Origin of the sequence: Natronomonas salina (assembly GCF_013391105.1) — an archaeon.
Lineage (GTDB): Archaea > Halobacteriota > Halobacteria > Halobacteriales > Haloarculaceae > Natronomonas > Natronomonas salina.
The window spans coordinates 1,814,197-1,923,900 of record NZ_CP058335.1 but is presented as its reverse complement, the minus strand read 5'-3'; the positions used below and the strand labels follow the sequence as shown (position 1 = coordinate 1,923,900).

111 protein-coding genes, 3 tRNA genes and 2 pseudogenes (1 of these 116 only partly in view) are annotated in these 109,704 nt (G+C 69.5%); 60 read left to right on the top strand and 56 right to left on the bottom strand.

Translation table 11 applies throughout. The features are described from left to right. The first annotated feature begins 368 nt into the window (after positions 1–368). Positions 369–989, top strand: coding sequence for a GTP-binding protein EngB (gene engB / locus HWV07_RS10130; RefSeq protein ID WP_178334186.1), 621 nt, complete (start codon positions 369–371; stop codon positions 987–989). Positions 990–1,188: 199 nt separating this feature from the next. On the opposite strand, the gene HWV07_RS10125 is transcribed toward engB, so the two are convergent. The 3 genes from HWV07_RS10125 to HWV07_RS10115 all read right to left on the bottom strand — a co-directional run bounded on the left by HWV07_RS10125 (position 1,189) and on the right by HWV07_RS10115 (position 4,285). Next, positions 1,189–2,112, bottom strand: a complete 924-nt coding sequence (locus tag HWV07_RS10125; protein WP_178334185.1) for an ATP-grasp domain-containing protein — start codon at positions 2,110–2,112, stop codon at positions 1,189–1,191. 170 nt (positions 2,113–2,282) lie between these two features. Continuing rightward, a complete protein-coding gene (locus HWV07_RS10120; protein ID WP_178334184.1) occupies positions 2,283–3,041 on the bottom strand; it encodes an endonuclease/exonuclease/phosphatase family protein in 759 nt (252 codons plus the stop codon). Next, a complete protein-coding gene (locus tag HWV07_RS10115) occupies positions 3,038–4,285 on the bottom strand; it encodes an eIF2B alpha/beta/delta subunit family protein (RefSeq protein ID WP_178334183.1) in 1,248 nt (415 codons plus the stop codon). Before HWV07_RS10115 ends, HWV07_RS10120 begins: the two co-directional genes overlap by 4 nt. Positions 4,286–4,337: 52 nt before the next feature. Between HWV07_RS10115 and HWV07_RS10110 the strand changes: the two genes are divergently transcribed. The 3 genes from HWV07_RS10110 to HWV07_RS10100 all read left to right on the top strand — a co-directional run bounded on the left by HWV07_RS10110 (position 4,338) and on the right by HWV07_RS10100 (position 6,817). Continuing rightward, complete coding sequence (locus tag HWV07_RS10110) at positions 4,338–4,832, top strand: metallophosphoesterase family protein (protein ID WP_178334182.1); 495 nt, start codon at positions 4,338–4,340, stop codon at positions 4,830–4,832. 86 nt (positions 4,833–4,918) lie between these two features. Further along, positions 4,919–5,671: a coenzyme F420-0:L-glutamate ligase gene (locus tag HWV07_RS10105; RefSeq protein ID WP_178334181.1), complete on the top strand. Its 753-nt coding sequence runs from the start codon at positions 4,919–4,921 to the stop codon at positions 5,669–5,671. 156 nt (positions 5,672–5,827) lie between these two features. Continuing rightward, a complete protein-coding gene (locus tag HWV07_RS10100; protein ID WP_178334180.1) occupies positions 5,828–6,817 on the top strand; it encodes a 5,10-methylenetetrahydromethanopterin reductase in 990 nt (329 codons plus the stop codon). Here the strand turns inward: HWV07_RS10100 and HWV07_RS10095 are convergent. After that, positions 6,768–6,998: a DUF8024 family protein gene (locus HWV07_RS10095; RefSeq protein ID WP_178334179.1), complete on the bottom strand. Its 231-nt coding sequence runs from the start codon at positions 6,996–6,998 to the stop codon at positions 6,768–6,770. The two genes, HWV07_RS10100 and HWV07_RS10095, sit on opposite strands and share 50 nt — an antisense overlap. 89 nt (positions 6,999–7,087) lie before the next feature. On the opposite strand from HWV07_RS10095, the gene HWV07_RS10090 reads away from it, so the two are divergent. Next, complete coding sequence (locus HWV07_RS10090; protein WP_178334178.1) at positions 7,088–7,498, top strand: DUF7573 domain-containing protein; 411 nt, start codon at positions 7,088–7,090, stop codon at positions 7,496–7,498. Positions 7,499–7,610: 112 nt separating this feature from the next. Continuing rightward, positions 7,611–7,805, top strand: coding sequence for a cold-shock protein (locus HWV07_RS10085; protein ID WP_178334177.1), 195 nt, complete (start codon positions 7,611–7,613; stop codon positions 7,803–7,805). A gap of 158 nt (positions 7,806–7,963) precedes the next feature. Here HWV07_RS10085 and HWV07_RS10080 read toward each other — a convergent pair whose 3' ends face one another. Both HWV07_RS10080 and HWV07_RS10075 read right to left on the bottom strand, forming a co-directional pair. Then, positions 7,964–9,310 carry a hypothetical protein gene (locus HWV07_RS10080; protein WP_178334176.1) on the bottom strand — a complete coding sequence of 449 codons (1,347 nt, stop codon included), beginning with the start codon at positions 9,308–9,310 and terminating at the stop codon, positions 7,964–7,966. Beyond that, complete coding sequence (locus HWV07_RS10075) at positions 9,303–10,859, bottom strand: AAA family ATPase (protein WP_178334175.1); 1,557 nt, start codon at positions 10,857–10,859, stop codon at positions 9,303–9,305. The genes HWV07_RS10080 and HWV07_RS10075 overlap by 8 nt, the downstream gene beginning before the upstream one ends. A gap of 452 nt (positions 10,860–11,311) precedes the next feature. On the opposite strand from HWV07_RS10075, the gene HWV07_RS10070 reads away from it, so the two are divergent. From HWV07_RS10070 to yciH, 4 genes are read left to right on the top strand one after another with little or no spacing between them, the layout of a single operon-like run. Beyond that, positions 11,312–12,277 carry an AAA family ATPase gene (locus HWV07_RS10070; protein ID WP_178334174.1) on the top strand — a complete coding sequence of 322 codons (966 nt, stop codon included), beginning with the start codon at positions 11,312–11,314 and terminating at the stop codon, positions 12,275–12,277. Between the two features lie 4 nt (positions 12,278–12,281). After that, the gene (locus tag HWV07_RS10065) at positions 12,282–13,289 is read left to right on the top strand and encodes a DUF58 domain-containing protein (RefSeq protein ID WP_178334173.1); all 1,008 of its coding nucleotides are present in this window, start codon (positions 12,282–12,284) and stop codon (positions 13,287–13,289) included. Beyond that, positions 13,286–15,511 (top strand): transglutaminase TgpA family protein, encoded by a 2,226-nt coding sequence (locus HWV07_RS10060; protein WP_178334172.1) that lies wholly within the window; start codon positions 13,286–13,288, stop codon positions 15,509–15,511. The genes HWV07_RS10065 and HWV07_RS10060 overlap by 4 nt, the downstream gene beginning before the upstream one ends. 35 nt (positions 15,512–15,546) lie before the next feature. After that, on the top strand, positions 15,547–15,840 hold the full coding sequence (yciH, locus tag HWV07_RS10055; RefSeq protein WP_178334171.1) for a stress response translation initiation inhibitor YciH: 294 nt from the start codon (positions 15,547–15,549) through the stop codon (positions 15,838–15,840). Positions 15,841–15,930: 90 nt separating this feature from the next. Here yciH and HWV07_RS10050 read toward each other — a convergent pair whose 3' ends face one another. The 5 genes from HWV07_RS10050 to HWV07_RS10030 all read right to left on the bottom strand — a co-directional run bounded on the left by HWV07_RS10050 (position 15,931) and on the right by HWV07_RS10030 (position 18,333). Next, positions 15,931–16,296, bottom strand: coding sequence for a rhodanese-like domain-containing protein (locus tag HWV07_RS10050; RefSeq protein WP_178334170.1), 366 nt, complete (start codon positions 16,294–16,296; stop codon positions 15,931–15,933). A gap of 77 nt (positions 16,297–16,373) precedes the next feature. After that, positions 16,374–16,955, bottom strand: coding sequence for an NUDIX hydrolase (locus HWV07_RS10045; protein ID WP_178334169.1), 582 nt, complete (start codon positions 16,953–16,955; stop codon positions 16,374–16,376). A gap of 2 nt (positions 16,956–16,957) precedes the next feature. Beyond that, positions 16,958–17,383, bottom strand: a complete 426-nt coding sequence (locus tag HWV07_RS10040; RefSeq protein ID WP_178334168.1) for a hypothetical protein — start codon at positions 17,381–17,383, stop codon at positions 16,958–16,960. 4 nt (positions 17,384–17,387) lie between these two features. Beyond that, the gene (locus tag HWV07_RS10035) at positions 17,388–17,801 is read right to left on the bottom strand and encodes a DUF5809 family protein (RefSeq protein ID WP_178334167.1); all 414 of its coding nucleotides are present in this window, start codon (positions 17,799–17,801) and stop codon (positions 17,388–17,390) included. 25 nt (positions 17,802–17,826) lie between these two features. Continuing rightward, positions 17,827–18,333, bottom strand: coding sequence for a DUF5810 domain-containing protein (locus tag HWV07_RS10030; RefSeq protein WP_178334166.1), 507 nt, complete (start codon positions 18,331–18,333; stop codon positions 17,827–17,829). Positions 18,334–18,413: 80 nt separating this feature from the next. Here HWV07_RS10030 and HWV07_RS10025 point away from each other — a divergent pair, with 80 nt between their 5' ends. Next, entirely contained in the window at positions 18,414–18,833 is a 420-nt protein-coding gene (locus HWV07_RS10025) for a hypothetical protein (protein ID WP_178334165.1), read from the top strand. A gap of 240 nt (positions 18,834–19,073) precedes the next feature. On the opposite strand, the gene rimI is transcribed toward HWV07_RS10025, so the two are convergent. The 3 genes from rimI to HWV07_RS10010 all read right to left on the bottom strand — a co-directional run bounded on the left by rimI (position 19,074) and on the right by HWV07_RS10010 (position 22,681). Beyond that, positions 19,074–19,565 carry a ribosomal protein S18-alanine N-acetyltransferase gene (gene rimI / locus HWV07_RS10020; RefSeq protein WP_178334164.1) on the bottom strand — a complete coding sequence of 164 codons (492 nt, stop codon included), beginning with the start codon at positions 19,563–19,565 and terminating at the stop codon, positions 19,074–19,076. Between the two features lie 347 nt (positions 19,566–19,912). After that, a complete protein-coding gene (locus tag HWV07_RS10015; RefSeq protein ID WP_178334163.1) occupies positions 19,913–21,901 on the bottom strand; it encodes an aconitate hydratase in 1,989 nt (662 codons plus the stop codon). A gap of 168 nt (positions 21,902–22,069) precedes the next feature. Then, positions 22,070–22,681, bottom strand: coding sequence for a translation initiation factor IF-2 subunit beta (locus HWV07_RS10010; protein ID WP_178334162.1), 612 nt, complete (start codon positions 22,679–22,681; stop codon positions 22,070–22,072). 103 nt (positions 22,682–22,784) lie between these two features. Between HWV07_RS10010 and HWV07_RS10005 the strand changes: the two genes are divergently transcribed. Further along, positions 22,785–23,135: a dihydroneopterin aldolase family protein gene (locus tag HWV07_RS10005; RefSeq protein ID WP_178334161.1), complete on the top strand. Its 351-nt coding sequence runs from the start codon at positions 22,785–22,787 to the stop codon at positions 23,133–23,135. Between the two features lie 50 nt (positions 23,136–23,185). On the opposite strand, the pseudogene HWV07_RS10000 reads toward HWV07_RS10005, so the two are convergent. Both HWV07_RS10000 and HWV07_RS09995 read right to left on the bottom strand, forming a co-directional pair. Continuing rightward, positions 23,186–23,883, bottom strand: a pseudogene (locus HWV07_RS10000) (DUF1028 domain-containing protein). Positions 23,884–23,934: 51 nt separating this feature from the next. Continuing rightward, positions 23,935–25,992 (bottom strand): S8 family serine peptidase, encoded by a 2,058-nt coding sequence (locus tag HWV07_RS09995; protein ID WP_178334160.1) that lies wholly within the window; start codon positions 25,990–25,992, stop codon positions 23,935–23,937. A 102-nt stretch (positions 25,993–26,094) separates the two neighbouring features. On the opposite strand from HWV07_RS09995, the gene HWV07_RS09990 reads away from it, so the two are divergent. The 3 genes from HWV07_RS09990 to HWV07_RS09980 all read left to right on the top strand — a co-directional run bounded on the left by HWV07_RS09990 (position 26,095) and on the right by HWV07_RS09980 (position 28,277). Beyond that, positions 26,095–26,448: a cell division protein SepF gene (locus HWV07_RS09990; protein WP_178334159.1), complete on the top strand. Its 354-nt coding sequence runs from the start codon at positions 26,095–26,097 to the stop codon at positions 26,446–26,448. Between the two features lie 117 nt (positions 26,449–26,565). Beyond that, positions 26,566–27,513 carry an ABC transporter ATP-binding protein gene (locus tag HWV07_RS09985; protein ID WP_178334158.1) on the top strand — a complete coding sequence of 316 codons (948 nt, stop codon included), beginning with the start codon at positions 26,566–26,568 and terminating at the stop codon, positions 27,511–27,513. Beyond that, positions 27,510–28,277 (top strand): ABC transporter permease, encoded by a 768-nt coding sequence (locus HWV07_RS09980; RefSeq protein WP_178334157.1) that lies wholly within the window; start codon positions 27,510–27,512, stop codon positions 28,275–28,277. The genes HWV07_RS09985 and HWV07_RS09980 overlap by 4 nt, the downstream gene beginning before the upstream one ends. A gap of 15 nt (positions 28,278–28,292) precedes the next feature. Here the strand turns inward: HWV07_RS09980 and npdG are convergent, their stop codons facing one another. Further along, positions 28,293–28,961, bottom strand: coding sequence for an NADPH-dependent F420 reductase (gene npdG, locus HWV07_RS09975; protein WP_178334156.1), 669 nt, complete (start codon positions 28,959–28,961; stop codon positions 28,293–28,295). Positions 28,962–29,121: 160 nt separating this feature from the next. Between npdG and HWV07_RS09970 the strand changes: the two genes are divergently transcribed. The 5 genes from HWV07_RS09970 (at position 29,122) to HWV07_RS09950 (ending at position 35,514) form a co-directional block, all read left to right on the top strand. After that, entirely contained in the window at positions 29,122–30,756 is a 1,635-nt protein-coding gene (locus HWV07_RS09970; protein WP_178334155.1) for an ABC transporter substrate-binding protein, read from the top strand. Positions 30,757–30,920: 164 nt separating this feature from the next. Beyond that, positions 30,921–31,967, top strand: a complete 1,047-nt coding sequence (locus tag HWV07_RS09965) for an ABC transporter permease (protein WP_178334154.1) — start codon at positions 30,921–30,923, stop codon at positions 31,965–31,967. Then, positions 31,964–32,965, top strand: coding sequence for an ABC transporter permease (locus HWV07_RS09960; RefSeq protein WP_178334153.1), 1,002 nt, complete (start codon positions 31,964–31,966; stop codon positions 32,963–32,965). Before HWV07_RS09965 ends, HWV07_RS09960 begins: the two co-directional genes overlap by 4 nt. A gap of 1 nt (position 32,966) precedes the next feature. Next, the gene (locus tag HWV07_RS09955) at positions 32,967–34,124 is read left to right on the top strand and encodes an ABC transporter ATP-binding protein (protein ID WP_178334152.1); all 1,158 of its coding nucleotides are present in this window, start codon (positions 32,967–32,969) and stop codon (positions 34,122–34,124) included. Next, entirely contained in the window at positions 34,117–35,514 is a 1,398-nt protein-coding gene (locus HWV07_RS09950; protein WP_178334151.1) for an ABC transporter ATP-binding protein, read from the top strand. Before HWV07_RS09955 ends, HWV07_RS09950 begins: the two co-directional genes overlap by 8 nt. 15 nt (positions 35,515–35,529) lie before the next feature. On the opposite strand, the gene HWV07_RS09945 is transcribed toward HWV07_RS09950, so the two are convergent. After that, entirely contained in the window at positions 35,530–35,925 is a 396-nt protein-coding gene (locus HWV07_RS09945) for a pyridoxamine 5'-phosphate oxidase family protein (protein WP_178334150.1), read from the bottom strand. Between the two features lie 110 nt (positions 35,926–36,035). Between HWV07_RS09945 and HWV07_RS09940 the strand changes: the two genes are divergently transcribed. Next, the gene (locus HWV07_RS09940; RefSeq protein WP_178334149.1) at positions 36,036–36,491 is read left to right on the top strand and encodes a DUF7529 family protein; all 456 of its coding nucleotides are present in this window, start codon (positions 36,036–36,038) and stop codon (positions 36,489–36,491) included. Here the strand turns inward: HWV07_RS09940 and HWV07_RS09935 are convergent. Genes HWV07_RS09935 through HWV07_RS09925 form a run of 3 tightly spaced genes read right to left on the bottom strand, consistent with a single transcriptional unit; the run spans position 36,488 to position 37,964 of the window. After that, a complete protein-coding gene (locus HWV07_RS09935) occupies positions 36,488–36,688 on the bottom strand; it encodes a hypothetical protein (protein WP_178334148.1) in 201 nt (66 codons plus the stop codon). The genes HWV07_RS09940 and HWV07_RS09935 overlap by 4 nt on opposite strands. A gap of 26 nt (positions 36,689–36,714) precedes the next feature. Continuing rightward, complete coding sequence (locus HWV07_RS09930) at positions 36,715–37,578, bottom strand: TIGR01548 family HAD-type hydrolase (RefSeq protein ID WP_178334147.1); 864 nt, start codon at positions 37,576–37,578, stop codon at positions 36,715–36,717. Further along, positions 37,575–37,964: a UPF0146 family protein gene (locus HWV07_RS09925; RefSeq protein ID WP_178334146.1), complete on the bottom strand. Its 390-nt coding sequence runs from the start codon at positions 37,962–37,964 to the stop codon at positions 37,575–37,577. The genes HWV07_RS09930 and HWV07_RS09925 overlap by 4 nt, the downstream gene beginning before the upstream one ends. Positions 37,965–38,003: 39 nt before the next feature. Here HWV07_RS09925 and HWV07_RS09920 point away from each other — a divergent pair, with 39 nt between their 5' ends. The 6 genes and pseudogenes from HWV07_RS09920 (at position 38,004) to HWV07_RS09895 (ending at position 45,828) form a co-directional block, all read left to right on the top strand. Further along, on the top strand, positions 38,004–38,525 hold the full coding sequence (locus HWV07_RS09920; RefSeq protein WP_178334145.1) for an archaemetzincin family Zn-dependent metalloprotease: 522 nt from the start codon (positions 38,004–38,006) through the stop codon (positions 38,523–38,525). A gap of 151 nt (positions 38,526–38,676) precedes the next feature. Beyond that, positions 38,677–39,621: an alpha/beta hydrolase gene (locus HWV07_RS09915; RefSeq protein ID WP_178334144.1), complete on the top strand. Its 945-nt coding sequence runs from the start codon at positions 38,677–38,679 to the stop codon at positions 39,619–39,621. A gap of 80 nt (positions 39,622–39,701) precedes the next feature. Beyond that, the gene (locus HWV07_RS09910) at positions 39,702–42,707 is read left to right on the top strand and encodes a transglutaminase TgpA family protein (protein WP_178334143.1); all 3,006 of its coding nucleotides are present in this window, start codon (positions 39,702–39,704) and stop codon (positions 42,705–42,707) included. Between the two features lie 177 nt (positions 42,708–42,884). Continuing rightward, a pseudogene (locus HWV07_RS09905) lies at positions 42,885–43,247 on the top strand (DUF7269 family protein); the annotation flags it as partial. Then, complete coding sequence (locus HWV07_RS09900; RefSeq protein ID WP_178334141.1) at positions 43,244–44,521, top strand: DUF58 domain-containing protein; 1,278 nt, start codon at positions 43,244–43,246, stop codon at positions 44,519–44,521. The pseudogene HWV07_RS09905 and the gene HWV07_RS09900, both read left to right, overlap by 4 nt. Then, complete coding sequence (locus tag HWV07_RS09895) at positions 44,512–45,828, top strand: hypothetical protein (protein ID WP_178334140.1); 1,317 nt, start codon at positions 44,512–44,514, stop codon at positions 45,826–45,828. The genes HWV07_RS09900 and HWV07_RS09895 overlap by 10 nt, the downstream gene beginning before the upstream one ends. Here the strand turns inward: HWV07_RS09895 and HWV07_RS09890 are convergent. From HWV07_RS09890 to HWV07_RS09865, 6 genes are all read right to left on the bottom strand, one after another. Further along, positions 45,818–46,771 carry an AAA family ATPase gene (locus HWV07_RS09890; RefSeq protein ID WP_178334139.1) on the bottom strand — a complete coding sequence of 318 codons (954 nt, stop codon included), beginning with the start codon at positions 46,769–46,771 and terminating at the stop codon, positions 45,818–45,820. The genes HWV07_RS09895 and HWV07_RS09890 overlap by 11 nt on opposite strands. 90 nt (positions 46,772–46,861) lie before the next feature. Beyond that, entirely contained in the window at positions 46,862–47,590 is a 729-nt protein-coding gene (locus tag HWV07_RS09885; protein WP_178334138.1) for an ABC transporter ATP-binding protein, read from the bottom strand. Next, a complete protein-coding gene (locus tag HWV07_RS09880) occupies positions 47,587–48,405 on the bottom strand; it encodes an ABC transporter ATP-binding protein (protein ID WP_178334137.1) in 819 nt (272 codons plus the stop codon). Before HWV07_RS09880 ends, HWV07_RS09885 begins: the two co-directional genes overlap by 4 nt. Continuing rightward, complete coding sequence (locus tag HWV07_RS09875) at positions 48,398–49,576, bottom strand: branched-chain amino acid ABC transporter permease (RefSeq protein ID WP_178334136.1); 1,179 nt, start codon at positions 49,574–49,576, stop codon at positions 48,398–48,400. Before HWV07_RS09875 ends, HWV07_RS09880 begins: the two co-directional genes overlap by 8 nt. A 1-nt stretch (position 49,577) precedes the next feature. After that, positions 49,578–50,522, bottom strand: coding sequence for a branched-chain amino acid ABC transporter permease (locus HWV07_RS09870; RefSeq protein WP_178334135.1), 945 nt, complete (start codon positions 50,520–50,522; stop codon positions 49,578–49,580). Positions 50,523–50,529: 7 nt separating this feature from the next. Then, a complete protein-coding gene (locus HWV07_RS09865) occupies positions 50,530–51,768 on the bottom strand; it encodes an ABC transporter substrate-binding protein (RefSeq protein WP_178334134.1) in 1,239 nt (412 codons plus the stop codon). A 165-nt stretch (positions 51,769–51,933) separates the two neighbouring features. Here HWV07_RS09865 and HWV07_RS09860 point away from each other — a divergent pair, with 165 nt between their 5' ends. Continuing rightward, a complete protein-coding gene (locus HWV07_RS09860; protein WP_178334133.1) occupies positions 51,934–52,773 on the top strand; it encodes a proline dehydrogenase family protein in 840 nt (279 codons plus the stop codon). Here the strand turns inward: HWV07_RS09860 and HWV07_RS09855 are convergent. Further along, positions 52,760–53,491, bottom strand: coding sequence for a helix-turn-helix domain-containing protein (locus HWV07_RS09855; protein WP_178336040.1), 732 nt, complete (start codon positions 53,489–53,491; stop codon positions 52,760–52,762). The genes HWV07_RS09860 and HWV07_RS09855 overlap by 14 nt on opposite strands. 178 nt (positions 53,492–53,669) lie before the next feature. Here HWV07_RS09855 and HWV07_RS09850 point away from each other — a divergent pair, with 178 nt between their 5' ends. After that, the gene (locus HWV07_RS09850) at positions 53,670–55,184 is read left to right on the top strand and encodes an aldehyde dehydrogenase family protein (RefSeq protein WP_178334132.1); all 1,515 of its coding nucleotides are present in this window, start codon (positions 53,670–53,672) and stop codon (positions 55,182–55,184) included. Positions 55,185–55,307: 123 nt separating this feature from the next. On the opposite strand, the gene HWV07_RS09845 is transcribed toward HWV07_RS09850, so the two are convergent. Then, positions 55,308–55,754, bottom strand: a complete 447-nt coding sequence (locus HWV07_RS09845) for a hypothetical protein (RefSeq protein ID WP_178334131.1) — start codon at positions 55,752–55,754, stop codon at positions 55,308–55,310. Positions 55,755–55,845: 91 nt separating this feature from the next. Between HWV07_RS09845 and HWV07_RS09840 the strand changes: the two genes are divergently transcribed. Then, positions 55,846–56,832, top strand: coding sequence for a nucleoside recognition protein (locus HWV07_RS09840; protein WP_178334130.1), 987 nt, complete (start codon positions 55,846–55,848; stop codon positions 56,830–56,832). A gap of 67 nt (positions 56,833–56,899) precedes the next feature. Here the strand turns inward: HWV07_RS09840 and HWV07_RS09835 are convergent, their stop codons facing one another. Beyond that, entirely contained in the window at positions 56,900–57,115 is a 216-nt protein-coding gene (locus HWV07_RS09835; protein WP_178334129.1) for a hypothetical protein, read from the bottom strand. A gap of 21 nt (positions 57,116–57,136) precedes the next feature. Continuing rightward, positions 57,137–57,505, bottom strand: a complete 369-nt coding sequence (locus tag HWV07_RS20110; protein WP_425487799.1) for a DUF7577 domain-containing protein — start codon at positions 57,503–57,505, stop codon at positions 57,137–57,139. Between the two features lie 34 nt (positions 57,506–57,539). Here HWV07_RS20110 and HWV07_RS09830 point away from each other — a divergent pair, with 34 nt between their 5' ends. Together HWV07_RS09830 and HWV07_RS09825 are read left to right on the top strand one after the other, a co-directional pair. Then, positions 57,540–58,622, top strand: a complete 1,083-nt coding sequence (locus HWV07_RS09830) for a THUMP domain-containing class I SAM-dependent RNA methyltransferase (RefSeq protein ID WP_178334128.1) — start codon at positions 57,540–57,542, stop codon at positions 58,620–58,622. 197 nt (positions 58,623–58,819) lie between these two features. Next, positions 58,820–59,038 carry a hypothetical protein gene (locus HWV07_RS09825; protein WP_178334127.1) on the top strand — a complete coding sequence of 73 codons (219 nt, stop codon included), beginning with the start codon at positions 58,820–58,822 and terminating at the stop codon, positions 59,036–59,038. Here HWV07_RS09825 and HWV07_RS09820 read toward each other — a convergent pair. Then, positions 59,026–59,949 carry a CBS domain-containing protein gene (locus tag HWV07_RS09820; protein WP_178334126.1) on the bottom strand — a complete coding sequence of 308 codons (924 nt, stop codon included), beginning with the start codon at positions 59,947–59,949 and terminating at the stop codon, positions 59,026–59,028. The genes HWV07_RS09825 and HWV07_RS09820 overlap by 13 nt on opposite strands. Positions 59,950–60,021: 72 nt before the next feature. Between HWV07_RS09820 and HWV07_RS09815 the strand changes: the two genes are divergently transcribed. Beyond that, complete coding sequence (locus tag HWV07_RS09815; RefSeq protein ID WP_178334125.1) at positions 60,022–61,089, top strand: molybdopterin-dependent oxidoreductase; 1,068 nt, start codon at positions 60,022–60,024, stop codon at positions 61,087–61,089. Here HWV07_RS09815 and HWV07_RS09810 read toward each other — a convergent pair. The 3 genes from HWV07_RS09810 to HWV07_RS09800 form a co-directional block, all read right to left on the bottom strand. Then, complete coding sequence (locus tag HWV07_RS09810) at positions 61,082–61,492, bottom strand: RNA-binding domain-containing protein (RefSeq protein ID WP_178334124.1); 411 nt, start codon at positions 61,490–61,492, stop codon at positions 61,082–61,084. The genes HWV07_RS09815 and HWV07_RS09810 overlap by 8 nt on opposite strands. Next, positions 61,489–62,025 carry an AAA family ATPase gene (locus tag HWV07_RS09805; protein WP_178334123.1) on the bottom strand — a complete coding sequence of 179 codons (537 nt, stop codon included), beginning with the start codon at positions 62,023–62,025 and terminating at the stop codon, positions 61,489–61,491. Before HWV07_RS09805 ends, HWV07_RS09810 begins: the two co-directional genes overlap by 4 nt. 91 nt (positions 62,026–62,116) lie before the next feature. Continuing rightward, complete coding sequence (locus HWV07_RS09800) at positions 62,117–63,244, bottom strand: DUF7537 family lipoprotein (protein ID WP_425487798.1); 1,128 nt, start codon at positions 63,242–63,244, stop codon at positions 62,117–62,119. A gap of 269 nt (positions 63,245–63,513) precedes the next feature. Between HWV07_RS09800 and HWV07_RS09795 the strand changes: the two genes are divergently transcribed. The 3 genes from HWV07_RS09795 (at position 63,514) to HWV07_RS09785 (ending at position 65,401) form a co-directional block, all read left to right on the top strand. Beyond that, positions 63,514–63,588 (top strand) — tRNA-Arg (locus tag HWV07_RS09795). A gap of 712 nt (positions 63,589–64,300) precedes the next feature. Next, positions 64,301–65,044 (top strand): SDR family oxidoreductase, encoded by a 744-nt coding sequence (locus tag HWV07_RS09790; protein ID WP_178334121.1) that lies wholly within the window; start codon positions 64,301–64,303, stop codon positions 65,042–65,044. A gap of 90 nt (positions 65,045–65,134) precedes the next feature. Further along, on the top strand, positions 65,135–65,401 hold the full coding sequence (locus HWV07_RS09785) for a glutathione S-transferase N-terminal domain-containing protein (protein ID WP_178334120.1): 267 nt from the start codon (positions 65,135–65,137) through the stop codon (positions 65,399–65,401). 21 nt (positions 65,402–65,422) lie between these two features. Here HWV07_RS09785 and HWV07_RS09780 read toward each other — a convergent pair whose 3' ends face one another. Next, positions 65,423–66,514, bottom strand: a complete 1,092-nt coding sequence (locus HWV07_RS09780) for an aminopeptidase (protein WP_178334119.1) — start codon at positions 66,512–66,514, stop codon at positions 65,423–65,425. 139 nt (positions 66,515–66,653) lie between these two features. On the opposite strand from HWV07_RS09780, the gene HWV07_RS09775 reads away from it, so the two are divergent. Next, positions 66,654–66,950 (top strand): DUF7562 family protein, encoded by a 297-nt coding sequence (locus HWV07_RS09775; RefSeq protein ID WP_178334118.1) that lies wholly within the window; start codon positions 66,654–66,656, stop codon positions 66,948–66,950. A gap of 286 nt (positions 66,951–67,236) precedes the next feature. After that, entirely contained in the window at positions 67,237–68,541 is a 1,305-nt protein-coding gene (locus HWV07_RS09770) for an RNB domain-containing ribonuclease (protein ID WP_178334117.1), read from the top strand. A 2-nt stretch (positions 68,542–68,543) separates the two neighbouring features. On the opposite strand, the gene HWV07_RS09765 is transcribed toward HWV07_RS09770, so the two are convergent. Both HWV07_RS09765 and HWV07_RS09760 read right to left on the bottom strand, forming a co-directional pair. Next, on the bottom strand, positions 68,544–68,963 hold the full coding sequence (locus HWV07_RS09765) for a group I intron-associated PD-(D/E)XK endonuclease (RefSeq protein WP_178334116.1): 420 nt from the start codon (positions 68,961–68,963) through the stop codon (positions 68,544–68,546). A 117-nt stretch (positions 68,964–69,080) separates the two neighbouring features. Then, positions 69,081–69,153, bottom strand: a tRNA-Asp gene (locus HWV07_RS09760). A 407-nt stretch (positions 69,154–69,560) separates the two neighbouring features. Here HWV07_RS09760 and HWV07_RS09755 point away from each other — a divergent pair. The 6 genes from HWV07_RS09755 to HWV07_RS09730 are packed head-to-tail and all read left to right on the top strand — an operon-like array spanning position 69,561 to position 77,768. Then, positions 69,561–69,788, top strand: coding sequence for a DNA-directed RNA polymerase subunit H (locus tag HWV07_RS09755; protein ID WP_178334115.1), 228 nt, complete (start codon positions 69,561–69,563; stop codon positions 69,786–69,788). Next, on the top strand, positions 69,785–71,350 hold the full coding sequence (locus HWV07_RS09750) for a DNA-directed RNA polymerase subunit B'' (protein ID WP_178334114.1): 1,566 nt from the start codon (positions 69,785–69,787) through the stop codon (positions 71,348–71,350). The genes HWV07_RS09755 and HWV07_RS09750 overlap by 4 nt, the downstream gene beginning before the upstream one ends. A 1-nt stretch (position 71,351) precedes the next feature. Further along, the gene (rpoB, locus tag HWV07_RS09745) at positions 71,352–73,178 is read left to right on the top strand and encodes a DNA-directed RNA polymerase subunit B (protein WP_178334113.1); all 1,827 of its coding nucleotides are present in this window, start codon (positions 71,352–71,354) and stop codon (positions 73,176–73,178) included. 1 nt (position 73,179) lies between these two features. Then, a complete protein-coding gene (locus HWV07_RS09740) occupies positions 73,180–76,134 on the top strand; it encodes a DNA-directed RNA polymerase subunit A' (protein ID WP_178334112.1) in 2,955 nt (984 codons plus the stop codon). After that, a complete protein-coding gene (gene rpoA2, locus HWV07_RS09735; protein ID WP_178334111.1) occupies positions 76,127–77,335 on the top strand; it encodes a DNA-directed RNA polymerase subunit A'' in 1,209 nt (402 codons plus the stop codon). Before HWV07_RS09740 ends, rpoA2 begins: the two co-directional genes overlap by 8 nt. A 7-nt stretch (positions 77,336–77,342) precedes the next feature. After that, complete coding sequence (locus HWV07_RS09730) at positions 77,343–77,768, top strand: NusA-like transcription termination signal-binding factor (protein WP_178334110.1); 426 nt, start codon at positions 77,343–77,345, stop codon at positions 77,766–77,768. 5 nt (positions 77,769–77,773) lie between these two features. Here the strand turns inward: HWV07_RS09730 and HWV07_RS09725 are convergent, their stop codons facing one another. Continuing rightward, entirely contained in the window at positions 77,774–79,006 is a 1,233-nt protein-coding gene (locus tag HWV07_RS09725; protein WP_246279866.1) for an ATP-binding protein, read from the bottom strand. A gap of 131 nt (positions 79,007–79,137) precedes the next feature. Further along, positions 79,138–79,452, bottom strand: a complete 315-nt coding sequence (locus HWV07_RS09720) for a hypothetical protein (RefSeq protein ID WP_178334108.1) — start codon at positions 79,450–79,452, stop codon at positions 79,138–79,140. A 190-nt stretch (positions 79,453–79,642) separates the two neighbouring features. On the opposite strand from HWV07_RS09720, the gene HWV07_RS09715 reads away from it, so the two are divergent. The 5 genes from HWV07_RS09715 (at position 79,643) to HWV07_RS09695 (ending at position 86,012) form a co-directional block, all read left to right on the top strand. Beyond that, entirely contained in the window at positions 79,643–80,071 is a 429-nt protein-coding gene (locus tag HWV07_RS09715; protein WP_011321791.1) for a 30S ribosomal protein S12, read from the top strand. Beyond that, positions 80,068–80,679, top strand: coding sequence for a 30S ribosomal protein S7 (locus HWV07_RS09710; protein ID WP_178334107.1), 612 nt, complete (start codon positions 80,068–80,070; stop codon positions 80,677–80,679). Before HWV07_RS09715 ends, HWV07_RS09710 begins: the two co-directional genes overlap by 4 nt. A 436-nt stretch (positions 80,680–81,115) precedes the next feature. Next, a complete protein-coding gene (locus HWV07_RS09705; RefSeq protein ID WP_178334106.1) occupies positions 81,116–81,871 on the top strand; it encodes a DUF6230 family protein in 756 nt (251 codons plus the stop codon). A gap of 109 nt (positions 81,872–81,980) precedes the next feature. Then, positions 81,981–84,500, top strand: a complete 2,520-nt coding sequence (locus tag HWV07_RS09700; protein WP_178334105.1) for a DUF6114 domain-containing protein — start codon at positions 81,981–81,983, stop codon at positions 84,498–84,500. A 120-nt stretch (positions 84,501–84,620) separates the two neighbouring features. After that, complete coding sequence (locus HWV07_RS09695) at positions 84,621–86,012, top strand: PQQ-dependent sugar dehydrogenase (protein ID WP_178334104.1); 1,392 nt, start codon at positions 84,621–84,623, stop codon at positions 86,010–86,012. Positions 86,013–86,033: 21 nt separating this feature from the next. Here the strand turns inward: HWV07_RS09695 and HWV07_RS09690 are convergent, their stop codons facing one another. Further along, positions 86,034–86,792, bottom strand: a complete 759-nt coding sequence (locus HWV07_RS09690; RefSeq protein WP_178334103.1) for a DUF5781 family protein — start codon at positions 86,790–86,792, stop codon at positions 86,034–86,036. A gap of 271 nt (positions 86,793–87,063) precedes the next feature. On the opposite strand from HWV07_RS09690, the gene HWV07_RS09685 reads away from it, so the two are divergent. Next, on the top strand, positions 87,064–89,250 hold the full coding sequence (locus HWV07_RS09685; protein ID WP_178334102.1) for an elongation factor EF-2: 2,187 nt from the start codon (positions 87,064–87,066) through the stop codon (positions 89,248–89,250). A gap of 207 nt (positions 89,251–89,457) precedes the next feature. Here the strand turns inward: HWV07_RS09685 and HWV07_RS09680 are convergent, their stop codons facing one another. Then, positions 89,458–89,877 carry a hypothetical protein gene (locus tag HWV07_RS09680; RefSeq protein WP_178334101.1) on the bottom strand — a complete coding sequence of 140 codons (420 nt, stop codon included), beginning with the start codon at positions 89,875–89,877 and terminating at the stop codon, positions 89,458–89,460. Between the two features lie 157 nt (positions 89,878–90,034). Between HWV07_RS09680 and HWV07_RS09675 the strand changes: the two genes are divergently transcribed. From HWV07_RS09675 to HWV07_RS09645, 7 genes are all read left to right on the top strand, one after another. Then, positions 90,035–91,387, top strand: a complete 1,353-nt coding sequence (locus tag HWV07_RS09675; RefSeq protein WP_178334100.1) for a hypothetical protein — start codon at positions 90,035–90,037, stop codon at positions 91,385–91,387. Beyond that, the gene (locus HWV07_RS09670) at positions 91,387–92,274 is read left to right on the top strand and encodes a DUF7537 family lipoprotein (RefSeq protein ID WP_178334099.1); all 888 of its coding nucleotides are present in this window, start codon (positions 91,387–91,389) and stop codon (positions 92,272–92,274) included. The genes HWV07_RS09675 and HWV07_RS09670 overlap by 1 nt, the downstream gene beginning before the upstream one ends. Before the next feature lie 87 nt (positions 92,275–92,361). Next, entirely contained in the window at positions 92,362–92,886 is a 525-nt protein-coding gene (locus HWV07_RS09665) for an amino acid-binding protein (RefSeq protein ID WP_178334098.1), read from the top strand. After that, entirely contained in the window at positions 92,883–93,830 is a 948-nt protein-coding gene (locus HWV07_RS09660; RefSeq protein ID WP_178334097.1) for a homoserine dehydrogenase, read from the top strand. The genes HWV07_RS09665 and HWV07_RS09660 overlap by 4 nt, the downstream gene beginning before the upstream one ends. A gap of 197 nt (positions 93,831–94,027) precedes the next feature. Beyond that, positions 94,028–95,293: a translation elongation factor EF-1 subunit alpha gene (gene tuf, locus HWV07_RS09655; protein WP_178334096.1), complete on the top strand. Its 1,266-nt coding sequence runs from the start codon at positions 94,028–94,030 to the stop codon at positions 95,291–95,293. A gap of 3 nt (positions 95,294–95,296) precedes the next feature. Next, entirely contained in the window at positions 95,297–95,614 is a 318-nt protein-coding gene (rpsJ, locus tag HWV07_RS09650) for a 30S ribosomal protein S10 (protein WP_178334095.1), read from the top strand. Positions 95,615–95,728: 114 nt separating this feature from the next. Next, positions 95,729–95,800 (top strand) — tRNA-Ala (locus tag HWV07_RS09645). A gap of 167 nt (positions 95,801–95,967) precedes the next feature. On the opposite strand, the gene HWV07_RS09640 is transcribed toward HWV07_RS09645, so the two are convergent. The 5 genes from HWV07_RS09640 to HWV07_RS09620 form a co-directional block, all read right to left on the bottom strand. Next, positions 95,968–96,678: a TOBE domain-containing protein gene (locus HWV07_RS09640; RefSeq protein WP_178334094.1), complete on the bottom strand. Its 711-nt coding sequence runs from the start codon at positions 96,676–96,678 to the stop codon at positions 95,968–95,970. A gap of 47 nt (positions 96,679–96,725) precedes the next feature. Continuing rightward, complete coding sequence (locus tag HWV07_RS09635) at positions 96,726–97,493, bottom strand: ABC transporter ATP-binding protein (RefSeq protein ID WP_178334093.1); 768 nt, start codon at positions 97,491–97,493, stop codon at positions 96,726–96,728. Continuing rightward, complete coding sequence (locus tag HWV07_RS09630) at positions 97,490–98,188, bottom strand: ABC transporter permease (RefSeq protein ID WP_178336039.1); 699 nt, start codon at positions 98,186–98,188, stop codon at positions 97,490–97,492. Before HWV07_RS09630 ends, HWV07_RS09635 begins: the two co-directional genes overlap by 4 nt. Before the next feature lie 22 nt (positions 98,189–98,210). Continuing rightward, complete coding sequence (locus HWV07_RS09625) at positions 98,211–99,134, bottom strand: ABC transporter substrate-binding protein (RefSeq protein ID WP_178334092.1); 924 nt, start codon at positions 99,132–99,134, stop codon at positions 98,211–98,213. A gap of 230 nt (positions 99,135–99,364) precedes the next feature. Next, positions 99,365–99,796, bottom strand: coding sequence for a hypothetical protein (locus tag HWV07_RS09620; RefSeq protein ID WP_178334091.1), 432 nt, complete (start codon positions 99,794–99,796; stop codon positions 99,365–99,367). A 225-nt stretch (positions 99,797–100,021) separates the two neighbouring features. Between HWV07_RS09620 and HWV07_RS09615 the strand changes: the two genes are divergently transcribed. After that, complete coding sequence (locus HWV07_RS09615; RefSeq protein ID WP_246279865.1) at positions 100,022–101,416, top strand: DUF389 domain-containing protein; 1,395 nt, start codon at positions 100,022–100,024, stop codon at positions 101,414–101,416. Here the strand turns inward: HWV07_RS09615 and HWV07_RS09610 are convergent. The 3 genes from HWV07_RS09610 to HWV07_RS09600 all read right to left on the bottom strand — a co-directional run bounded on the left by HWV07_RS09610 (position 101,385) and on the right by HWV07_RS09600 (position 104,081). Further along, positions 101,385–101,780 carry a hypothetical protein gene (locus HWV07_RS09610; protein ID WP_178334089.1) on the bottom strand — a complete coding sequence of 132 codons (396 nt, stop codon included), beginning with the start codon at positions 101,778–101,780 and terminating at the stop codon, positions 101,385–101,387. The genes HWV07_RS09615 and HWV07_RS09610 overlap by 32 nt on opposite strands. 552 nt (positions 101,781–102,332) lie before the next feature. Further along, positions 102,333–103,640, bottom strand: a complete 1,308-nt coding sequence (locus HWV07_RS09605) for a carboxylate--amine ligase (protein WP_178334088.1) — start codon at positions 103,638–103,640, stop codon at positions 102,333–102,335. Between the two features lie 231 nt (positions 103,641–103,871). After that, complete coding sequence (locus HWV07_RS09600) at positions 103,872–104,081, bottom strand: heavy-metal-associated domain-containing protein (protein WP_178334087.1); 210 nt, start codon at positions 104,079–104,081, stop codon at positions 103,872–103,874. Between the two features lie 375 nt (positions 104,082–104,456). Between HWV07_RS09600 and HWV07_RS09595 the strand changes: the two genes are divergently transcribed. After that, a complete protein-coding gene (locus HWV07_RS09595) occupies positions 104,457–105,056 on the top strand; it encodes a HalX domain-containing protein (protein WP_178334086.1) in 600 nt (199 codons plus the stop codon). On the opposite strand, the gene HWV07_RS09590 is transcribed toward HWV07_RS09595, so the two are convergent. The 4 genes from HWV07_RS09590 to HWV07_RS09575 all read right to left on the bottom strand — a co-directional run bounded on the left by HWV07_RS09590 (position 105,053) and on the right by HWV07_RS09575 (position 107,593). Next, positions 105,053–106,021, bottom strand: a complete 969-nt coding sequence (locus HWV07_RS09590; protein ID WP_178334085.1) for a fumarylacetoacetate hydrolase family protein — start codon at positions 106,019–106,021, stop codon at positions 105,053–105,055. The genes HWV07_RS09595 and HWV07_RS09590 overlap by 4 nt on opposite strands. Next, entirely contained in the window at positions 106,018–106,815 is a 798-nt protein-coding gene (locus tag HWV07_RS09585; RefSeq protein ID WP_178334084.1) for a cyclase family protein, read from the bottom strand. Before HWV07_RS09585 ends, HWV07_RS09590 begins: the two co-directional genes overlap by 4 nt. Positions 106,816–106,895: 80 nt before the next feature. Beyond that, the gene (locus HWV07_RS09580) at positions 106,896–107,237 is read right to left on the bottom strand and encodes a fluoride efflux transporter FluC (RefSeq protein WP_178334083.1); all 342 of its coding nucleotides are present in this window, start codon (positions 107,235–107,237) and stop codon (positions 106,896–106,898) included. Beyond that, the gene (locus tag HWV07_RS09575) at positions 107,237–107,593 is read right to left on the bottom strand and encodes a fluoride efflux transporter FluC (protein ID WP_178334082.1); all 357 of its coding nucleotides are present in this window, start codon (positions 107,591–107,593) and stop codon (positions 107,237–107,239) included. The genes HWV07_RS09580 and HWV07_RS09575 overlap by 1 nt, the downstream gene beginning before the upstream one ends. A gap of 79 nt (positions 107,594–107,672) precedes the next feature. On the opposite strand from HWV07_RS09575, the gene HWV07_RS09570 reads away from it, so the two are divergent. Next, entirely contained in the window at positions 107,673–108,122 is a 450-nt protein-coding gene (locus HWV07_RS09570) for an Ig-like domain-containing protein (protein WP_178334081.1), read from the top strand. Between the two features lie 20 nt (positions 108,123–108,142). Here the strand turns inward: HWV07_RS09570 and HWV07_RS09565 are convergent, their stop codons facing one another. Together HWV07_RS09565 and HWV07_RS09560 are read right to left on the bottom strand one after the other, a co-directional pair. Next, the gene (locus tag HWV07_RS09565) at positions 108,143–108,883 is read right to left on the bottom strand and encodes a protein-L-isoaspartate O-methyltransferase family protein (RefSeq protein ID WP_178334080.1); all 741 of its coding nucleotides are present in this window, start codon (positions 108,881–108,883) and stop codon (positions 108,143–108,145) included. Between the two features lie 22 nt (positions 108,884–108,905). Continuing rightward, a protein-coding gene (locus HWV07_RS09560) for a class I SAM-dependent methyltransferase (RefSeq protein WP_178334079.1) crosses the window boundary here: on the bottom strand, positions 108,906–109,704 show its 3' portion. The gene runs 110 nt beyond the window's last position; only the last 799 of its 909 coding nucleotides appear in the window; its start codon lies beyond the right edge, outside the window; the stop codon is at positions 108,906–108,908.

Sequence of the window (109,704 nt, the reverse complement as noted above, 5' to 3'; positions counted from 1 at the left end):
AATAAAGGCCCGCGTTCGTCGTCGGGCGCGGCACCGCCCGGCGTCGCCGGCTCCCTGTCGCGCCTCTCCCCGACCCCGAACTGTCCCTCACTGACTCCCGCTTCCGCAGCTTCGACCCGCTGACGGCCCCGGCTCCGGCTCCCGCTCTGTTTATTCAGCAACCACAGAAGATATTTAATGTCTCGACCCGTCGCTACGTCCGCGGGGGATGCACCTGCCGACGCGCACGAGCGGCCCTCCACGGTCCGGGCCCGTCGGGTCCACACTTTCGTCGTCCGCGCTTTTCGCGTCCGTACCGCTCCGTCGACGCGTTCGCTCCCGGAGCCCCGGACCGGTCGGCTTATCCGACGTAGCGGCCAATCCAGCGTATGTTCGAGACCCGTCCCGACCGCGACGCGGAGGTCGTCCTCCTCGGGCGGTCCAACGTCGGCAAGTCGACGTTGATGCGGGAGATCACCGGCCACAGCAAGTTCGCCACCGGCGGCAGCCCCGGGGTCACCCGGAAGCCCAACCACTTCGACTGGACCGCCGAGGACTTCGTCGTCACCGACCTCCCCGGCTTCGGCTTCATGTCCGGCGTCCCCGAGGACGTCCGCGAGGACATCAAGACCGACGTCGTCCGGTACGTCGAGGCCAACGCCGACAAGATCCTCGTCGCCGTCCTCGTCGTCGACGGGAAGGCCGCCGTCGACATCATCGACCGCCACTCCGGCCCCGAGGAGATCCCACACGTCGTCGAGCTGTTCGGCTTCCTCCAGGAGCTGGACGTCCCCACCGTCGTCGCCGTCAACAAGATGGACAAGGTCGACGACGAGGACGAGCGGCTCGACGCCCTCGCCGAGCGACTCGGCCTCTATCCTCCCTGGCAGCAGTTCGACGACATCATCGCCCCCATCTCCGCGAAGCGCGGCAACATCGACGCGCTGAACGAGGCCGTCCGCCACCACCTCCACGAACAGCAGCGGGACGACCTGTTCAAGTTCTTCTAATCCACTTTTTGCACGGGCCGGCTTCGCCGGCCCGGCAAAAACTTGGGGAAAACATGCGCGCGTGCTCCTTCCGCGCCCTCCGGGCGCGTCAGTCCGCACGCGCTACGGCGACTCGGCCTTCGGCCTCGTCGCCGAGAACCGCCTCGGGGGCGTTCTTCGAACGCCCACTCGGCGGATGCTTGCTATTTGACCGGCACAGCTACGTCTGATCGAGTTCAGGATTCGCCGATTCGAAGTACGACTGTACGGCCTCGCAGAACCGGTCGACGGCGCCCGCTTCCTCGAGGTCGAGGATCGGCTCGATCAACTCCAGTTCGAGGACGACGATGCCGCCGTCCTCGTCCCGGACGTAATCGACGCGCGCGTACGGGAACGGGTCCCGGCGGTCGAGGACGTCGCGGGCGGCGCGGCAGGTCGTCGCGGCCGCCTCCACGATGGACTCCGGGGGCTCGTAGTCGTGGTCGTCGCCCTCGAACCGGGTGACGTCGTCGGGGGTCGTCGGGCTGTTCCAGGCGTGGCTGTACTCGCCGCCGAAGAACGCGATCGACCGCTCGCCCTCGGAGATGTCCGGGCAGTACGCCTGGACGAGCGCGTCGCCGTCGGCGAGCAGGTCGGCGAAGCGGTCCTCGAACTCGCCGGCGTCGGCGGCCTGTACCCGGAAGACTCCCTCCGAGCCGGTCCCGACTGCGGGCTTGACGATCGCCTCGTCGAGGCCCAGCCGTTCCAGTTCTGCTTCGAGCGTCGTCTCGGCGCCGCGCTCGACGACGGCCGTCTCCGGGACCGGTACGCCCTCGGCGGCGAGGTCCGCCACGTAGGACTTGTGCATGTTCCAGCGCAGCACCGACGGGGGATTGCAGACGGTCACGTCGGCGCGTTCCATCGCGGCGAGCAGCTCCCGGAACCGGTCCGGGTCGGTCGGGTACTCGTAGCACGAGCGGACGAGGGCGAGGTCGTAGGTGTTCCAGTCGACGGGTCGGTCCCAGCGGACGGCGTCGACGGCGAGGCCGCGGTCCTGGAACCACTCGGCGGCGCGCTTACCGTCGTCGGTCAACTCGGGCGCCTGGTCGCCGGTCACGACGGCGAGCGCGGACCCTCCATCTGCGGACGACTCCTCGGCGGGCATACCCGGCGAACGCGCCGCTCCTACAAATCAGGACTGAAGCGCGTCGCGCGTAACGGTGGCTCGGGAAAGTCCCTCATCACAAGGGGCTCAGAGGGGGTAACTGTCGTCACCGCCACCGGCGCGGAGGTAGGAGCGGCGCCGGCAAAAGCCACTCGCTTGCGGCGTCGCCGCTAGCGGGTCAGGTCCGCCAGCAGCGCGAAGTGGTCCGAGGGGTAGCGGGCCCGCGCGTCCAGGTCCGCGAGGACGCCGAACCGCGAGACGTCGAAGCCGTCGACGAACACGTGGTCGATCCGCTTGCCCGGCTGCGGTTCCTCGAAGCTGTTGTACGTCACCTCGGGGCCGTGCGGGGCGTCGGCCGCGGTACGGGCGTCGCGGAAACCCGCGCCGGTGAGCGTCCGGTAGGGGCGGTCGCCGGGGGTGCAGTTGAAGTCGCCCGCCAGGACCGCGGGGGTCTCGCGGTCGCCCAGCCGGTCGGCGAGCAGGTCGGCGCCGCGGCGACGCGCCTCCCCGCTCACGTGGTCGAAGTGCGTGCTGACGACGGCGAACCGGTCGCCGGTCGCGTCCTCTTCGAGCGTCGCCTCGGTCGTCACCCGCGGGATGGCGGCGTCCCAGTCGTAGGCGTGGAGGTCCCCGGGCGTCTCCGACAGCGAGAACGACCCCCCGTCGACGACCGAGAACCGGTCGGGACGGTAGCCGATCGGCGTGTGCTCGCCGTTCGAGGCGTCGCTTGCCACCCACTCGTAGTCCGGGAGGCGCTCCCGGAGGTCGGGCAGTTGCGCCTGCCAGACCTCCTGCAGGCAGACGACGTCGGGGGCGTGGAACCGGAGGACGCTGGCGACGCCGTCCCGACGGTTCTTCCAGGCGTTCTCGCCGGTGTCCAGCCCCGCGTACCGGAGGTTGTACGAGCAGAGTCGGAGTTCCGGTGTCACTCGTCCCACCCGCCGAGGTCGGCGTGGTTCGCCGCGACCGACTCGACCTCGCCGACCGAGAGCACGCCGTCCTCGGTGACGACCCCCGCGAAGAGCCCGGCGGGCGTCCGCTCGAAGGTCGGGTTCAGCACCTCGAAGGGCGCCGAGCGCTCGTGGACCGCCTTCGGGGGGCCGGACTCCAGTTCGACCGCCGCCTCCGGGACGACCTTGTCGCGCGAGCAGACGGCGTAGCAGTCGACGTCCGACTCCCGGGCGGCCAGCGCGGCGAGTCGCGTCCCGACCTTGTTGACCACCGCGCCGTCGGACAGCACCGAATCGGCCCCGACGAGCACGGTGTCGACGGCCTCCTCGGCGACGACGTGACCCACGGCGGCGTCGACGCACAGCGAGACGTCCGGCGGCGCGTCCGCCTCGGCCAGCTCCCGGGCGACGCCGACGCCCTCCTTGGCGGGCCGTGACTCGGCGACGAAGACGGCCTCGGGGTCGGCGGAGCGGAGCGCGTCGAGGACCGTCCCGGACCGCGAGAGCGTCAGGACGCGGTCGCCGACGACCTCGGCTGCGTTCGCGGCCGCCTCGCCGTCGGCCCGGACCGCCCGCTCGCAGCCGTCCAGGGCCGCCTCGAGGACCGACTCGGGCGTGGCGTCGGCCTCGCTCAGCACGCGGTTGACCCGGTTGGCGACCACGCCCATGCTCGGCCGGGCCGCCTTCAGGTCGCGAGCGAGCGCCGCGAGGGCCGCGTAGTCGCCGTCGCCCGAGCCGGTCTCCGTGGCGCGGTCGCGGAGCACCTCCAGGGCCCGCAACGAGACGTAGGCGGACCCGTGGTCGTCGTCCCCCCGGACGGTCTCGACGGTCGGCGCGACGGCGGCGTACGTCTCCCAGAGCCGCGGGACCGTCTCGCGGTCGAGGATGGCGGGCGGCTGGACCCACTCGTACTCGGCGACCTCCTCGTTGGGTTCGACGTCGGTCGTCGCGCAGTCGAAGAGGTACGGGTGGACGACCCACCGGACGCCCCGCGACTCGTCCTCGACGTGGAGGGGTTCGCCGGAGCGGACGACGTCGGCTGCACCGAGCAGGCCGACCTCCTCGTGGATCTCCCAGCGGGCGGCCTCGTCCGGCGTCCCCTCGGCGAACCCGGAGACGCCGCCCCACCTCCCCGGGTAGGTACCGACCGCGTCGCTCCGCCGGAGCAGGAGCACGTCCGGCCCGTGCCGGAGGAAGCAGGTGACGACGGCTCGCTCGTCCATACCCCGCGCTCGTCCCGCAAGGGGTTATATTCCGCGGCCGGTAGAACCGCCCATGCAGGTCGTCCTGGCGAGCGACACGCACGTCAAGTCCCGCGCGCCGGAGCTCCCGGCGTGGGTCCGCGAGGCGCTGCGGGCGGCCGACCACGTCGTCCACGCCGGCGACTTCGACTCCCGGCCGGCCTACGAGGAGATCCGCGAGCTGGCCGCCGACCTCACCGCCGTCGGCGGGAACATGGACCGCGCGCTCGACCTCCCCGCGGTGGCGACCGCCGACCTCGGCGGCGTCCGGTTCGTCGTCACCCACGGCACCGGCCCCGACGAGGGCTACCGGCAGCGGGTCGCCGAGACCGTCGCCGACCGCGCCGCGGCGGACCGGCCGACGGTCGGCGTCTCGGGTCACACCCACCAGGTGCTGGACGTCCGCGTCGACGGCTACCACCTCCTGAACCCGGGCAGCGCGACCGGCGCCTGGCCGGCCCAGGAGGCGAGCCTGATGGTCGCCGAGGTCGACGGCGGCGACCTCGACGTCGAGGTCCGGCGCGGGTAGGCCGTCGGCGTCGCCGGTCGTCACCGCGGACGGCGGGCCTCTCCGGTAACGCGGCCTTTTTTGGTCGGCCACACCCACCGCGGGGTATGGAGGCGTTCGCAGTCGAGGACCTGCCGGAGATCGGCGAGGGCGACGACCTCGCCGCCCTCGTCGAGGAGCGCGTCGACCTCCGCGAGAGCGACGTTCTCTGCGTCGCCAGCACGGTCGTCTCGAAGGTCGAGGGCCGGAAGGCCGACCTCGCCGACTTCCCGGCGGGCGACCGCGCCCGCTCGATCGCCGAGCGCCTCGAGTCCGTCACCGGCGACGAGAAGGACCCGCGGTTCGCGCAGGCGGTCCTCGAGGAGAGCGAGGAACTGCTGACCGAGGCGCCGTTCCTGCTGGTCGTCACCCGCTTCGGCCACGTCACCGTCAACGCCGGCATCGACCGCTCGAACGTCCCCGGCGCCGACCTGTTGCTGCTCCCCGAGGACCCGACCGCCTCCGCCCGCCGGCTCTCGGAGGCCCTCGGCGTTCCCGTCGTCGTCACCGACACCTCCGGTCGCCCGTTCCGATACGGCCAGCGCGGCGTCGTCGTCGGCTGGCACGGGCTGCCGGCGTCGAGAGACTGGCGCGGCGAGACCGACCGCGAGGGCCGGGAGATGGAGGCGACCGTCCAGTCCGTCGTCGACGAACTCGCCGCCGCCGCCAACCTGGTCGCCGGCGAGGGCGACGGCGGGACGCCCGCGGTCGTGATCCGCGACTGGACGTTCGGCGACCACGAGGGCAGCGACAACCTCTTCCGGACCGAGGCGGACGACCTCGTCCGGCAGGCGCTCCGCGAGTGGGAGTTCGAGGGCTGACGCCATGCTGGTGCTCTCGTCCCACCCGTTGTCCCTGAAACCAACGCCCGGGGACTCCCCGGGCCACTCGCGAACGATTCGTCGCCCCGCTCGACCGACAGGACCGCGCCGCCGAACCGTCGATAGCTCGCAGACCGACGACCCCGCCACGAACGCATGATCGGAATCGAACTCACCCCGGAGCACCCAGTCAGCAGGATCGCCGACCTCGGAGCGAAGGCCGAAGCGGAGGGCTTCGACGCCGTCTTCGCCTCCTGTCACTACAACAACCGCGACCCGTTCGTCGCGCTGGACCGCGTCGCCCGGCGGACGGACTCGGTCCGGCTCGGCCCCGGTGTCGCCAACCCCTACGAGACGCACCCGGTGACTCTGGCCTCCCGCGTCGCCACGCTGGAGGAGGCCTCCGGCGGCCGCGCGCTGTTCGGCATCGGGGCCGGCGACCGCTCGACGCTGACGAACCTCGGCTACGAGCGCGACCGCCCGCTGCGGCGGGTCCTGGAGACGTTCAAGGTCGCCCAGGACCTCTTCGCCGGTGACCGCGTCGACCACGACGGGACCTTCCTCGCGAAGGACGCGGGACTCAATTACGACGCCGAGGTCGGGGCGGTCCCGGTCTACGTCGGCGCGCAGGGGCCGCACATGATCCGGATGGCCGCCAAGCACGCCGACGGCGTCCTGCTGAACGGCGCGCACCCGGCGGACTTCGAGTGGGCCGCCGAGCAGGTCGAGAAGGGGCTCGCCGACCGCCCCGACTCGCGGGGCGACTTCGACTTCGCGGCGTACGCCTCGGTGTCGGTCGCCGAGGACGAAGAGGAGGCCCGTGCCGCCGCCCGGCCGCCGGTGGCGTTCATCGCCGCGGGGGCGGCGCCGCCGGTGCTCGAGCGCCACGGTCTCGACCGCGAGCGCGCGGCGGCCATCGGCGAGCACATCTCGGCTGGCGAGTTCGACGAGGCCTTCGGAGCCGTCTCGGAGCAGATGCTCGAGGCGTTCTGCATCGCCGGGACGCCGGAGACTGTCGAGGAGAAGGTCGCGGGCGTACTGGAGTACGCGGACAGCTTCGTCGCGAGCGCGCCGCTGGGGCCCGATCTGGAGACGGCTATCGAGCTTGCCGGGGCGGTCCTCCGGCGGTCGGAAGCAGGCGCTTGATCGACGCGAGACCGGCGCCGAAGGTCAGGACGCCGAAGAAGCCCGCCGAGAACGCGACGAGCAGCGCGCCGACGAGGACGAGGACCGCCGACAGGGGGTCGGTGGCCGCGACCTCGGCGAACCGGTCGACCATGCCAACGGTGTTCTCCTGGATTCCCGTCTGGATCTCGACTTCTGCCATACCGGTAGGTTCGGCGCCTCCTACTTGTGTGTGTCCGTCTCCCGTCGCCGGGGGCGAACGCTTTAGCGTCCGGCCGCCCGAGTCCCCCCATGCGCGAGACCTCGCTCGACGACTTCATCGGCGGGGCCGACGAGGACGAGGCGGGCGAGCCGGATGTGCCCGATGAGGACCAGAACGACGAGGTCGAGGGCGACGAGCTGGAAGTTCCTGACGAGGTCGACGTCGAGGAGGCGGAGCCCGACGACCAGACGGCCGAGGAGTCGACCCGCGACGAGTCGGATGGGGGCGACCCGGCGGAATCCGAGGCGGACGAGGCGGAGTCCGAGTCCGGGCCCGACTCCGAGTCTGCCACCGATTCCGACCCAGACCCCGTCGAGCCGGCGGTCTCGACGTACGACTGGACGCCGACGGGCGCCGACTGCGAGGCCTGCGGCGCCGCCGTCGAGAAGCGCTGGCGCGACGACGGCCGGCTGGTCTGCGCCGACTGCAAGGCCTGGTGACCCCGGACGGCCGCGTTCCCCGACAGGACACGGAATTCTCACGTCACTGATTTGTTACGACGTCGAGACATTCGCAACCCTTATACGTCGAACCGGCCTCCGTCTACTCGCAATGGCAAGCGGAAAGGTTGATTTCTTCAACGACACAGGCGGTTACGGATTCATCGAGACTGACGACGCGGACGAAGACGTGTTCTTCCACATGGAGGACGTCGGCGGCCCGGACCTCGAAGAGGGGACCGAAGTCGAGTTCGAGATCGAAGAGGCAGACAAGGGCCCGCGCGCGACGAACCTCGTCCGCTCGTAAGTCCTTCCGAAGAACACGTCGCCTTCTGGCGACCTACTAACTTTCGCGGTTTATTACGACGGTGAGCGATGGGTACGTCTGCCGGTCCAGAGACCAGATAGAATTCGAGTAGTGACGATGCCTCGTGACTCTTGATTAGTGGCGCATCGTCCCGATGATTATCGGATTACGCTCTCCAGAACCTCTCGGAGCCGATTCTCCACCTCGGAAGCCTGAAGGATTCGAATTGAGCGCTGTTCTTCCAGTGACGCTGTCTCGGAGTCTTCCACATCTTGGATGACTAGCAGCCCGTTCCAGCCGGACCCGGTGTACTCGGTTTCTTGGTCGAAGACGAACTCCTCGTCACTTCGAAGGAACGCGAGGTACTCGAGGGTCTCTTTGACTCCGCTCCGGATGGTTTGAGGTTGCGTGGAGTTCTTCACTTCAGTGATGAGGTACTCCTGTCGGTCGGCCGCGTCGATTTCGAGGACGATCACGTCCGGACGGCCCGTCGTTTGGCGGAACTCTTCGTCCTTGAAGTAAGACGAGACCACCTCCCGGGTCTCTCGCTGGACCATCTCGGTCCGTGTAAGTTCGTCACGCTCCTTTCCGTAGTCCTCCGAGACGAACGACAGGCCTCGATCTTTGGCCGAGTTATCGTGATAGAGCGCGATTTCCGTGTCCCCGTCCGCCATCCTGGCGACTTCCTGCGAATCGGAGGCTATCGTCGACAGAGAGAACGTGTCGCCCTGCAGCGATTCGATCGTGGAGACGAACCTGAAGAGAACGTACAGTTCGAGCAGCGTCTCCTCGTCGTCCGGAGTTATCGTGGTCTCGTCGAGGAGTTCGGTGATAGCGTCAGCGTCGCCCGCCAGGGTCTTCCGGTACGAACGGAGCAACCTCGCAGCCTCGGTGTAGACGTCGGTTCGAGCCTCTTCGGCTCGCTGCAGCATCCGTTCGGTCGGTTCGTACTCCTCCGGCTCTCGAATCCGTTTGACGTGGACGTTCCGTTCGAAGATGCGCTGCATCTCCTCGATCAGCTCTAGGTTTTCGTGCCAGCGGTCCGTCACCCATTGGTAGTCGGCCCTGAGGTACTCTTGACAGTCCTCGAGCGTTCGGTAGATAACCGAGAGTAGCTGCTTCAGGACTACGTTCTCGGCGATATCGTAGCTCTCGGTCCGGTCGTCGCAGACGAACAGGGAACTGTCGCGGGGATTCGTCGAATAGCGCTTCTTCATTGTCGCCGACCAGTTGATTCGACCGTTGACGTGGCCACGAGAGACGGTCGTAACCCGCTCGGTCTGGGTCTTGACGTTCCTGAGACGTTGCGGGAGTTGCTCGACGAACTCGACGACCTCGGGTTTCAGTACGAAGTGGAGTCCGACGAGCGATTCGTAGTCGTCGAATCGCTCGTCAAGCCCGGCCGGTTTGATCTCCTGGGCGACGTGTTGCTCGGGGAACGAACCGTGCATCACGTACGTCAGGATGTCCTGGGAGAGTCCTGCGACGAGTTCGGATCTATCCATCGACCCTCACACCGAGGACGTCTGAAGCCAACCGGTCGAGATGATCCCGGTCGACGGCGTTCGTGGCGGCGATTCGTGACACGATGCGACCCCGGTTCGGGACACCCTCCAGTTGGGGGAACACGTAGTTCGAAACGGCTTGCGTCAGTGCGACCCCTCTGTCGTTGTCGAAGGCGACGACGTGGGTGAGGATGTCCTGGATGATCGCCGGACCGATCTTTCGGCCGTCCTCGAGTGCGTTGATCGCCCACCAGAGTTCGCCGACGTCACGTAGTTCTTCGTCGTCGGCGTCGATATCCCAGACGTTCGCGTACGCGCGGAGCAGTTCGATCTGTCCCGAGGGCTCTTCCGGCACGTTGGGAGCCGCCACGTGAACGAAGGCGAATCGGCGCATGAACGCGTAGGAGAGTTCGTACAGCGAGGTCTTGTCGTACGTGTTCATCGTGGCGAGGATGCGCCAGGACGACGGGACCACGTACTGATTCGGAGCGAGACCGCCATCGAACTCCGCTGCCGGTATGATCTCGATCTCTTCGCCGTCGAGTTTGTACGGTAACTGGACTGCCTGGCCGGACAGGAGGGTGAAGAGCTGGCCGAATGCCTTGTCGATGTCCGCGCGATTGATCTCGTCTATCACCAGCAGTTCGTTCCGCTGGATGCCGTCCCGCTTGAACCGACGGAGGACCTGTCCAGGTTCGAACGTAAGATCGTCTCCGTCTGCTTCTTCGGGCATGTATCCGCCGACCGTCTCGAACGTCGACCAGTCTGCGGTCGCCGTGGTGATCTGATGGCCGGTGTATACCTCGGGGTGCTCCCCTACGAGGTGTCCGCAGAGCAAGCGTGCGATCTCGGTCTTCCCGGTTCCGGGCGGACCGGTGAAGATGATGTGTTTGCCCGCGTTCAGCGCCGAGTTGACCTGTTCGATGATTTCTGCTACCTGTCCGTTCGGGAAGTGGAGGTCGTCGAGCGTCTCCTCCGGAATCCGAACAGCGGGTTCACGGGTTACGTCGGGTTCGTCTACGTCAGCCGGATGTCCCTCAGTGTCGACCGGATCGCCACCGGAGACGAAGCTCTCGACTGAACCGTACCGACCCCGTATTCCGCCGAGCCCCATCTCGTTCAGGGGACTGAACCCCATGGGGTACGTGATATCGTACCCGGCCAGGTCGTGGACTTCGGCGGAATCGATATCCGTCTCGATCGGACGTTCGAGATAGATGATGCAGGACCACGGTTTGCCGTCCTCGTGGTTCGGCCACACGGTCCGGCCGAGCGATTCGTTCCGCTCGGTGTCGATCACCCTGGCGGCGTACTCGTAGGTCCCATCACGATAGAATAGAAGGTAATCCCCACTATCGACGTTTTTCCAGCTTCCAGCGACGCTTTCCTTCGTTCCCCACATACGCACCGGATCGTCCGTCGGGTAGGCGTCGGAGTGGGCCGCGACCTCGTTTTCCGGAACCCCCTCGGCGACAGTTCGCTCGAAATTCTCCTGTGCGGCGTCGTTGCCGTACGGAGCGAGAAAGACCTTCGGTCCGTCGTATCCCATCGTCCGTCAGTGTCCCCTCGCCGAAATAAAACTATGCAGCCAATCGCCACGAGCGATTATGAAAGATAACGCGGGCAAGCGCGTGTGTGACTTTGGCTCGACACCACCCCGACGCCCGGTGTCCCTTCTGCACGACGAGGCTGTGGTACGATCTCAAGGAGGAACCGACGGGATGGAAGATTCGCTACAGCTGTCTCCAGCCGGAGGGGTGTGGCCGTGAATTCACTCCCGGACGTATCTCGAAAGGAGACGCTGGAACTGAAGACGAGGCATACGAGTGTGCAGAACGTATCGGATCGAGGCTCTACTGAGGACACCGCTCGTGCACTCACTCGTCACACCCCCCGCAGTGCTTACGTCGCTCCGACCCTTTCGACGACCAATGACAGGCCTTACCGTGCAGTTACCACAAAGCGTATGTTGCATATCTACGGGGATGCGGTAAGCCCTCCATGACAGACACGACGAACCAGGCGGCGGCCCCGGCGGTCGAGGACGCCGTCGACGCGGCGGGGGAGACGGCCCGCGACGTCATCGACAACGTCCAGCGGGTGATCGTCGGCAACGACGAGGCCATCGAGCACCTCGTCACCGCGCTGCTCGGCGGCGGCCACGTCCTCCTGGAGGACGTCCCCGGCGTCGGGAAGACGATGCTCGCCCGGGCGGTCGCGGAGTCCTTCGACTGCTCGTTCAAACGCGTGCAGTTCACGCCGGACCTCCTGCCGGCCGACATCACGGGCGCGAACGTCTACAACCAGCAGAGCGGCGAGTTCGAGTTCCGGCCCGGCCCGGTGTTCGGCAACGTCGTCCTCGGCGACGAGATCAACCGGGCGCCGCCGAAGACCCAGGCCGCGCTGCTCGAGGCGATGGAGGAAGAGCAGGTCACCGTCGACGGGACGACCCACTCGGTGCCGGACCCGTTCATCGTCATCGCGACGCAGAACTCCATCGAGCGGGAACGCACCTACGAGCTGCCGGCGGCGGAGCTGGACCGCTTCATGCTGAAGCTCCACCTCGGCTACCCCGACGAGGCCGACGAGGCGACGGTGATCGACCGAGCGGTCGGCGGCCACGCCATCGACGACGTCGAGCCGGTCGCCACCGCCGCCGACCTCCTGGACGCGCGGGCGACGACCGCCGACGTGGCCGTCAGCGAGCCGGTCCGGGCGTACGTCACGCGGCTGGCGACCTACACCCGCGAGCACGCCCGGCTGGGCGCGAGCCCGCGCGGCTCCATCGCGCTCGTCCGCGCCGCGCAGGGCCGGGCCGTCCTCGACTCGCGGTCGTACGTCGTCCCCGACGACGTGCAGGCGGCGGCGTCGGTGGTCCTCCCCCACCGGATGCAGACGGACCCCGGGGCCGACGACGCCGACGCGATCGTCAGCGAGGCCCTGGAGACCGTCCCCGTCGAGGAGTGAGCCGATGTCGACGCTCGCGTCCGTCCTGTCGCTGCGGCCGACCCGCCGGGGGCTGGTCGTGGCGACCGTCGCCGTCCTCGCGTTCGCCCTCGGCGCGACCGCTGGCGCCCGCTCGCTGAACGCCGTCGTCGTCCCGGCGCTCGTCGGGCTCGCCGCGGGCGCCGTCCAGCTCGCCCGCGCCGACGCCCCGACGGTCGAGCGCTCGACCCCGGACCCCGGCTTCGCCGGAGCGACCCGCCGGGTCACCGTCGACGTCGACACGAGCGTTCCCTGCCGGATCACCGAGCGCCTCCCGGACGGCGTCTCCACCGACGGCGGCGCCCCCTCGGCGGCGGTCGGCCACGGCGGCAGCTTCGCCTACGAGATCGAACTCCAGCGCCGCGGCGCCCACGAGCTGGGACCGGCGACCTGCCGGCTGACCGACTCGCTGGGGCTGTTCGCCCGCCGGGCCGACGCAGAGGGAACCGCCACGGCGCTCGTCTACCCCGAGGTCTACGCCGTCGACGGCGAGGTGCTCGCCGACGTCGTCCGGCGGCGCCTCGGCGACGACCGGGCGTCCTTCGACCGCCTCCGGGAGTTCTCGCCCGGCGACTCGATGCGCGACATCCACTGGCGGGCCAGCGCCAGGCGCGCGGCCGACGAGTTCGTCGTCGCCGAGTACGCCAGCCGCTCGGAGGTCTCCCGCGTGGAGGTCGTCGGCGAGGCCGGGCCCGGCGGCGCCGACGCGATGGCCTCGACGGTCGCCAGCGTGGTCGCACACCTCCACGACGCCGGCGTCGCGGTCGCGGTGACCGTCCCGGAGGGCCGGGTCGTCGCACAGCCGGGCGATGCGGTCCCGTTGCTCCGGCTGCTCGCGTTCACCGGCGACGGACACGTCGACCCCGAGGTCCGGGCCGACGCCGACGTCGCGGTCTCCGGCGAGGGCGAGACGGCGACGGTCTCGGTCGCCGACCGCGAGGTCGACTTCGACAGCTTGGTCGGCGACGACCGCGGTCGGGAGGTGATCGCGTGAGCGTCGCGACCGCCCGCGAGACCGGCGGCGACGCCTTCGACGCGGTCGCCGCGCGGGTCTCGCCGGCCCGGGTCGGCGCGCTCTGCGGCGTCGCGCTCGTCCTCGGGGCGTTCCTGTCGGTGCTCCACGAGATCGTCGTCGTCACCGGCGACCCGACGCGGCTCTACTACGTCGTCGGCGGCGCCGCGCTGGCCGGGACCGTCCTCGCGGGGCTCATCCGCCCCCGGACGGCGGGGCTGCTGGGCGCGGCCGCGGTCGTCGCCGGGACGTACCTCTACGTCGCGTCGCTGCCCGGCGGCACCGAGTTCCTCGCGCTGCTGTCGCCGATGCTCGACGACGTCTTCGCGCTGCTGTCGGGGCTGTCCGTCCTCCGCATCGTCAACGCCGACGTGTGGGCGATCGCGGCCGCCCCCGGGCCGGTGTTCCTGGCGTGGTACCTGGGGCTCCGGCGCCACTACGTCGCCGCCGGCGCGGTCGGCGCGGGCGCCCTCGGCGTCGTGGTACTGACCGGCGACGCGACCGTGGAGACGACGCTGGCCGGCGTCCTCGGCGTCACGCTCGCCGCCGCGCTCGGCGACTGCGACCGCCGCGGCGAGGCGCTCCGGGACGCCGAGGGCGTCGTGGTCGTGCTGGCGGCGATGGTCGTCCTGACGCTCGTCATCGGCGCCGTCCCCGGCGCCGGCGCGCTGTTCTCCACCGAGGGGATCGGCCTCGGCTCGGAGTCGGAGACGATGGAGTCGAGCCTCGTGTACGCCGGCGAGAACGTCGCCGTCACCGGCCCCGTCGAGCTCTCCCCGGAGGTGCGCTACACCGTCGAGGCCGACCGCGCGGCCTACTGGCGGGTCGGCACCTACGACCGCTACACCGGCGGCGGCTGGGTCCGGACTGGCAGCCTCCAGAACTACCAGGGGCCGCTGGCCGGGCCGCCCGGCGAGTCCGCGGAGCTCCAGCAGCGCTTCACGGCCGAGACCGACATCGCGACGCTGCCCGCGGCGAACAAGCCCACCCAGATCCGCGACGCGCCGGTGCCGGTGCAGGTGACCGAGGCCGGGTCGTTCCAGCCCGCAAGCCCCCTCCACCCGGGCGAGTCCTACGCGGTCGAAAGCCAGGAGCCGACGGCCTCGGCCTCGGAGCTGCGGGCCGCCGGCTCCGACGCGCCCCCGGAGATCCGCGAGCGGTACACCCAGCTGCCGAGCAGCGTCCCCGACCGCGTCGAGGAGCGCACCTCGCGGCTCACCGCCAACGCGGAGAACGACTACGACACCGCGCGGGTCCTCGAGCGGTGGTTCCGGGAGGACTACGGCTACTCGCTGGACGTCCAGCGCCCGCGCGGGAACGTCGCCGACACGTTCCTCTTCGAGATGGACCAGGGCTACTGCACCTACTTCGCGACGACGATGGTGACGATGCTGCGGACCCAGGACGTCCCGGCCCGATTCGTCACCGGCTACACCACCGGCCAGCAGGTCGGCGACGGCGAGTGGGTCGTCCGCGGCTACAACTCCCACGCCTGGGTCGAGGTGTACTTCCCGGAGCACGGCTGGGTGCAGTTCGACCCGACGCCGCCGGAGCCCCGCGAGGCGGCCGAACAGCAGCGCCTCAGCGACGCCCGGGACGACCAGAACAGCGACGTCGACACGAACGAGTCCCGGTCGACGCCCGACGACCCCGGGACCCCCGACCCGACGCCCACCGACGACCCCAACCGCCCCGACCCCACCGACACGCCGGGCAACGCCACCCCCGGCGGGAACCTCTCGCCGCCCGGCGGTCCCAGCGGCGACGACGGCGGCGACGACGGGACGCTGCCCTCGGTCCCGGTCCCGACGCCCGAGCAGGTCGGCTTCGGCCTGCTCGTCCTCGCGGGGGCCGCCGTGGGCGCCCGGCGCACCGGCGCGGGGAGCCGTCTCTACCGGGAGGTGTGGCTCCGGCGGCTCCCCGACGGCGACCCCGGGTCGGTCGTCGCCGGCGCCTACCACCGCCTCGTCCACCTCGAGGAGCGAGCGGGCCGCCGGAAGGCCCCCGGCGAGACGCCGCGGCAGTTCCTCGCCGGCGCCGACGACCGCGCCCGCCGGATCGGCGCCCTCTACGAGCGGGCCGAGTACGGCCACGGGGTCGACGACGCCGACGCCGCGGAGGCCGCCGAGCTCCTGGCGGAACTGCTGGAGGAGCGCTCGCGAATTCCCCATCTCGTCGGGAGAGGCGGCGCAGGCTCCCGATAGTGTTTAATACGGCCGGACGTTACACCCGTCCTGTAATGTCGGAAGTCTGCTCGACGTGCGGGCTCCCTGAGGAACTCTGCGTCTGCGAGGACGTGGCCAAGGAGTCTCAGGAGATCAACATCCGCATCGACGAGCGCCGATACGGTAAGGAGGTAACGGTCATCGAAGGGTTCGACCCGCGAGACGTGGACATGGACTCGCTGTCGTCGGACCTCAAGTCGAAGTTCGCCTGCGGGGGCACCGTCGAGGACGACGCCATCGAACTGCAGGGCAACCACCTCGGGCGAGTCGAGGACTTCCTTCGCGAGAAGGGGTTCAACGTCGCATGACCGCTCTCTGACCCGCGCGTCGAGCACCACGATTCTTCTCGAACCCGTTCGACCAGCGACCGCGCCGCCGATCCTCGGCCGGGACGCCCCTCAGAACGGCGCGTCCGGCCCCTCGTCCGCGGCCGCACGCTCGTCGTCGTCCGCGTCGGTCTCGAGGTCGTACCCCCAGCCCTCGATGCCGGGCGCCAGCGAGTCGACGCGGCCGGAGAAGCCCTCGAAGGAGCCGATGAGCCGCGCCGCCTGCTGGCTCGCCTGGCCGTGCGGGCAGACCGTGACCACCCGGTCGGCGTCGGCGAACTCGTCGATGCGGTTCGTCAGTTCCCCGAACGGGACGTTCTCGCTGCCGGGGATCCGGCCCCGGCGGAACGCGTTCTGCGACCGGATGTCGACGACGCGGACGTCCGCGCCGTCCTCGAGGAGGTCGCGCAGTTCCTCGGCGGAGATCTCGCCGTCCATACCCGTGGGTAGGCGACGAGCGGCTTAAGCCCCGTGCCCGCGGCAGCGGGGGCCGAGGGCGGCGACGGGTCCCCGCCCTACAGCAGCCCCTCGTCCTGGGCGAGCAGCAGCCCCTCGATGGTGGCGTCGTTGGCCGACTCGGACCGCGCGACGCCCATCGCCTCGTCGACGGGAACCGTCTTCACGTCCAGGAACTCGCTGCCGTCGAGTTCGCGCTCGCCCGGCGAGAACTCCTCGGCCCAGACGATGCCGCGGCGGTGCCGCAGCACGCCGGTGGCACACCAGAAGTCCTCCAGCAGTTCGACCGACTCGGGGACGATGCCGACCTCCTCCTCGAGTTCCCGGGCGCCGGCCTCGGCGAACGTCTCGCCGTCCTCGACGATGCCCGCCGGGAGCTCGTGGCAGAGCTCGCGGATGGTCGGGCGGAACTGCTCGACCATCGCGACCGAGCGGTCTTGGCCAGGCAGTCCCAGCTCCCCCGGATCGTCGACGACGGCGACGATCACGACGGCCGCGGGTAACTCGGCCCAGTAGTACTTCTTCTCCGTCCCGTCCGGTAGCTCGACGAGGTCGTAGCCGCCGGTGTACCACCCGGTCTCGTACTCGGCGACCGATTCGACGACGCGCCACTCGTGGTCGGCTGGACTGTGGTCTGACATGGTTACTCCGTCCCCCTGACGATCTCGAGGCGGTACCGCTGGCCGTCGTACTCGAGGTAGGCGACGTCGCCGACCGGCGAGTCGGCGTCCCGCTCGACGGCGTCGCGGTTCCGGCTCTCGAACTCCCCGAACTCGTCGAACGGCGTGTGGGTGAACGACTCCTTGAACCCGACGGGACCCTCGTAGTAGGCCTCCGAGCGCGCCGGCTCCTCGCCGGCCTCGAGGCTTCCCAGCGCCTCGAAGGCGTACGGGAACCGCCGCTCCGAGAGGTTGTCGGCGACGACCGCCGCCCCGTCGCCCTCGGCCGTGGTCGCCTCGACGTAGTAGGGGTCGCCGCTCCCGAGGTAGCCCGGCAGCGCGCCGAGCGCCAGCAGGACGGCGACGACCGCCAGGACGGCGACGACCAGGTTCCGCGTGACCGTCCGCATCGCCCTACAGCTCCTCGCGGTAGATCCGGTTGAACGCCATCCGGCGGGTCGTCGCCACCGCCGCCTCGGGCTCGTTCTGGAACGTCGCCGCGACGGCCGTCCCCGCGAACGGCGCGGGGTGCCAGGCGACCCGGTCGACGTTGTCGCTGCCCGCGACGCGGACCTCGTGGGGGTAGTCGTCGCGCCACGCCTCGAACCCCTCGGCGTCGTCGACGTGGACGGCCAGCTGCTCGGCGAAGATGGCCTGCCGCGCCGTCTCGACGACGTCGCCCGTCACCCGCTCGTCGTACTCCTCGCGGTCGAAGTCCATCGACTTCGCGACCTCGCGGACGACCGTCTGGGCCGTCGAGCCGACCGACTCGTACCGCGACCGCGCCTCGTCCCAGGTCTCCGGCGCGAAGGTCCCCTCGGTGCGCATAGACGACTACTCGTGGTCCGGGGTGTTACGCGTTTTCGTCCTGGTCGTCCTCGTCTCCTTCGGCGTCTTCTTCGCCACCGTCCGCGTCGCCCTCGTCTGCCTCCGCCTCGCGGAGCATCTCCCGCGTCATCTCGCGGGCCTCCTCGACGATGGCCTCCGTCTCGGGGTCCATCTCCGCCGAGAGGTCGCCGGCCCGCGCCGGCCCGTGGCCGTGCTGGTGGTCGTGGGGCTGGTCGTCGCCGAACCCCTCGTCCTCGAACAGCATCCCGGAGCGCTCCTCGAGGGAGTCCGGCGTCGACTCCTCGAGGCCGCCGACCGTGTCCTCGAACACCTGCGGGAACTCCGTCTCCTCGACGTGGTCGACGACGGCCTCGGCCAGTTCGGCCTCGCCCATCTCGCCCCAGCCCGGGGCGTGCTCCTCGAGCCAGGCCTCGTGGTCGTCGTCGCCGAGTATCGCGGTGAACGCGAGGTGGTTGGCGAGGTGGCCCGCGTCGGCCTGCGGGTCCTCGCAGACGGGGCAGGCGTATCCCATACGCGACGTCGGCGTTCCAGGTGCAAAACGCCTGCGCCTGGGGCCCGGTGTTTATCGTCCCGGCGCCACAGCGTCCGCGCATGCCCGCCCTCCAGTACGCCCGGCGGCTCGAGGCGCCGCTGGCCGCCGCCACGCTCCTCCTGATGGTCGTCGTCCTCCGATCGCCGCCCCAGCGGTTCCCCAGCTGGCTCGACGCCGGCCCGATCACGCTCCCGGCGATGTCGATGTACCCCGTCCCGCTGGCGCTGCTCGTCGTGGCCGTCGGCGTCGCCACCTACCCGCGAGACGGCGTGCTCGGCGCCCGCCGGCTCCTTGTGCTCGTCCTGGCGGTACTTCTCCTGGTGGCCTCGGCGTACGCCGTCGCGGCGCTCAACGACACCTCCGGCGGCGTCTTCTTCGCCGGCATGCCGGCGCTCCTGCTGGGGCTGCTGCTCTGTGCGGCGGTCGTCGTCGGCGAGGCCGTGGCGGCCGGGCGGCGGGTGTACGGCGCCGCCGGGTAGCGGACTTTCGCTCGCTGTGCGGGGCTGTGGCTCACGCTGTTCACTTTTGCCTATTACGAGGCTCGCTCCCCGCTCGCTCGTTCCGAGGCCTTCGCTTCGCTCAGGCCTCGCAGCTCACGGTTCACTGTGTTCACCGTTCGCACATCCGGAGGCGCAATCGACGATCGAAGGGAGTCGATGATCCCCCAGCTCGCGGGTCGCTTCGCTCCCCGCTCGCTCGTTCCGAGGCCTTCGCTTCGCTCAGGCCTCCCGCACCATCACGTACGCGTCCTCCCCGTCGTCGTAGTAGTTCGAGACGATGTGGTGGACCTCGAAGTCGAAGTCGGCGTACAGCTGCTGGGCGGGCTCGTTGCTCTCGCGGACCTCGAGCTTCACGCGGCCGGCGCCGTCGACGAACAGCTCCATCAGTGCCTTCGAGAGCAGGGACCGGCCGACGCCCTCGCCGCGGCGGTCCGGGGCGACCGCGATGTCCTTGATATGGCCGATGGAGGTGCCGTGGTTCGGGACGGTGTCGGCGACGACGTAGCCGACGACCTCCTCGTCGGCCTCGGCGACGAGGAACGCGGGGGCGTCGAGCAGGCGCTCGAACGCCGCGTAGGGCCACGGCTGGGCGAACGACTGCTTCTCGATGTGGAAGACGTCGAGGAGGTCCGCGCGGTCGGCCGCGCGGATCCCGACGCTCGTGTGGGCCCCGGTCGTGGTCACGGTACCGGCTAGTACGGAGGGCCCCATATGCCTACCGGCCACGTGCGGACCGGCGGCCAGCGCCCCGTTACCCCTGGTACGTCGGGTCTGCGCGCAAGTACCAGGCCAGAAGATTCATGTACCCGCAGGGAAAAGAATCGGATGCACCCGTTTGGGTGCATCCCCACCCCCCACCCCGCTTTCACACGCCAGATAGCACCCGCTCTAGTATCTCTGGGGCGCTATCCGGCGTCCGTCCGTGCCTCACCGACTCCCCATCCCCGCTCTCCTCTCCCCGGTTTCACCGACGCCAGTGGCACCGCTGTGTCGTCGGCGTCGAAAGAAAATCGCGAGTTCGTGGTCCCGGCCGAACGGCGGGGACCGCGACTGACCGATCAGTCGTCGGCGGGCGTCGCGCCGCTGTCGCCGTCCTTGGCCTTCTTCTTCGTGTGCGAGAGCTTGCCGCCGTCGGCGAGGATCTCGCGTTCGCGCTCGGAGGCGTCGAGCGTCGCGGTGAGTTCCCAGTCGTCGTTGACGCGGACGGTGAACTCCTCCTGGCCGGTCCGAACGGCCTCGGCGACGTCGTCGACGACCTCGATGTCGTCGCCCTGCTCGATGCGCTCGTAGTCCTCCTCGTCGATCTCCAGCGGCAGGAGACCGAAGTTGAAGAGGTTCGCGCGGTGGATGCGGGCGAAGCTCTGTGCGAGGACGCCCTCGACGCCGAGGTACATCGGGCACAGCGCCGCGTGCTCACGCGAGGAGCCCTGGCCGTAGTTCTCGCCGGCGACGAGGAAGCCGCCGTCGCTCTCGAGTGCGCGGTCGGCGAAGGTGTCGTCGACGCGCGAGAGCGTGAACTCCGAGAGCTTCGGGATGTTCGACCGGTACATCAGGATGTCCTGGGTCGCCGGGATGATGTGGTCGGTCGTGATGTTGTCCTCCATCTTCAGGAGGGCCGGACCCTTCAGCTCGGCGTCCAGCTCGTCCTTCAGCGGGACGTCGCCGATGTTCGGGCCCTTGATGAGGTCGTCGTCGACGGCCTCGTCGGGCGCGATGATGTCGGGGTCGTCCTTGCCCATGCCCTCGCTGTACTTGTCGCCCATCTCGAATCCGGGGGCCTCGAGGTCGCCGAGCTCGTCGGCGAGGTCACGCGGGTCGACGATCTCGCCGGCGATGGCCGCGGCGGTCGCGACCTCCGGCGAGCAGAGGTAGACGTTGTCGTCCTCGATGCCGGAGCGGCCCTCGAAGTTGCGGTTGAACGTCCGCAGCGAGACGGAGTCGGAGGCCGGCACGTGGCCGATTCCGATGCAGGCACCGCAGGTCGCCTCGGAGAAGTTGACGCCGGCGGCCATCATCTCGGCCGTCCAGCCCTCGCGGGCGAGCATCTCGGAGGCCTGCTTCGAACCGGGCGCGACGATCATCTCGGTCTTCTTGTCCGTGGTGCGGCCCTCGAGCATCTTCGCGCCGGGGAGGATGTCCTCGTAGGCGCCGTTGGTGCAGGAGCCGATCATGACCTGGTCGACGTCGGTGCCGGCGACCTCGTCGACGGGCACGACCTTGTCGGGCATGCTCGGCTTCGCGATGAGCGGCTCGAGCTCCGAGAGGTCGACCGTGATCTGGTCGGCGTACTCGGCGTCCTCGTCGGGCTGGAGGTCGACGTGCTCGTCCTCGCGGCCGAAGCGGGCCATCCAGTCTCGGGTCTTCTCGTCGGTCGGGAAGATCGAGGAGGTGGCGCCCAGCTCGGTGCCCATGTTGGTGATGGTCGTCCGCTCGGGGATGCTCAGCGTCTCGACGCCGGGGCCCGTGTACTCGAGGACCTTACCGACGCCGCCCTTGACGGACAGCTCGCCGAGCATGTGGAGGATGACGTCCTTCGCGGTCGCCCACTCGGGAAGCTCGCCCTCCAGCCGGACGTTGACGACCTCCGGCATCTCGATGTAGTAGGCGCCGCCGCCCATCGCGACGGCGACGTCGAGGCCGCCGGACCCGATGGCCAGCTGGCCGAGGCCGCCGGGCGTCGGCGTGTGGCTGTCGGACCCGAGCAGCGTCTTGCCGGGCGCGGCGAAGTTCTCCTTGTGGACGTTGTGGCAGATGCCGTTGCCCGGTCGGGAGAAGTAGGCGCCGAACGTACCCGCGGCGGACCGCAGGAAGCGGTGGTCGTCCGTGTTCTTGAAGTCGAACTGGTAGGTCTGGTGGTCACAGTACTGGGCGGCGAGCTCGGTCTGGACCTCGTCGAGGCCCAGCGCCTCGAACTGCAGCCAGACCAGCGTCCCCGTCGTGTCCTGGGTGAGCACCTGGTCGATCTCGATCCCGATCTCCTCCCCCGTCTCGAGTTCGCCTTCGACGAGGTGGTCATCGAGGATCTGTTCCGTAATCGTCTGTCCCATAACGTCCGTCAATCGGCCGTCCACGGATATAAATCCGGCGTGTTTGCCCGGTAGTCCGGCGCCATCCGTCGGTTTTGGCAATATTCGCGCTGGACGGACGTCTACCGAGGGCGGAGAAAACGTAACGGTTCTGGACGTACGTTCGAAAGCGGTGTCGAGCGGGGCCGCTCAGGCCAGCCGCGAGAACGCGAGGTTGCCGCTGGTGGACTCGATGTAGATCTCGACCACGTCGCCCTCGCTGGCGCCGGGGACGAAGATGGTGTAGTCGCCGCGGTGGGCGACGCCGTCGCCCTTCCGGCCGGTGTCGGTGACCTCGACCGTGTACGTCTGGCCCTCCTCGACGTCGTCCTGTCGCTGCTGGGTCTGCGAGGAGCTGCGGCCCTTCTTGACGGGGCGGAACGCACCGCAGGCGTCGCAGCGCAGCATCATGGTACGGTCCTCCTGGACGAGGCGGGTGTCCGGCAGGCCGCACTCGCTGCAGCGGACGTACTCCTCGGTGTAGTCGGTGACCGCCGCGTCGAAGTCCCGCTCCTGGAAGCTCCCGTTGTAGCGGCCGACGCCGTCCTCGAGCTTGCCGGAGGTGGCGAGGGACTGCTGGACGTACCGGTGGAGGTGGTCGGTGTCGCGCGCGAGCGCGTCGGCGACCGAATCGAGGTTCGTAAAGCGCGTGAACGCACCGTCGGTCTGGGCCGACGCGTCGGGGACCGAGAGCCGGTCGCCGCTCGACTGGATGTCGGGGACGGCGTCCATGGCTCGGTCGAGACTTGCTTCGTACTCCATACCGGAGCGAGGAGACTGCGCCCTAAAGGGATTCCGAGACACGGACCCGCACACCCCGCGAGCCCACGGGAAACGACTTGTGGGCGCCGCCCCAGCCCCCGGCATGGACCCCACGACGCCCCAGGCGGCCTGCTTCGAGGCCGGCATCAAGTTCGGTACCCTCTACCACCAGTTCGCCGGCACGCCGGTCTCCCCCGACAGCAGCGCCAGCCTCGAACGCGCCATCGCGGAGGCCGTCGAGAACCAGCCGTTCTGCGAGTCCGTCGACGTCGAGATCCTCGACGACGTCCTCGCCGCGGAACTCGACGAGCAGTCGGCCGACTACACCGAGCTGACGGGCCGGTTCATGGAGGTCGAACTCGTCGTCGACTACGAGGGGTGTCGGGTCCACACGTCGATGTCGATGGAGGGTGACTACCCGCGCATGCGCGTGGACAGGGTAGAAGACGCGTGACGATGAGGGCCTGACGATACCGCGGAGTCGGGGGTCGGAGCCCCTGCCGTCTACGACGCCTCGTCCGCCTCGTAGTCGTCCTCGTACTTCTCCACGGCGTCCTCGTGGGCCCGGACGGCCAGCTCGTACGTCTCGCGGAGGTCCGCGATCGGCGTCTCGGTGGCGTCGACCCGGAGGTTCTCGTACGCGGGGTCGAGCGGACGATCCTCGGTGGTCTCCACCAGTAGCGCGGCGCTCTGAACGGGGAGGTCCTCGCGCTTGTCGCCACCCGCCTCGTGGCCGGCCTCGAGGGCGTCGACGAGGCGCTTCGGGAGCGGCTCCCCGCGGTCGCTGGAATCATACGCCTCTGCGACGGCATCGATCACCGCCTCGCCGGTCAGCAGGTTCCCGGCCACGGTGTACTCCCCCCGTCGCGGTGGCCGTACCAGGGTCTGCACTCGTCGCCGGAGAAGGCGAACGACCCGTCGGCGTCGACGCCGTGGAGCTGCCGGTGCTCGGCGCCATCGTCGGCGTTGAGGAGCGCCTGCAGGGCGTCCTCGACGGCGATGCCGTCGTCGAGGTACTCGATACCTCTCTCGCCGAGTTCGACGTTGACGAGGCTCTGGGTGGCGACGGCGCCGTTCTCGCTGGCGAACGGACAGAGCGTGCCGACGCCGGCGAGCCGCGTCGTGACGGCGACGCCGAAGCGGCGCTGCTCCTCGCCGGCGTCGTCCTCGTAGGTCTCGCGGACGCAGATGCTGAAGGTCATACTCGTCGTGGGTTGCCGCGAGCGCAAAAAGGTGCGTCCGCCAGGCGGCCGTCAGACGGACCGCGAGTCGGTCGTCGCGTGGCCGGCGGCGTCGGTCACGGTCAGGACGATCGCGCTGGCGTTTCGCTTCGACCGGACCTGGTGGGTGCCCGACGCGACGTCTCCGCCCACGGAATCGGACGCGGCGTCGAGGACGCGCCCGGACCCGTCGACCATCTCGGTGGTGACCGACCCGAGGTCGCCGTCGGCGTCGGCGACCGACCACTCGACGTCGTACCGGGTCCAGGCCGGGTTGCTCTGGTCGGAGAGCCGGAACGAATCGACGTCCGGCGCGGTACTCGTGGTGGGTTCCTCCTCGGTCGCCGAGGCGGCGGCGGAGGACGCGTTGCCCTCGCCGTCCGAGACGATCAGTTCGACCGTGTACCCGTGCTCCGAGCCGTCGTCCCCGGGAGCTACGAGGCGGGTCGTGCCGCCGGCGGCGTCGCCGCCGACCTCGACCGTCGCCCCGTCCTCGGTCTCGCCGTCGGCGTCGTCGACGAGCGTCAGGTCGACCGACGCGAGGTCGCCGTCGGCGTCGGCGACCGACCAGTCGGCGTCGAAGGCCGCGTCGCCGCCGTCGGTCTCCACCTCGGAGAGCGACAGGGCGTCGACGCTCGGCGCGGCGCCCGCGTTGTCGACGGTAACTGCGATGCTCGCGCTGTCGGTGTTGCCCGCCGCGTCGGTCGCGGTGGCCTCTAGCGCGTGGTCCCCGTCGTCGACGGTCGTGGTATCCCATTCGGCTGTGTAGGTCCCGGAGGTGGCGTCGTAGGCGGTCGACCTGGCGGCGCCGCTGTCGACCCGGTAGCTGACCTCGAGGGAATCGTCGGCGTCCTCGGCGTCGGCGGCGTCGATCCGGACGGCGACCGTCCCCGAGACGGTCGAACCGCCGCTGGGGTTCGCCCATGAGACCGACGGCGCCGAGTCGTCGTCGCCCGAACCGTCGAGGACGGCCGCGTCGGCGTCCAGCAGGCCGTACCCCTGCTCGGTGGCGTCGAGTCCGACGTCCTCGGCCGTGTCATGGAGGCGCTGGCGGGCCTCCCGGTTCGTGTACCCGCCGGCCATCAGCTGGGCGGCGGCGCCAGAGACGTGGGGACAGGCCATCGACGTCCCGGAGTAGCTGGCGTAGCCGCCGCGGACGGTCGACTCGACCCCCTCGCCGGGCGCCGCGAGTTCGAGTTCCGGTCCGGTCGCGGAGAACGACGAGAGGGCGTCGTCGGCGTCCGTCGACCCGACCGCGACGACGGTGTCGTAGACCGCCGGGTAGCCGACGCAGTCTGTACAGGGACCCGAGTTGCCGGCCGCGGCGACCAGCAGGACCCCTTCGTCGGCGGCGTACCGGCAGGCGTCCCGCAGCGTCCGGGAGCCGGATGAGGCGCCGAGCGAGAGGTTCCCGACGTCCCAGCCCTGGTCGGCGGTGTGCTCGATGCCCGCCGCGACGTCCGAGAGGTAGCCGGAGCCGTTCTCGTCGAGGACCTTCACCGCGTGCAGGGTCGCCTGCGTGGCGACGCCGACGACGCCCTCGCTGTCGTCGACGGCGGCCGCGACGCCGGCGCAGTGGGTCCCGTGGTCGTTGTCGTCGGACCAGGCGCGGTCGCAGTCCGAACCCTGGCAGTCGACGTACGAGACGCCCGCGCCGAGGTTGGCCTGCAGGTCGGGATGGTCGGCGTCGATGCCGGTGTCGATGATCGCGACGTCGGCCCCGCTCCCCGTCTCGCCGTGCTCGTGGAGGACGTCAGCGTCCACGCGGTCGACGCCCCACGGCAGCCGCTGGCCGAGCGCCTCGACGGTCGCGTCGCGCTCGACGTACCGGACGTCGTCCCGCCGCCGGAGCTGCTCGGCGGCCTTGTCCGAGAACCGTCCCGCGACGGCCTGGCCGATGTCACCGAACCGCAACGTTCGCCGCACGTTCGAGGCCTGTCGCCGGGCCTCGCGGGACCCCCGAGAACTCGCCGTCCCGACGATGCGTCGCGGCGGTCGCCCCTTGCCGCTCGCCCCGCCGACCAGGAGCCCGCTGGCCGACGTCCCCGCCGCGATCTGGAGGGCCCGCCGCCTGGTGATGTTGTTCGACATACGGCCCTCCTTGTCGATACCCGTCGGTTAAACGTCCGCCGAGGTCAGTCGGTGAATCAGTCGGACGTAAAGCCTATGGCGACAGCCACCCCTGTCGGACGTATGGGCCTCATGAGCAAGCTTCTCGGCGGGGATGCACACAGCGCCGAGGACTACGTTGAACTCGACATCGACGACTTCGACGCGGACGCCGGCGAGGCGTCGGTGCAGGTGCGGTTCGCCGACATCAGCGACAAGAACGACGTCATCGACATCAAGGACGCCGTCTACGACGGCGACATCGTCGTCGCCGACATCACCCGGCACACGACGACCGACCGGACGATGGAGCACATCTCCGACGAACTGAAGCAGGTCGCCCACGAGGTCGGCGGAGACATCGTCCAGAAGGAGGACGACCAGATCATCATCACGCCGGGCGGCGTCGGCATCTCGCGGTCGAAGCTCGGCCGGTAACCGGACGCTCGCGCCCTCTTCTCCTCTCCCCCGTCGTCCGGCCAGCCGGGGTGGCACGCGACCGCATCCCGCTCCGCCTTCGAGTCGCTTAACCGCGGCGGGCGTCGCCGTTGTCACATGGAACCCGCGATACGCGCCGAGGACCTCCGGAAGTCCTACGGCGAGGTGCAGGCGCTCGACGGGCTGACGTTCGAAGTCGACCGCGGGGAGTTCTTCGGGCTGCTCGGCCCCAACGGCGCCGGCAAGACCACGTTCATCAACGTCCTCGTCGGCCTCGTCCGCAAGGACGGCGGGACGGCCGAGGTGTTCGGCTACGACGTCGAGACCGAGTACCAGGAGGCCCGCGACCGCATCGGGCTCTCCCCCCAGGAGCACAACGTCGATCGGTTCTTCCCGATCCACGAGGTCCTCGAGCACAAGGCCGGCTACCACGGCGTCCCGCCGGCGGAGGCCGCCGAGCGCGCCGAGGAGGCGCTGAAGACCGTCGGCATCTGGGACAAGCGCGAGACGCGCTTCGACTGGCTCTCCGGCGGGATGAAGCGCCGCTTCCTGCTCGCCCGAGCGCTCGTGACCGAGCCGGAGCTGCTCATCCTCGACGAGCCGACGGCGGGCGTCGACGTCCAGCTCCGCCGGGACCTCTGGCGGGTCATCGAGCGGCTCAACGACCAGGGGACGACCATCCTGCTGACGACCCACTACATCGAGGAGGCCGAGCGGCTCTGCGACCGCGTCGCCATCTGCGACTCGGGCCGGGTCGTCGAAGTCGCCACGCCCGACGACCTCCGCTCCCGCGGGACCGACCAGCTACGCCTCACCCTCGCCGACGCGCCGGCCGCGGTCCCCGACCTCGACGTCGACGGGATCATCGAGGCCCGGATGGACGGCGACGCGCTCGTCGTCACCGCCCAGGGCGGCGGTCGCGTCGCCCCCGACCTCCTCCGCGCCCTGGAGTACGAGGGCCACGAGGTCCGCGACCTCGACATCCGGCGGGCGTCGCTGGAAGAGGTCTTCGTCGACATGACCCGGACCGACGAGGAGGCCGAGGAACTGGAGGTGCTGCCGTGAGCGCCTTCGGCGTCGGGTTCCGGTCGCTGCTGAAGCGGGAGATCCTGCGGTTCGTCCGCCGGCCGAAGAACACCTTCCTGCCGCCGGCGATCACGAACGTGCTGTACTTCGCCGTCTTCGGCGTCATCCTCGGCCAGCGGATCGACGACATCGCCGGCTTCGACTACCTCCTGTTCATCCTGCCGGGCCTCGTCGTCCTCGGGATGATCTCCAACGCCTTCGAGAACTCGTCGTTCTCCATCTTCCACGGCCGGTGGAACGAGTACATCCACGAGACGCTCACCTCGCCGCTGTCGTACACCTCGATGGTGCTGGCGTACATCTTCGCCGCGGCGCTCCGCGGTCTCGTCGTCGGCGTCATCATCGTCGGCATCGGACTGGTGTTCACGCCCGTCCCGGTCGAACGGCCGTTCTACCTCCTCTCGTTCATGACCGTCATCCCGCTGCTGTTCGCCTCCTTCGGCGTCATCGGCGGCCTCGTCGCCGAGGACTTCGACCACCTCACCGTGATGAACCAGTTCATCCTCCGGCCGCTCGTGTTCTTCGGCGCCGTCTTCTACTCGCTGGAGATACTCGACCCGCTCTACCGGACGCTGTCGCTGCTGAACCCGATGGTGTACATGGTCAACGGCGTCCGCTACGGCTTCCTCGGCTACCAGGAGGTCGACCCGCTGGTGTCGCTGGGCGTGCTCAGTGGACTGACGCTGTCCGTGATGGTGCTGGACATCTACCTGTTCAAGCGCGGCTACGGGCTGATCGACTAGGGACGGCGGGTCCGGTTACTGGAACCGGACGCCCAGGTCGTGGAGGTCGTCGTTCTGCATCGCGACGTTGATCAGCAGCGGCGTCACGGACTCCACCTCGGGAGCGTTCGCCAGGCCGCCGACGTCGAGCGGCCGCAGTCCCTCGATCTCGCGGGCCAGGTCCATCACGATGCCTTTGGCGTCCTCGTCCTCGCCGAAGACGAGGGTGTCCCACTCGACGGTCCGGTCGAGGTTCGCGAGGCCGCCGGCCGGGAGGTTGTGGAACGCGCCGACCAGCGGGACGTCGTCGGGCTTGGCCTCGTCGGCGAGGGCGGCGACGCTGCCGGCGCCGGGGCGGTTGTAGTGGAAGCCGTCCTCGTCGCGCTTCATCCCGACGGCGGGGGTCACGAGGATGGTCTCGTCGTCCAGCCGGTCGGCGATGGCCTCGACGGTGTCGACGAGGTGGTAGGCGGGGACGGCGAGGACGACCACGTCGGCGCGGTCGGCCGCCATCGCGTTCTCGAAGCCCTTGATGGTCGTCTCGACGCCGCGGCTGTCGAGTTCGGTCTCGTACTCCTCGGCCTTCGTCCGGGCCTTCTCGGGGTCCCTGGAGCCGACGAGGACCTCGTGGCCGGTGTCGTACCCCCATCGGAGGGCGAGCCCCTGGCCGATGTCGCCGGTGCCGCCCAGCAGTGCGATGCGCATACCCCACTGTCGGCCGAACGCGGGTTAACGGTTGCGTGACCGGCGGCGGTTGCCGACGCGGACGGGCGGCGGACGACACCGCGCGACCGGCAGCGGTGGAAGTGAAAGGAGAGCTAGCTTTTCACCAAGGTATATGTAATACTTGCCCAATTAGGGGGATATGTCGGACCGCAATGTCAACCGGCGGAGGTTCCTCCAGTACGGCAGTACCGCGGGCGCACTCACGACGGCGGTCGCTCTCGCGGGGTGTCCGGGGAACGGCGGCGACGACGGGAACGGGAACGGAAACGGGAACGGAAACGGCAACGGGAATGGTGACGGGGACAACGCCCTCACCATCACGCTGACGCAGTTCCCCGATACGGTCGACCCGCTCGACCACATCACGGGGGACTACTTCGACGTGTTCGACCACATCTACGAGCCGATATTCAACTTCCGGCCCGGGGAGGGCATCTTCCCGAGGGTGGTCGAGGAGCAGGAGGTGCAGGGAGACGGGACGACGCACCTCTCGCTGCGCGACGACGTGGTGTTCCACAACGGGGACGACCTCACGGCAGAGGACGTCGCCTGGACGATCAACCGAACGCTGGACCCGGACATGGGGGTACAGAGCCCGATCGGTACCTACGGGCTGGGATCGATCGAGGGTGCGGAAGTCGTCGACGACCTGACGGTCGCGATCAACTACGGCGCCGCTCCCGGCCTCGCGGAGTTCGAGTACGGCAACTACGGCCGGGCGATGAACCAGGAGTGGTCGATCCAGAACCACGACGCCGAGAACTCGGCGATTTCGGGGGCCAGTCCGGACGCGTTCAACGGGACCGGCCCCTACGAGGTCGTCGACTTCACCTCGGGTGAAGAGATCGTCCTGGAGCGGTTCGACGATTACTGGGGCGAGGAGCCGCCCTTCGAGACGGTGACGTTCCGCGCCAACTCGGAATCCAGCGGCCGTGCGGCGGCCCTCGAAGCCGGCGAGACGGACCTCACCATCAACATCCTGCCCGAGGACGTCGCGACCATCCAGAACGCCAGCGACGTCGAGATCCGGAACGTGACGAGTTTCCGGACGGTGTTCTGCCCGATGAAGAACACGGTGGAACCCTACGACAGCCAGGAGTTCCGGCAGGCGATGAACTACGCCGTCGACAACGCGGGCATCGTCGACAACGTCCTCAGCGGGTTCGGGCAGGCGGTCGGCCAGCCGGTCGCGCCGGACATCAACGGCTACAACCCCGACATCGAGCCCTACGAGCAGGACGTCGGCATGGCGGAGAGCCTCGTCGAGGAGAGCGGCTACGGCGGCGTCGACATCACGCTGACCGCACCGCAGGGGCGGTACCTCAACGACGCGCAAGTCGCACAGACGGCGGCCGACCAGATCGACCAGCTCAGCAACGTCAACTGCGAAGCCAACATCGTCGAGTTCCCCGTCGTCTCCGACGAGAACCAGGCGGGCGTCGAGGAGGGGAACATCAACCACCCGTTCTACATGATCGGGTGGGGGACGATCACCGGCGACGCCGACTACGGGGTCCAGGGCTTCTTCACCATCCCGGACAACCCGAGCCGGACGTTCCAGGACGAGGAACTCAGCGACGCGATCATCGAGAGCCAGCAGATAGAGGACCCCGAGGAGCGCACCCAGCAGCTGCAGAACGTCATGGAGCTGGCCCACGAGAAGGCGCCGTGGCTCTTCCTCCACGTCCAGGAGAGCATCTACGGGGTCAGGCAGGCCATCCAGTGGGAGCCCCGCCCCGACGAGGTCGTCTACGTCGACGAGATGGAGATCTGACACGTATCGCGACCCCGACGACCGACGTCGAGCGGCACTGGCCCCGCAGGACCGCAGACGGCGGAGCCGGAGACGGTCCAGTACGCGCCGGTATCGCGCGTGAACGAATGCCCCGGACGGGAAACACGACAGATTTACGCTAAGACGACACTTCGAGAAATTCAATGGCACTGGGGAAATTCTTGCTCCGGCGGACGCTCCAGGGTCTGTTCGTCATCTGGGGCGTCGTAACCGTCCTGTTCGGTCTCCGCGCCGTCTCGCCCGGCGACCCGGCCACCCTGATGCTCGGACAGGGAGCGACACAGGAACTCGTCCAGCAGGTCAGGGAGGCCGAGGGCCTGAACGACCCGATCTACGTCCAGTACGCCGACTACATCGGCGGGATCCTGCAGGGCGACCTCGGGTACTCCTGGCGCTCCGAGCGGCAGGTCGAGATGATGGTGATAGAGCGGATTCCCGCCACGGTGGAACTCGCCGTCGCCGCGACCGTCATCGCCCTCGTGATAGCGATCCCGCTCGGCGTCGTCTCGGCGACCCGGCGGGACACCCCCTCGGACTACGGGGCGACGCTGTTCTCGTTGCTGGGAATCAGCACCCCTAACTTCTGGCTCGGACTGATGTTGATCCTCCTGCTGGGCGTCTGGTACGGGATCCCCTACCCGACGATCGACACCGCGGGCTGGACGCCGCTCGGTATCGGCATGATCGACCTGCCGACCGGGCGCCGGGCGGTCGGTTTCGGCGAGGCAGTGACGACGCTCGTCAGCACCGGGTCGCCCGCCGAACTCGGACTCTGGCTGAAACACATCACGCTCCCGGCGATCACGCTCGGGACGTACTTCACCGCGCTCATCACCCGTCTCACGCGGAGCGGTATGATCGACGAACTGGGCAAGCCCTACGTCACGGCGACGGAGGCGAAGGGCCTCCCCGGGACGCTCATCCAGTACAAACACGTACTCAGGAACACGCTGATCCCGATCATCACCGTGCTCGGACTCCAGATGGGCACGCTGATGGGCGGGGCGGTCATCACGGAGACGGTCTTCAACTGGCCCGGTCTCGGCCTCAGGCTGATAAACGCCCTGGGCGTCCGCAACTGGCCGGTCATGCAAGGAATCATCATCTTCATCGCTGTCATGTTCGTCATCATCAACATCGTGGTCGACGCGGTCTACACGTATCTGGACCCGCAGGTGAGTCTCGGATGATCTCGGACCGCGTCAAATCGAACCTGAAACGGTCGTTCCGGAAGAGCCTGCTCCCGAAAATCGGGGTGGTACTGTTGACGGTGATCGTCCTCTCGGCGACGTTCGCGCCGCTGCTGGCGACGCACGACCCGACGCGCACCGGCAACTTCCACGAGAACGGCGGTCCCTATCCGCCGCCGGGGTTCGACTACACGACGACGGTCGCCGAGGACGGCGAGATCAAGCAGACCACCGTCACCTCGACGGACGAGCACCTCCTCGGAACGAACACCGTCGGGCAAGACGTCTACTCGCGGGCGCTCTACGGCGCCCGGGTATCGCTGCTGGTCAGTATCTTCGGCGTCGCCTTGGCGCTGCTCATCGGCGTGCCGTTCGGACTCGTCGCGGGCTACTACGGGGGCCGCGTCGACGACGGCCTGATGCGGATCGCCGACGTCATGCTCGCGTTCCCCGCGCTGGTGCTCGCCCTGGCGATGATCGGCGTGTTCGGCTCGCAACCGGTTCAGGTGCCCGACCCGTTCGTAATGGCCGGTCTCGCCGAGGGCATGCCCGCGTCGATCCCGATCCCGGGGAGCGTGACCATCGTCGTCGCGCTCGTGACCTGGGTCTGGTTCGCCCGCGTGGCCCGCGGCGAGGCGCTGTCCATCCGGAACGAGGAGTACGTCAAGGCGGCCAGGAGCTTCGGGACCGCCGACTGGCAGATCCTGCTGAAACACGTGCTCCCGAACAGCCTCACGCCCATCCTCGTCCTCGCGACGATCCAGATGGCGGTCATCATCCTGATCGAGGCCTCGCTGGCGTATCTGGGCTTCACCGGGACGACGCTCTCGTGGGGGTACGAGATCGAAGCCGGACAGGACGTCCTCCCGACCCGGCCGTGGGTCGCGATGGTTCCCGGTATCGGCATCGTCCTCTCGATCATCAGCATCAACCTGCTCGGCGACTGGTTCAGGGACGCCCTCGATCCCAACGTCGAGGGGAGCGAACGGGGGGCCTGACGTGGGCGAAGACCTCCTCCGCGTCGAGGACCTCTCGACGCGGTTCTTCACCGCCGAAGGGCAGGTGAACGCGGTCTCGGAGCTCGACCTGACGATCGAACGCGGCGAGGTGTTCGGCATCGTCGGCGAGAGCGGCAGCGGCAAGAGCGTCGCCGCGCTGTCGCTCATGGACCTGGTCGAATCGCCGGGCGAGATCACCGCCGGGTCCATCGAGTACCGCAACGCGGACCTCGCCGCCGAACTCCGCGAGGAGCACCCGGAGGCCGTCGACGGCGACTTCGTCGACCTGCGACGGGTTCCGGCGTCGGTCCGGGAGGCGCTCCGTGGGACCAAGTTCACGATGATCTTCCAGGACCCGGAGAGCAGCTTCAACCCGAGCCTGACCGTCGGCGAACAGATCGCGGAGGCGGTGGAGGTCCAGCGCCGCGCGAGCGCGACGCCGCGGCTGTCCCGGGGCGTCGAGTACTCCTTCTCCTCCTTCGTGGCCTCGACGGTCCTCGGCTCGCAGAAGTTCGTCACCAGCGAGAGCCGGGAGCGGGCCGTCGAACTGCTCGAGACGGTCGGCATCCCCGACCCGGCCGAGCGGGCCGACGAGTATCCCCACCAGTACTCCGGCGGGATGCTCCAGCGGGCGATGATCGCGCAGGCGCTGGCGGTCGACCCCGACGTGCTGATCGCGGACGAACCGACGACCGCACTGGACGTGACCATCCAGGCCCAGGTGCTGGAACTCCTCGACGACCTCCAGGCGGAGACCGGCATGACGACGCTGCTGGTCAGCCACAACCTCGGCGTCATCGCGCGGATGTGCGACCGGGTCGGCGTCATGTACGCCGGCGAGATCATCGAGCGGGGCACGCTCGAGGACGTCTTCGACGATTTCGTCCACCCGTACACGCGAGGCCTGCTCGGTTCCATCCCCGACCTCGACGACGCGGGCGGCCGCCTCACCCCCATCGAGGGGAACGTCCCGGACCTGATCGACTCGGAGATGGAAGACCGGTGTTACTTCGCGGACCGCTGTCCGAAGGCGATGGACGACTGCCTCGAGCACCCGCCGGAGTTCGACGTCGGCGAGGAGCACGAGGTCAGGTGCGTCCTCGCCGAACGCGACTACGACCCGGCGGACGCGCTTCCGGAGGGGTACTTCGATGAGTAGCGACCCGCAGCCGACGGCCGACGGTCCCGCGAGCGGCGACGGCGCCGCGGCGTCGGTGGCCGACGAGACCCCACTCGTCAGGGTCCGGAACCTGCAGAAGTACTTCGAGACCGACAGCTCCCTGTTGGACCGACTGTTCGGCGAGGCGACCGACCCCGTCCGTGCCGTCGACGGTATCTCCTTCGATATCCACGAGGGCGAGACCCTGGGGCTGGTCGGCGAGTCCGGCTGCGGGAAGTCGACGACCGGCGAGACGGTGCTCCGGCTCCAGGACCCGACCGGCGGGACCGTCGAGTACGACGGCACCGACCTCTCGGAGCGGGACGACCTCTTCTCGTTCCGGCGACGGGCGAGCATCGTGTTCCAGGACCCCTTCTCCAGTCTCGACCCGCGGATGTCGGTCGGGGCGACCATCAGGCAGCCGATGGCGGTCCACGACTGGCCGTCGCCGGAGTCGGACGTCGAGGGCCGCGAGGACCGCTCGAACGAGGCGCTCAGACGCGAGCGCGCCGCCGACCTGATGGAGCGGGTCGGACTCTCGGCCGACCAACTCGACCGCTACCCCCACGAGTTCTCGGGCGGCCAGCGGCAACGGATCGGCATCGCGCGGGCGCTGGCGCTCGACCCGGAGTTCGTCGTCCTCGACGAGCCGACCAGCGCCCTCGACGTCAGCGTCCAGGCGCAGGTGCTCAACCTGCTGGAGGACCTCCAGGCGGAGTTCGGCCTCACGTACCTGTTCATCAGCCACGACCTCAGCGTCGTCCGGCACATCTGCGACCGCGTCGCGGTGATGTACCTCGGCGAGATCGTCGAGATAGCCCCCACCGAAGAGCTGTTCGCGAACCCCCAGCACCCCTACACCGAGGCGCTGCTGGAGAGCGTCCCGCGGGCGTCGACTGACGAGCACGAGCGCGACGTCGACACGCTGTCTGGCGACGTCCCCTCGCCGCGGGACCCGCCGTCGGGCTGCCGGTTCCGCACCCGATGTCCGAAGGTGATCCCGCCGGCCGACGTCGACCTCTCCCAGCAGGCCTACCGGTCCGTGATGGACGTCCGCGAGCTGATCGAGCGCCGCGACGTGGGCCTCGCGGAGCTCCGCGAGCGCGAGACGCCCGACGACGGCGACGCCGACACCGAGGCCGTCGTCGAGGCGCTGTTCGACCGCCTGCTCGACGACGTCGAACTTCCGGCCGACGAACGCGCCCACGTCAGGGCGGCGTTCGAGTCGCTGGCCGACGAGGAGTGGGACGCGGCCGCCGAGCGGCTCCGGGAGCGCTACGAGAGCGTCTGCGAGACGCACGTCCCCGAGAACCCCCGGGCGGCCTGCCACCTCCGCGGACTGCCGGAGAGCGTCGACCCCTCGGCGGTCGACCCCGTCGAGGAGCGGTGACCGGGTCGGCGTCCGCTACTCGTACTCCCAGTACTCCGCGGAGCCGACGTCGATGCGGACGGCCGTGTTCTCCTCCTGCCAGGCGTCGTCGTCGGCGCCGTACTTCCGGTTGAGCCGCCGGAACAGCTCGTCGGCCTCCTGCTCGTCCTCGACGACCTCGGCGGTCCCCCTGATGGAGACGCCCCAGACGGCGTGGCCGTCCTCGTCCTTCTGGACGGACACCGACACCTTCGGGTTCCGCTTCAGGTTCGCGAGCTTCTGGCCGGTCGTGGCGATCTCGACCTCGCCGGCGCGGTAGTTGAACCACAGCGGCGCGACGTGGGGCTTCGCCTCGTGGCAGGTCCCCAGGTGGGCGATCCGCGGTTCGCTCGTGAGCAGTTCCTCGGCTCGCTCGGGTACGTTCCGGGCCACGCGTGAGCCTACGTCCGCCAGCGGGTCAAAGCTGCCCCCGGCAAGCGACGGCAGCGCCCCGGGTCCGCTCGACCGTCGCGCTTTTCGTCCTCCCGGCCGCCGCTCCCGGTATGGACTCACAGGGGCCGCCCTCCGACGTCGCCGACCGCTGGCAGGAGCTGCTGGTCGACGCCGACGCGACCGCCGCCGAGTACCGCGAGGCCGGCTGGGAGGCGCTGGTCGTCCGGCCGGGCGACGTGACGCCGCTCGACGGCGACCCCTTCGGGCTGGACGTCCTCGCGCCGGCCGAGGAGGTCGAGACCCTCGAGGAACTGGTCGCCGACGTCACCTTCGACACCTCGCACGTCCTCCGCGCCGAGGAGGGCGGCGTCCGGTTCTGCATCGTCGCCGTCGAGGCCGGCGAAGACGAGGTCGCCGTCGTCGTCCCGGTGTTCTACGACGTCGACGAGGCGGCGTCGCTGGCCGAGCGCGCCCGCGAGGAGGGGGTCACCTACACGCACGTCCGGCCACCGTCCGACGACGCGCGCGTGACGTTCACCCACGACGACCCGTCGCTGTTCTTCTAGGACCAGCCGCGGCTGCCGCCCCGGAGGTTGAGGAGGAGTCGACCGAAGACGAACAGCAGCGGCAGCGCGACGAGCGCGCCCAGCACCGCGACCGCGGGGTCGACCGGGAGCGGTTCGACCGGCACCGCGTAGACCGCGACTGAGGCGGCGATGGCGACGAGCCCGACGAGCCAGACGAGGACGCGTTCTATCTGCATGGTGGGAGTGTGGGGCTCCGGCGTAATCAGTCCAGGCGCTCCGGCAGGTCGTTGACGCTCTCGAGGATCGCCGCCGCGCCGGCCTCGCGGTACTTCCGGCGGCCCTCCTCGCCGGTGAGGCCGCCCGTCAGGACGCCGACGCCGCGGTACTCGCGGTCGGGGTCGGCCTCGGCGGCGTTGCTCGCGGTGTGGATGTCGTCGAGCGTGTCGCCGACGAAGACGACGCTGTCGGCCTCGAGACGCTCGGCCAGCGTCACCAGCGCCTCCGGGTCGGGCTTGCCGCCCGCCCAGTCGTCCATCGTGAACCGGTGCTCGTCGTCGACCTCGAGGCCGACGCGCTCCAGGGCGATCTCGGCCTCCGCTCTCGGCCGGCCGGTGAGGACGCCCAGCGGCCACGCTTCGAGCGCCTCGCGGGTGTCCGGCGCCAGCAGCACGGACTCGTCGTGGATGTACCCCTCCGTCTCGAGGTCGGGCTCGCCGCCCTCCAGTTCGCGGTAGAGGTCCGCGCCGAGGTAGAGCTGCTGGAAGACGTCGCGGAGCCGCTCTTTGTCCCAGTCGGCGAGGACCTGCTCGCGTGAGGCCGGGTCGAGTTCGTCGGCGACGGCGGTCCGGGCTCCCTCGAGGCCGCCGCCGGAGGCCGAGATGAGCCCCGTGTACGTCTCGATGCTCAGCTGCGGCTTCTCGCGGCGCGCCAGGACGTACAGCGCCGCCGCGTACGTCAGCTCCCAGTCGTCGTTGAAGCCGCCGGCGTCCTTGAACAGCTGTACGTCCTCCTTCTCGATCGTGTCCCCGTAGACGCGCTCGATCGACTCGACGATGGCCCGGCGGTAGGAGTCGGCCACGTCGACCAGCACGCCGTCGATGTCGAGGACCACTGCGTCGGCGTTCATGGTTTGGCGTAGAACAGCGTGTCTCCGGGGAGGGTCTCCGGCGTCGCGTCGACGACGGCCGGGTCGGCACCGAGCGTCGTGAACAGGCAGTCGGCGCCGGCCGTCCTGGCCGCGTCGACGAGCGGTCCCTGGAGCTCCGGCGGGCAGTTCAGCGCGTAGACGGCGTCGGCGTCGCGGTAGACGTCCGCCGCGGGGTCGGTCACATCGTCGCGGACGAAGCGGACCCCGTCGGGGACGTCGCGAGCGCGGACGTCGGTGGCGGTGACGCCGCGGCCGCGGTCGGCCAGGCCGGCCGCGACACCCGGGCGCTCGCCGACGCCCACCTCCACGAGTTCCTCGTACTGCGAGAGGCGGTCGACGAGCGACCGCTTCCACTCGGTGTGCACGTCGGGATGTTTATGAACAGCGGTATCTAACGTTTTCCCATGCACGTCGACATCGTGCCGGTCGGCGACCTCCCGGCGGCCGTCAAGCGGGAGGCCTCAAGCGGGTTGCGGTCGGTCTACGACTGCGAGGTCACCATCCACGACAGCCAGCCCGTCCCGGACGGGGCCCACGACCCGGCACGCGAGCAGTACCGCGCAGAGGAGTTCATCGAACTCGCCAGTCGGATCGGCAGCGGCGAGAAGAACATCGCCATCACCGACCACGACCTCTACTACCGCCGGCGGAACTACGTCTTCGGGCTCGCCTACCTCTCCGGCAACGGCTCCGTGATCTCGACGTACCGCCTCCAGACGTCCTCGGACGGCGGCATCTCGAACAAGCCGGCCAGCGAGATCTTCTCCGACCGCGTCCGCAAGGAGGTCGTCCACGAGATCGGCCACACCCTCGGGCTGGAGCACTGCGACAACTCCCGCTGCGTGATGAACTTCTCGCCGACCGTCCGCGAGGTCGACGTCAAGGAGGAGAACCTCTGCGGCAGCTGTCAGCGGCTCGTCCTCTAGGCGCTGTTCTCGCTCGTTCTCTCGCCCGCGGCGTCCCGGACGTTACCGCTCGGTAACCGCGCGCACCCGTAAAGCTACCACCTGAAAGGCAGCCGAGCGCAGAATTGCAGGTGTACGTACCCTCAAGTATCTCGAAGGGGAGTGCCAGAGTATGGCAGACGAGGTCGATCCACAGCTGCAGCCCATCCTCGACATGATCGAGCAGACGCCGAACCTCGAGGACGTCGGCGTCGACGCCGCCCGCCGGCAGTTCGACGCGGTCGCGGACTTCACCCCCGACTTCGACGTCCACGACCAGTACGACATCACCATCCCCGGCGCGGCGGGGGACCTGGACGCCCGGGTCTACCAGGCCCAGGCGGGCGACCAGCCGGTGCTGGCGTACTTCCACGGCGGCGGGTTCGTCGTCGGGAACATCGAGACGCACGACAACATCTGCCAGCGGCTCGCCCAGGAGAGCGGGTGGACGGTCGTCTCGGTGGACTACCGGCTGGCGCCGGAGGCCCCGTTCCCGGCGTCGCTGGAGGACGCCTACGCGGCCGTGGAGTGGCTGACCGAGAACCCCGAGGAGGTCGGCGGCGACGGCACGTTGGCGGTCGGCGGCGACAGCGCGGGCGCGAACCTCTCGGCGGGCGTCTCGCTGATGGCCCGCGACGTCGAGCGGGACGTCACGACCGACGAGACCGGCCCGGAGATCGCCCACCAGGTGCTGTTCTACCCCGTCGCGGGGTCGCCGTTCGAGGAGTACGAGAGCCGCGAGGAGAACGCCGAGGGGTACTTCCTCGAGCGCGACACGATGGAGTGGTTCCAGGACCAGTACGTCCAGTCGCCGGTCCACCTCCGCAACGAGTACCTCGCGCCGCTTCTGGCCGACGACCTCTCGGGGCTGCCGCCGGCGATGGTCGTCACGGCCGGCTTCGACCCGCTGCGCGACGAGGGCGACGCGCTCGCCGAGGCGCTGGCCGCCGACGGCGTCGACGTCCGCCACGAGCGCTACGACGCGATGATCCACGGCTTCACGAGCTTCCTCGGGCTGGTCGACGAGGCCGACGACTCCGTCCGCGTGGCCGCCGAGGAACTGGAACGGGCGGGCTGACCGTCGCTCCGGCGGCACCCGACCTTCGCCGCCCGGACCCGGGGTAATTCATATAACCGCAGCCGCCACGAACCGAAGTAGTGCGACTCGCCTCCCTCGCCGTGGTCGCCCTCTGCGTCGCCGGCGTGGCGCTGGCAGCGCCGCAGCTGGCCTTCGAGGAGTCGCCGCTGTCGGCGCCCTTCGGCGACGACGGCGAGGGGACGGACTACGGTCCCGTCGAGGGGTCGTACTTCAGGGCGGCGAGCTACGACCGGTACACGGGGACGGGGTGGGAGCGGACCGCGAGCGCCGGCTCGACGGACGACCTGGAGCCGCCGCCCGGCGCCGCGGAGACGGTGCGGGTGAGCTACGAGGTGCAGAACCCGGTGCGGACGCTGCCGGCGCCGTGGCGGCCGACCGGCTACGACGGCCCGGCGGCGTCGGCCGCGGGGGGCTCGCTGGAGCCCGACCGGCCGCTGCAACCCGGCGAGAGGTTCACCGTCACCTCCCGCCGCCCCGTCTGGTCCGAGGCGGACCTCCGGACCGCGGGCCGGGACTACCCCGAGGGTATCGAGCAGCGGTACACGCAACTCCCCGACGGGACGCCCGAGGAGCTTGAGTCGACCGCGGCCGAGGTGACGGCGGACGCCGACACCCCTTACGAGACGGCGGTGGCGGTGAACCGCTGGCTGCGGACGGAGAAGAACTACTCGCTGACCGTCGACCGGCCGGACGACGCGGTGGCGACGGCGTTCGCGACCGAGATGGACGCCGGCTACTGCCAGTACTTCGCGACGACGATGGCGGCGATGCTGCGCGCGGAGGGCGTCCCGGCCAGGTACGTCACCGGCTACACGCCGTACGAGCAGGTCGGCGCCGGCGAGCACGTCGTCCGGGGGAAGTACGCCCACACGTGGGTCGAGGCGTACTTCCCGGGCGTCGGCTGGGTGCCGTTCGACCCGACGCCGCCCGCCGAGCGGCAGGACGCCCGCGGGCTGGCGACCGTCGAGGACGGTGAGGGCGAGACGGACGACGGCGGCGAGCAGGCGGCGTTCCGAAGCGTCGTCCCGGAACTGGCGCTCCAGGAGGGCGGCTGGCGGCAACTCGATGCCGACATCGAGGTCGACGGCACCGTGGCCCCGGGCGAGACGGTGACGGTTCGAGTGCGAGCCGACGACGGCTCGCCGGTCGAGGGCGCCCAGGTGCGGTTCAACGGCCGGCCGGTCGGCGCGACGGACGCCGCCGGCGAGGTCGACGCTGCGGTCCCCTACGACGAGGAGCTCCGGATCACCGCGCACGTCTACGAGGGCGACGGGGAGCCGCCGCCGGTCGCAGCCGACGGCGGCTCGGCGGGCGGGTCCTCGCCCGCGAACTCCCGGAGCCTGCAGGACCTCCGCTACGCGGCCCCGGAGACCGAGATATCGGGGAGCCTGACGGGGCTCTCCGACGCCGTGCTGTTCCGGGCGACCGTCGAGGAGGGCGCCGTCCTCCGTCGGGGATCTCCCGCGGACGAAGTCGAGGCCCCCGACCCGGACGGGGGTACCGGTGAGGACGCCGGTACCGACCGGACCACCGGGTCGGCGGGCGACCGCGCGGCCGTTCGGACCGTCCCCGAGGCGGTCGCCGACCTGAGCGGGTTCGAACGTGTCCGGCTCCAGCCGGCCGGCTCGGAGCGGACCTTCGACCTCGAGACGACCGTCGACGTCGCGGTCGAGCCGAGCGACGGGAGCCACCCCAGGGACCCCCTCGAGGTCACGGCGACGCTCGACGGCCGACCGGTCCCGGACGCGACGGTGACGGCCGGCGACGAGTCGGCGACGACCGACGCCGAGGGCCGGGCCACCATCCCGACCCCCTACGAGCGCCCGGCGACCGTGGTGGTCGAGCGGGGCGCCGCACGCGGGGAGGCGTCCGTCCCCGTCCAGGGGACCCTCGACGTGACGGTCGCCGACGACTGGGCGGCCGGCGGACCGCTGTCCGTCCGCGCCCGCGTCGACGGGCGGCCGGTCCCCGGCGCGACGGTCACCAACGGCGTCGAATCGGTGACGACGGACGCCGCCGGGGTCACGACGGTCCCGGCGCCGTACCGCTCGCCCGGCGAGGTCACCGTCGAGCGGGGGAACTTCTCCCGGACCGTCGAGCGGTCGGTGACGACCGGCGAGCCGTCGGTCGCCGTCGCCGACCCGGTCCCGGGCCGCGAGGTCCTCGTCCGGGGCGCGGTCGGGGACGAGCCGATCCGGAACGCGGTCGTCGCGGTGGACGGCCGACCGGTGGGGGACACCGACCGGTTCGGTCGGGGGCGGATCACGCTCCCGTACAACGATTCCGTCACCGTCGCCGTCTCCCGCGGGGACGTGCGGGCCGAACGGCGACTCGACCTGCCGACGGCCGTCCACGTCCGGACCGACGGCCGGGCGGTCCCCGGGAGCAGCGTCGACGTGCGTGCGACGACGGTCGACGGCGAGCCGGTCGAGAACGCGACGGTCTACACCGACGGAGAGGCCCTCGCCAGGACCGACGCCGACGGCCGGACGACCGTCGACGTCCCGCTGGCGGCGGCGACGTTCGACCTCCGTGTCCAGCGCGGCGACGCGGCCGGTGAGACGCGGGCCGGCCACGTCTGGGTCTACTGGGTCGGCCTCCTCGGCGTGCTGGCGGTCGTCGGCCTCGCGGCCCGGCGGCGGGGGTACCTGGAGCGGCTGCCGCGGAACCCGACGGGACTGCTCGCGCTCCTGGTCGGCGCCCTCGGACGGCTCGTCGACGGCGTGCTCGCGGACGTCGAACGGACGCTCGCGGTCCGCGACGCCGGGATTGGAGGGACGACTCGCGACGCCGACGACCCGACCGACCCGGCGTTCCTCGTCGAACCGGCCCCGGACAACGACGTCTACCGGGCGTGGGTCGCGCTGGCGGCGGGCCTCGACGGGACACAGCGGACGCCCGCGGCGGTCGCGGACCGGGCCGTCGAGGCGGGCCTCCCCGAGGAGGCCGTCGCCGAGCTCACCGACCTGTTCCGCGAGGTGCGGTACGGCGACGCCGACCCGACCGAGGAGCGCGAGCGCCGGGCCGAGGCGGCGCTGTCGCGCATCCGGGAGGCGACGCGATGAGGCGGGACCTGGCCGTCCTCGGCGCCGCGCTCGTCGTCCTCGGGGCGGTCGTCGCGGCGTCGCCCGGCGTCGACGCCGCGCTCTCGGGGCCGGTGACGCCGAACGTCCTGGCGATCCTCGGCCTCTCGTCGTCGCGCTCGTCGGCGCGGCGCTCACACGGGACCGTCCCGACCGAACGCCGATGCGTCGCCGTCGATCAACGACGACGACCTGCTCGGCGCGGAGTTCGACGCGACGCTCGCTCGCGTCGAGCGGATGAGCAGCACCGAACTCCGGACCGACGACGCGCCCGAGGAACTCCGCGAACGACTCCGGGAGGCGACGGTCGCGCTCGTCGCGAGCCGCGAGGGCGTCGACCGCGAGACGGCCGCGGCCCGCGTCGAGCGCGGCGAGTGGACCGACGATCCGCTGGCGACGGCGTTCCTCTCGGACTCGCTCCGCGCGCCGCCGGCGGTCCGGTTCCGGGAGCGCTGGTCGACGACGCCGCGGGTCGTCGCCAGGACGCGCCGGACCGTCGCGGCGCTGGAGGGGGAACTGTGAGACGCGGTCTCGTCGCCGCCGCGCTGGGCGTGGCCGGCCTCGGCGCCGCCGTCGGGCGACCGATCGTCGTCGGCCTCGCGGCGGTGCCGCTGGCCGCCCTCGTCGCCGGGCTCCTGACCGCGCCGCCGGCGCCCCGCGTCGCCGTCGACCGGGAGCTTTCGAACGCGGCGCCGGCCCTCGGAGAGCGCGTGACCGTTCGCGTGACCGTCGAAAACGAGGGCCGGACGGTCGCGGACTGCCTCGTCGCGGACTCCCTGCCCGAGGGCGTCGACGCCGTGGACGACCCGCGGGCATCGGTCCGGCTCCCCGCCGGCGCCTCGACGACCCTGGCGTACGACGTCGTCGCGCGGCGCGGCACCCACGCGTTCGGCCCCGTCGCGGTGACGGCCCGCGGGCTCGTCGACGACGCGACCGTCGAGCACGACGTCGAGACGTCCTTCCGCTGCCGCTCGGACGCCCGGCCGCTGGAGCTTCGAGCCTCGGTCGGGCGGCGCGTCGGCGACCAGCGAGCCGACACCGGCGGCAGCGGCGTCGAGTTCCACTCGGTCCGGGAGTACCGCCCCTCCGACCCCCAGCGCCGCATCGACTGGCGGCGCTACGCCCGCTCCCGCGAACTGACGACCGTGGAGTTCCGCGAGGAGCGCGCCGCGACGGTCCACCTCCTGGTCGACGTCCGCGACGGCTGCGACGTCCGCGGGCGGGCCGTCGAGCCGTCGGCACTGGCCTACGGCGTCGACGCGGCCGAGCGGCTGGCTCGCGCCCTGCTGGAGCGCGGCGTCGACGTCGGCGTGGGGCTGTACCCGGACTCACTGGACGCGCTCCCGCCAGCCGGCGGTCGCCCCCAGCGGACCCGGATCGAGCGGCTGCTCGACGGCCACGCGTCGCTGCCGTGGGGGGAGGGCGTCGCCGTCCCCGGGGTCGGGAACGCGGCGGTCGCCGACGGTGGCGCGGCGAGCGGGGACCCCGCGTCGTCGACCTCGCCGTTCGACGCCGGACTGCCGGACCCGCTCCGACGCGACGCGCGCGTCCTCCTGGTCTCTCCCTGTCTCGACGACGCGTCCGTGTCGTTCGCGGTCTCCGTCCACGAGACCGGCGGCGACGTCGGCGTCCTGTCGCCGGGTGTCGGCGGCGAGACGCCGGGTGCCGTCGTCGAGCGGGCTCACCGCGAGGAGCGGCTGGCTCGGCTCGAGGGCGCTGGGGTCCCGACGGTCGACTGGCGGGTCGCCGAGCCGCTGTCGGGCGCCGTCGAGGAGGTGTTCGCGACGTGGACGTGAGTCGGGTCACCGGGGCGGCGGGCGTCGCCGCGGCGCTCCTGGCGGCGGTCCTGCTGCCCGCGTCGGCGCTCGTGATCGCTGCGGGCGTCGCCGGCGCCATCGCCGCGGTGACCGTCGACCGCGATACCCCCGGACTCGCCGCCGGGAGCCTCGCGCTGGCCGCAGCGACGTCGCTCACCGCGAGCGCAGTGACGAACGTCGACTCCGCCGGCGCGGCGCTCGGCTCGCTGTTCGTCGCGGCGGGCCTCGCGGGATGCCTGACTGCGGCGTTCGGGCGACTGGAACCGGACGCGCCGAGTCGAAACTCGGCCAGAGGCGCCCCCGGCGGCGGTGTCGCCGGCCTCCTCGGCGCGTGGACCGCCCTCGTCCTGCCGTCGACGGCGGCGCTGGCGCTGCTGCTGGCGTCGTCGCAGCCGTTCGGGAGCTTCCTCAGCTCCCGGCTGGCGGTCCAGGGGGTCGCGCCGGTGCTGCTCGGCGTCCCGGTCGCGGTCGCTGTGGCGTCCGGCTGGGCCGCGCTGGCGTCGTGGCGGGCCGCTGGCCTCCCGCCGTGGCCGTGCACCGTCGGCCCCGCGGCGCTGCTCGTCGGCGTGGGTGCGCTCGTCGCGCCGGAGACGCTCGCTGTCGACGCGCTCCTCGTCGGGAATCTCGCGGACGGGGCGCCGGCCTACGTGCTGCTGTGGTCGACAGCGACGGCCCTGGTCGCGAGCGCCCTGGCGGGCGTCGTCGCGGCCGAGGACCCGCGGTTCCGCCGCGGGCCGGCGTGGGTCGCCGTCGCCGCCGGGCCGCTGGCTCTCGCCGCGTTCGTCGCCGCGGTCGACGGCGGCCCCTTCGTCGCCGCGGCGCTGGCCGCGCTCCCGCCGGCGGCAGACTCCTTCGGCGTCGTCGTCGAGACGGTCGCCCCCTCGACGGCGGCGGCGTTCCTCGCGGCGCTCTCGGTGTCGGGGCTGGCCTTCGCCGCGGCGCTGCTGGCCCGGGCGCCGCTGGCCCGCGAACTGACCGCGGGGCGGCCCGCCGGCGTCGGGGCGGGCTGTCTGCTCGTCGCGGTCGCGCTGGCGGGGGTGAGCGCGGCTGTGACCGCGCTGGCCGGCGGGTTCGCGGTGCTCTCGTGGGTGCTACTGGCAGCGGAGCCGGCCATCGCGCCGCCGCCCCGGACCGCGCTCTCCCGCGCCGGCGTCGCGACGCTGGCCGTGGGCTGCGGCGCGGTGGCTGCGGTCCCGCTGGTCGGCCTCGCGCCCCGGACCGAGCCCGGCGTCGGCGCCGCCTTACTGCTGGTCGGCGTCTCGGTGCTGGGCGCGGCTATCCGCTGACGGTCGGCGTCGGGGTCCCCTCGAGGGCCGCCTCGATCACGGTCGCGGGCTCCGTTGCGCCGACGCGGGCCTCCGGCGTGAGGACGAGCCGGTGGGCCAGTGCCGGGACGCCGACGCGCTCGACGTCGCCCGGGACGACGTAGCCGCGGCCCTCGACGACGGCGCGGGCGCGAGAGAGCTCGAACAGCCGCTGGAGGCCGCGCGGCGAGACGCCGACCTCGACGGCGTCGTGGCGGCGGGTCGCCTGGACGACCGCGGTCATGTACGCCCGGAGATCGGGGTCGACGCGCACGTCCTCGGCGGCCGCCTGCAGCTCCCGGACGGAGTCGGGCGTGAGGACGCCCCACGCCGCGGGGGTGCTCGTCTCGCGCTCGGCGCGGCGGTCCAGTAGCTCCTGCTCGCGGTCCGGCTCCGGGTAGCCGATAGAGGTCTTCAGCCAGAAGCGGTCGCGCTGGGCCTCCGGTAGCGGGAACGTCCCCTCCTGCTCGACGGGGTTCATCGTCGCCAGCACGATGAACGGGTCGGGGAGCTGGTGGGTGGTCCCGTCGACGGTGACCTGCTCCTCGGCCATCGCCTCGAGCAGCGCGGCCTGGGTCTTCGGCGGCGCCCGGTTGATCTCGTCGGCCAGCACCACGTTCGCGAAGATGGGGCCGCGGCGGAACTCGAAGGAGCGGTCCCGCTCGTCGAAGACGTAGGAGCCGGTGACGTCGGCGGGCAGCAGGTCGGGGGTGAACTGCACGCGGGAGAACTCGAGGCCGAGGGCGGTCGCCAGCGACCGGGCGGTCAGCGTCTTCCCCGTCCCCGGGACGTCCTCCAGGAGGACGTGGCCGCCGGCGACGACGCCGGTGACGAGGGTCTCGAGGAACGACTCGCGGGTGATGACGGCGTCCGAGACCGACGCCAGCACCGACGACGCGGCGTCGGCCGCCTCCGGAACGTCCATGGCTGGCCTCTGGGGGCCACCCGCTTAGGTCTGACTCCACGGGGTCGTGATTTCGTCCGAAAGCAGGCGTCAGAAGTGGGCCGAGGCGGTTCAGCCGCCGAGGTACAGCTCCGAGACCTCGGGGTTGTCGAGGAGCGCGTCGGCGCGGTCCTCGTAGGCGACGGTCCCCTGGTCGAGGACGTAGCCGCGGTCGGAGATGGCCAGGCCCTTCGTCGCGTTCTGCTCGACCATCAGGATGGCCGTGTCGAGTTCGTTGACCGCCTGGACGTCCGCGAACACCTCGTCGGCGGTGTTGGGCGCCAGCCCCGCTGAGGGCTCGTCGATCAGCAGGACGTCGGGCTCCATCACCAGCGCGCGGGCGAAGGCGACGACCTGCCGCTGGCCGCCCGAGAGGGTGCGGGCCTTCGCGGCGCGCTTCTCGGTGAGCAGCGGGAACCGGTCGTACAGCTGGTCGACGACCTCGTCGAGGCGGTCGTCGTCGTGGGCGACGCCGCCCATCCGGAGGTTCTCCTCGATGGTCAGCGAGCCGAACACGTTGTCGGTCTGGGGGACGTAGCCGATGCCCTCGCGGACGATGTCCTCGGGGGCCATCCCGCCGATGTCCGCGCCGTGGTAGCTGACCCGGCCCTCCCAGGGCGTCAGCAGGCCGAAGGCCGTCTTGAGGACGGTCGACTTGCCGGCGCCGTTCGGGCCGATGAGACAGACGATCTCGCCGTCGTCCAGACGGATCGACAGGTCGTCGAGGACCTGCACCTCGCCGTAGCCGCTGTCGACGTCCTCCAGGGCGAGGGCGGGGTCGTGGTCGGGGTTCGCGCTCACGCGCCACCCCCGAGGTACGCCTCGATGACGCGGTCGTCGGAGCGGACCTCGTCGGGCGTCCCTTCCATGAGGACGCGGCCCTGGTGCAGTACGACGACGGGGTCGGCGAGTTCCATCACGAAGTCCATGTCGTGTTCGATGAGCAGGCAGGTCGTCCCCTGCTCGTTGAGCCGTCGGATCTGGTCGGCGAGCTTGTTCCGCAGCGTCGGGTTGACGCCGGCGACGGGCTCGTCGAGCAGCAGGACCTCCGGCTCCGCCAGCATCGCGCGGGCGAGTTCGACGAGCTTCATCTGCCCGCCGGAGATGTCGGTCGCCGGTTGGGTCGCGAGGTGGTCGATCTCGAAGTCCTCGAGCATCTGCTGGGCGTCGGCGAGGTGCTTCGTCTCCGCCTCGGCGACGCTGCCGGGCGAGGTGAACAGCTTGACGAACGACTCGCCGGGCTGGTTCCGCGGGCCGACGAGCATCGCCTCGCGGACGGTCATCCCCTCGAGCTTCCGGGGCGTCTGGAACGTCCGGATGAGGCCGTGCTCGGCCACCTCGTGGGGGTCCTGTCCGGTGACGTCGGCCCCGTTGACCTCCACCGTCCCGCCGTCGGGCTCGTAGAAGCCCGAGACGAGGTTGAAGATCGTCGACTTGCCGGCGCCGTTCGGGCCGATGAGCGCCGTGATCGTGCCGCGCTCGACGTCGAAGGTCGCGTGGTCGGTGGCCACGAGGCCGCCGAAGCGCTTCTGGAGGTCCCGGACCCGGAGGACGACGTCGTCCTTCGAGGTGTCGGCCGGAACGTCCGCTTCCGGCGGCTGGCTCGCGTCACTCATCGCCGTCACCTCGGGTCGACTGGTTGACGGCGGAGTCCGGCGTCGTGGCCGCCTCGTCGACCGATCCCGGCCAGATGAGCTCCTTCTGGGGCGGCAGGACGCCCTCCGGCCGGAACCGCATCACGAGGACGATGATGACGCCGATGGCGAGCAGCCGCAGCGGCGCGACGTCGACCGGGAGCCACGCGAACTCGTTGAGGAAGCGCGTCCCCTGGCGGATGGTCACGACGACGACGCCGCCGAAGACCGCCCCCCGGGTCGACCCGCTGCCGCCGAGGATGACGGCGACCCAGACGTAGAACGTCGTGATGGGGTCGAGGTCGCCCGGCTGGACGTAGAGGTTCAGGTGCGCGTAGAAGACGCCGGCCAGCGCCATCACGAGGCTGCCCAGGACGAACGCCTGCATCTTGAACGAGTAGGTGTTCTTCCCGAGCGCGCGGGCGAGGTCCTCGTCCGAGCGGATCGTCCGGAGCACCCGGCCCCACGGCGAGCGGTGGGCCCGCGCGAGGATCGCGTAGCTGACGCCGACGAACGCGAACACGAGCGCGACGTTCAGCAGCATCCCGTAGAACGGGGCACCGAGTTCGATGACCGGCCCGGCGGGGACGTGGATCTGGAGGCCCGGCATCGCGTCGGGGAACGTCGACAGCACCGGCCAGTTCTCGAAGAACCCGGGGATGCCCCGGATGCCGGCGGTGCCGTTCGTCCAGTCCTGCTTGTTCTTGACGACGATCCGGACGACCTCGGCGAGGCCGAGCGACGCGATCGCCAGGTAGTCGGCCCGGAGCCGCAGCGTCGGCACGCCGATGACGAGGGCGAGGACGACGGCCATCCCGAGGGCGGCCAGGAGGCCGAAGATCGGGTCGAACCCGCCGGCCAGCGGCGACCCCGAGGCCGACAAAAGCGCCGCGCCGTAGGCGCCGACGCCGAAGAACGCGGCGACGCTGAAGTTGATGAGGCCGGTGTACCCCCACTGGGCGTTCAGCCCCAGCGACAGCAGCGCGTACATCCCCGAGAGGCCGACGAGGAACAGGAAGTACGTGGGCGTGAGGACCCCGGTGAGCAGTCCGAGGAACAGCAGGCCGACGAAGGCCGCGATGGCGGCGGTGACGCCGCGCTCCGCGACGGTCAGCCCGCTCCAGTAGCCGCCCGTGTCCTGACTGGTGGTCACGTCAGCTCGCCTCCCCGGCGATGCCGGACGGTCTGACCAGCAGCACGGCGACCATGATGAGGAAGACGATGGCCTCCGCGTACTCGATGCCGATGGGGATGCCGAAGGTATCCGGGACGAGCGGCAGCACGCTCCCCAGATCCGAGAGGATGGGCGTCAGCTGCCTGATCATGCCGATGAGGAAGCCGCCCAGCATCGCGCCGTAGACCGACCCGATGCCGCCCAGGATGACCGCCGCGAAGACGAGCAGCAGGAGGTTGAACCCCATCCGCGGCGAGAGGTTGTTGAACAGGCCGAGGAAGACGCCGCCGGCGCCGGCCAGCCCGGCGCCGATGACCCACGTCCACAGCCGGATCCGGTCGGTCCGGATGCCGCTGACCCGCGCCAGCTCCGGGTTGTCGGCCATCGCGCGCATCTTCCGGCCGAGGTCGGTGTACTGCAGCAGGACGTGGAGTCCGACGACGAGGACGATCGCCGTGATCACGATGGCGACGTCGTGCTCGGTGATTCGCACGCCGTAGGGCACCAGCGCCTCGATGGGCCGCAGCGGCGGGACGCCGAACCGGGTGGCGTCGGCGCTGAAGCCCATCTGGATGACGCCGCGGTAGATGAACGCGATGCCGATCGAGGTGATGAGCAGCCCCAGCGACCCGACGTCGAGCGGCTCGTAGATGAGCTTCTCCGTGACGATGGCGACGAGGGCGGCCGCGGCGATGCCGACGCACAGCGCCAGGAAGAACCCGACGGGCAGGCCGAGGACGGCGCCGCCGACGCCGCCGACGAAGCCGAACGCGACGAGCGCCGAGTAGGCGCCGACGGTCATCGTGTCGCCGTGGGCGAAGTTCGCGAAGTCGGCGATGCTGTAGACCAGGGAGAGCCCGACGCTCCCGAGGACGATGATGCTACTGAACACCAGCCCGTTCGCGATGAGTTCGAGGACCGGCATCGCGAGCTTACGCCTCGATGAAGCCGGCGTCGACGTACTCGTGGTCCTGGACCTCCAGGATCTGGAGGTAGCCGACGGGGTCGCCGTTCTCGTCGAAGTCGATGGGGCCGCTGACCCCCTGGTAGTCGACGTCGCCGGGGCCGCCGCCGTCGGCGAGGATGTCGCTGGCGGCCTCGAAGGTCGTCACCTGCTCGCCTTCGGGGCGGGTGACCTCGCGGACGGTCTCCTGTAAGGCGGCGCCGGAGAACTCGTCGGCCGCCTGGATTGACAGCGCGGCGGTGACGACGCAGTCGTAGGCGTAGGCCGCCCACGCGGTCGGGGTGGTGTCGAACTCCTCCTCGAAGGCCGCGGCGAACTCCTTGTAGTTCTCCTGCTCGACGGGCGCCGACGGGACGGTGATCTTCATCCCGTCCATGACGCCCTCGGGGGTGTCCTCGAGGACCGTCTGGCCCTGCGCGGAGTCGGCGCCGTAGAACTGCCCCTCGTAGCCGCTGGAGTACGCCTCGTTCATCATCGAGGTGAACTCCGCCTGGTAGGTGATGAACAGCCACGCGTCGGCGCCGGAGGAGTTCAGCTCCGACATGACGCTCGCGTAGGAGGACTGCTCCTGGTCGTGGGAGTTGTTGTAGGCGACGTCGCCGTCCCAGGCGTCGACGAAGGCGTCGGTGAGGCTCTGGCCGTAGTCGTTGTTGACGTAGGTGATCGCCACCTCGTCGTAGCCGTCCTCGGCGATGACGTCCGCGAGCGCGGTCGACTGCGTCCGCCCCGTCGGCGACATCCGCAGGAGGCCGGGGAAGTCGGTGAGGTTCAGCCCCGTGGAGTTCTGGCTCAGCTGGACGACGTCCGTCCCCTGGACGACGCTCTCGTAGATGGCCAGGCTGACGCCGGAGCCGACGGCGCCGATGAGGAACGGGACGCCGTCCTGGTTGACGAGCTTCTGGGCGGCGGAGACGCCGCCCTGGCTCTCGCTCTCGTCGTCCTCGACGGTGATGTCGAGCTCCCGGCCGTCGATGGTTTTCTCGTTGACGCGGCTCAGCGCAAGCTCGATGCCGCGCTGATTGCGCTCGCCGAACGCCGACAGCGAGCCGGTCAGCGAGTCGATCATCCCGATCCCGTAGGGGCCGTCGCCGTCGCCGTTCCCGTTGCCGTTTCCGTTCCCGTCCGAGGTGCTGATACAGCCCGCGAGGGCGGCGACGCCAGCCGCGCCCGACGCCTTCAGTACCGCTCTGCGAGTCTCGCTTGACATGTGATTGTCTCCCATGGTCGTCTGGGGGTACCTAACGGCAGAGCGACCCTGAACGGGCGACCGTCCATGGTCGGGTCCCGACGAGATGCGGGTTCTTTCCGCCACGAGACGGCAGAATAGTATGGTCGGGTCGGTCTTGAGGCCGGACGCGGACGAACGCCGACCATGCTCCCCCCGATTGCGGACAACTTCGTCGCCGGCGAGGACGCCGCGGCGGCCATCGACCAGGTGCGGGCGTGCAACGAGGACGGCGTCGCGGGCATCTGCAACCTGCTCGGCGAGCACTACGAGAAGCGGGCGCCGGCGGACGCCGACACCCGCGCGTACGTCGACCTGATCCGGGACCTCGACGACGCCGGCGTCGACGGCTGCGTCTCGGTGAAGCCCTCGCAGATCGGCCTCGACGTCGGCGAGGACGCCTTCCGTGAGAACCTCGCGACCATCGTCGAGGCCGGACAGACCCGCGACCGCTTCGTCTGGATCGACATGGAGGACCACACGACGACGGACGTCACGCTGGACGCCTTCGAACACCACGCCCGCGAGACCGGCGGCGACGTCGGCGTCTGCGTGCAGGCGAACCTCGAGCGCACCCGCGAGGACGTCGAGCGGCTGGCCGACCTCCCGGGGAAGGTCCGGTTCGTGAAGGGCGCCTACGACGAGCCGCCGGCCATCGCCCACAAGGGCGGCGACGCGGTCGACCGGGCCTACCGCGAACTGCTGGAGTACGCGTTCCGGGAGTTCGACGACGGCGTCGCGGTCGGCAGTCACGACCCCGCGATGATCTCGCTGGCCCGCGACCTCCACGACGAGTACGGCACCGACTACGAGGTCCAGATGCTGATGGGCGTCCGGGAGACGGCCCAGCGCGACCTGGCGGCCGAGGGCGTCCGGACCTACCAGTACGTGCCGTACGGCGACAAGTGGTTCTCGTACTTCTACCGGAGGATCCGCGAGCGGAAGTCGAACGCGCTGTTCGCGCTGCGGGCGGTCATCGGTCGCTAGTCGGGTCGAGAAGCTTCGACTCGGCCTTCCGGAGGTGCTCGAGCAGCGTCGTCTTCGAGACGTCCAGCTCCTCGGCGAGGTCGCGGGTCGACGTCCCGCGCGGCCACTCGTAGTACCCCTCCTCGCGGGCGTGCTCGAAGACCTTCCGCTGGGTCGGCGTCAGGGAGTCGAGGCGGTGCTGTCGCTCCGGCTGGTTCGACTCGCCGGCGGAGGTGATGCGCTGGACGGTCACCTCGGCGCCGGCGTCCTCGCGGACCCCGTCGAGGGCCGGCTCGATCTCGCCGCGCTCGCCGGCGAAGCTCACCTGCCAGTACTCGCGGCCGCCCTCGATGCGGACGGGTTCGCTGTGGACGAAGCCGTGATCGAGCAGCACCGGGCACACCATGTCGCTGGGATTGTACTCGAGGAAGAACTCCCGGGCGACGTTGCCCGGCGCGGCGTGGCCCGTCCCGAAGCGCTCCTGGAGCTCCAGGAGCTCGCCGCTGTGCGGGGACTCCGCGATGGTCGACAGCAGCTGTTCGATCTCTGCGGTGCTGTCGGCGTAGGCGGTGAACAGCCCGTTCACCGAGTCCGTCTCGATGTCCGCCTTCGGCGTGTTGTAGATCGCGTGGGCGAGCACGCCGCCCGGCACCTCGGTCGTCGACTCGATCGCCCAGCAGTTCGGGTGCCAGAGGTCGAGCGTCAGCCGCGTACCCGCCGCCTTCTGCGTCTGTCCCATCATGACTAGTTCGTACTCCAAGGGTATGTGAGTGTCGACCATGGTCGGGCAGGCGACCATGGTCGGGCGGGTCGGCGTCCAGGCCGCAGCCTGCCGTACGTGACGTCCTCGGGGGCCGACCCCGGCGCCCGTCCATGGACGGGCCGGGGTACTGGACGGCCGGGAGACACTACAACGTATGGAGCGACACGAGCACTACATCGACGGCGAGTGGGTCGCCGGAAGCGGCGACGACGACTTCGAGAGCAGGAACCCGGCGAACGGCGAGGTCCTCGGGACGTTCCCGCGCGGGACCGAGGCGGACGTCGAGGACGCGGTCGCGGCCGCCCGGGACGCGGCCGAGGAGTGGCGCGCCCTCTCGTACCCCGACCGCGCGGAGTACCTCTGGGACGTCTACCAGCAACTGCGGGAGCGGACGGACGAACTCGGCGAACTCGTCACCCGCGAGTGCGGCAAGGAGATCAGCGAGGGCCGGGCCGACGTCGTCGAGGCCTACCACATGGTCGAGTGGGCCGCCGGCAACGGTCGGCACCCCCACGGCGACGTGGTGCCCAGCGAGATCGCGGCGAAGGACGCCTACATGCGGCGGAAACCGCGCGGTGTCGTGGGATGCATCACCCCCTGGAACTTCCCGGTGGCCATCCCGTTCTGGCACATGGCGGTGGCGCTCGTCGAGGGCAACACCGTCGTCTGGAAGCCCGCCGAGCAGACGCCGAAGTGCGGCCACGCGGTCGCTGAACTGCTCGTCGAGTCCGGCATCCCGGACGGCGTGTTCAACATGGTGCAGGGCTTCGGCGACGCCGGCGCGGCCGTCGTCGACAGCGACGTCGAGACGGTGCTGTTCACGGGCAGCGCCGAGGTCGGCCAGGGCATCGCCGAGTCCATCGGCGGGACGCCCGGCAAGCTCGCCGCCTGCGAGATGGGCGGGAAGAACGCCGTCCTGATCACCGACGAGGCGGACCTCGACCTCGCGGTGCCGGCCGCCGTCCTCTCGAGCTTCAAGACGACGGGGCAGCGCTGCGTCTCCAGCGAGCGCCTCATCGTGCACACGGACGTCTACGACGAGTTCAAGGAGCGGTTCGTCGCGGCCGCCGAGAAGGTCTCGGTGGGCGACCCGCTCGACGAGGACACCTTCATGGGGCCGCTCGTCGAGCCCCGCCACCGCGAGAAGGTCCTCGAGTACAACGACCTGGCGCGCGAGGAGGGCGTGAACGTCCTCGTCGACCGCGCGGACCTCGACGACGAGGAGATCCCCGACGGCCACCGGGACGGCCACTGGATCGGGCCGTTCGTCTACGAGACCGAGTACGACCCCGAACTGCGCTGCATCCACGAGGAGGTCTTCGGCCCCCACGTCGCGCTCATCGAGTACGAGGGCGGCATCGAGCGCGGCGTCGAGCTCCAGAACGCCACCGAGTACGGCCTCGCGGGCTCGATCGTCAGCGAGGACTACCGCCAGATCAACTACTACCGCGACCACGCCGAACTCGGCCTCGCCTACGGCAACCTCCCCTGCATCGGCGCGGAGGTCCAGCTACCCTTCGGCGGCGTCAAGAAGTCCGGGAACGGCTACCCCTCCGCCCGCGCCGTCATCGAGGCGGTCACCGAGCGCACCGCGTGGACGCTGAACAACTCCTCGGACATCGAGATGGCACAGGGCCTCTCCGCCGAGGTCACGGTGGAGGACGACTGATGGCCATCAGGACCGAGGTCGCCGGCTGCCTCCGCTGCGGAGCGCCGACCGCTCGCGACGGCGGCAACCGGCGCTGCCCGTCGTGCGGCTGGCGCGAGTGCGCCGGCGCCGACTGACCGGGCCTCAGGCCGACGTTTCGATCCGATCGCGTATCCTGCCGCCGACGGTCGCGACGAGCAGCACCGCGGGCGCGACGACGAGGGCGACGAAGGCGAACGTCAGCGCGAGCGGGAGGCTCTCGAGCCACAACCCCGCGACCGACGCCGCGGCGAGACAGCCGAGCACCGCGAGCGCGGCACCCTGCGTGACCGAGTCGACGTCGTAGCCGCCCCACCGACGCCGGAGGTTCACCGCGAGCACGACGGCGGCCATCGCCGCAGCGGCGACGGCGCAGAGCCAGAACAGGCCGACCGCAAGGAACCCGACGGCGACGCCGGGCGCCGGCTCAACGCCGCTCGCCGCCGGTAGGCGATTCGAGGCGCCCTCGACGACGAGGACGCTGCCGGCGGCCAGGAGGGCGTACAGTGCGGCGCAGACCGCCTCGGTTCGCCGGTACGGCAGCCGTTCCATATCGGGCGCTGGGGCGCCGGGGAGGTAACCGTGGGGGTCGCTCCGCGCGAAACGCAACCGTTTCCTGGCCGCACGCCCTCGTTCGCGCCGAATGGAGCCGTCCGTCGTCTCGCTGGTCGTCGGCGAGGTCCTGCCACGGGTGGCCACCATCGCGGTCGCCATCGCCGGCGGCGTCGCCTTCGCCGACCTGCTGGTCGCCTTCGGCGTCATCCGCCACGTCGCCGCGCTCTCGCGGCCGCTCACCGGCCCCGCCAACCTGCCGGACGAGGTCGGCGGCGCCATCATCACCACCGCGGCCTCGACGACCGCCGGCTACGGCATGCTCGCGGAGTACCGCGACGCCGGCCTGCTGGACGACCGCGCCACCCTCGTCGCCGTCACCATCAACACGTTCTTCGGGTTCGTCCAGCACATCTTCACCTTCTACGCGCCGGTCCTGATCCCCATCCTCGGGCTGAAGGTCGGCCTACTGTACGTCGGCACCCGCGCCGGCGTCGCCCTCGCCATCACCGCCACGGGCGTCCTCGCCGGCGCCGTCCTGCTCTCCTCGCGGAACGTCGACCCGGAGGCGATGGCGGAGCTCGAACCCGACGCCCGCCCCGACGGCGGCGAATCGCCCACGTCCACCCGCGAGAAGCTCGCCGGCGCGGCCCGCTCCGGCGTCGAGAAGACGCGGGACATCCTGCCCCGCCTCGCGGTCGTCTACACCGCGGTCGTACTGCTGACGACCTACTACGACCTGGAGGCGCTGACCGGCGGCGCCGCCGACCCCCTGGCCGCGCTGACCGGCCTGCCGTCGGCCGCCGTCCCCGTCATCGTCGTCTTCGCCTTCGACACCACCAGCGGGGCCGTCACCATCGCGCCGCTGGTCGAGGACGGCGTCTTCACCGCCCGCACCGCCGTCGCGACGATGCTCGTCGGCGGCATCGTCTCCTTCACCGTCTCGACGTTCAAGCGCTCCATCCCGTTCCAGTACGGCATCTGGGGCGCCGAATTCGGGACGAAGGTGATCCTGGTGAACACGGGGCTGAAGGTGTTCTGGATCGCGGTGGCGCTGGTGGGGCTGTTGGCGGTGTGAAAATGACGACCTCCATAGTTAGAACTCGCCCAGTCGGAGGGCAGTCCATTACATCAACTACAGGCACTCAGGAACCGTCTGCGTAGTAGAGGACTCCGAGGAAGACCACCATTGCCAGAATCCCGAGGGTCGTTTCACCCAAACTAGAAACCCCCGTCACAATCGCCTTGATTGTGGCCATCGATTGATTTACTCCTTCTACGTCCCCCTCGATTATCATGCCTAAAGTGGTCAAAACCACAATTAGTCCTGTGAACTTCAGGGCTGCCCCTGTAAACCCCATGGTTAGCAATGGGAAGGGCTACTAACGATGGTTTTGACTATTTCGAGAGTCAATAATAGTACCCAGGACGTTTCGAATTGTAGAGTTCGGTGAAGACTTACGAATTGAATCTGCTCTCGCGATGTTCACAGTTATCGGCGGTGGGACTAGACAGTCTGACAAAGAGCTTGTCGTTTTGACGGAGTTGAAAGCATCAATGAGCCAGGGATACGACTCTTCAGACCAGCGTCCTACAGAACAGTTCACTAATTGGAACATTAGCCCATCGCTCGCGAGCTGTACCGGTACCGTCGGCGTGCCGTCCTGCAGTTCGCCGACGCACTCGCGGCAGAACTGGTAGGCCGGCTCGTTGACGGCCGCACAGGACGGGCGATGTGAGCGCGAGGACACCGGGATTATCTCCCCACCGGCGCAAGGGGGAGGCGTGCACCTCTTGGCGACGACGAACGGCGGGCTGGAGTCCGTGACGGCCGACGAGCTCGACGAACTGCTGGGACTCGACGCGGCCGTCCACCACCGCGGCGTCGTGGAGTTCGACGGGAACCACGAGGACGTTTACGACCTCCACTACCGCTCGCGGACCTGCCACCGGGTCATGGAGGTGCTCGTCGACGCGCCGGTCGAGGAACTGGAGGACGTCTACGACCGGACCCGCGAGGCTGACCTGGCGGCTCATCTCCCCTCGTCGGACTTCGGCGTCGTCGGGACGCGCCACGGCAGCCACGAGTTCACGAGCGTCGACGTCGCCGAGCGGGTCGGCCAGGGGGTCATCGACGGCTACCGCGAGGCGACCGGCGAGCGGCTGCCCGTGGACCTCGACGACCCGACGGTGCGGCTGGAGGCGTACCTCTACGACGACCGGTTCACCCTCGCGATCGACCTGACCGGCGACTCGCTGCACCGGCGGCCCTACCGCGTCTGCGAGCACGACGCGCCGCTGCGCGGGACGCTGGCGTACTCGATGCTCCGGATCGCGGGCTACGGGGCCGAGGACCGCCTGGTCGACCCGATGGCCGGGTCGGCGACCGTCCCCATCGAGGCCGCGCTGGCGGCGACCGACCGACCGCCGCGTCCCGACCTCGAGCCCGCACTCGACGCGCTGCCGCGCTACGACGGCGCCGCGTTCCGCGAACGGCGGGCGGCCCACGAGTCGCGCTCGCCGGACCTCGCCATCGAGGCCCGCGACCGCCGCGAGAAGTGGCGCCGCTGCGCCCGCGTCAACCTGGAGGCCGCCGGCTTCGAGGACGCCGTCGAGGTCGTCGACGCCGACGCGCGGACCGCGGCCGTCGAGGCCGACTGCGTCGTCACGAACCTCCCGTTCGGCATCCGGGTCAGCGAGGACCTCCGGGCGCTCTACGCGGACTTCGCCGACCGGCTGCGGGAGGGCGACGTCGACCGGTTCGTCGCCCTGACGACGAAGCCGGAGCTGCTCCCGATGGAGCCCGTCGAGCGCTACGACATCCCCTACGGCCGCATCGACGCCGCGATCGTCGCCTACGAGCCGTGACCCGTCGAGTGGACGGTCGTCCGTCGCGACGGGGCCGCACCGGTATCTTTATGAACAATCGTGAAATACAGTGGGATACATGCGAAGCGCCGATTCCGGCCCCCGTTCGCTGCTCGGCGTCGCGGTACGCGTAGCCGTACGCTAGTTCTCTCTTCCGACTCTCGTACCGACGACGACCGTCCTACCGAACCCAACAGATGAGCACCGAACCCACCCCGACGCCCGATACCGAACCGACGACCGAGACGCCGCCCACCGAGATCGCCGCCCGCACTGGCGACGACCCCTGGGCCGCAGCCGACGAGACACCCGGTGACCTCGACCGCCCGACGACCGCGGCCCAGCAGCTGTTCGACCCGTACTCCGTCGCGCGACTCCGCAACCTGATGGACGACGAGAACGCCTACTGTAGCTGAGTCGCCCCCTCCGCCGCCGCGTCGAACCCCTCCGGGAACGCCGACATCAGCACGACCGCCTCGCCGTCGATCACGACCTCCCCGTCCCCGTCGTAGACGGTGGTCGTCAGCTCGTACTTGCTCTTCCCGAGGTCCTCGACGACCTCGCACTCCGCGGTGACCGTCTCGCCGATCTCGACCGGGCCGAGGAAGCGGAGGTCCTGCGAGAGGTAGATCGTCAGCCCCGGCAGCCGGGCAAGCGCGGCGCTGATGAGCCCCGCCGTCAGGATGCCGTGGGCGATGCGCCCGCCGAAGCGGGTCGCCGCCGCGAACTCCTCCTCGAGGTGGATGCGGTTCGTGTCGCCGGTCGCCTCCGCGAACCGGCGGACGTCCTCGTCGGCGAGCTCCTTGCGGAACCGGACGACGTCGCCGACCGAGAGCTCGTCGTCGCCCTCGTGCTCGAATGACCAGTCGGGGTCGTCGTAGGTCGTCGACGGCGAGGAGGAGCGCAGCCTCGTGAGGCGCTCCGTCCACCCCTCCGAGGTGCGGCTCATGTGCGGCAGGTAGTACGAGAGGTCCGTCGTCGTGACGATGCCGACCAGCCGGCCGTCCTCGCAGACCGGCAGCCGCCGGATGTCGTGGTCGGCGAGCAGCGTCGCCGCGTCCTCGATCGAGGTGTCGGTCTCGACGGTGACGAGGTCGTCCGAGAGGATCTCGGCGACCGTCAGCGCCCCGGCGTCGGCGTCCTCGGCGATGAGGTCGACCATGTCGGACTCGGTGACGATGCCGACCGGCTCGTCGCCCTCGCAGACGACCAGCGAGCCCACGCGGGCGTCCCGGAGCTTCCGGGCGGCCTCCATCGCGGTCGCCTCGCGGGCGACGGTCTCGACCGGCGACGACATCACGTCCTCCACCGTCAGTGTGACGAGCATACTCGACCCTCGACCGCGACGCGGAAGAGCCTACGGGCGAAGCTATTCCCGCCTCGCGGCCCTCCTGGGGGTATGGAACGGCCGCCGTGGCTCGCCGAACCGCACCCGCGCGTCGTCGACGGCGCGCTGCTGGCCGGCGTCGCGTTCGTCCTGGCGACGGGCGTCGTCAGCCTCTACTCCGGCCGGCCGAGCCGGGCGTGGGTGTTCGTCACGCACGGCCTCGGCGGCCTCGTGCTCGCGGCCCTCGTCGCGCTGAAGCTCCGCCGCGTCCGCCGGCGTGTCACCGGCGGCGCCTGGACGGCCGTCGTCGCCCTCTCGGTGCTGCTCGCGGTCGCCACCGTCGGCGCGCTTGCCAGCGGCGTCGCCTGGGTGTTCGGCGCGTCCCTCGACCTCGGCCCCTGGGGGCTGCTGAACCTCCACGTCGGCCTGGGACTGGCCGTCGCCGCGCTGCTGGTCGTCCACCTGCGGTTCCGCTTCCGGCTGCCGGAACGGGGGGACTTCGAGGGCCGGCGATCTGCGCTGCGCTTCGGCGCGCTCGTCCTCGCCGGCGCGGCCGTCTACCGCGCGCAGGGCGTCGCCAACGCCGCCCTCGAGACCGCCGGCTCGGACCGCCGGTTCACCGGCTCCCGCGAGGAGGGCAGCGACGACGGCAACGCCTTCCCGGTGACCAGCTGGGTCGCCGACCGACCGGAGCCGGTCGACGCGGACGCGTGGACGCTGACCGTCGACGGCGCCGTCGCCGCCCCCGCCGAGTTCGACTACGCGACGGTCGCCGGGGGAGACGACGAGACGCGCGCCCTGCTGGACTGCACGAGCGGCTGGTACTCGGAACACGACTGGCGCGGCGTCGCGGTGGCGTCGCTGCTCGAGGCGGTCGCCCCCGACGACGGGGCCGCGTGGGTGTCGTTCCGGTCGGTCACCGGCTACCGCTGGAGCCTCCCGATCGAGGAGGTCCGCGAGGCCCTGCTGGCGACCCACGTCGACGGCGAGCGCCTGACGCACGGCCACGGCTTCCCGCTCCGGCTCGTCGCGCCCGGGCGCCGCGGCTTCCAGTGGGTGAAGTGGGTCGAGGAAGTGCGGGTGACGCGCCGCCGCGACCGCGGCGAGCGGCTCGCTATCTTCGTCAGCGGCTTCAGCTAGTGTCGACCGGCCGGCCGTCCTCGGTCGGCGGCGCGACGTGGTCGACGAACGACTCGACGTCCGGCTCGTTCACCCGCACGCGGACGTGGATGTCGCCGAGTTCGCTGCCGCTGCCGACGGCGAAGTTGACGACGCCGCGGAACGCCGCCTGCTTCTTCAGGTCGAACGTGAACGTATCGCCCTCGTGGTTCGCGAAGAACGCGCCGCGGGCGGAGTCGAGGATGGCCTGCTCGTGGAGCCGCTCCGAGAGGTGGTCCATCGAGTGGCAGGTCGCCAGCAGTTCGCCGGGGTGGGTCTCCACCTCGGCCTCCGGGAAGAGGTTCCGGATGGCGTCGGCGACGCGGTCGGTCACCTCGGTGTCGTGGACGGGGGCCGTGATCTGGACGTCGATGCTGTATATCATTCGAGTACCTCCCTGACGCGGGTCCGGAACGCCCCGAGCGTGCCGGTGTTCTCGACGGTCACGTCGGCTTGGTCCATCGCCTCGCCGAGCCCGAAGCCCAGTTCTCGCTCGTCGCGCTCCTCGAGCCCCTCGCCGTCCCCGTCGACCCGGTCGCGACCGCGGTCGGTCACCCGCTTCCGTCGGAGCTCGAACGGCGCCTCGATGCTGACGAGCGAGAAGTCGTCGCCGAAGCGCTCCTCGAAGACGTCGACCTCGACGTCAGAGCGGATGCCGTCGACGAGCACGGTGTCGGCGTCCTCCAGGGCCGCCTCGATGTGCGGCAGCGACGCCTCGGCGATGGCCGCGGGGCCGTTCTCCTCGCGGAGCTTCGTGGCCACCTCGCCGTGGTGTTCGGCGGGGTCGAGCCCGCGGTCGCGACACTCCGCGCGGATGACGTCGCCCATCGTGACGACCGGCACCCCCAGCTCCTCGGCGACGGTCGCGAACTCGCCCTTGCCGCTGCCGGCCAGCCCGACGGTTCCGATGACCTGCATCTACCCGGTGGTAGTCCGAGCGTCGGTTTAAGGGCTATCCTTCGCCGTAGCGTCCGAGAATAGGGCCGGTGATCCAGTTTACTCGGCCTGGTTACCGGTGTATCTCCCCCTCGAAGAGCAGGAACTGCTCTAACTGGAGTCTGACGTTGACGAACCGGTCGAGCGGCGCGCTCTCCGGGGGCACCTCGTTGACGCCGACCGACAGTTCGCGGTCGGCGGGTAGCGCCAGGTTCACCCGGTCGCCGACCGAAACTGCTTCGGGGAGCCTGGAATGGCCGAAATTGCTTCCAGATGACACGTTGACCTGTGCCTTGCCGGGTACCTCGGTCCCGTTGACCATCTCTAATTCGATCACCTCGCCGTCCTCGACGAGCTGCATCTCGAACTGGACGCCTTCCTCCTCGGCCGTTTCCAGCCAGTCGGGCGCCTGGATGTCGGTCTCCCCGACAGCAGTGACCGTCGCCTCGACTGCTTCCTGCACCGTCGAACCGTCCTGATCGACCGTCAGGTCGTAGCTGAGTTCGCTGACGTAGCCGGCTTGGCTCACGGCGACCGACGCCGAGAGGTCCGTCACCTCACCGAAGACGATATCTGAGAGCTTCTGCTCGTCGGCGACGCCCTCGGCCTCGTAGACGGCGGCGTAGTTGCCAGCAGCGTCTTCCTTGACCTCGGTCGCCTCGCCCCAGGAGACTCCGGCAACCAGGGCTCCGAACCGTGACACCTCGGAGACCGATTCGGCCGTGGGCGCCTGATTGTCGATCCGGTATCGCTGGTCGAAGCCGGAGTCCATCTGGACGTATCCGACTTGCTCCCCGGACGGCGACCACAGCGTCTCGGTCACGTCGCCGTCGGTCACTACCGAGACGCCCGCGGAGCCCCATCGCTTGGTGACCGATTCGGACTGGCCGTGACCGTCGTACGAACGCTGCTCGTCCAGTTCCACCGTGAGCGACTTGGCGTCAGTGATCGCGGTCCTGTGTGTATCCGAGAGAGTGGACCCGTCCACTTCGGTCTGCGATGCACCCTCGGGGTACTCGAATTCCTCCAGCGTCGGTGCTGCAGGCGTCGAAGTAGGTGTCCCGGAAGCCGCGTCAGGTTGCTCGTCCTCCCCAGCGTCCGCGCCAGGATCGTCCCCACCAGTACACCCTGCGAGCAAACTAGTTGCTACCGCACCCGTCGCTAAGAGGTTCCGTCTCGTGAACCGCTGTTCGTCTCCCATTGGTCATTTTGTGGGTACAGTACATACTATACATAAATATTCTTATCAAATCAACACGTATCAATAAACCACTCCTCGATTAAACTCGCTGATTCACTGACACTCGTCCTATCTGTCAATTCACGTGTTCGATTCCTCGCAAGACAGTCCTGGTCGATCTGTCTTCGTCGGTCGTGGCTCGGATGCCTCTGGTTCGGCCTTCGTGGTCTCGCTTCGACCCCTGAGCGAACCCGCACCGCTTTTGAAGCCGCCTGTGTAATTTTCGGCCAGGGCACGTAGCTCAGCTAGGACAGAGCGTCGGACTTCTAATCCGATGGCCGTGGGTTCGAATCCCACCGTGCTCGTACAGCGAGGAGCGGAGCGTCGAGCGAACGAAACGTGCGCCTCGAGAAGACGAACAGGGAGCAAAGCGTTCCGAAAGACCGTGCTGTGAAGTGCTCTTTCTGCCGGCTCGATCGGTATCGCATCCGCCCAGACCTGTTTTCGCCGAGCCAGACCAACGTGGATAGCAAACCAATATGCGGTGAACGCCGGCTCACACCGCCAGTCACGGGATGTCCAATCAGTAAAAGCCTCAGCCCGGCCCCGTAACGATTCCGAATACAACGAAAAAAGTGAAAATACTGTAAATATGTAACTCTTAGTCTGAATTAGGTTCCTTATAGCAAAGATTTATACTACAACGCCGTATAGATGTGGGTGTAGTGATCGCAAGCGACTCACCCCGTAAAGATGTCCGATGCTGCCGTTCCGCGACGGTGAGGACGCCGCGGGGAGCGCTTGACGAACCGAACGGTCCCGACGAGGTGCTCCGTCAGACACAGTGACATTCCGCTGCCGCTAGGTCCTGGGTTCTGTCGACCCACTGCTGCCGTGCTGCCTGTTATCCTGCCGCTGGGCTCCGGCCCAGCTCCCGTCCGTCCGCCCTCGCCTGCCGGCGGACGCGGTTCGGTTCTGGCACACCTTTTTTGCGGTTCGATCGGAACGCCGTCACAGCGACGGCCTCGCGACCGGTGCGTGGTGACGTTTAACACGAACGGGTCCGTCATCCACCGCATGGTCGAGAAGGCGACGCTGGACGGTCGAACCGCCATCGTGACCGGTGCGAGCTCCGGCATCGGACAGGAGACCGCGCACGCCCTCGCGGATGCGGGCGCCGACGTGGCGCTCGCCGCGCGGCGGCGCGAACGCCTCGAGACGCTGGCCGACGAGGTGGAATCGGAGACGGACGCCGAGGCGCTCGTCGTGCCCACGAACGTCCGGAACGAGGACGAGGTCGAGGAACTCGTCGAGACCACCGTCGCGGAGTTCGGCGGGCTGGACCTGCTGGTCAACAACGCCGGCACCGCGGCCGGCAGCGAGGTGGCGTCGATGGCGACGGAGGAGTACCGGACGATGATGGAGGTCAACGTCGACGGGATGTTCTTCGCGACCCGGGCGGCGCTGCCGCACCTTCGCGAATCCGGGGGTACCCTGATCTTCGTCGGCAGCTTCGCGGGCAAGTACCCGCGGCCGTTCAACCCCGTCTACGCGGCGAGCAAGTGGTGGACCCGCGGGTTCGCCCAGAGCGTCTCCGCGCAGGTCGGCGACGACGACGTCGGCGTGACGGTCGTCAACCCCTCGGAGGTCCGCACCGAGTTCGGCTCCGAGTACGGTGAGTCCTTCGAGGAGCGCTTCGACGAGGGCGAGGTGACCGAACCGGAGGAGATCGCGGAGGCCATCCGCTACGCGGCCGGGCAGAGCCCCTCGATGGCGGCGGAGATCGACCTCTACCGCCGGGACAAGTTCACGATGTTCTGAAGCGAGCGGCGCGGTGGTGGGGTCGGGCCGTCGGCCACTCAAACCCGACCCGTGTCAGGTTTACCCCGCTCGAGGCCCTACGGACACACGATGCTCGAACTCTACCAGGCGGAGGGCTGTCCGCACTCCCAGGACGTCCGCGAGAAGCTGACCGACCTCGGCGCCTCCTACGTGATCCATAACCCCCGGCTGCCGGGCGACGAGGGCGGCGACGTCAAGAACGAGCAGACCCACGCCGAACTGACCGCCATCGGCGGCGAGGACACGATCCCGTTCCTCGTCGACACCGACCGCCGCCGGGAGACGCGCTACGACAGCGACGATATCGTCGCGTACCTGGAGGAGCACTACGCGTAGCGCAGTCCCGTTCTCCCGAAACTACCCGTCGAACCCGTCTTCGAATCTGAACGTCCCGTCGCGCTGCACGACTTCGCCGTCGACCTCGATGTAGGAGTCCTCGGCCATGTCGACGATCATGTCGACGTGGACCGCCGACTCGTTGGCCTCGCGGTCGTCGCCGACGCACTCATCGTAGGCGCGGCCGACCGCCATGTGGACGGTGTCGCCCATCTTCTCGTCGAACAGCATGTTGTAGGTGAACCGGTCGATGTCGCGGTTCATCCCGATGCCGAGCTCGCCGAGGCGGCGGGCGCCGTCGTCGGTGTTCAGCACCTCGGTGAGCAACTCCTCGTTCTGGTCGGCCGAGTGCTCGACGACCTCGCCGCCCTCGAAGACGAGGTGGGCGCCCGTTATCTCCCGGCCCTGGTAGTACAGCGGCTTGTCGAACAGCACCTCTCCCTCGACGCTGTCGGCGACCGGCGCGGTGAAGACCTCGCCGCCGGGGAGGTTCTTCTCGGCGTAGTCGTTCAGCGTCGACATCCCGTCGACCGACATCGTCACGTCGGTGGTGTCGCCGCTGACGATGCGCACCTCGCTGGCCGGGTCGAGGATGTCGACCATCTGCGCCTGGTGCTCCCGCTGGGCGTCCCAGTCCTTGTTGACGGCGTCCCAGACGAAGTTCTCGTAGGCCTCGGTGCTCATCCCCGCGAGCTGGGCGCTGCCCTTCGAGGGGAACTGCGTGAGACACCAGCGCTTCGAGAGGGCGACCTCCTGGACGGGCCGGGTGGCCTTCGACTGCTCGGCCTGCGTCTCCGGGGCGACGTCGCTCTGCTCGGTCGCGTTCGCCTCCGCCCGCACGCGGATGAGGACGTCCGTGTCCTCGTAGAGCGACTGCAGGTGCGTCGGCGTCTCGAATTCGTCGTCGTCGACCGCCCGGAGGTACGCCCGCTCGGCGCGGCTGTCGTTCGCGAGGTACACCGGCGTGGCGCCGCGGTCGCCGACGACCTCGTGGAGCGCGACGGCGAGGTCCTCGGCCTCGCCGGGGGCGCTGATCACGACGTTGTCGCCCGCCTGGACGTCCGTCGAGTGGTCGACGATGATCTCGGCGTGTTCGCGGATGCGCGGGTCCATACCCGGGGGTGTGGGAGCGGGACCCTATACGTGTACGGATAGCGGCGGCGGCGGGAGTCGCTGGAGTCCCGCTTCGACGTCCGTCCGATCGTGACCTCCGCGGGGAAACGCTAAGTCGGGGGTTCCCGTACGTGTGCCCATGTGGCACCGGCGGGACGACTCCGAGGTCACCTGCATCGCCTGCGGCGAGCGCGTGTCCCGCACCGAGGCGCGCGAGTACGACAAGTACGGCGACCGCTGGGACCGCGAGGACAAGGAGTTCGAGCACCTCTGTAAGCCCTGCTTCCGCGACCTCTGCCACCAGTCCCGGACCGGACTCGAGTCGCTCCTGGCGGACGTGGAGACCGGCGGCCTCTCCCGCCAGCAGTTCCTCGCCCGCTTCGTCGAACTCGTCGACGAGGACCGCGACTCACCCGAGTCCCACGAACGGGAATAACGAGGTGCCGGGCTGGTGGCCTGGTCCTTCGAGCGTGGCGGCTATGCTGCCGCGAGGGTCTTCGGAGTCTCCGGTCGCACTTCGCATTGCTCGCTATACTCGCTTACTCGCGGTTCGCGGGTCGTTCCCGCTCGCCGTTCGGCATTTTGAGACCTCGAACGGAGTCCGAGGAGCCGCAGCTCGCGGGTCGTCGCTCCGCTCCTCCCCGCTCGCCTGGTCGAGACTCCTCGCTTCGCTCGGAGTCTCGCACACAACGCCTAACTGTACCACCCCCGAACCTCCCGACATGAGTGACCAGGACGAACAGGCGTACGCGGGGACGGCGGAGGGCCAGGGCCCGGTCGTCATCGACGAGGAGCTCGCCCGCCACCTCGCCAACAAGCGCGAGGAGCTCTTCGAGGAGTTCGACATCCGCGACGAGTTCCCGCGGGCGGTCCTCGAGGAGGCCGAGGAGCGGGCGGCCGACCCCGAGGGCGACATCGAGACGGAACTCGAAGACCGGAGGGACCTCCGGGACCTGACGACGTGGACGACCGACCCGGCGGACGCCCAGGACTTCGACGACGCCATCTCCATCGAGCGGACGGACGTCGGCTACAGACTTTGGGTCCACATCGCCGACGTCACCCACTACGTCAACCCCGAGACGGCGATGTGGGATGAGGCCCAGAAGCGCGGCAACACCGTCTACCTGCCGGGCTACACCATCCATATGCTGCCGCCGATCCTGGCGGAGACTGTCTGCTCGCTGGTCCCCGAGGAGGACCGGCTGGCCCACACCGTCGAGATGCACATCAACGAGGAGACGCTCTCTCACGAGTCTATCGACATCTACAAGTCCGTCATCCACTCCGACGCCCGCCTGACGTACAACGAGTGCGAGGAGGCCCTCGACGACGAGGACCACCCGCTACACGAGGCGAACAACCTCGTCTACGAACTCGCCGAGGAGCTCCACGAGCAGCGCAAGGAGGACGGCTCGCTCGTCCTCAACCCGAAGCGCGACCGCGCCCACACCATCATCGAGGAGTGCATGCTGAAGGCGAACAAGGCCGTCACCCACGAACTCCAGTGGGGCCGCGGCCTCGAGGCGATGTTCCGCGTCCACCCCCAGCCCACCCCCGACGAGTGGGACGAGGCTCTCCGGGAGATCCAGGACCTCGACGGCGTCTCCATCCCCGGCGACTCCTGGGACGACCCCCGGAGGGCCGTCAACGCGACGCTGGAGGAGGCGCCCGGCCGCCAGCTCAACAAGATCCAGTGGGCCGTGATGAAGGTCATGCCGCGGGCGAAGTACATGTCCGACCCCTTCGGCGGCCACCACGCGCTGAACTTCGAGATCTACGGCCACTTCACCTCGCCCATCCGCCGGCTCTCCGACCTCGTCAACCACTGGATCATCTACACGAACGACGTCCCCGAGGGCATCGCCGACCTCTGCGACCACGCCAGCAAGACCCAGAAGGACGCCGAGACCTGCGAGCGCCAGTACAAGAAGTTCCTCGAGGAGGTCGGCCTCGACGCCCACGCGATCAACAACCGCGGCCTCGAGGTCGTCGAGGACCCCGAGGACGCCGACCACACGGTGTGACGTCAGCGAGGCGGCAACGCGTTCTCGAAGGCGTACTCCTCGGCGTACGAGACCCTCGGGTGATCGATCGCCGCGTCCTCGACCCGGAGGTACGTGCTCTTGCGCCCGGCCGCTTCCAGCGGGACCCAGAATAATCCGCCGCTGTCCCGACATCTGACGGCGAAAGCGTCTATCTCGGTATCCGTGTACTCCTCGACCGTCGCCTCGCCGTCGGCCGTAGTCTGGGACCCTGTCTTGAACCGGATGCAGTCGCCTTCTCGCCAGCCGGTCTTGACCTGGACGCGGTAGAGCGATGCGTCGGCATCGACGAGCAGGCCGTACCGGTCGTTGTCGCCGAACGGAACGGCGACCGAGTACCCGCGTCGCGTCAGTTCTGCGAGGACCAGCGCCTCGGAGGTATCCCCCACGTCCTTCGTGTTCATGGACGGTCCTGGTCCGGTTTCGCTACAAAAATCTCCGCCTGGTGGAGCGGACAGCACGGCACCGAGCCGCTGACGATACCTGGAACTGTTGCTCTCGGATTTGGCGTCGTCAGAAAGCGCCCGAGGCGGGATTTGAACCCGCGTCACGACCGTGACAGGGTCGTATGATGGGCCACTACACCACCCGGGCTCCCTGCATTCCTCCGTAGCCGGGTTCCGACCTTAAGGCTTTCCAAAGGATGGCAGGGCGGTGGGAGGTGGCACACCACTCGCCGGCGTGGGTTTTCAGCCGGGGGACGTCCGGTCGGTCGACCGGCATCGAATGTTCGTCGGTCCAAGCTCCACACTCCCTGCGAGACTCACTGAACGAGCGATTCAGGGGCGAGAGGGCTCGCTCCGGGGACGCTCTCGCGGCGAGAGTCCGGGAAAGGGTTTTTGACAGATGCCGTATAACAGAGTGGCAACGAGCAGTCGCGTGCCGCGGTGAGAGGCGGCACGGGTAGCTATGGCCGTCCGATTTAGCAAGTGTTTTACCGCTGCCGCCGATAGCACGCTGTAGTATCTCGTGACAGCTTCTTCACCCGGCCAGCCCAACACATGGTAGACGTAAGCCAACACAACCTGGTTCCGGAGCACTCGGTCCTCGACGAGGAGGACGTCGAGGAGGTGCTCGCGGAGTACGACATCGACCGCACAGACCTGCCGAAGATCGAGCGTCGCGACGCCGCCCTCCCGGAGGAGGCGGGCGTCGGCGACGTCGTAGAGATCGTCCGCGACTCCCGGACGACCGACCGAGCCGTCGTGTACCGACTGGTGGTAGAATGAACAGGCAAGACCGCCGTTCGATCTCCCGGGAGTACTTCTCGCGGGACCGACTCGCAGCGCACCACTTCCGATCGTTCAACAACTTCCTGGACCGCGGGATGCAGGAGGTCGTCGACGAGAAGGAGAGCATCGACACCGACATCGGCGACAAGGAGGGCCAGGAGCCCGTCCGCGTCGACCTGGGGAACGTCCGCATCGTGACGCCGCGGGTCCGGGAGGCCGACGGGTCCGAGGAGCTGCTCTACCCGCAGGAGGCCCGCCTGCGGAACATCACCTACTCGGCGCCGGTGTTCATGGAGATGAGCATCGTCCGCGGCGGCGAGGAGGAGGAGGAACACATCGTCGATCAGGCGGAGACGAAGGTCGGCCGGATGCCGATCATGGTCGGCTCCAACAAGTGCAACATCGCGGACTTCACCCGCGAGGAGCTGATCGAGATCGGCGAGGACCCCGCCGACCCCGGCGGCTACTTCATCGTCAACGGCTCCGAGCGCGTCCTGATGACCAGCGAGGACCTCGCGCCGAACAAGATCCTCGCGGAGTACGACACGAAGTACGGCGACGAGATCCAGATCGCCAAGACGTTCTCCCAGCGCCGCGGCTACCGGGCGCTGGTGCTCTGCGAGCGGAACCGCAGCGGCATCCTCGAGGTGTCGTTCCCCTCCGTCTCGGGGTCGATCAACTTCGTGACGCTCGTCCGGGCGCTCGGCCTGGAGTCCGACGAGGATATCGTCCACCGGGTCTCCGACGACCCGGAGATCGTGAAGTTCATGCTGGAGAACCTGGAGGCCGCCGAGGTCCAGTCGACCGCCGAGGCCATCGAGGAGCTGGGCCAGCGCGTCGCCTCCGGCCAGGGGAAGAACTACCAGCTGAAGCGCGCCAACTACGTCATCGACCGCTACCTCCTGCCGCACCTCCACGAGGAGGGCGTCGAGGACGAGGAGGTCCGGATGAACAAGGCGGTGTACCTCTGCCGGATGGCCGAGGCCTGCTTCGAGCTGGCCCTGGAACGCCGGGAGTCCGACGACAAGGACCACTACGCGAACAAGCGTCTGAAGGTCTCAGGCGACCTGATGAAGGACCTCTTCCGGACGGCGCTGAACAAGCTGGCACGCGACGTGAAGTACCAGCTGGAGCGCGCCAACATGCGGAACCGCCAGCTGTCGGTCAACACGGTCGTCCGCTCGGACGTCCTGACCGAGCGGCTCGAGCACCCGATCGCGACGGGGAACTGGGTCGGCGGACGCTCCGGCGTCAGCCAGCTGGTCGACCGGACCGACTACATGGGCGTGCTCTCGCACCTCCGCCGGCTGCGGTCGCCGCTGTCACGGTCGCAGCCGCACTTCGAGGCGCGGGACCTCCACGCGACCCAGTGGGGTCGCATCTGTCCCTCCGAGACGCCCGAGGGGCCGAACTGCGGGCTGGTGAAGAACTTCGCACAGGCGATGGAACTGTCCCAGAACGTCGACGACGAGCGCGGGCTCAAACGCGAGCTCGCCTCGATGGGCGTGGAGGGCATTCCGGGAATCGAGACGGTCGAGACACACACTGCAGACGACTAACATGAGCCAGGGACGAGACGCCAAAGTGTACGTAAACGGGAGCCTCATCGGCACCCATCCGGACCCGCACAAACTCGCAGACGACATCCGAGAGTCGCGACGGCGCGGCGAGATCGACGAGATGGTCAACGTCTCGGTACGTCAGCGCACCAACGAGGTCATCGTCAACGCCGACGCCGGCCGCGCGCGGCGACCGCTGCTCGTCGTCGAGGACGGCGAGCCGCTGATGTCCGACGAGGAACTGCAGGCCGTCGAGGACGGCGACCTGGAGTTCGAGTCGCTCGTCGACCGCGGCTACGTGGAGTTCATCGACGCCGAGGAGGAGGAGGACATCTACGTCGCGGTCGACGAGGACGAGCTGACCGAGGACCACACCCACCTCGAGGTCGACCCGTCGCTGATGTTCGGCATCGGCGCGGGGATGATCCCGTACCCCGAGCACAACGCCTCCCCGCGCATCACGATGGGGTCGGGGATGATCAAGCAGTCGCTGGGGCTGCCGGCCGCCAACTACCGCATCCGGCCGGACACCCGCCAGCACCTGCTGCACTACCCCCAGCTGTCGATCGTGAAGACGCAGACGACCGAGCAGATCGGCTACGACGACCGGCCGGCCGCCCAGAACTTCGTCGTCGCCGTCATGTCCTACGAGGGGTTCAACATCGAGGACGCGCTCGTCATGAACAAGGCGAGCGTCGAGCGCGCCCTCGCCCGCTCGCACTTCTTCCGGACCTACGAGGGCGAGGAGCGCCGCTATCCGGGCGGCCAGGAGGACCGCTTCGAGATCCCGGACGACGAGGTCCGCGGGGCCCGCGGCGAGGAGGCCTACACCCACCTCGACGAGGACGGCCTCGTCAACCCGGAGACGGACGTCGGCGAGAACGACGTCCTGCTCGGGAAGACGTCGCCGCCGCGGTTCCTCGAGGAGCCCGACGACATGGGCGGGCTGTCGCCGCAGAAGCGCCGCGAGACGTCGGTGACGATGCGCTCCGGCGAGTCCGGGGTCGTCGACACCGTGACGCTGATGGAGGGCGAGGACGGCTCGAAGCTCTCGAAGGTGAAGGTCCGCGACGAGCGGGTACCGGAGCTCGGCGACAAGTTCGCCTCCCGGCACGGCCAGAAGGGCGTCGTCGGCCACCTCGCCCCCCAGGAGGACATGCCGTTCACGCAGGACGGCGTCGTCCCGGACCTCATCGTCAACCCGCACGCGCTGCCGTCGCGGATGACGGTCGGCCACATCCTCGAGATGCTCGGCGGGAAGGTCGGCTCCCTGGAGGGCCGCCGCGTCGACGGGACGCCGTTCCAGGGCGAGACCGAAGACGAGCTGCGCGACGCACTCGTCGACCGCGGCTACAAGTCCAACGGGAAGGAGGTCATGTACTCCGGCGTCACCGGCGAGAAGATCGAGGCCGAGATCTTCGTCGGGGTCATCTTCTACCAGAAGCTCTACCACATGGTCTCGAACAAGCTGCACGCCCGCTCCCGCGGGCCGGTGCAGGTGCTCACCCGCCAGCCCACCGAGGGTCGCGCCCGCGAGGGCGGGCTGCGTATCGGGGAGATGGAGCGCGACGTCTTCATCGGGCACGGCGCCGCCATGACGCTGAAGGAGCGGCTGCTCGACGAGTCCGACCGCGAGTGGATCCACGTCTGCGGGAACTGCGGGATGAGCGCGGTCGAGAACGTCGACCAGCGCCGCGTCTACTGCCCGAACTGCGACGAGGAGACCGACGTCCACGAGGTGGAGATGAGCTACGCCTTCAAGCTCCTGCTCGACGAGATGAAGGCGCTCGGCATCGCCCCGCGGATCGAACTGGAGGACGCTGTATAACATGAACGGACACGCACCCAAGGAGATCGGGTCGCTCAGCTTCGGGCTGATGGACCCCGAGGAGTACCGCGACATGTCGGCCACGAAGGTCATCACGGCCGACACGTACGACGACGACGGCTTCCCCATCGACATGGGGCTGATGGACCCCCGCCTGGGGGTCATCGACCCCGGCCTGGAGTGTAAGACCTGCGGGAAGCACTCCGGCTCCTGTAACGGCCACTTCGGCCACATCGAGCTGGCCGCGCCGGTCATCCACGTCGGCTTCGCGAAGCTCATCCGGCGGCTGCTCCGCGGCACCTGCCGGGACTGCTCGCGGCTCTGCCTCACCGAGGACGAGAAGGACGAGTTCCGCAGCCGGCTCGACCGCACCCGCCAGCTCGGCGAGGACCTCAACGACGTGACGAAGGCCGCCATCCGGCTGGCCCGCAAGAAGGACCGCTGTCCGCACTGCGGCGAGAAGCAGTACGACATCAACCACGAGAAGCCGACGACGTACTACGAGGTCCAGGACGTCCTCTCCTCGGAGTACCCCGAGCGCATCGCCGCCGCGATGGAGGGCCGCGACCCCGACGCCGAGGACGGCGAGGAGGACGAGGACCGCGAGCCGATCGCGCCGAACGAGCTCTCCGAGGAGACCGGCATCGAACTCGAGCGGATCAACGAGATCCTCTCCGGTGAGTTCCGTCCGAAGCGGGACGACCGCGAGGCCCTCGAGAAGGCGCTGTCGATCGACCTGACCGAGGAGGACATGAACAAGCTGATGCCCTCGGACATCCGCGACTGGTTCGAGGACATCCCGGACGAGGACATCGAGGCGCTGGGCATCTCCTCGGAGAAGTCCCGGCCGGAGTGGATGATCCTGACCGTGCTGCCGGTGCCGCCGGTGACGGCCCGCCCCTCCATCACGCTGGACAACGGCCAGCGGTCGGAGGACGACCTCACCCACAAGCTGGTCGACATCATCCGCATCAACCAGCGGTTCATGGAGAACCGCGAGGCCGGGGCCCCGCAACTGATCATCGAGGACCTCTGGGAGCTGCTGCAGTACCACGTCACGACGTTCATGGACAACGAGATCTCCGGGACGCCGCCGGCGCGACACCGCTCCGGCCGCCCGCTGAAGACCCTCAGCCAGCGGCTGAAGGGCAAGGAGGGCCGCTTCCGCGGCTCGCTGTCCGGCAAGCGCGTGAACTTCTCGGCCCGGACCGTCATCTCGCCGGACCCGACGCTGAGCCTCAACGAGGTCGGCGTCCCCGACCGCGTGGCCAGCGAGATGACCCAGACGATGAACGTCAACGAGCGGAACCTCGAGGACGCCCGGCGGTACGTTTCCAACGGGCCGGAGGCCCACCCCGGCGCCAACTACGTCAAGCGGCCGGACGGCCGGCGGCTGAAGGTCACCGAGAAGAACTGCGAGGAGCTCGCTCAGAAGATCGAGCCTGGCTGGGAGGTCGCCCGCCACCTGATCGACGGCGACATCGTGATCTTCAACCGGCAGCCGTCGCTGCACCGGATGTCCATCATGGCCCACGAGGTCGTCGTGATGCCGTACAAGACGTTCCGGCTGAACACGACGGTCTGTCCGCCGTACAACGCCGACTTCGACGGCGACGAGATGAACATGCACGCCCTCCAGAACGAGGAGGCCCGCGCGGAGGCCCGCGTGCTGATGCGCGTCCAGGAGCAGATGCTCTCCCCGCGGTTCGGCGAGAACATCATCGGCGCCATCCAGGACCACATCTCGGGGACGTACCTGCTGACCCACGAGAACCCGCAGTTCAACGAGACGCAGGCGCTGGACCTGCTGCGGGCGACGTCCATCGACGAGCTGCCGGAGCCGGACGGCACCGACGAGGAGGGCAAGGCCTACTGGACCGGCCAGACGGTCTTCTCGGAGCTGCTGCCGGACGGGCTGAACCTCGAGTTCACCTCCTCGGCCGGCGACGAGGTCGTCATCGAGGACGGCCAGCTGATCTCCGGGACCATCGACGAGGACGCCGTCGGCGCCTTCGGCGGCGAGGTCGTCGACACCATCTGCAAGGTGTACGGCAACACGCGCGCACGCGTGTTCGTCAACGAGGTGGCGACGCTGGCGATGCGCGCCATCATGCACTTCGGGTTCTCGATCGGGATCGACGACGAGTCCATCGAGCGGGAGGCCGAAGAGCAGATCCAGGAGGCCATCGACAGCGCCTACGACCGCGTCCAGAAGCTCATCGAGACGTACCGCTCCGGCGAGCTGGAGTCGCTGCCCGGCCGGACGGTCGACGAGACCCTCGAGATGAAGATCATGCAGACGCTCGGGAAGGCCCGCGACTCCGCCGGCGACATCGCCGACGACCACTTCGGCACCGACAACCCCGCCGTGGTCATGGCCCAGTCCGGCGCGCGTGGGTCGATGCTGAACCTCACGCAGATGGCCGGCTGCGTCGGCCAGCAGGCGGTCCGCGGCGAGCGGATCAACCGCGGCTACGAGGACCGCACCCTCAGCCACTTCAAGCGCAACGACCTCTCGGCGGACGCCCACGGCTTCGTCGAGAACTCCTACCGGAACGGCCTGACGCCGAAGGAGTTCTTCTTCCACGCGATGGGCGGCCGCGAGGGGCTGGTCGACACCGCCGTCCGGACCTCGAAGTCCGGGTACCTGCAGCGCCGGCTCATCAACGCGCTCTCCGAACTGGAGTCCCAGTACGACGGCACCGTCCGGGACACCTCCGACACCGTCGTCCAGTTCGAGTTCGGCGAGGACGGCACCTCGCCGGTGCAGGTCTCCTCGAAGGAGGACTTCGACATCGACGTCGCGTCGATCGCCGACCGCATCGTCGACGAGGAGTTCGACTCCGCAGAGCAGAAAGAGGAGTTCCTGGGCATCCAGGAGCCGCGGACGAACCTCTCGGAGCACGGGGAGTCGTGGCGCGCCGACGACGGCCTGGAGGTGAGCTCCGATGACTGAGGTCGCCGACGAGGTCGAGGCCATCGTCGAGGACACCGACCTGCCGCGGCGCCTGAAGGACGAGGTCTACGACACGGTCACCGCCCGCGACGACGTCACCGTCGAGCATGTCGAGGACATCACGGAGGCCGTCGAGTCCCAGTACCTCCAGACGCGGGTCGACCCGCTGGACCCCGTCGGAACGGTCTCGGCCCAATCCATCGGCGAACCCGGCACGCAGATGACGATGAACACGTTCCACTACGCGGGCGTCGCGGAGATCGACGTCACGCAGGGGCTCCCTCGGCTCATCGAGCTGGTGGACGCCCGGAAGACGCCGGACACGCCGATGATGACGGTCCACCTGGCCGACGAGTACGCCGAGGACCGCGAGAAGGCCCACGAGGTCGTCTGGCAGATCGAGGCGACGCGCATCCTCGCGCTCGGCGACGTCTCGACGAACGTCGCGGACATGCTCGTCCGCATCGACCTCAACGAGGAGACCCTCGAGGAGCGGTGGCCGACGACCGACGACATCGACGAGGTGGCCGGCCAAATCGCCGACACCATCGAGTCCTCCCTCGGCGTCGACGCCGTCCGCCCCGAGCCGACGGTCGTGGAGTTCGGCCCCGACCAGCCGTCCTACCGCGAGCTGCTGCAGCTCGTCGAGGAGCTCCGCGAGATCGTCTTCAAGGGTATCGAGGAGATCAGCCGCGTCGTCATCCGCAAGGAGGAACTCGAGGACGGCGAGGAGTTCGTCCTCTACACCGAGGGGTCGTCGCTGAAGGACGTCCTCGACATCGAGGGGGTCGACGCCTCGCGGACGACGTGTAACAACATCCACGAGATCCACAAGAACCTCGGCATCGAGGCGGCCCGCGAGGCCATCATCGAGGAGACGATGAACACCCTCGAGGAGCAGGGCCTCGACGACGTGAACATCCGCCACCTGATGCTGGTCGCCGACATCATGACCAACAACGGCGAGATCGAGTCCATCGGCCGCCACGGCATCTCCGGGAACAAGGACTCGGTGCTGGCCCGCGCGGCCTTCGAGGTGACCGTCAACCACCTCCTGGACGCGGCCATCCACGGCGAGGTCGACGAGCTCGACGGCGTCACGGAGAACGTCATCGTCGGCAAGCCGATCAAGCTCGGCACCGGCGACGTCGACCTCCGGATGGGCGCCAAGCGCGCCGGCGGCACCTCCGCCGACGACTGACCGCCCCGTGCCCGTCACCCTATCGGACGAAGCGCGGCGGTACATCGCGGTCCTCGACGAGGAGACGGACGTCGGCGCGACCGACTGCGTCGTCGACGACGAGTACGACCGCGTGGCGTTCGTCGTCCCACCGGGGACGATGGGCCAGGTCATCGGCCCGGGCGGCGAGCACGTCAAGCGCCTCGAGTCGAAGCTGGGCCGCGACGTCGAGATAATCGAGGGCGCGGAGACGCCCGACGCCTTCGTCGCCAACGCCCTGGCGCCGGCGGCCGTCTACAACGTCACCATCTCGGAGAACGACACGACGGTCGCCTACGCCGAGGTCGACCACGACGACACCGGCGTCGCCATCGGCAAGGAGGGCCGCAACATCGACCTGGCGCGGCGGCTGGTCGAGCGGCACTTCGGCATCGACGAGATCGAGCTGACGTGACGGTACTACCGCGCCGCCTCGGATCCGGCGGTCGCGGTCGCCCGCCGTTCTGCTGACTCTTCGGCCGCCGGCAGCGTGACGTGGAACGTCGAGCCGTCGCCGGGCTCGGAGTCGAGCCACATCTCGCCGCCGTGACGCTCGACGACCCGCTTGCAGAGCGGCAGCCCGATGCCGGCGCCGTCCTCGCCGCTCTGCAGCTGTTTGAACATCTGGAAGATGCGGTCGTGGTGGTCGGGGTCGACGCCGATGCCGTCGTCGCCGACCGCGACCCGCCAGTCGCCGTCGTCGCTCCGCTCGGCGGAGACGTCGATCCGCGGCGGCTCGTCGCCGCTGTACTTGATCGCGTTCTCGAGGAGGTTCTGGAACACCTGGCGGAGCTGGTTCTCGTCGCCCTCGACGACGGGCAGCGGGTCGGCCTCGATCTCGGCGTCGGTGGCCTCGATGCGGACGGCGAGGTCGTCGCGGGCGTCCGCCAGGACCTCGTCGAGGTCGACCGGGCCGACGGGGTCGCCCTCCGACTGGACCCGGGAATACTGGAGGAGGCCGTCGACCATCGCCCGCATCCGGTCGGCGCCGTCGACGGCGAACTCGATGTACTCGTGGGCCTCCTCGTCCAGGTCGTCGTCGTAGCGGTCCTCCAGGAGCCGCAGGTAGCTGGAGACCATCCGGAGGGGTTCCTGGAGGTCGTGGGAGGCGGCGTAGGCGAACTGCTCGAGGCGCTCGTTGGAGCGCTCCAGCTGGGCGACGGTCTCCTGGAGTTCGGCCTTGGTCTCCTCGAGCTCCCGGTTGGTTCTGGCGAGTTCCTGGGTGCGCTCCTCGGCCTCGTCGGCGCGGACGATCGACTGGGCCTCGTTGGTGCCGACGAGGAAGCCGCCGTTCGCGCCGATTCCGACCCCGATCACGGCGGCCCGCAGCGGGTGGTCGAGACTGCCGGCGGGGTTCCACGTGAGCAGCCAGACGACGCCGAGCATCAGGACGATGCCGCCGAGGGCCCACCCCGTGATACGGGCGTACAGCGACGCGTGGATGCTCGACCGCGAGACGCGGTAGGTACCGTAGAGGAGGGCGAACCCCGGCCCGGCGACCAGCGTGAAGTCGATGAGGGCGGCCGTCTGGGAGGCGCCGGCGTTCAGCCGGAGCCCCGCCTGCACGACGCCGAGGGCGACGAACAGGCCGCTTGCGGCGGCGAGGAACCACAGCGGCGACACGCCCCGGGCGGTCCGGTTCGGGGATGCCATCTGTCGGTGGAAGGCCCAGGCCCACATTATAGGTTGCGTGTCCCTGACAAACCGCCAGGGAACGGGAAAACAAACGGCACCCGCAACGCCCGCCGTGACATCGCGGTCGCTCCGCGGGTATCAGCCCCCGGTCAGTGGACGAGCCGTCGCCAGGCGGCGGCGAAGCGTCCGAGGACGGAGTCCGAGCGCCCGGTCGTCGAGGATCGACTGCCCCGGTGGGCCTCCAGGTCGGCCATCAGGTCGCCCATCTCCGGGTCGATGGTCCCCAGGACGTCGGAACCGCCGGTCGGCGCGGGGCCGCCCTCGCGGACCAGGACGCCGTCGCAGTCCGGGCAGCGGTAGTAGCGGTTCACGTCGCCACCCTGGGCGAGGTGGCGGACCCGCTCGTGGTCACAGCCCGGCTCGTCGGAGATGGCGTAGAACTGCCGCTCTGGTTTCGAGGCCATACCCTGGCTTCGGCCGAGACGACGCTAAGGTCGTGGCCTAGCATGGCCGGCAAACGTCGCGGAACAGGCTACCGAAGGTAACTGGACAGCAGTGGTCACTGCGGCGGCGACGGACGCGTGCGTGAGTCACACACGTCGGCGGGGCCGAAAAGGGACGCTTAAGTAGCTCCGTAGGCAAGCAAGAGCCACTATGGCGAACGGCAAATACGCCGCGCGCAAGCTCAAGCAGGACCGCCAGAAACATCGGTGGTCCGACTCGGACTACGCGCGCCGTGCCCGCGGACTCGGCAAGAAGTCCGACCCCCTCGAGGGCGCCCCGCAGGGTCGGGGCATCGTCCTCGAGAAGGTCGGAATCGAAGCGAAACAGCCCAACTCGGCCATCCGGAAGTGCGTCCGGGTGCAGCTCATCAAGAACGGCAAACAGGTCACCGCCTTCTGTCCCGGTGACGGTGCCATCTCGTTCATCGACGAGCACGACGAGGTCACCATCGCCGGCATCGGCGGGGCGAAGGGTCGTGCGATGGGCGACCTCTCGGGCGTGAACTACAAGGTCGAGAAGGTCAACGGCGTCTCGCTGATCGAACTCGTCCGCGGGAACGCGGAGAAGCCGGTACGATGAGCTCGGAAGCCCCCGAGCCGGACGCGCCCGCCTCGACCGACGACGAGCGCGTCTCGGCGCAGCTGTTCGAGGAGTACAGCGTCGACGACATCGAGTACGCCGACCCCTCGACCCGGCGGTACATCACGGTGACGCCGATCGCCCACACGATGGGCCGGCACTCCGAGAAGCAGTTCAAGAAGTCCGAGATCAGCATCGTCGAGCGGCTGATCAACCGCCTGATGCAGACCGAGGAGAACACGGGCAAGAAGCAGCAGGCGACCCGCATCGTTCGGGAGGCCTTCGAGATCGTCGCCGAGCGCGCCGAGGAGAACCCGGTGCAGGTCCTCGTGACGGCCGTCGAGAACGCCGGCCCGCGCGAGGAGACCGTCCGCCTGAAGTACGGCGGTATCTCGGTGCCGAAGGCCGTCGACGTCGGCCCGCAGCGCCGCGTCGACCAGGCGCTGAAGTTCATCGCCCAGGGCACGTACAACGCGTCGTTCAAGTCGACGACGCCCGCCGAGGAGGCGCTGGCCAACCAGCTCGTCGGCGCCGCCAACTACGACCTCCAGGCGTACCCGATCAGCCAGAAGGAAGAGCAAGAGCGCGTCGCGGCGGCCGCGAGGTAAGCCACGTCGCCGGGCCACCGTGCCCGACCGACGTCTTCTCTCTCATCTGCTGTCGCTTCGACCGACCAGCCGCGCCCGCGGACGAAGGTGTGATAGATGCAATCGAAGCTTTCCAGGAAGCTTACTTAGCCAACTGATAACCACGGTCCTCCGGCCCGGTCTCGGCTCCGATTCACATCGTGTTGTTCAGGTAACAGGACCTTACCGGCGATCTGGGCCGGCTGCCGGGCGAACCAACGGCCTGCGTGCGGTCGGAATCGCCGCGCCGGTAAGCAGTGGATGTCTCGAGTAGGGTCACCGAATAATCCGTTCCACCGGCTATAAGCTGCATATTATAATACCAGTAGACGGTCAAGGGGAGTCCGTCGCACGCGAGACACCGAGATAGCCGTCCTGAACCGACGACGGCAGCGAAAACCGGAGATCACACTTACATATGTACAACAAACGGATACTGGCAGCAGGATTGGCGGCATCGATCGGCGCACTGGCACTCATCGGCGTCCTCCTCGCCGCGAGCGGGGTCGCGTACGCGGTCCCGCTTGCGGGCGTGGGCGGGTTCACCGTCGAAGCAGACGAGATTCGCGGGGAGAGCATGTACATGTACCCCGGCGTCGAGGAGACCAGCGAAAGTGACGCGCAGCCGGTCGCCGTGACCGAGATGCAATCGACCGAGATCGACGGACTCACCCTGACCAAGGAGATGGACGCGAGCCCGATGCCCGGCCTCGACGGCACCATGCGGGTCGTCATCTCACAGGGCGGTAACGAGACCGTCGAGACCGGCCAACAGATGCTGAAGTTCACCTCCTTGCAGGCCGAGGAGTCGCAGTTCTCCGGGCAGGTCGTCAACGAGCACAACAGCGACAACCCGAGCGATCAGTTCGACATCGCCGCACCTGGTGACGCCCAGGATGGCAAGACCGTCAACATCTCCGGCTCCGAGCCGGGGCTGGTCCTCAAGAACGCCGAGATCCAGGCCCACTACCTGGCCGTCAGCTCGATCAGCATCCCGGACATCCAGATCAACGTCGAGTACGACGAGGGTGCGAGTCCGAGCGAGAGTGATAGCAGCGGCGCCAGCACGACCGAACAGAACAGCGAGGACAACGACAGCCAGGAGGACCAGCAGGTCGTCGAAGCTGGTGACCGCGACGGCGAGAAGAACAAAGCCATGGCCGCTGCCTCGTAACGATGCGGCCCACGACCGGTGGGACTGGTAGCCGAACGCCGGACGCGATTCCAACGGAGGTCCCCAACAACATGACATCGCACGGTACGACGAATCCGGGTGGTCGACGATGCCGGTAGCGTCGTCGACCGACGACGGGCGGTCCCGCAGCCGGCGGGCGCGGTTCCGCGAGTGGCGACGTCAGCGTCCGTTCGCCGGCGGCGTCCTGCTGATGATCGCCGGGCTGTTGATCGCCTGGGTTCCGATGCAGTTCGCCTTCGAACTCCTCCTGGTCGGCGGTAGCTACACCTACATCGGCCTGCTGTGGTCCGTCGGGGTGTTCCTCACGGGCGCGTTCGCCATGTACCGCCCGGACCTGTCGACCATCTTCGGCGTGATCGGGGTCGTCATCTCGATCCTGTCGCTGCTGGGGGCCCTCGGCGGCCTCCTCATCGGGATGATCCTCGGGATCATCGGCGGCAACCTCTGTGTCGCCTGGTCCCCTCCCGGCGCCACGAACGAGAAGAACGGTCGGAACGAGAGCCGCCCCGAGCGCGGCAGCGACGACACGACCGACGACCGGCCGGCGGTCCGGACCGACGGCGGCACGGTTCCCGAAGACGAGCCGACCGGAGCGACCGACGAGGACGACGATGACCTGCTCGGCCTCGCCGCGGGCGGGGCGCTCCTCGACCGCGTCCGCCGCCGGGCACGCCGAGCGGCGCGGGAGGGCACCGACCTGCTTCGGCGGGCGGAGTCCGGAGCCGACCCCGGGCGCGTCGTCGACGCGGCGACGTCCGGCTGGACGTCGAAGCGTCTCGCGATGACGTTCGCGCTGCTCGTGGTGACCAGCGGGACGCTGACGCTCGTCAGCACCATCCCCGCGGCCGCGATACTCGGCGACAACGGCCAGACCAGCTACACCGTCGACGTCGGCGAGATCCGGCTCGGCGAGGGCGGACAGATCTGTGCGGCCGCCGGCAGCGGCGACACCTACTACGTGACCATCACCGACGCGACGCTGGTCGACGCCACCATCTACCAGCAGCGTGGCGACGAGGCCGTCAAGACCACCTTCCCGAGACTGGAGGTCGAGGACACCATGGTGATGGAGACCAGCGGCGAGAACGACCGGCTCGACATGCTGGCGACCTCCCTCGGCTGCACCCAGGAGGACCAGACCAGCCGGACGGTCTTCCGGAACCACTTCCAGTCGAGCTCGCTGCTCCGCGGCTCACAGGGCGTCTCGATGATGAATATGGAGTCCGTCGACGGGGCCATCCCCGAACCCGGCGGCTTCCAGTTCGTCGCACCCCAGGACAACGAGACCGGGGGAGACAACCTCACCGAGGTCGGCAACGTCTCCGACGTCGAGGAGGTCGCCGGCGACGTCGACGACGTCCTCAACGACAGCCTCGACGAGCGGCTCCTCAACGATACCGGCGAACTCGGCGACCGCAACGGGACGGTCGACCCCGTGAACGAGACCGCCGACGCCGTCAACGAGACGGTGAACGGTGTCGACGAGACTGTCGGTGCGGTCAACGAGACCGCGGGCGTCAACGAGACGGTCGACGGTGTCAACGACACGGTCGGTGCCGTCAACGACACCGTGGACCGCGTCGACCGGACCATCGAGAACGCGTCGTCGGGCCCGGTCGACGCGGTGAACGCCACCGACAACCTGACGACCGGCACCGGGGACGTCGTCTCCTCGGTGAACGAGTCCGTCGAGAACACCACCCGGCGGACGGCCGACGGCGAGCCGCCGGAGAACGCCACGGATGCGGTCGACGAGACGACGGACACCGTCGACGACACCACCGGAGAGGTGACCGGGACGACCGACGACGTGACCGACGCGACCGACGAGGTCGCCGGCACCGAGGAGAACCGGACCGGCAGCGAGGTCGTCGACGGGACGACCGACGCCGTCGACGGGACGACCGAGACGGTCGAGAACACCACCGACGGCGTGACGGACACCGTCGATGACACCACCGAAGCTGTGGTCGGCTCCACCGAGGAGACGGCGACCTCGACCACCGAGACGACGACCGCGACGGAGACGTCGACGGCGACCACCGATGGCGTTACGGACGCCGTCGACGGGACGACCGACGAAGTGGTCGGCTCCACGGAAGAGGTGGTCCCCTCGTCCACCGAGACGTCGACCGCGACGGAGACGTCGACGGCGACAGCCACGACGACGGAGACGGTGACGGAGACGACGACCGAGACCGACGTGCCGGTGACCGAGACGGTGGTTCCGACCGCGACGCCCGAGGACACCGAGGACCTCCCGAGCTGGTTCGACCAGGTCCCCGACGACGAGGAGGACTCGGTGCTGAATACCATCGATGAGACGGACGGCGGGGTCGACGACGTCGCGAACGTCACCGAGGAGACCACCCACCTCTCCGAGGACGAGATCGACGCCGACGAGAACCTCACACAGCTCGACAACGGGACGGTGCTGCTGTTGAACGGGACCGACCCGCTCGACATCGACTGGGGGTCGGACCTCCCGGTCGAGACCGAGGTCGACTCGATAACCGGCACCGCGACCGAGTCGGACTCCGGCGACGACGGCACCGCGACGGAGACCCAGAGCGACTCCGACGACACGCTTCTCCGGGTCGCGGGCTGATCGCGTCGCCACCACCCCACTTCCTCGCTTCTTTCGACGGTCGCGAGCGACCGCCAGCGGCGCCCTCGCCGCGGACGCGAGACCTGAACACTTTAGCGACAGGCGAGCACAGGCTCCGACGTGACCTGCGAACGCACTCGCCGCCGGTTCCTCGCGACGGTCGGCGCGGCGGGGGCGCTGTCCCTCGCCGGCTGCTCGTCGGACGACGACCCCGGGACGTCCACCCCGCCGGAGGACATCGAGCCCGTGGAGTCGCCGTACGACCTCTCGATCGACCACGACGTCGAGAACTGGGCCGACTACGACCCCGAGTGGTCGCCGCCGGAGACGTCGCCGACGGAGGCCGAACTCGGGACCGAGACGGTCGTCGAGAACCTCGAGATCCCCTGGGACATGTCGTTCGCCGACGATGGGACGCTGTTCTTCTCCGAGCGCATCGGCCGCATCAGCCGCTACGAGGCCGGCGAGATCGAGACCGTCACCGAACCCGGGGACGTCATCGACCACGCCACGTCGGTCGCCCCGGAGTTCGAGGGCGAGGACTGGTGGGGTGGCGGCAGCGAGGGCGGCCTGCTCGGCATCACGCTGCACCCCAACTACCCCGACGTGCCGGTGCTGTACGCCTACTACACCTACGAGGCGCAGCCGCCGAGCGAGGACGAGGAGGGCGTCTACCGCAACCGGCTGGTGTTCTACGACCTCGGGAACGACGCCGAGGAGACCGTCGTCATCGACGACGTGCCCGGCCACCGGATCATCCACAACGGCGCCCGCCTCGCGTTCGGCCCCCGGAACTACCTCTGGGTGACGACCGGCGACTCGGGCGACGGGGAACTCGCCCAGGACACCGCCAGCCTCGCGGGGAAGATCCTCCGACTGAAGCCCGACGGCACGCCACCCGAGGACAACCCCGGCTTCCCGGACCCCCGCATCCACACGGTCGGCCACCGGAACTCCCAGGCCATCACGTGGTTGCCCGACGCGACGGCGCTGGCCGCCGAACACGGCGAGAACGCCCGCGACGAGGTGAACGTCGTCGAGGGCGGGAACAACTACGGCTGGCCGAAGGCCCGCGGCGGCCCGGGCGACGACGCCTACGGCTCCTACACCGACCACGACGACGTGACGCCGCCGCTCGTGAACACCGGGAGCGAGACGTGGGCGCCGCCGGGCGGGACGTTCTACACCGGCGACGACGTCCCCGCACTCTCGGGGCGGCTCGTCCTCGGCGGCCTCGTCTCCCAGCGGCTCAACGTCGTCTCGGTCTACGAGGGCGAGGCACCCGACATCGGCGGCACCCGCTACGACGCCGACTGGATGCACCCCGACTACGACGCGGTCGCCCACGCGCTCTTCGAGGACGAACTGGGGCGCATCCGCCACGTCGAGCAGGGCCCGAACGGCGAACTGTACGCGGTCACCTCGAACCGCGACGGCCGGAGCAGCGAACCGCAGGAGGACTCCTTCCCGACCGAGGGCGACGACCGGCTGGTCCGGATCGTCCAGAACTGACCGCGGGACGCGTTCGGTCCGTCAGTCGGCCGCCTGCCCGCCGCCGCCGGCGTAGTCGCGGGTGACGTCGACGAGCGCCTTGCGGTACTCGGACTCGTCGGGGTCGTCGCCCAGCGACCGGAAGTGCGTCTTGAACCGCGACAGCGAGACGCCCGGCGCGTCCGCCGCGGCCGCGTGCGCGAGGTCGTACAGCCGGTGGTCGTCGCCGATGGCGTCGTGGCGCTCCAGCAGCGCCAGTGCGAAGGCGGCGTTGACCGCCGTGATCTCTGGGTCGGCGGCGGCGGTCAGCCGCTGGTAGTCGCCCGGCGGCGCGTCGGTCGGCGGCGAGTCCGCGACCGCTCGCGCCAGCGACGACTCCATGAAGGCGACGAGCTTCTCCGTCGGGCCGATGTCGAGGGTGATGTCGTCGGCGTAGATGTCCTTCATGTGGTTGGCGATCTGGTAGCAGTGCGCGAGCTTCCGGCGCTCGACACTCCTGCCGGCGAGCGCGAGGAACAGCGCTTCCTCCGTGGACTGGAGGTGCGAGGGGTGTTCCTCCTCGTATCTGGCCATGTGGGCGAACTCGTGGAGGGCGAGCTCGCGGGCCATCGCGGAGGTCGCCGCGCGCCGGGAGACCAGTAGCTCGTGGCGGTCGTCGTAGTGGCCCGCGACGGTCCGCTCGTCGGGGTTCTCCCGGATCTTCACGACCACCGGGAGCTCGAGGTCGTACTCGGTGCCGAGCAGGTCACGGGCGGCGAGGAAGGGCTCGGCGGGCCCACGACCCGTCACGCGAACGTCCATGTCTGTTATTACCACGGGCTTGCGCCGCTTGACTCTTGTGCCGGCGGCGATACGGGCGGTCGGTCGGTGGTGCGGTTCTGATCGATGCGTCCGATAGCCGTCCAGCGATTATGACGCCTTCGGTGCCGGTGGTTCCGGCGAGTACCTCCGAGACCGGTACGGGGTGCCGAGCGCGCCTTGCGAAGGCGGAGGCGGCGGTACTGCGACGGCCTGACGCGGCTAATCAAGAAACACTATCCTTTTCACGCTGCTGCTGAAAGCTCACTGTATAATGGGCCGACGCAAGAAGATTGTACAGGAGTGTGAGCGGCTGATGGACGAACCGGAGCACATCCGGAACATCGCCATCGCCGCCCACGTCGACCACGGGAAGACGACGCTGACGGACAACCTGCTGGCCGGCGCGGGCATGATCTCCGACGAGACGGCCGGCGAGCAGCTCGCGATGGACACCGAGGAGGACGAGCAGGAACGCGGCATCACCATCGACGCGGCCAACGTCTCGATGACCCACGAGTACGAGGGCACCAACCACCTCATCAACCTCATCGACACGCCGGGCCACGTCGACTTCGGCGGGGACGTCACCCGCGCGATGCGCGCCGTCGACGGCGCGCTGGTGGTCGTCGACGCCGTCGAGGGCGCGATGCCCCAGACGGAGACGGTCCTGCGACAGGCGCTCCGCGAGGGCGTCAAGCCGACGCTGTTCATCAACAAGGTCGACCGCCTCATCTCCGAGCTCCAGGAGGGCCCCGAAGAGATGCAGGAGCGCCTGCTGTCGGTCATCCGCGACGTCAACGAGCTCATCCGCGGCATGACCGAGGAGATGGACGACGTCGAGGACTGGACGGTCTCCGTCGAGGAGGGCACCGTCGGCTTCGGCTCCGCGCTGTACAAGTGGGGCGTCTCGATGCCGTCGATGCAGCGGACGGGCATGGACTTCGGCGAGATCATCGACCTCGAGCGCAACGACAAGCGCCAGGAGCTCCACGAGCGGACGCCCCTGTCGGACGTCGTCCTCGACATGGTCTGCGAGCACTTCCCGAACCCCGTCGACGCCCAGCCGATGCGTATCCCGCGCATCTGGCGCGGCGACGCGGACTCCGAACTCGCCGACACGATGCGGATGGTCAACGAGGACGGCGAGGTCGTCCTGATGGTCACCGACATCGGCGTCGACCCCCACGCCGGCGAGATCGCCGCGGGCCGGGTCTTCTCCGGGACGATCGAGAAGGGCCAGGAGCTGTACGTCTCCGGGACCGTCGGCACGAACCGCGTCCAGAGCGTCGGCATCTACATGGGCGGCGAGCGCGAGGAGGTCGAACGCGTCCCCGCGGGTAACATCGCCGCCGTCACCGGCCTGAAGGACGCCATCGCCGGCTCGACGGTCTCCTCCGTCGAGATGACGCCGTTCGAGTCCATCGAGCACATCTCCGAGCCGGTCATCACGAAGTCCGTCGAGGCCCAGAGCATGGACGACCTCCCGAAGCTCATCGAGACGCTCCGGCAGGTCTCCAAGGAGGACCCGACGATCCAGATCGAGATCAACGAGGACACCGGCGAGCACCTCATCTCCGGGCAGGGCGAGCTCCACCTCGAGGTCATCACCCAGCGCATCGAGCGCAACCAGGGCATCCCGGTCAACACCGGCGAACCGATCGTCGTCTACCGCGAGGCTCCCCAGAGCGAGTCCCGCGAGGTCGAGGGCCGGTCGCCGAACAACCACAACCGGTTCTACATCACCGTCGAGCCGCTCGACCAGGACATCATCGACTCGATCAAGCTGGGCGACATCTCGATGGACATGCCCGAACTCGAGCGCCGCGAGGAGCTCATGGAGCAGGGCATGGACAAGGACACCGCCCAGAACGTCGAGACGATCCACGGCACGAACGTCTTCATCGACGACACGAAGGGTATCCAGCACCTCAACGAGACGATGGAGCTCGTCGTGGAGGGCCTCGAGGAGGCCCTGGACGACGGCCCGCTGGCCGCCGAGCCCGTCGAGGGCTCGCTCATCCGGCTGCACGACGCCCGGCTCCACGAGGACGCCATCCACCGCGGCCCGGCACAGGTCATCCCCGCCGTCCGCCAGGCCGTCCACAACTCGCTCATCGACGCGGACATCAAGCTCCTTGAGCCGATCCAGGAGGTCCGCATCGACGTGCCGAACGAGCACATGGGCGCCGCCTCCGGCGAGATTCAGGGTCGACGCGGCCGCGTCGACGACATGTACCAGGAGGGCGACCTCATGGTCGTCGAGGGTATCGCGCCCGTCGACGAGATGATCGGGTTCTCCTCGGACATCCGTAGTGCGACCGAGGGACGGGCCTCCTGGAACACGGAGAACGCCGGCTTCCGCGTGATGGCCGACAACCTCCAGCCCGAGATCATCCAGGAGATCCGCGAGCGGAAGGGCATGAAGACCGAGCTGCCCGAGCAGATCGACTACTTCTAGACCTCCACTTTTTGCACGGGCCGGCTTCGCCGGCCCGGCAAAAACTTGGGGAAAATATGCGCGCCCTCCTCCAGTCGCTGGCCCTCACTCCGTTCGGGCCCGCGGTAGTCGTCGGACGCTACCGGACGCTCCCTCCGGTCGCGTCCGGAGAACCGCGCTCGCTTCGCTCGCGCGGACACTCACGTCAACCGAGTACTCGGTAGAACTTCAGACCGCTCGCCCGTCGTTGCCGCCCTTTCTGCCGTTCCCGCACTGGAAGACGCCGTAGTACGACAGCACCAGTGCGCCGCCGACGAGGACGGCCATCACGGGGTTGACGGCGAACCCGACGGCGCCCGCCGGGACGCCGCTGAGGGCGGCGTCGAGCAGGCTGTAGTCGACGACGGCGCCGAACAGCAGCGTGAGGCCGACCAGCGACCCGCAGAAGACGGCGGCGAACCGTGGCAGGCGCCGGGCCTCGGCGTCGACCGCGACGAAGGCGCCGACCACCACCGGCCACGCCAGTAGCGCCGCGTAGAACGGCTCGAGACCCGTCGGGTTCACCACGATGGCGAAGGCCGCGACGATCGCGACGATCGCGCTCGCGACCCCCGCGAGCACGACGTGAGAGAGGCGCCACTCCGACATACCCCGTGTGTAGGCGGTATCTCCATAAATAGCTCCGAGCGGTATCGGCACTCGAAACCCGTCGCTGGGACCGAGCGGGTCGATTCCCTCTTATCCATATAAAGAGCCGATTCACGACGGGGCAACTTCCTTCATTATATACCAGTTTGTTGTGGGCATGTTGCAGCGACACGTCCGCCAGCTACTCGCCGTCGCGTTCGCGATCAGCGTCTTCACGGGGATGTCGGTCGCCCCCGTCGCGGCCAGCGAGAGCGTGGACATCGGCGGGGACAGCGGAATCAGCATCGGCACTGACGGTATCGGAATCGGTGGAGACGGCGGCATCCAGATCGGCGCCGACCCCGAGGACGGCGTCAACGCCAGCGTCGGCGGCGACGAGGGCGTGACCGTCGGCGCGAGCCCCGACGAGGGAGCCGAGGTCGGCGTCGGCGACGGCGTCGAAGTGGAGGCCAGCCCCGACGACGGCGCCAACGTCAGGGTCGGCGAGGACGGCATCGCGGCCGGCACGGACGGCGTCCGCGTTGGCGAGGCCGACCTCACCGAGGGAGAGGCCGACGAACTCGCCCCGCAGGTCGGGAACCTCTCCGAGGGCGACACCGGATTCGACGAGTCCGACGGCGGTCTCGGCGGCACCGACACCCCCGACGTGCCGACCGAACCGACGGACCTCGACGTCGACACGAACGACATCCCCGAGGAACAGCGTCCGCTGACGCGGGTCCTCCAGTCGCTGCCCGAGACCGAGGAGACCGGTCCCGAGGACGTTCCGGTCGGCGGCGAGAACGCGACCGTGAACGTCTGCGAACCGCTCGACCTGGGGCCCCAGGACCTGCCGGTCGGGGCCCTCCCTGGCCTCGGCGACCTCCCCGACGGCCTCCAGCCGCCCGGCGTCCCCGCCAGCCTCATCACGCCCGAGGCGGTCCTGGGGATCGTCCTCGGCATCGTGCCCGCTCCCTGCGAGGTCGTCCACCCGAACGATCCGCAGATCGACCCGACCGACCCGCCGGACGAGCCCCGCGGGACGCTCGACGTGGCCCGGTTCGGCGAGTACAACGACGGCGGCGTCGGTCTCGTCTACTACGAGGGGACGCTGGACGACTCCGAGGGGGGACCGAGCATCGACGGGATGAGCGGACTGCTCCTCACGCCGGAGTACGGCGACGTCGACCAGAAGCTCGTCCTCAACGACGGGCGGAACGACTACGGGCTGGACCCGCGGTTCCGGTACAACGAGGACGGCGTCGAGTACGAGGCGGTCCTGATACTCCTCGGCAAGCAGGCCGGCGTCGAGGGCGGCTGCGAGAACCTCGAGGAGTACGACGGCGCCCTCAGCGTCGACTCCCTCGAGGAGAACCCGCTGGGCCCCTGCGAGTACTCGCTCGTCGGGCTCCCGAACCTCTTCGGCCCCGGGGACCTGGTCGGCATCCTGACCGGCCTCGGCGAGCGTGAGGAGCCGCCGGTGAACCTGGACGCACTGCCGGTCAACCCCGACGCCCTGCTGAACCTCTGATGGACCGGCGCGTGACGCTGCTGGTCGCGCTCGCACTCCTCGCCTCGCTGTCGGGGTGCTCGGTGCTCCTCGGCGGCGACGCCGCGTCCCCCACGTCCACGCCCGGGCCGACCGCCGGGTCCCAGGAGACCGACGCTCCGACGCCGGAGTCGACGACCGCGCCGTCGGCGACTGGCGGGGTGACCGACCCTGCGATGCCCGTGGGGACCGCGACCGACGGCCAGCAGCAGTACGAGTTCGACGCGGCGGCGGTGGACGCCGACCACGTCGCCGCGCTGGAGGCCGCCGGGAGCTTCAGCCGGCAGAGCTCGCTGGTCATCCGCAACGCGTCGGCGACCCGGTACATCAACGGGAGCTACGCCGTCGAGCGCGATGGGCCGGCGGCGAACACGGCCAACATCACGTACGTCGTCGACGGCGCGGTCGACGATCTGCCGACGACGACCCGGTACACCGAGGGCGGGACGACCTACGAGCGGCAGGTCGAGCGAACGGACGGCGGCACCGAGACCCGGTACCGAAGCGGGAGCGAACCGTACGGCGACTCCGACCCGCGGCCGGTCGACGAGACGGTCGCGTACACGCTCGGGCAGATCGCCCGCGACGTCGTCGATAGCTCGACGTGGAACCGGTCCGGCAGCGGGCAGGTGGACGGGGCCGAGGTCACCCGCTACGACACCTCGGGCGCGCAGTTCGGCGTCGGGCTGGGCGCGGACGCCGACGGCGCCGCGACGCTGGTCGTCGACGAGTCGGGCGTCGTCAGGTACGTCGCCTACCGCTTCGTCGTGGAGTCCGGCGGGGCGTCCACCGAGTACGTCTACGAGGCCGGCTACACCGGCGTCGGCTCGACGACGGTCGACGAGCCCGCCTGGACCGACGAGGCATAGCACCCGGAGAGATTTGCGAATCCCGGCGCTCTTATAGCCGGGCGCGCGTGAGGTTGGGGTAATGACCGAACGTCTGGAGGTGAGTCGATGAGCGAGGCCGACGTGCACTCCTACACCGTCCGGCTGGAGCTGGTCGACGAACCCGGCGAACTGCTGCGTGCGCTCGAGCCCATCGCGAGCAACGGCGGGAACCTCCTGTCGATCTTCCACGAGCGCGGCAACCTCACACCGCGGGGGCACATCCCCGTCGAGGTCGACCTCGAGGCGACCACCCAGCAGTTCGACGTCATCGTCGACGCCCTGCGGTCGGCCGGCGTCAACGTCATCCAGGCCGGCGCCGAGCGCTACAGCGAGGAGCTGACGGTCGTCCTCGTCGGCCACCTCGTGGAGACGGACCTCTCGGATACGCTCCAGCGCTTCCAGGACTGCGGCGGCGCCTCCGTCGCCGACGTCTCGCTGTCGGCGCCCGCGGGCACCGACGGCCCCTCCAGTGCCCGCCTCCGGCTCGTCGCCAGCGAGGGCCAGTCCGCGACGGCCCTCGAGACCGTCCGCGAGGTCGCCGACGAGAAGGACCTGCGCGTCGTCGAGCCGCTCACGGAGGGGTCGCCGTGAAGCTCGCCGTCGTCGGCGCCGGCGCGGTCGGCACCTCGGTCGTCGAACTGGCCGGCGAGTACGGCCACGACGTCGTCGCGGTGGCCGACTCCGCGACGGCGGCCGTCGACGAGGGCGGCGTGGACGCCGAGGGCGTGCTCGCCCGGAAGCGCGATGAGGGCGTCGTCGGCGACGCCAACCCCGAGGCCGCGCTGTCGGCCGACTACGACGCGCTCGTCGAGGCGACGCCGACGACGCTCGGGGACGCCCAGCCGGGCTTCTCGCACGTCGAGCGCGCGCTCGGGCGCGACCGGCACGTCGTCCTGGCGAACAAGGGGCCGCTCGCCGAGCGCTACGACGAGGTGCGGGCCCTGGAGGCCGACTCGCGGGGCACGGTGCTGTTCGAGGCGGCCGTCGGCGGCGCCATCCCCATCCTCTCGACGATCGACGACCTCAACGGGCAGGTGACGGCCGCCCGCGGCGTCCTCAACGGGACGGCGAACTTCATCCTCAGCCGGATGGCCGCCGAGGGACTGGACTACGAGCACGTCCTCGCGGAGGCCCAGGACCTCGGCGTCGCCGAGGCCGACCCGACCTTCGACGTCGAGGGGACCGACGCCGCGCTGAAGTGCGTCATCCTCGCGAACGTGCTGTACGAGGACAGCTACGCGCTGGCCGACGCGGAGGTCGAGGGCATCGCCGACCTCCCGGGCAGCGCCCTCGAACTGGCCGCCGAGGACGGCCGGACCATCCGGCTCATCGGCGAGGTCGCCGACGGCGAGGTCCGGGTGGGCCCGCGGCTGCTCCCCGAGAACGGGACGCTCGCGGTGTCGGGGACGCTGAACATAATCCAGCTGGAGACGAAGCACGCCGGCCGCCTGAACATCTCCGGGCGGGGCGCGGGCGGGCCCGAGACGGCGAGTGCGGTGCTGGCCGACGTCGGCCGGCTGCCGCCGCTGGAGTAGCCGACCGCCGCCCGCTCGGGGCGGTCCCGCCGGCTCTGACGGCGGTACTCGGGGTTGCCTCCCGTTAGCTGTCTTTTCGTGGTATCTGCTCGCAAACCGCCCGACGCGCCGGGAATCGGCGGAATCCCTTTCGAAATCGTTTTACGGGGCAGCGACAAAAGGCTCCGATATAGCGCCTCTGCGCGTGAGACACAACAATGAGCGACAAACCGCACCAGAACCTGGCCGTCATCGGCCACGTCGACCACGGGAAGAGTACGATGGTCGGACGGCTCCTCTACGAGACCGGGAGCGTCCCCGAGCACGTCATCGAACAGCACAAGGAAGAAGCCGAAGAGAAGGGCAAGGGTGGCTTCGAGTTCGCCTACGTCATGGACAACCTCGCCGAGGAGCGTGAGCGCGGGGTAACCATCGACATCGCCCACCAGGAGTTCGACACCGACGAGTACTACTTCACCATCGTCGACTGTCCGGGCCACCGCGACTTCGTCAAGAACATGATCACTGGCGCGAGCCAGGCCGACAACGCGGTGCTCGTCGTCGCGGCCGACGACGGCGTCCAGCCGCAGACCCAGGAGCACGTCTTCCTGGCCCGCACCCTCGGCATCGACGAGCTCATCATCGCGGTCAACAAGATGGACCTCGTCGACTACGACGAGAACAAGTACAAGGCCGTCGTCGACGAGGTCAACCAGCTGCTCCAGCAGGTTCGCTTCAACACCGACGACGCCAAGTACATCCCGACCTCGGCCTTCGAGGGCGACAACGTCTCCGAGGACTCCGAGAACACGCCGTGGTACGACGGCCCCACGCTGCTGGAGGCTCTCAACTCCCTGCCGGAGCCGCAGCCGCCGACGGACGCGCCGCTGCGCCTCCCGATCCAGGACGTCTACACCATCTCCGGCATCGGTACCGTGCCGGTCGGCCGCGTCGAGACGGGCATGCTGAACACGGGCGACAACGTGTCGTTCCAGCCCAGCGACGCCGGCGGCGAGGTCAAGACCATCGAGATGCACCACGAGGAGGTCCCCGAGGCCGGCCCCGGCGACAACGTCGGGTTCAACGTCCGCGGCGTCGGCAAGGACGACATCCGCCGCGGTGACGTCTGTGGCCCCGCCGACGACCCGCCGACGGTCGCCGAGACCTTCCAGGCGCAGGTCGTCGTCATGCAGCACCCCTCGGTCATCACGGCCGGGTACACGCCGGTCTTCCACGCCCACACGGCGCAGGTCGCGTGTACCATCGAGTCCATCGACAAGAAGATCGACCCCTCCTCCGGCGAGGTCGCCGAGGAGAACCCGGACTTCATCCAGTCCGGCGACGCCGCGGTCGTCACGGTCCGACCGCAGAAGCCGCTCAGCATCGAGTCCTCGAACGACATCCCCGAGCTGGGCAGCTTCGCCATCCGCGACATGGGTCAGACCGTCGCGGCCGGCAAGGTCCTCAGCGTCAACGAGCGATAACGCATGCAGCAGGCACGCGTTCGCCTCGCGGGCACGGCTCCCGAGGACCTCGACGACATCACGGCGGACGTCCGCGAGATCGCGGACAAGACCGGCGTCGAGCTGTCGGGTCCGGTGCCGCTGCCGACGAAGACGCTGGAGATCCCCGCGCGCAAGTCCCCCGACGGTGAGGGGACGGCGACGTGGGAACACTGGGAGATGCGCGTCCACAAACGCCTCATCGACATCGACGCCGACGAACGCGCGCTCCGCCAGCTGATGCGGATCCAGGTCCCGAACGACGTCTCCATCGAGATCGTCCTCGAGGACGGCGGCGCCTGACGGCGCGGCCCGGGCCCCGTGCCCGCCGCAGCACTCACGCGCGACCGCTCCCGGTCGCTTTCGGTGACTGCGAAACGCAAGCTACAAGCGACCGAATCGACAACCGACTATCGCGGGCTCGTAGATCAGCGGTAGATCGCTTCCTTCGCAAGGAAGAGGCCCTGGGTTCAAATCCCAGCGAGTCCACTGGATTTTCGCGGCGCAGACTCCTCGCTTCGCTCGTCGCGTTGCGCCGCGAAAGGAAGCACGAAGCTGAATTTGAACCCCTGGAAGTCGCAGCCCGCACAGCGGAGCGAGCAGGAACGTCTTCCTCTGGGTTCAAATCCCAGCGAGTCCACTCACTTCCTGTCGCCTTACTCCGCTTCGCTGTCGTCCGAGAGCTCTATCGGCGTCGCTCTCGCGGCGGTCGTCTTGAACGCAGCGATCACGTCGGCTCCGGGTTCGAGCCCGAGCTGGTCGACGCTGTTCTTCGTGACGACGGAGTCGATCGCGACCCCGTCGGCGACCTCGACGGTCACGGTGGCCACCTCCTCGTCGCTCTCAACGCAGCCGACCACCCCCTCGAGCTGGTTCCGGAGGCTCGTGTGGACCTGCGACGGTGACCCGGGGTTCATCAGCACGACCGCGTCGGCGCGGACGGCGATCTCCACCCGCTCCGCGGCGACCGGGATCCGCGCTCCGAGGTCTCCGGCCTCGGTCCGGACGGTGCCCAGGTCCCCCCGGCGGTCGACGACCGTCCCCGGAATGACCGACTCGGAGACGGTCGTGACGCCCGCGAGTTCGACCCGTAACCGCTCGAAGCGACGCATCAGGTCGACCGCCTCCGCGGTCAGCCTCGTCCCGCCGCCGTCCTCGCCGCCGCGGACGCGTTCGGTCAACGACCCCACGGCCTCCTCGAGTTCGACCACCCGCCGCTGCAGGTGGGGGTACGAGCGGCCGAGCGCGTCCGCCGCCCCGTACATCGACCCGTGCCGGTCGATGGCCCGGAGCATCTCGACGTCCCGGGCCGAGACCGTCGTGTCGCCGATGCCGAGGTGCGGTTCGAATCCCTTCTGGAGTGTCATGGTTGGGGTGGTGTTCTCGGAGTCGCGGTGGGCGGCGGAATCTCCGCTCAGTATACCAATTCGCCGGAGATAAACTTCCGGGTGCGGTCGTCCGTCGGGTCCTCGAAGATCGTCTCCGTCGGGCCGAGTTCGGCGATGTCGTCGTCGAGCAGCACCGCCACCCGGTCGGCGACCCGCTCGGCCTGGTGCATGTCGTGGGTCGCGACGACGACGCCGATGCCCCGGTTCCGCGCCTCCCCGATCGCATTCTCGATGACCGCCGTGTTGCGCGGATCGAGGTCCGACGTCGGCTCGTCCAGCAGGAGGACGTCGGGGTCGTAGGCGAGCGCCCGCGCGAACGAGACGCGCTGGGCCTCGCCGCCCGACAGCGACCCCGCGTGCTGGTCGGGGACGTCCGCGAGCCCGACGACGTCCAGGGCCTCCTCGACGGCGTCGGCGCGCCCGTTCGACCGGACGATCGAGCTGAGTTCGTCGCGGAGGCGGTCGCGCCACGACCGGCGGATCCGGAGGCCGTACTCGACGTTCCGGGCGACCGACGCGTCGAAGAGGCTCGCCTCCTGGAACACCATCCCGATGCGCCGCCGCTGGGCGAGTCGCTCGGCCTCGTCGACCGCCCAGGGCTCGACCCCGTCGAACGCGACGGTGCCGGCGTCGGGCCGCAGCGACAGCGCGAGGACGCGCAGCAGCGTGGTCTTCCCGACGCCCGATGGACCGATGACGGCGATGGTCTCCCCCGCGTCGACGTCGAGCGAGACCCCTCGGAGGACGTCCTCTCCGCCGTGGGAGACGGAGACGTCGACCGCTCGAAGCGTCATCGCTGGACCCTCCCGTCCCCGAGACGGACAACGACGGCGTTCACGAGGAGGACGAGCACCACGAGGACGGCGCCGAGGTACATCGCCGTCTCGTACCGGCCCTGGCGGGCCTCCAGCTGGATCGCCGTCGTCAGCGTCCGGGTCTTCGAGACGCCGTTCGCGCTGGCGATGTTGCCGCCGACGATCAGGACGGAGCCGACCTCGCTGATCGCCCGCCCGAACCCGGCCAGGATCGCCGTCGCGATACCGTAGCGGGCCTCCTTGATGGTGACCAGCGCGACGTCGAGCCGGGTGCCGCCGAGAATGTGGGCCGCCGACCGGACGTTCCCGTCGACGCCGGCGATGGCCGCGAGGCTGATCGCCGTGATCGGCGGCGTCGCGAGGACGAACTGCGAGAGAATCATCGCCTCGGGCGTGAAGACGAGCCCGAACTGGCCGAGCGGTCCCTGGTTCGAAACGGCGAAGAGGACCAGCAGCCCGACGACGACGCTCGGAAAGCCCATCCCGGTGTTGATGACCGCCGTGAGGAACCGCTTGCCGGGGAAGTCGGTGAACCCGACGACGAGCGCGATCGGGAGGCTCACGAGGGTGCTCAGGAGGACGGCGACCGTGCTGACGTACAGCGACACCCGGATGATGCTCCGGATGTACACCGCCTCGAACGGGAACTCGAACAACAGCGGGACTGCGGTCATCGTGGACACGGTGTTCAGTGGGTCACTCCGTGGCGTTCCCACTCCACCCTTCCGGAACGTACTGCTGGAAGTTCGGCTCCTCCGAGAGCGCCCGCGGGAAGAACAGCTGTTCGCCGTCGGCCTCGTACTCCGCGATGGTCTGCTGGGCGTCGGGGCTCGTGACGTAGCCGATGTAGGCCATCGCCAGATCGTAGTTGACGTTGTCGTGGATCTCGGGGTTCACCGCCAGGATGCCGTAGGGGTTCGCGAGGAGCTCCGGGCCGTCCCGGATCGGTCCCTGTACGAGGATGGTGAGGTCGATCTCCGAGCGCTGGGAGAGGAAGGTGCCCCGGTCCGAGAGCGTGTAGCCGCCCTGTTCGTTCGCGATGTTCAGCACCTCTCCCATCCCCTGGCCGGTCTCGCGGTACCAGTCGCCGCCGGGTTCGACGCCGGCCTCGTCCCAGACGGCGAGTTCCTTCGTGTGCGTCCCGGAGTTGTCGCCGCGCGAGACGAACGTCGCCTCGGCGCCGGCAATAGTGGCGAAGGCGTCGACGGCGGAGCCCATCCCCTCGATGCCGGCGGGGTCGTCCTCAGGACCGACGATGACGAAGTCGTTGAACATGAGGTCGCGGCGGTTGATGCCGTAGCCCTCGCGCATGAACTCGTCTTCCAGCGACCGGGCGTGGACCATCACCACGTCGGAATCGCCGTTCCGCGCCGTCTCCAGGGCGGCGCCGGTCCCCTGGGCGACGGCGTCGACGGTGACCCCGTACATGTCCTCGAACGGGGCGTTGAGTTCGTCCAGGAGGCCCGTGTCGTACGTGCTCGTCGTCGTCGTCAGCGTGAGCGTCTCGCCGGCAACCCCGGGTCGCTCGCCGTTGCTGCCGCCGATCCGGGAACAGCCCGCCAGCCCCGCGAGTGCTCCGCCCCCCAGCGCGGAGACGAACTGTCGGCGTTGTATCGGCATGGGAACACCGTTGGAGTGCCGCCAAAAATAGCTTCCGGTGGTGGGTAACCGGTTCTCGTTATATATAAGGGGGCGCGTAAGAACTGAAGAGGCGACGAAGGGAGTCGAGGATGCCTGAAATTGCGACTCTCTACGAGGTGGTCGGGCCGAAGGGGTGCCTTCTTCCAGTTACGTCGCCGCGCGGAAGTCCGTCGAGGACGACGTCTATCCGCGCCGCGGGACTCGCCTCCTCAGGCGAACCTCGCCCGGGTTCGCCGCCGCGCCGAGCGGACGAGCACGGCGACGGGGATCGCGACCGCGATGTGGAGCGGGAAGAGGAATCCGCCGTAGAAGAAGCCGTAGACGGCGAACTGTCCGGCGAGCACCGAGTCGAGGGGGAACCCGACCTGCCAGGAGACGAACGACCCGTAGGCGGCACCGAGGATCACGACCAGCGCCGCGCCGACGGCACACCCCACGAGCGCGTTGTTCAGCTCGTCGCCGCTCCGGGGCGTCAGGACGCCGACGACGAGGCCGACCGGGACGCCCGCGAGCAGCCCGACGGCCGGGAAGTCCGCCTGCGTGACCGGGTAGAGCATGAGCACGAGGTAGAGGCCGGCTGCGACGGCCGCGACGCTGCGGTCGACCGAGAAACGCGGACGGGACGACGTCCCGAATGCCATAATTCCCGCTAGGTCTCGCTGAACAAAGTAGTTTTCCCGCCGAGACGGCGCGGAGACGTGGTGCAGAGGCCAGGAGCGCGCGTGTCGAGAGGGGCAGGGGCGCCTGACCGCGTCCTCTCGTCGTTTGTCGATTTATCGGGGATGGTTACCGGACCGTTCCAGCTCGAACGTCTGTCGGCTGTAGGGTCTGGATACCTAAGTCGGTCCTCCGCGACCACCTTTCCAGTGCGGCTCATAGAGATTTTCGTCCCCAGTGACGACCGGGTAGCCATCGAGTCGGCCCTCGACGAGATGGGCGTCGAGTACCTCTTCGTCGACGAGGTCGGTTCCCGGGACGGATCGGTCGCGAACATCCCAGTCCCCGGCGGTGCGGTGGAGACGGTCCTCGAGCAACTGTACGACGCCGGCCTCGACGAGGACACCTACACCGTCGTGACGGACGTCGAACGGGCCAACATCCCCAACGTCGAGGAGCTGACCGACCGCTACGTCGAGGGACCGAAGGGCGACCGTGGCGCCTCCCACCCGGAGATCCGGGAGCGGGCGGAGGACCTCAAACCCGAGTTCGCGACCTACGTCGCCTTCGCGGCGCTGAGCGCCATCGTCGCGGTCGGCGGCCTCCTGCTGGACTCCGCGATCGTCATCGTCGGCGCGATGGTGATCGCGCCGTTCGCGGGCTCGACGCTGTCGGCGAGCGTCGGGACGGTCATCGGCGACCGGGGGATGGTCATCGAGAGCGCGCGGGCGCAGGTCGTCGGGCTGCTCGTCGCCTTCGTCGGCGCGATACTGATGAGCCTCCTCCTCCGACAGGCCGGGTTCGTCCCGGGGTCGCTGGTCGTGGCCCGCGTCGAGCAGGTGAGCGTCTTCCTCACGCCGAACCTCCTGACGGTGGTGATCGCGATCGCCGCCGGCCTCGCCGGCGCGCTGGCGCTGGCGACGGACCTCCCCGTCTCCATCGCCGGGGTCGCGGTCGCGGCGGCGATCGTTCCCGCGGCGTCGGCGGCGGGCATCGGCGTCGTCTGGGGCGAGCCCCTGATGGTCCTCGGGGCGATCGTCCTGCTTCTGATGAACATCGTGTTCATCAACCTCTCGGCGTACGTCGCGCTCGTCTCGCTGGGCTACCGGTCGTCGGTCATCCGGTCGCTGCGCGAGGACTTCGTCGTCTCGCCCCGGACGGGCGGGTACGCGCTGCTCGTCGTCCTGTTCGCCGTCGTGGTCGCGCTGACGGCCGCGGGAACGTACCAGCACGTCGCCTTCGAGCAGGACGTCAACCAGGAGGTCCAGGCCACCATGGACGACCCGGCGTACAGCTCGCTGGACCTGGGCACCGTCCAGACCGACTACAACCACATGAACGTCCTCTCGAGCGACATCTCGGTGACGGTGACGGTGACCCGGTCGACCGACGCCGCCTACGAGGACCTCGACGAGACGCTCCAGACGCGGATCAGCGAGGCGACCGGTCGCCCCGTGACGGTGAACGTCCAGTTCCAGGACGTCGAGCGCGCCGAGCCCGACCCGAGCGAGACGCGGTCCTCGAGTCTGGTCGCCCGGCTGTTCGACCGGCTCGGCGCGTTCGGCCAGCGGGTCACTCGCGAAGTCGGCGCCAGTAGCGTCTAGCCATCCGCCTGGCCTTGTTGAGGAACGAGCCGGCGCGGCGCGACCCGGCCAGTACCTTGAGCGCCCGCACGCTCCGGCCGAGCCGTACCAGCCGCAGCGGCCGGAACCACGGCACGACGGTGAGGATCAGGAGCCAGTTCGACCGCACGAACGCCCGCGGCCGTTGGTCGGACCAGCGGTAGAGGAGCGCCAGGTCCAGCAGGAAGACCGCCAGCAGCGCCTGGAGGGCCCCGCGGACGACGGTCGTGGTCGACGAAGCGAGGGCGACGACGTCGAACCTGGCGGCCACGTCGACCGCGAACAGGACGATCCAGACGATCGCGGCGACGTCGACGAACAGTGACCACCTTCGTTGGGTGTTCATCTGGTGTGGGTGAGATCCGCCTGCGGTCGGCGTAGTGGTGTGGCAGTGCGTCCGCGGTCCAGTGGTTCTCTCCGGGTCGACGTCCGAACGGCCGGTCCGCCGACCCGCCGACCGAGACGTATCGACGCGTCTACACGTACGCGACGGCTCCGCGGTGCTTAATCCCTCGGAGACGGCCCGCCGGCCACCCTAGAAGACCACTAGCGAGCCGCGTTCCGTCGGTCTGGGCGGTCAGTCGCCTGGTCGCTGACTGTCGACGAGGCCCCGTGGCCAGTTCGTGCGGTCGTCCAGTTATTGGACTAGTAACAGGGTACGTGGCTCTTACTTACGTACCTGTAGTCCCTGGTCCCGCTCACCATCCCGTACTGTCATCCATGGGTAGATCGTCAGTTCTCGGGATGGGCCACCGGAAGGTGGTGACGCACCCTCACCGGTGCGTCGTTCTGCATCACAACTGCTCCGCACCAGCGGCCGCGCTATACAGATCGTGGCCGGTCGGGGGACCGACCCGACCGTGAAGTCTCTGCGGAGTGCCACGCGAGACTCGTCCCCTCAGTCGTCGGACTCCGCGCCGACCGTCGCGAACTCGCTCGGCTCCTTCGCCGTCGGTCCCTCGGACGCCCCGGGCGCCCTCGACGGAACTTCGGCGGTATCCGGCTCCGAGTCGTCGGCGTAGATGCGGTAGGTCTCGACGAGGTCCCTGACGAACGGCGCCGGGTCGCGAGCGCTGAGGTAGTCGAAGCGGGGGTGGCGGAGCAGCGACCCCGCCACCGAGAGGGCGGTCCTCGCGAACGACGGTCGGTCGACCAGCGGGTAGTCGTCGGCGAGGACGCTGTGCAGGTGGAGGGCCTCGCCGCGGAGCAGGTGGCCGGCGACGCCGACGTCGTACTCGGGGGCCGACTCGACCGGCCGCCCGGTCGCCTGCCGCCAGTAGAGAGCCGGGAAGTCGACGCCGGCCTGGATCGTGAAGGGCAGCGACAACCAGAACCGGGGGTTGACCTCCATCAGCTCGAACTCGCCGGTCTCGGGGTCGCGGAGGAACTCGACCATGGCGACGCCGTGCCAGTCCAGTTCTTCGAGGAGCCGCAGCCCGGCGGCCTCGAGTTCCGGGATGTCGACCGACTCGCGGTAGGCGCTCGGACCGCCACAGTACTTCCAGCCGCGGCGCTGGCGGTGCTGGAAGGTGGCGACCGCCTCGCCGCGGTCGAACAGCGCGAAGAACCCGTACTCGTCGGTCGACGGGACGAACTCCTGGACGAGCGGGACGTGGCCCATCGCCTCCGTGAGCGCCTCGTGGTCGAGGCGGTCCTCCGGCGAGACGTACCTGGTGGTGCTCCACTGGGTGTGGCTGACGGGGAAGCGGTCGGCGTACTCGGCGGCGTGGACGGTGTATCGGGGCTTGACGACGACGTCGCCGTCCCGGACGGGCCACTCGTCGAGGGTCCGCGTGACCGGCGCCGGGACGTCGGCGCGGTCGGCGGCCTCGAAGAGCAGTTTGCGGTCCTGGACCCGACGGAGCGTCTCGAGGTCCGGCCAGGGCGTCCCGACGTGGGCGGCGAGGGCGCCCCTGTTGCGGGCCAGGACGTAGACGTCGGGTTCGCGGAAGGGCAGGACGGTGTCGACGTCGGGGCGGCGGGCGAGTTCGAGGAGGGCGTTCTCGTACCCGGTCAGGTCCTCGGTGGGGTCGGGGACCTCGGTCGTCTCGTCGCAGTACTGCGAGGCGAAGCCCGGCGGAGACTCCAGTTCGGAGAAGGCGAGGGTGCGGACGCCCTCGCGGCCGAGCGACCGGATGGCTGCGGTGCTACTCGCGGTTCCGGTTGCGGGAATCGCCGATCCCCCCGGGGTCGGTGCGGGAACCATGTTTCTCGCGAACCACTAGTAAAAATTTGTTATCGGCACCTGTGGTGTAACTACGGAGACAACTGTCAGACATAACCCGGTCGGCGACGATATCGGACTGACGAGTGGTAACGAGTGTGCCGTCTATGGATTCCTCCCCAGGAGGACTCCGCCTAGCAGGCTATTATACCTGGTAACAACATCGCCTTTCGGCGGGTCACCCACGTTTGGCGAGACGGCCTCCCACTCGAGCTACTCCGTGTCGTAGCCCATCTTCTGGACCCGGTGTTCGACCTCCTCGCCGCCGATGATGTCCTCGTCGTAGCGGACCGACGCCTCCCCGGAGTCGTCGACGTCGGTCTCCATGACGCCGTCGAGGTGGTTGAGCGTGTCCTTGATGTCCTCCTTCTCGTGGTCGTCGTCGATACCTCGGATCGTGAACGTCTCCCTACTCTCGGCCATGGGTTGTCACCGTGCTGAATAGCGCTGTCGACAGAATAACGGCGGCGCCTGCATTCGCAGGGCGGCCGCAGTAGTCTCGTCTCTCGTTCTATCGGGTTCTCACGCACTGGGTGCCACCAGTCCCGCTTATCCGTCTACGCTCGCGCCTTGTTACCGATTACCTAATTCTATAGTCCGAACAGTGAACCCGCCGTGGCGGCAATGCTCGAAGGTCATGACCGAACGAAACGGGTTCGGCGTCAGCACCGGAGTATGGCTCTCGAACGACACTCCTCCTCGCCGTGGTCGTCGGCCCGACCGCGGTGAGTTTCATCGTAGAGAACGGTCCAAACGGCTATCAGTCCCGGCCGTCTCCCTCGGGACAACGAGACGTACATGACCGAAGATACACAGACGGTGCTGGTCGTCGACGACGAGCGGGACCTCGCGGACCTCTATGCGGCCTGGCTCGAGAGCGACTACGAGGTGCGGACGGCCTACGGGGGCGAGGGCGCGATCGAGGCACTCGACGAGTCGGTCGACGTCGCGTTGATCGACCGGCTGATGCCGACCATCTCCGGCGACGAGGTGCTCGAGTACGTCCGCAGCGAGGGCTACGAGTGCCGCGTCGCGATGGTGACCGCCGTCGAGCCCGACTTCGACATCATCGAGATGGGGTTCGACGAGTACATCGTCAAGCCGATCCGCCACGGCGACCTCACCGAGGTCGTCGAGTCGCTCGTCTCGCGGTCCACCTACGACCGCCAGCTCCAGGAGTTCTTCGCGCTGGCCTCGAAGCGGGCGGCGCTGCAGTCCCAGAAGAGCGCCCACGAACTCGACGAGAGCGAGGCCTACGCCGACCTCGAAGTCGAGCTCGAGGAGCTCCGCGACGAGCTCCACCGGACGACAGAGCAGCTCTCCGTCCGCGACCTCGAGGTCGAGCTCCGGCAGCTGAACGCCGACGGCTCGCCGAACGCCGCCGGCCGGTCGATCTAGCGGACCGTGTTCTCCAGCGTCCCGATGCCCTCGACCGTCAGGGCCACCCTATCGCCCGACTCGAGGAACCGCCCCAGTTCGAGTCCGCAGCCCTCGCCGACGGTGCCGCTGCCCAGCACGTCGCCCGGCTGCAGCGGCTCGCTCTGGGAGACGTGCGCGACGATGTCGGCGAAGGAGTGGTGCATCTCGCCGGGGGTGCCCTCCGACCACGTCTCGCCGTCGACCGTCGCTGTCATCGACGCGTCCGCCAGGTCGAACTCGTCGGCGGTGACGAGGTAGGGGCCGAGGGCGTTCGCGAAGTCCTTGCCCTTCGCCGGCCCCAGGCGACCCTGCATCTCCCGCATCTGCGTGTCGCGGGCGCTGAAGTCGTTGAACACCGTGTAGCCGGCGATGTAGTCGTCGGCCTCCTCAACCGGAATGTCGCTGCCGCGCTTGCCGATCACGGCCGCGACCTCGAGTTCGTAGTCCATCTGGTTCGAGTAGTCCGGCCACTCGACCGTCGCGTCCGGTCCGACGACCGTGTCGGGGTTGCCCTTGTAGTAGACCGGGACGTCGTACCAGACGTCCGGGGGCTCCTCGCCCAGACTGTTCTTGACGTGCTCCTCGAACGCCATGAAGTCCCGGATGGAGTTCGGCCGGGGCAGCGGCGCCAGCAGCCGGACGCCGTCCTCCTCCTCGTCGAAGCGCAGGCGGCCGCCCGTCGGGCCGCGGTCGACGTCGCTCGACCGGACGAACTCCAGGGCGTCTCGGGCCGCGTTGAGCGCGCGGTCGCCCCGCGCGAGGAACGACCGCATCTCTGCGGGCGCGTGCGTCTCCGCGACCCCGACCGGGTCGGCCTCGCCGGCCGATTCGAGCGACGCGGCGTAGGCGGCCGTCACGTCCACGAGCGCGCCGTGACCGTCGACGACGCCGACGCGGCGCTGCGGTCCCACCGCGGTCTCGACCTCGAAGGTCGCGAGCTTCATGCTGCCCCCTCCTCGAAGACGGCGACCGGGCGCACCCAGCCGGCGCTCCCGTCCTCGACGACGATCGGGAACGCCACCAGCGGTACGTTCGTCTTCCGCGGCAGCTCGTCGAGGTTCGCCATCTTCTCGATCTGGCAGTACTCCCGCTCGCGACCCGCGAGGTGCGCCGGCCACAGCTCCCCGGGGTCGCCGGTCTCCTCGAACCGCCGACCCATCTCGAGGAACGGCTTGTCGAAGCCGTAGGCGTCCGTGCCGATGACCCGGACGCCCCGCTCGACCAGCCACAGGGTCGCCTCCCGGCCCATCCCGGGGAACTGCGTCAGGTACTCCGCCGACCCCCACAGCTCGTCGGCGCCGGTCTGGATCAGGACGATCTCGCCCTCGGAGAGCTCGTGGTCGAGGTCGTCGAGCGCGCCCTCGACGTCGTCGACGCCGATCTCCGCACCGGCGTCGAGGTGGCGCACGTCGAGGACGACCGCCTCGCCGAGGCCCCACTCCAGGGGCACCTCGTCGATGGTCCGCGCCGGCTCGCCGCCGCTCTCGGCGCCGTAGTGGTACGGCGCGTCCATGTGGGTGGCCGTGTGCGTGATCGCGTGGACCTCCTCCCAGGCCAGCGACGTGCCGTCCGGGAAGTCGTCGGCCTCGACGTCCTGGCCCATCGCCTGCAGGTTCTGGGCCAGCCACTCGGCGCCCTCGCGGTGGTCCATCCGGTCGATGCTCGCGGGGTCGGGTTCGCTCGCCGCCCCGTCCTCGATGCCGATGCTGAGGTCGACGAGCGTCGCGTCCTGGAACATACTGTGGTACGCGCGAGCAACCCACGTATATCTATGGCCGTGCTGGATGGGACGCATCCCTCTGCACTAATGCCACTGAGTTAGAGCAGGCCGCCGAAAGCGGACCCGACGATCACGGCGACGAGCGCGAGGGCGAGCGTCCCCAGGGCGTTGCCGACAGCCACAACGGTCTCGCCATCCTCGGCCAGCCGCACTGTCTCCACCGCGAACGAGGAGAACGTGGTGAACGCGCCGCAGAACCCGACGGCGGCGGCGAGGAACGCGGAGCCGCCGACCCCGGTACCGAGGACGACCCCGAGCAGGAAGCTCCCCATGACGTTGACCGCCAGCGTGTCGAGCGCCCGGCGTTCGACCCAGTCGCCGACGGCGTACCGTGCGAGCGCCCCCGCCGAGCCGCCGACGCCGACAGCCAGCGCACTCATCAGCGCCACCGGATCACCCCACGGGCGAGCAGCACCGCCAGCAGCCCCAGGCCGTAGTTGGCGGCGACGTTGAGGGCCGCCAGCCGCGGGTCGAGCGCGCTCGTCTCGGCGGCGAACGTGCTGTAGGTCGTGAACGACGAGAGGAAGCCCGTCGCGACGAACCGCCGAGCGGCGGCCGAGATGCGGCCATGCTCGGCGGTCCCGTACACCACCAGCCCGAGGACGAACGCGCCGGCGACGTTCGCCGCCAGCGTCCCCCAGGGGAAGCCCCCGGGGAGCGCGACGGCGACGGCGTGGCGACTCAGCGCGCCCGCGAAGCCGCCGGCCGCGACCAGCGCCGCCGCCCGCCGTTCCATGGTCGCTCCTCCGCCGCGGCCGTCAGGTGTCTTCCGGTTCGGGCGAAGGTTCTTGTACCGGAGCGCGGCCAGCGTCCCCATGTCCGAACACCGGTTCCGCGACGACCGGCGGGGTATCGAGGGGTTGCCGATCCGGCTGGTCATCGCGCTCGTCGTCGGCGTCGCCAGCCTCTCGGTGATGATGAGCATGCTCTCGAGCATCTCCGGGCTCGCGGTCACCGAACTCGACGTCCGCCCCGAGCCAGAGGTGGTCGAACCCGGCGACCGCACCGTCGAGGTGACCGTCGTCGACCCCGAGGGCCGGGGCGTCGCCGGCGCGACGGTCGTCGCCCGCGGCGGGTCGGCGCGGCTCGACGGGGTCGAGACCGCGACGACCGGCGAGAACGGCACGGCGGAACTGACGCTGTCGCCGGAACTCGCGGCGAACCAGCGGGACGGCACCGTCGAGTTCGACGTCAAGCCGCCGGCCGGTAGCGAGTACGCCGACGAGCGGGAGAACACGGCGCTGCTCGTCGTCGAATCGCGGTGAGCGGTGTGGTCGCCCCGGCGCTACAGTCGGTCGTCCCAGTCGATCCACTGCTGCTCCCAGCCCTTGCGACGCTCCGCGGCGCGGCGGGCGTGCTCGCGGTCCTCGCGGTGGGTGCGGTTGCGCTCGATAGTGTCGGCCTGCTCGCCTTCGACGAGCATCGGGTGGTAGACGACGGTGCCGTACTCGGCGACGGTCTCGCCGTCCTCGATGGCGACGAGCTCCTGGCCGCCCGTGCCGACGGGCATGACGAGCCGGCCGCCGTCCGCCAGCTGCTCGAGCAGCGGCCGCGGGGGATCGACGGCGGCGGCCTCCACGAGGATGCGGTCGTAGGGTGCGTAATCGGGCAGCCCCTGGGCGCCGTCGCGGCAGTCGACGAGGACGCCGGGGTAGCCGGCCTCCGCGAGGTTCGAGCGCGCCTCGTAGACGAGACGGCGGGTGATATCGACGGCGTGGACGTTCGCCTCGCCGGCGATCTCGGCGATGACGGCGGCGGTGTAGCCGACGCCGGCGCCGACCACGAGCACGTCGTCGCCCGGTTCGACCCGGAGGGCCTCCAGCAGCCGGCCGGCGGCGCTCGGCGAGAGGACGCGCGTGCCGAGGCGCTCGAAGGAGCGGTCGGCATAGGCGACCGAGTCGTCCTCCACGAACGGCTCGCGCGGCACCTCCCGCATCGCGACGCTGACGTCCTCGGAGCGGACGACGGCCTTGGCCTCGTGTTCGAGGCTGTCGACCATGTCGTCGCGCAGTACCGCGGGGTCCATAGCTCGAAAATCGTGCCGCAGCCTATTGAATCGCGCGCCCGACGGCCGCCGACATCGGGCTCCCGGGTACGGGTTCCATCGCCGCGTCGCCGAAGGAATCGGCCACCCACGACCGTACCGTCTCGGCGTCGTGGACGCGTCCGGCACCGGTCGCGAGCCGGTCGACGTCCGCCAGCGCCGCGCCGTCGGTCTCCCCGTGGAACGCGTCCAGGAAGACCGCGGCCGGCGACGCCCGACCGGCCGCCTCCACGACTGCCCGCGCGCCGTCGGCGTCGCGTTCCGAGAGCGTCCCGACGAAGACCGCGAGGTCGCAGTCCGGCAGGTCGGTGGGGTCACCGCCGCGCAACTCGACGGCCTCACGGCGGAGCAGGGGTTCGACCGCGTCGATCCGCGCCTCGGAATCGAGCAGCGTCACGTCCCACCCGCGCTCGTGGAACTCGACGGCGCGCCTGCCGGGACCGTCGCCGACCACGACGACGCGCTCGCCGTCCGGGGCGGCGTAGACGGCCGTCGTCACCTCCGAGCGGACGCGCGTCTCGTCGGCCGCCGCTTCTCGGCCGAGCCGGTTCCGGAGCGCGTCGGGCGGCTCCGGCGGCGCCTTGCCGGCCACCGTCCCAGGGAGGGCGACCCACCGGTCGAAGGCGTCGAGTTCGGCCGGGAGCCGACCGATCGAGCGGAGGTCGGTCTTCGTCAGGAAGCCGAGCAGCCGGTTCGTCGGTTCGTACTCGTCGCCGACGCGGGCGAGGAACCCCTCGGATTCGAGTGCGGCGACGAGCCGTTCCGCCGCGTCCTCGTCGACGCCCGTCGCTTCGGCGATGTCC

What these genes read in the sequence shown, in the direction of transcription:
- engB (WP_178334186.1), top strand. Translation starts at nt 369, where the DNA reads ATGTTCGAGACCCGTCCCGACCGCGACGCGGAGGTCGTCCTCCTCGGG.
- HWV07_RS10125 (WP_178334185.1), bottom strand. Translation starts at nt 2,112, where the DNA reads ATGCCCGCCGAGGAGTCGTCCGCAGATGGAGGGTCCGCGCTCGCCGTC.
- HWV07_RS10115 (WP_178334183.1), bottom strand. Translation starts at nt 4,285, where the DNA reads ATGGACGAGCGAGCCGTCGTCACCTGCTTCCTCCGGCACGGGCCGGAC.
- HWV07_RS10110 (WP_178334182.1), top strand. Translation starts at nt 4,338, where the DNA reads ATGCAGGTCGTCCTGGCGAGCGACACGCACGTCAAGTCCCGCGCGCCG.
- HWV07_RS10105 (WP_178334181.1), top strand. Translation starts at nt 4,919, where the DNA reads ATGGAGGCGTTCGCAGTCGAGGACCTGCCGGAGATCGGCGAGGGCGAC.
- HWV07_RS10100 (WP_178334180.1), top strand. Translation starts at nt 5,828, where the DNA reads ATGATCGGAATCGAACTCACCCCGGAGCACCCAGTCAGCAGGATCGCC.
- HWV07_RS10095 (WP_178334179.1), bottom strand. Translation starts at nt 6,998, where the DNA reads ATGGCAGAAGTCGAGATCCAGACGGGAATCCAGGAGAACACCGTTGGC.
- HWV07_RS10090 (WP_178334178.1), top strand. Translation starts at nt 7,088, where the DNA reads ATGCGCGAGACCTCGCTCGACGACTTCATCGGCGGGGCCGACGAGGAC.
- HWV07_RS10085 (WP_178334177.1), top strand. Translation starts at nt 7,611, where the DNA reads ATGGCAAGCGGAAAGGTTGATTTCTTCAACGACACAGGCGGTTACGGA.
- HWV07_RS10080 (WP_178334176.1), bottom strand. Translation starts at nt 9,310, where the DNA reads ATGGATAGATCCGAACTCGTCGCAGGACTCTCCCAGGACATCCTGACG.
- HWV07_RS10075 (WP_178334175.1), bottom strand. Translation starts at nt 10,859, where the DNA reads ATGGGATACGACGGACCGAAGGTCTTTCTCGCTCCGTACGGCAACGAC.
- HWV07_RS10070 (WP_178334174.1), top strand. Translation starts at nt 11,312, where the DNA reads ATGACAGACACGACGAACCAGGCGGCGGCCCCGGCGGTCGAGGACGCC.
- HWV07_RS10065 (WP_178334173.1), top strand. Translation starts at nt 12,282, where the DNA reads ATGTCGACGCTCGCGTCCGTCCTGTCGCTGCGGCCGACCCGCCGGGGG.
- yciH (WP_178334171.1), top strand. Translation starts at nt 15,547, where the DNA reads ATGTCGGAAGTCTGCTCGACGTGCGGGCTCCCTGAGGAACTCTGCGTC.
- HWV07_RS10050 (WP_178334170.1), bottom strand. Translation starts at nt 16,296, where the DNA reads ATGGACGGCGAGATCTCCGCCGAGGAACTGCGCGACCTCCTCGAGGAC.
- HWV07_RS10045 (WP_178334169.1), bottom strand. Translation starts at nt 16,955, where the DNA reads ATGTCAGACCACAGTCCAGCCGACCACGAGTGGCGCGTCGTCGAATCG.
- HWV07_RS10040 (WP_178334168.1), bottom strand. Translation starts at nt 17,383, where the DNA reads ATGCGGACGGTCACGCGGAACCTGGTCGTCGCCGTCCTGGCGGTCGTC.
- HWV07_RS10035 (WP_178334167.1), bottom strand. Translation starts at nt 17,801, where the DNA reads ATGCGCACCGAGGGGACCTTCGCGCCGGAGACCTGGGACGAGGCGCGG.
- HWV07_RS10030 (WP_178334166.1), bottom strand. Translation starts at nt 18,333, where the DNA reads ATGGGATACGCCTGCCCCGTCTGCGAGGACCCGCAGGCCGACGCGGGC.
- HWV07_RS10025 (WP_178334165.1), top strand. Translation starts at nt 18,414, where the DNA reads ATGCCCGCCCTCCAGTACGCCCGGCGGCTCGAGGCGCCGCTGGCCGCC.
- rimI (WP_178334164.1), bottom strand. Translation starts at nt 19,565, where the DNA reads ATGGGGCCCTCCGTACTAGCCGGTACCGTGACCACGACCGGGGCCCAC.
- HWV07_RS10015 (WP_178334163.1), bottom strand. Translation starts at nt 21,901, where the DNA reads ATGGGACAGACGATTACGGAACAGATCCTCGATGACCACCTCGTCGAA.
- HWV07_RS10010 (WP_178334162.1), bottom strand. Translation starts at nt 22,681, where the DNA reads ATGGAGTACGAAGCAAGTCTCGACCGAGCCATGGACGCCGTCCCCGAC.
- HWV07_RS10005 (WP_178334161.1), top strand. Translation starts at nt 22,785, where the DNA reads ATGGACCCCACGACGCCCCAGGCGGCCTGCTTCGAGGCCGGCATCAAG.
- HWV07_RS09995 (WP_178334160.1), bottom strand. Translation starts at nt 25,992, where the DNA reads ATGTCGAACAACATCACCAGGCGGCGGGCCCTCCAGATCGCGGCGGGG.
- HWV07_RS09990 (WP_178334159.1), top strand. Translation starts at nt 26,095, where the DNA reads ATGGGCCTCATGAGCAAGCTTCTCGGCGGGGATGCACACAGCGCCGAG.
- HWV07_RS09985 (WP_178334158.1), top strand. Translation starts at nt 26,566, where the DNA reads ATGGAACCCGCGATACGCGCCGAGGACCTCCGGAAGTCCTACGGCGAG.
- npdG (WP_178334156.1), bottom strand. Translation starts at nt 28,961, where the DNA reads ATGCGCATCGCACTGCTGGGCGGCACCGGCGACATCGGCCAGGGGCTC.
- HWV07_RS09970 (WP_178334155.1), top strand. Translation starts at nt 29,122, where the DNA reads ATGTCGGACCGCAATGTCAACCGGCGGAGGTTCCTCCAGTACGGCAGT.
- HWV07_RS09965 (WP_178334154.1), top strand. Translation starts at nt 30,921, where the DNA reads ATGGCACTGGGGAAATTCTTGCTCCGGCGGACGCTCCAGGGTCTGTTC.
- HWV07_RS09960 (WP_178334153.1), top strand. Translation starts at nt 31,964, where the DNA reads ATGATCTCGGACCGCGTCAAATCGAACCTGAAACGGTCGTTCCGGAAG.
- HWV07_RS09950 (WP_178334151.1), top strand. Translation starts at nt 34,117, where the DNA reads ATGAGTAGCGACCCGCAGCCGACGGCCGACGGTCCCGCGAGCGGCGAC.
- HWV07_RS09940 (WP_178334149.1), top strand. Translation starts at nt 36,036, where the DNA reads ATGGACTCACAGGGGCCGCCCTCCGACGTCGCCGACCGCTGGCAGGAG.
- HWV07_RS09935 (WP_178334148.1), bottom strand. Translation starts at nt 36,688, where the DNA reads ATGCAGATAGAACGCGTCCTCGTCTGGCTCGTCGGGCTCGTCGCCATC.
- HWV07_RS09930 (WP_178334147.1), bottom strand. Translation starts at nt 37,578, where the DNA reads ATGAACGCCGACGCAGTGGTCCTCGACATCGACGGCGTGCTGGTCGAC.
- HWV07_RS09920 (WP_178334145.1), top strand. Translation starts at nt 38,004, where the DNA reads ATGCACGTCGACATCGTGCCGGTCGGCGACCTCCCGGCGGCCGTCAAG.
- HWV07_RS09915 (WP_178334144.1), top strand. Translation starts at nt 38,677, where the DNA reads ATGGCAGACGAGGTCGATCCACAGCTGCAGCCCATCCTCGACATGATC.
- HWV07_RS09890 (WP_178334139.1), bottom strand. Translation starts at nt 46,771, where the DNA reads ATGGACGTTCCGGAGGCGGCCGACGCCGCGTCGTCGGTGCTGGCGTCG.
- HWV07_RS09880 (WP_178334137.1), bottom strand. Translation starts at nt 48,405, where the DNA reads ATGAGTGACGCGAGCCAGCCGCCGGAAGCGGACGTTCCGGCCGACACC.
- HWV07_RS09870 (WP_178334135.1), bottom strand. Translation starts at nt 50,522, where the DNA reads ATGCCGGTCCTCGAACTCATCGCGAACGGGCTGGTGTTCAGTAGCATC.
- HWV07_RS09865 (WP_178334134.1), bottom strand. Translation starts at nt 51,768, where the DNA reads ATGTCAAGCGAGACTCGCAGAGCGGTACTGAAGGCGTCGGGCGCGGCT.
- HWV07_RS09860 (WP_178334133.1), top strand. Translation starts at nt 51,934, where the DNA reads ATGCTCCCCCCGATTGCGGACAACTTCGTCGCCGGCGAGGACGCCGCG.
- HWV07_RS09855 (WP_178336040.1), bottom strand. Translation starts at nt 53,491, where the DNA reads ATGGGACAGACGCAGAAGGCGGCGGGTACGCGGCTGACGCTCGACCTC.
- HWV07_RS09850 (WP_178334132.1), top strand. Translation starts at nt 53,670, where the DNA reads ATGGAGCGACACGAGCACTACATCGACGGCGAGTGGGTCGCCGGAAGC.
- HWV07_RS09845 (WP_178334131.1), bottom strand. Translation starts at nt 55,754, where the DNA reads ATGGAACGGCTGCCGTACCGGCGAACCGAGGCGGTCTGCGCCGCACTG.
- HWV07_RS09840 (WP_178334130.1), top strand. Translation starts at nt 55,846, where the DNA reads ATGGAGCCGTCCGTCGTCTCGCTGGTCGTCGGCGAGGTCCTGCCACGG.
- HWV07_RS09835 (WP_178334129.1), bottom strand. Translation starts at nt 57,115, where the DNA reads ATGGGGTTTACAGGGGCAGCCCTGAAGTTCACAGGACTAATTGTGGTT.
- HWV07_RS09825 (WP_178334127.1), top strand. Translation starts at nt 58,820, where the DNA reads ATGAGCACCGAACCCACCCCGACGCCCGATACCGAACCGACGACCGAG.
- HWV07_RS09820 (WP_178334126.1), bottom strand. Translation starts at nt 59,949, where the DNA reads ATGCTCGTCACACTGACGGTGGAGGACGTGATGTCGTCGCCGGTCGAG.
- HWV07_RS09815 (WP_178334125.1), top strand. Translation starts at nt 60,022, where the DNA reads ATGGAACGGCCGCCGTGGCTCGCCGAACCGCACCCGCGCGTCGTCGAC.
- HWV07_RS09810 (WP_178334124.1), bottom strand. Translation starts at nt 61,492, where the DNA reads ATGATATACAGCATCGACGTCCAGATCACGGCCCCCGTCCACGACACC.
- HWV07_RS09805 (WP_178334123.1), bottom strand. Translation starts at nt 62,025, where the DNA reads ATGCAGGTCATCGGAACCGTCGGGCTGGCCGGCAGCGGCAAGGGCGAG.
- HWV07_RS09800 (WP_425487798.1), bottom strand. Translation starts at nt 63,244, where the DNA reads ATGGGAGACGAACAGCGGTTCACGAGACGGAACCTCTTAGCGACGGGT.
- HWV07_RS09790 (WP_178334121.1), top strand. Translation starts at nt 64,301, where the DNA reads ATGGTCGAGAAGGCGACGCTGGACGGTCGAACCGCCATCGTGACCGGT.
- HWV07_RS09785 (WP_178334120.1), top strand. Translation starts at nt 65,135, where the DNA reads ATGCTCGAACTCTACCAGGCGGAGGGCTGTCCGCACTCCCAGGACGTC.
- HWV07_RS09780 (WP_178334119.1), bottom strand. Translation starts at nt 66,514, where the DNA reads ATGGACCCGCGCATCCGCGAACACGCCGAGATCATCGTCGACCACTCG.
- HWV07_RS09775 (WP_178334118.1), top strand. Translation starts at nt 66,654, where the DNA reads ATGTGGCACCGGCGGGACGACTCCGAGGTCACCTGCATCGCCTGCGGC.
- HWV07_RS09770 (WP_178334117.1), top strand. Translation starts at nt 67,237, where the DNA reads ATGAGTGACCAGGACGAACAGGCGTACGCGGGGACGGCGGAGGGCCAG.
- HWV07_RS09765 (WP_178334116.1), bottom strand. Translation starts at nt 68,963, where the DNA reads ATGAACACGAAGGACGTGGGGGATACCTCCGAGGCGCTGGTCCTCGCA.
- HWV07_RS09755 (WP_178334115.1), top strand. Translation starts at nt 69,561, where the DNA reads ATGGTAGACGTAAGCCAACACAACCTGGTTCCGGAGCACTCGGTCCTC.
- HWV07_RS09750 (WP_178334114.1), top strand. Translation starts at nt 69,785, where the DNA reads ATGAACAGGCAAGACCGCCGTTCGATCTCCCGGGAGTACTTCTCGCGG.
- rpoB (WP_178334113.1), top strand. Translation starts at nt 71,352, where the DNA reads ATGAGCCAGGGACGAGACGCCAAAGTGTACGTAAACGGGAGCCTCATC.
- HWV07_RS09740 (WP_178334112.1), top strand. Translation starts at nt 73,180, where the DNA reads ATGAACGGACACGCACCCAAGGAGATCGGGTCGCTCAGCTTCGGGCTG.
- rpoA2 (WP_178334111.1), top strand. Translation starts at nt 76,127, where the DNA reads ATGACTGAGGTCGCCGACGAGGTCGAGGCCATCGTCGAGGACACCGAC.
- HWV07_RS09725 (WP_246279866.1), bottom strand. Translation starts at nt 79,006, where the DNA reads ATGGCATCCCCGAACCGGACCGCCCGGGGCGTGTCGCCGCTGTGGTTC.
- HWV07_RS09720 (WP_178334108.1), bottom strand. Translation starts at nt 79,452, where the DNA reads ATGGCCTCGAAACCAGAGCGGCAGTTCTACGCCATCTCCGACGAGCCG.
- HWV07_RS09715 (WP_011321791.1), top strand. Translation starts at nt 79,643, where the DNA reads ATGGCGAACGGCAAATACGCCGCGCGCAAGCTCAAGCAGGACCGCCAG.
- HWV07_RS09710 (WP_178334107.1), top strand. Translation starts at nt 80,068, where the DNA reads ATGAGCTCGGAAGCCCCCGAGCCGGACGCGCCCGCCTCGACCGACGAC.
- HWV07_RS09705 (WP_178334106.1), top strand. Translation starts at nt 81,116, where the DNA reads ATGTACAACAAACGGATACTGGCAGCAGGATTGGCGGCATCGATCGGC.
- HWV07_RS09700 (WP_178334105.1), top strand. Translation starts at nt 81,981, where the DNA reads ATGCCGGTAGCGTCGTCGACCGACGACGGGCGGTCCCGCAGCCGGCGG.
- HWV07_RS09690 (WP_178334103.1), bottom strand. Translation starts at nt 86,792, where the DNA reads ATGGACGTTCGCGTGACGGGTCGTGGGCCCGCCGAGCCCTTCCTCGCC.
- HWV07_RS09685 (WP_178334102.1), top strand. Translation starts at nt 87,064, where the DNA reads ATGGGCCGACGCAAGAAGATTGTACAGGAGTGTGAGCGGCTGATGGAC.
- HWV07_RS09680 (WP_178334101.1), bottom strand. Translation starts at nt 89,877, where the DNA reads ATGTCGGAGTGGCGCCTCTCTCACGTCGTGCTCGCGGGGGTCGCGAGC.
- HWV07_RS09675 (WP_178334100.1), top strand. Translation starts at nt 90,035, where the DNA reads ATGTTGCAGCGACACGTCCGCCAGCTACTCGCCGTCGCGTTCGCGATC.
- HWV07_RS09670 (WP_178334099.1), top strand. Translation starts at nt 91,387, where the DNA reads ATGGACCGGCGCGTGACGCTGCTGGTCGCGCTCGCACTCCTCGCCTCG.
- HWV07_RS09665 (WP_178334098.1), top strand. Translation starts at nt 92,362, where the DNA reads ATGAGCGAGGCCGACGTGCACTCCTACACCGTCCGGCTGGAGCTGGTC.
- tuf (WP_178334096.1), top strand. Translation starts at nt 94,028, where the DNA reads ATGAGCGACAAACCGCACCAGAACCTGGCCGTCATCGGCCACGTCGAC.
- rpsJ (WP_178334095.1), top strand. Translation starts at nt 95,297, where the DNA reads ATGCAGCAGGCACGCGTTCGCCTCGCGGGCACGGCTCCCGAGGACCTC.
- HWV07_RS09640 (WP_178334094.1), bottom strand. Translation starts at nt 96,678, where the DNA reads ATGACACTCCAGAAGGGATTCGAACCGCACCTCGGCATCGGCGACACG.
- HWV07_RS09635 (WP_178334093.1), bottom strand. Translation starts at nt 97,493, where the DNA reads ATGACGCTTCGAGCGGTCGACGTCTCCGTCTCCCACGGCGGAGAGGAC.
- HWV07_RS09630 (WP_178336039.1), bottom strand. Translation starts at nt 98,188, where the DNA reads ATGACCGCAGTCCCGCTGTTGTTCGAGTTCCCGTTCGAGGCGGTGTAC.
- HWV07_RS09625 (WP_178334092.1), bottom strand. Translation starts at nt 99,134, where the DNA reads ATGCCGATACAACGCCGACAGTTCGTCTCCGCGCTGGGGGGCGGAGCA.
- HWV07_RS09620 (WP_178334091.1), bottom strand. Translation starts at nt 99,796, where the DNA reads ATGGCATTCGGGACGTCGTCCCGTCCGCGTTTCTCGGTCGACCGCAGC.
- HWV07_RS09610 (WP_178334089.1), bottom strand. Translation starts at nt 101,780, where the DNA reads ATGAACACCCAACGAAGGTGGTCACTGTTCGTCGACGTCGCCGCGATC.
- HWV07_RS09605 (WP_178334088.1), bottom strand. Translation starts at nt 103,640, where the DNA reads ATGGTTCCCGCACCGACCCCGGGGGGATCGGCGATTCCCGCAACCGGA.
- HWV07_RS09600 (WP_178334087.1), bottom strand. Translation starts at nt 104,081, where the DNA reads ATGGCCGAGAGTAGGGAGACGTTCACGATCCGAGGTATCGACGACGAC.
- HWV07_RS09595 (WP_178334086.1), top strand. Translation starts at nt 104,457, where the DNA reads ATGACCGAAGATACACAGACGGTGCTGGTCGTCGACGACGAGCGGGAC.
- HWV07_RS09590 (WP_178334085.1), bottom strand. Translation starts at nt 106,021, where the DNA reads ATGAAGCTCGCGACCTTCGAGGTCGAGACCGCGGTGGGACCGCAGCGC.
- HWV07_RS09585 (WP_178334084.1), bottom strand. Translation starts at nt 106,815, where the DNA reads ATGTTCCAGGACGCGACGCTCGTCGACCTCAGCATCGGCATCGAGGAC.
- HWV07_RS09580 (WP_178334083.1), bottom strand. Translation starts at nt 107,237, where the DNA reads ATGAGTGCGCTGGCTGTCGGCGTCGGCGGCTCGGCGGGGGCGCTCGCA.
- HWV07_RS09575 (WP_178334082.1), bottom strand. Translation starts at nt 107,593, where the DNA reads ATGGAACGGCGGGCGGCGGCGCTGGTCGCGGCCGGCGGCTTCGCGGGC.
- HWV07_RS09570 (WP_178334081.1), top strand. Translation starts at nt 107,673, where the DNA reads ATGTCCGAACACCGGTTCCGCGACGACCGGCGGGGTATCGAGGGGTTG.
- HWV07_RS09565 (WP_178334080.1), bottom strand. Translation starts at nt 108,883, where the DNA reads ATGGACCCCGCGGTACTGCGCGACGACATGGTCGACAGCCTCGAACAC.